General features: G+C 72.3%; 95 protein-coding genes, 1 pseudogene and 1 riboswitch (1 of these 97 only partly in view). Of the genes and pseudogenes, 36 read left to right on the forward strand and 60 right to left on the reverse strand.

Features of this window, described 5'->3' with window-relative positions; all coding sequences use genetic code 11:
* The first annotated feature begins 376 nt into the window (after positions 1-376).
* On the forward strand, positions 377-826 hold the full coding sequence (locus tag AQI95_RS27680; RefSeq protein ID WP_067129511.1) for a PTS sugar transporter subunit IIA: 450 nt from the start codon (positions 377-379) through the stop codon (positions 824-826).
* Positions 827-904: 78 nt separating this feature from the next.
* Positions 905-2,575: a phosphoenolpyruvate--protein phosphotransferase gene (gene ptsP, locus AQI95_RS27685; RefSeq protein WP_067129513.1), complete on the forward strand. Its 1,671-nt coding sequence runs from the start codon at positions 905-907 to the stop codon at positions 2,573-2,575.
* Between the two features lie 114 nt (positions 2,576-2,689).
* Here ptsP and AQI95_RS27690 read toward each other — a convergent pair whose 3' ends face one another.
* Together AQI95_RS27690 and AQI95_RS27695 are read right to left on the reverse strand one after the other, a co-directional pair.
* Entirely contained in the window at positions 2,690-3,583 is an 894-nt protein-coding gene (locus AQI95_RS27690) for a hypothetical protein (RefSeq protein WP_067129515.1), read from the reverse strand.
* A gap of 24 nt (positions 3,584-3,607) precedes the next feature.
* Positions 3,608-4,822 (reverse strand): MFS transporter, encoded by a 1,215-nt coding sequence (locus AQI95_RS27695; RefSeq protein WP_067130277.1) that lies wholly within the window; start codon positions 4,820-4,822, stop codon positions 3,608-3,610.
* 131 nt (positions 4,823-4,953) lie between these two features.
* On the opposite strand from AQI95_RS27695, the gene AQI95_RS27700 reads away from it, so the two are divergent.
* Complete coding sequence (locus AQI95_RS27700) at positions 4,954-6,273, forward strand: aminotransferase class I/II-fold pyridoxal phosphate-dependent enzyme (protein ID WP_067129521.1); 1,320 nt, start codon at positions 4,954-4,956, stop codon at positions 6,271-6,273.
* An 11-nt stretch (positions 6,274-6,284) separates the two neighbouring features.
* Here AQI95_RS27700 and AQI95_RS27705 read toward each other — a convergent pair whose 3' ends face one another.
* The gene (locus tag AQI95_RS27705) at positions 6,285-8,252 is read right to left on the reverse strand and encodes an acetoacetate--CoA ligase (protein WP_067129523.1); all 1,968 of its coding nucleotides are present in this window, start codon (positions 8,250-8,252) and stop codon (positions 6,285-6,287) included.
* A gap of 214 nt (positions 8,253-8,466) precedes the next feature.
* On the opposite strand from AQI95_RS27705, the gene AQI95_RS27710 reads away from it, so the two are divergent.
* Positions 8,467-10,827 carry a glycoside hydrolase family 31 protein gene (locus AQI95_RS27710; protein ID WP_079071506.1) on the forward strand — a complete coding sequence of 787 codons (2,361 nt, stop codon included), beginning with the start codon at positions 8,467-8,469 and terminating at the stop codon, positions 10,825-10,827.
* 10 nt (positions 10,828-10,837) lie between these two features.
* Here AQI95_RS27710 and AQI95_RS27715 read toward each other — a convergent pair whose 3' ends face one another.
* On the reverse strand, positions 10,838-11,374 hold the full coding sequence (locus AQI95_RS27715; protein WP_067129526.1) for an NUDIX domain-containing protein: 537 nt from the start codon (positions 11,372-11,374) through the stop codon (positions 10,838-10,840).
* A gap of 46 nt (positions 11,375-11,420) precedes the next feature.
* Positions 11,421-12,230: a M15 family metallopeptidase gene (locus tag AQI95_RS27720; protein ID WP_079071507.1), complete on the reverse strand. Its 810-nt coding sequence runs from the start codon at positions 12,228-12,230 to the stop codon at positions 11,421-11,423.
* A 125-nt stretch (positions 12,231-12,355) separates the two neighbouring features.
* Between AQI95_RS27720 and AQI95_RS27725 the strand changes: the two genes are divergently transcribed.
* From AQI95_RS27725 to glpK, 5 genes are all read left to right on the forward strand, one after another.
* Positions 12,356-12,802, forward strand: a complete 447-nt coding sequence (locus AQI95_RS27725; RefSeq protein ID WP_067129528.1) for a Zn-ribbon domain-containing OB-fold protein — start codon at positions 12,356-12,358, stop codon at positions 12,800-12,802.
* A complete protein-coding gene (locus AQI95_RS27730; RefSeq protein ID WP_067130285.1) occupies positions 12,799-13,989 on the forward strand; it encodes a lipid-transfer protein in 1,191 nt (396 codons plus the stop codon). Before AQI95_RS27725 ends, AQI95_RS27730 begins: the two co-directional genes overlap by 4 nt.
* A gap of 163 nt (positions 13,990-14,152) precedes the next feature.
* Positions 14,153-15,802: a GGDEF domain-containing protein gene (locus tag AQI95_RS27735; RefSeq protein ID WP_067129530.1), complete on the forward strand. Its 1,650-nt coding sequence runs from the start codon at positions 14,153-14,155 to the stop codon at positions 15,800-15,802.
* A 367-nt stretch (positions 15,803-16,169) separates the two neighbouring features.
* Positions 16,170-16,943 (forward strand): MIP/aquaporin family protein, encoded by a 774-nt coding sequence (locus AQI95_RS27740; RefSeq protein WP_067129532.1) that lies wholly within the window; start codon positions 16,170-16,172, stop codon positions 16,941-16,943.
* A gap of 75 nt (positions 16,944-17,018) precedes the next feature.
* Positions 17,019-18,539, forward strand: coding sequence for a glycerol kinase GlpK (gene glpK, locus AQI95_RS27745; RefSeq protein ID WP_067129535.1), 1,521 nt, complete (start codon positions 17,019-17,021; stop codon positions 18,537-18,539).
* 140 nt (positions 18,540-18,679) lie between these two features.
* Here the strand turns inward: glpK and AQI95_RS27750 are convergent, their stop codons facing one another.
* The 4 genes from AQI95_RS27750 to AQI95_RS27765 form a co-directional block, all read right to left on the reverse strand.
* A complete protein-coding gene (locus AQI95_RS27750) occupies positions 18,680-19,285 on the reverse strand; it encodes a GTP-binding protein (protein ID WP_067129538.1) in 606 nt (201 codons plus the stop codon).
* Positions 19,286-19,547: 262 nt separating this feature from the next.
* Positions 19,548-19,943 (reverse strand): DUF742 domain-containing protein, encoded by a 396-nt coding sequence (locus AQI95_RS27755; RefSeq protein ID WP_067129540.1) that lies wholly within the window; start codon positions 19,941-19,943, stop codon positions 19,548-19,550.
* A gap of 9 nt (positions 19,944-19,952) precedes the next feature.
* Positions 19,953-20,387: a roadblock/LC7 domain-containing protein gene (locus tag AQI95_RS27760; RefSeq protein WP_067129542.1), complete on the reverse strand. Its 435-nt coding sequence runs from the start codon at positions 20,385-20,387 to the stop codon at positions 19,953-19,955.
* Complete coding sequence (locus AQI95_RS27765) at positions 20,384-23,479, reverse strand: sensor histidine kinase (RefSeq protein WP_067129545.1); 3,096 nt, start codon at positions 23,477-23,479, stop codon at positions 20,384-20,386. The genes AQI95_RS27760 and AQI95_RS27765 overlap by 4 nt, the downstream gene beginning before the upstream one ends.
* Positions 23,480-23,895: 416 nt before the next feature.
* Between AQI95_RS27765 and AQI95_RS27770 the strand changes: the two genes are divergently transcribed.
* On the forward strand, positions 23,896-24,426 hold the full coding sequence (locus AQI95_RS27770; RefSeq protein WP_067129547.1) for a hypothetical protein: 531 nt from the start codon (positions 23,896-23,898) through the stop codon (positions 24,424-24,426).
* A 76-nt stretch (positions 24,427-24,502) separates the two neighbouring features.
* On the opposite strand, the gene AQI95_RS27775 is transcribed toward AQI95_RS27770, so the two are convergent.
* Both AQI95_RS27775 and AQI95_RS27780 read right to left on the reverse strand, forming a co-directional pair.
* Positions 24,503-25,690 carry an NAD(P)/FAD-dependent oxidoreductase gene (locus tag AQI95_RS27775; protein WP_208614281.1) on the reverse strand — a complete coding sequence of 396 codons (1,188 nt, stop codon included), beginning with the start codon at positions 25,688-25,690 and terminating at the stop codon, positions 24,503-24,505.
* 130 nt (positions 25,691-25,820) lie between these two features.
* Positions 25,821-26,144, reverse strand: coding sequence for a bifunctional 3-phenylpropionate/cinnamic acid dioxygenase ferredoxin subunit (locus tag AQI95_RS27780; RefSeq protein ID WP_067129550.1), 324 nt, complete (start codon positions 26,142-26,144; stop codon positions 25,821-25,823).
* Positions 26,145-26,464: 320 nt separating this feature from the next.
* Here AQI95_RS27780 and AQI95_RS27785 point away from each other — a divergent pair, with 320 nt between their 5' ends.
* The 9 genes from AQI95_RS27785 (at position 26,465) to AQI95_RS27825 (ending at position 38,709) form a co-directional block, all read left to right on the forward strand.
* Positions 26,465-27,304: an IclR family transcriptional regulator gene (locus tag AQI95_RS27785; RefSeq protein WP_208614282.1), complete on the forward strand. Its 840-nt coding sequence runs from the start codon at positions 26,465-26,467 to the stop codon at positions 27,302-27,304.
* Positions 27,305-27,539: 235 nt separating this feature from the next.
* Positions 27,540-28,625 (forward strand): S-(hydroxymethyl)mycothiol dehydrogenase, encoded by a 1,086-nt coding sequence (locus AQI95_RS27790; RefSeq protein ID WP_067129553.1) that lies wholly within the window; start codon positions 27,540-27,542, stop codon positions 28,623-28,625.
* Complete coding sequence (locus tag AQI95_RS27795; RefSeq protein WP_067129556.1) at positions 28,622-29,242, forward strand: MBL fold metallo-hydrolase; 621 nt, start codon at positions 28,622-28,624, stop codon at positions 29,240-29,242. The genes AQI95_RS27790 and AQI95_RS27795 overlap by 4 nt, the downstream gene beginning before the upstream one ends.
* A 44-nt stretch (positions 29,243-29,286) precedes the next feature.
* Entirely contained in the window at positions 29,287-31,749 is a 2,463-nt protein-coding gene (locus AQI95_RS27800; protein ID WP_067129559.1) for a GcvT family protein, read from the forward strand.
* Between the two features lie 10 nt (positions 31,750-31,759).
* The gene (gene solA / locus AQI95_RS27805; RefSeq protein ID WP_067129565.1) at positions 31,760-32,929 is read left to right on the forward strand and encodes an N-methyl-L-tryptophan oxidase; all 1,170 of its coding nucleotides are present in this window, start codon (positions 31,760-31,762) and stop codon (positions 32,927-32,929) included.
* The gene (locus AQI95_RS27810) at positions 32,926-34,056 is read left to right on the forward strand and encodes an aromatic ring-hydroxylating oxygenase subunit alpha (protein ID WP_067129568.1); all 1,131 of its coding nucleotides are present in this window, start codon (positions 32,926-32,928) and stop codon (positions 34,054-34,056) included. Before solA ends, AQI95_RS27810 begins: the two co-directional genes overlap by 4 nt.
* A complete protein-coding gene (locus tag AQI95_RS27815) occupies positions 34,049-35,515 on the forward strand; it encodes an aldehyde dehydrogenase family protein (protein ID WP_067129571.1) in 1,467 nt (488 codons plus the stop codon). The genes AQI95_RS27810 and AQI95_RS27815 overlap by 8 nt, the downstream gene beginning before the upstream one ends.
* Positions 35,516-35,534: 19 nt before the next feature.
* The gene (locus AQI95_RS27820; RefSeq protein ID WP_067129574.1) at positions 35,535-37,106 is read left to right on the forward strand and encodes an APC family permease; all 1,572 of its coding nucleotides are present in this window, start codon (positions 35,535-35,537) and stop codon (positions 37,104-37,106) included.
* Positions 37,107-37,158: 52 nt separating this feature from the next.
* The gene (locus AQI95_RS27825) at positions 37,159-38,709 is read left to right on the forward strand and encodes a GMC family oxidoreductase (RefSeq protein ID WP_067129577.1); all 1,551 of its coding nucleotides are present in this window, start codon (positions 37,159-37,161) and stop codon (positions 38,707-38,709) included.
* Between the two features lie 3 nt (positions 38,710-38,712).
* Here AQI95_RS27825 and AQI95_RS27830 read toward each other — a convergent pair whose 3' ends face one another.
* From AQI95_RS27830 to AQI95_RS27870, 9 genes and pseudogenes are all read right to left on the reverse strand, one after another.
* Complete coding sequence (locus tag AQI95_RS27830) at positions 38,713-43,356, reverse strand: hypothetical protein (RefSeq protein WP_067129581.1); 4,644 nt, start codon at positions 43,354-43,356, stop codon at positions 38,713-38,715.
* A 64-nt stretch (positions 43,357-43,420) separates the two neighbouring features.
* Entirely contained in the window at positions 43,421-44,299 is an 879-nt protein-coding gene (locus tag AQI95_RS27835; protein ID WP_067129584.1) for a hypothetical protein, read from the reverse strand.
* Between the two features lie 31 nt (positions 44,300-44,330).
* Positions 44,331-45,860, reverse strand: a complete 1,530-nt coding sequence (locus AQI95_RS27840; RefSeq protein WP_067129587.1) for a hypothetical protein — start codon at positions 45,858-45,860, stop codon at positions 44,331-44,333.
* Positions 45,861-45,944: 84 nt separating this feature from the next.
* Entirely contained in the window at positions 45,945-46,646 is a 702-nt protein-coding gene (locus AQI95_RS27845) for a GntR family transcriptional regulator (protein ID WP_067129590.1), read from the reverse strand.
* 470 nt (positions 46,647-47,116) lie between these two features.
* Positions 47,117-47,944: pseudogene (locus AQI95_RS27850) on the reverse strand (SGNH/GDSL hydrolase family protein); the annotation flags it as partial.
* Positions 47,941-49,131 (reverse strand): glycosyltransferase, encoded by a 1,191-nt coding sequence (locus AQI95_RS27855; RefSeq protein WP_067129593.1) that lies wholly within the window; start codon positions 49,129-49,131, stop codon positions 47,941-47,943. The gene AQI95_RS27855 and the pseudogene AQI95_RS27850, both read right to left, overlap by 4 nt.
* Positions 49,128-50,255 carry a glycosyltransferase family 4 protein gene (locus AQI95_RS27860; RefSeq protein WP_067129596.1) on the reverse strand — a complete coding sequence of 376 codons (1,128 nt, stop codon included), beginning with the start codon at positions 50,253-50,255 and terminating at the stop codon, positions 49,128-49,130. Before AQI95_RS27860 ends, AQI95_RS27855 begins: the two co-directional genes overlap by 4 nt.
* Positions 50,256-50,446: 191 nt before the next feature.
* Positions 50,447-51,865 (reverse strand): hypothetical protein, encoded by a 1,419-nt coding sequence (locus AQI95_RS27865; RefSeq protein ID WP_067129598.1) that lies wholly within the window; start codon positions 51,863-51,865, stop codon positions 50,447-50,449.
* 300 nt (positions 51,866-52,165) lie between these two features.
* The gene (locus AQI95_RS27870) at positions 52,166-52,558 is read right to left on the reverse strand and encodes an ankyrin repeat domain-containing protein (protein ID WP_067129601.1); all 393 of its coding nucleotides are present in this window, start codon (positions 52,556-52,558) and stop codon (positions 52,166-52,168) included.
* A 309-nt stretch (positions 52,559-52,867) separates the two neighbouring features.
* Between AQI95_RS27870 and AQI95_RS27875 the strand changes: the two genes are divergently transcribed.
* On the forward strand, positions 52,868-53,062 hold the full coding sequence (locus tag AQI95_RS27875) for a hypothetical protein (RefSeq protein WP_067129604.1): 195 nt from the start codon (positions 52,868-52,870) through the stop codon (positions 53,060-53,062).
* A gap of 49 nt (positions 53,063-53,111) precedes the next feature.
* Positions 53,112-54,728 (forward strand): hypothetical protein, encoded by a 1,617-nt coding sequence (locus AQI95_RS27880; protein ID WP_067129607.1) that lies wholly within the window; start codon positions 53,112-53,114, stop codon positions 54,726-54,728.
* Between the two features lie 39 nt (positions 54,729-54,767).
* Here the strand turns inward: AQI95_RS27880 and AQI95_RS27885 are convergent, their stop codons facing one another.
* Positions 54,768-56,276 (reverse strand): SCO1417 family PLP biosynthesis transcription factor, encoded by a 1,509-nt coding sequence (locus AQI95_RS27885; RefSeq protein ID WP_067129610.1) that lies wholly within the window; start codon positions 56,274-56,276, stop codon positions 54,768-54,770.
* A gap of 102 nt (positions 56,277-56,378) precedes the next feature.
* On the opposite strand from AQI95_RS27885, the gene yczE reads away from it, so the two are divergent.
* The 4 genes from yczE (at position 56,379) to AQI95_RS27905 (ending at position 59,863) form a co-directional block, all read left to right on the forward strand.
* The gene (gene yczE, locus AQI95_RS27890; RefSeq protein ID WP_067129613.1) at positions 56,379-57,032 is read left to right on the forward strand and encodes a membrane protein YczE; all 654 of its coding nucleotides are present in this window, start codon (positions 56,379-56,381) and stop codon (positions 57,030-57,032) included.
* Positions 57,029-57,796, forward strand: coding sequence for a glycerophosphodiester phosphodiesterase family protein (locus AQI95_RS27895; RefSeq protein WP_067129616.1), 768 nt, complete (start codon positions 57,029-57,031; stop codon positions 57,794-57,796). The genes yczE and AQI95_RS27895 overlap by 4 nt, the downstream gene beginning before the upstream one ends.
* Before the next feature lie 56 nt (positions 57,797-57,852).
* The gene (locus AQI95_RS27900) at positions 57,853-59,199 is read left to right on the forward strand and encodes an MFS transporter (protein WP_067129619.1); all 1,347 of its coding nucleotides are present in this window, start codon (positions 57,853-57,855) and stop codon (positions 59,197-59,199) included.
* Between the two features lie 289 nt (positions 59,200-59,488).
* Complete coding sequence (locus AQI95_RS27905) at positions 59,489-59,863, forward strand: RNA polymerase-binding protein RbpA (protein WP_003977404.1); 375 nt, start codon at positions 59,489-59,491, stop codon at positions 59,861-59,863.
* A gap of 106 nt (positions 59,864-59,969) precedes the next feature.
* Here the strand turns inward: AQI95_RS27905 and fxsA are convergent, their stop codons facing one another.
* From fxsA to AQI95_RS27925, 4 genes are all read right to left on the reverse strand, one after another.
* Positions 59,970-60,533, reverse strand: coding sequence for an FxsA family membrane protein (gene fxsA, locus AQI95_RS27910; protein ID WP_067129622.1), 564 nt, complete (start codon positions 60,531-60,533; stop codon positions 59,970-59,972).
* Positions 60,534-60,633: 100 nt separating this feature from the next.
* The gene (locus tag AQI95_RS27915; protein WP_067129625.1) at positions 60,634-61,443 is read right to left on the reverse strand and encodes a polyprenol monophosphomannose synthase; all 810 of its coding nucleotides are present in this window, start codon (positions 61,441-61,443) and stop codon (positions 60,634-60,636) included.
* A 561-nt stretch (positions 61,444-62,004) separates the two neighbouring features.
* Complete coding sequence (locus tag AQI95_RS27920; RefSeq protein WP_067129628.1) at positions 62,005-63,612, reverse strand: amidohydrolase; 1,608 nt, start codon at positions 63,610-63,612, stop codon at positions 62,005-62,007.
* A gap of 73 nt (positions 63,613-63,685) precedes the next feature.
* Entirely contained in the window at positions 63,686-64,126 is a 441-nt protein-coding gene (locus AQI95_RS27925; protein WP_043498889.1) for an Lrp/AsnC family transcriptional regulator, read from the reverse strand.
* A 244-nt stretch (positions 64,127-64,370) separates the two neighbouring features.
* Between AQI95_RS27925 and AQI95_RS27930 the strand changes: the two genes are divergently transcribed.
* On the forward strand, positions 64,371-64,805 hold the full coding sequence (locus AQI95_RS27930) for a hypothetical protein (RefSeq protein ID WP_067129631.1): 435 nt from the start codon (positions 64,371-64,373) through the stop codon (positions 64,803-64,805).
* Positions 64,806-64,827: 22 nt separating this feature from the next.
* On the opposite strand, the gene AQI95_RS27935 is transcribed toward AQI95_RS27930, so the two are convergent.
* From AQI95_RS27935 to AQI95_RS27950, 3 genes are all read right to left on the reverse strand, one after another.
* The gene (locus tag AQI95_RS27935) at positions 64,828-65,922 is read right to left on the reverse strand and encodes a phosphotransferase family protein (protein ID WP_067129634.1); all 1,095 of its coding nucleotides are present in this window, start codon (positions 65,920-65,922) and stop codon (positions 64,828-64,830) included.
* Between the two features lie 14 nt (positions 65,923-65,936).
* On the reverse strand, positions 65,937-67,037 hold the full coding sequence (locus AQI95_RS27940; protein ID WP_067129637.1) for an Rv3169 family protein: 1,101 nt from the start codon (positions 67,035-67,037) through the stop codon (positions 65,937-65,939).
* 348 nt (positions 67,038-67,385) lie between these two features.
* Positions 67,386-68,561, reverse strand: coding sequence for an acyl-CoA dehydrogenase family protein (locus AQI95_RS27950; RefSeq protein WP_067129642.1), 1,176 nt, complete (start codon positions 68,559-68,561; stop codon positions 67,386-67,388).
* Between the two features lie 356 nt (positions 68,562-68,917).
* Here AQI95_RS27950 and AQI95_RS27955 point away from each other — a divergent pair, with 356 nt between their 5' ends.
* Positions 68,918-70,159 (forward strand): glycoside hydrolase family 18 protein, encoded by a 1,242-nt coding sequence (locus AQI95_RS27955; RefSeq protein WP_067129644.1) that lies wholly within the window; start codon positions 68,918-68,920, stop codon positions 70,157-70,159.
* A 58-nt stretch (positions 70,160-70,217) separates the two neighbouring features.
* Here the strand turns inward: AQI95_RS27955 and AQI95_RS27960 are convergent, their stop codons facing one another.
* The 5 genes from AQI95_RS27960 to AQI95_RS27975 all read right to left on the reverse strand — a co-directional run bounded on the left by AQI95_RS27960 (position 70,218) and on the right by AQI95_RS27975 (position 75,426).
* On the reverse strand, positions 70,218-70,871 hold the full coding sequence (locus AQI95_RS27960; protein ID WP_067129646.1) for a TetR/AcrR family transcriptional regulator: 654 nt from the start codon (positions 70,869-70,871) through the stop codon (positions 70,218-70,220).
* Positions 70,872-70,951: 80 nt separating this feature from the next.
* Positions 70,952-71,215, reverse strand: a complete 264-nt coding sequence (locus AQI95_RS50185) for an SCO1431 family membrane protein (protein WP_341849483.1) — start codon at positions 71,213-71,215, stop codon at positions 70,952-70,954.
* A 4-nt stretch (positions 71,216-71,219) separates the two neighbouring features.
* Positions 71,220-72,587, reverse strand: a complete 1,368-nt coding sequence (locus AQI95_RS27965; protein WP_067129648.1) for a peptidase C39 family protein — start codon at positions 72,585-72,587, stop codon at positions 71,220-71,222.
* A 296-nt stretch (positions 72,588-72,883) separates the two neighbouring features.
* Positions 72,884-74,428 (reverse strand): amino acid permease, encoded by a 1,545-nt coding sequence (locus tag AQI95_RS27970; RefSeq protein ID WP_067129650.1) that lies wholly within the window; start codon positions 74,426-74,428, stop codon positions 72,884-72,886.
* A gap of 41 nt (positions 74,429-74,469) precedes the next feature.
* Positions 74,470-75,426, reverse strand: coding sequence for a hypothetical protein (locus AQI95_RS27975; RefSeq protein ID WP_208614283.1), 957 nt, complete (start codon positions 75,424-75,426; stop codon positions 74,470-74,472).
* A gap of 198 nt (positions 75,427-75,624) precedes the next feature.
* On the opposite strand from AQI95_RS27975, the gene AQI95_RS27980 reads away from it, so the two are divergent.
* Both AQI95_RS27980 and AQI95_RS27985 read left to right on the forward strand, forming a co-directional pair.
* Complete coding sequence (locus tag AQI95_RS27980) at positions 75,625-76,308, forward strand: uridine kinase family protein (RefSeq protein ID WP_067129655.1); 684 nt, start codon at positions 75,625-75,627, stop codon at positions 76,306-76,308.
* Between the two features lie 428 nt (positions 76,309-76,736).
* A complete protein-coding gene (locus AQI95_RS27985; protein WP_067129657.1) occupies positions 76,737-78,599 on the forward strand; it encodes an AAA family ATPase in 1,863 nt (620 codons plus the stop codon).
* A 75-nt stretch (positions 78,600-78,674) separates the two neighbouring features.
* Here AQI95_RS27985 and AQI95_RS27990 read toward each other — a convergent pair whose 3' ends face one another.
* The 9 genes from AQI95_RS27990 to AQI95_RS28030 form a co-directional block, all read right to left on the reverse strand.
* Entirely contained in the window at positions 78,675-79,763 is a 1,089-nt protein-coding gene (locus tag AQI95_RS27990) for a hemolysin family protein (protein WP_067129659.1), read from the reverse strand.
* Positions 79,760-81,094: a hemolysin family protein gene (locus AQI95_RS27995; protein WP_067129661.1), complete on the reverse strand. Its 1,335-nt coding sequence runs from the start codon at positions 81,092-81,094 to the stop codon at positions 79,760-79,762. The genes AQI95_RS27990 and AQI95_RS27995 overlap by 4 nt, the downstream gene beginning before the upstream one ends.
* Before the next feature lie 203 nt (positions 81,095-81,297).
* Positions 81,298-81,753 (reverse strand): PH domain-containing protein, encoded by a 456-nt coding sequence (locus AQI95_RS28000; RefSeq protein WP_067129664.1) that lies wholly within the window; start codon positions 81,751-81,753, stop codon positions 81,298-81,300.
* Between the two features lie 14 nt (positions 81,754-81,767).
* Complete coding sequence (gene hisG / locus AQI95_RS28005; RefSeq protein WP_067129667.1) at positions 81,768-82,616, reverse strand: ATP phosphoribosyltransferase; 849 nt, start codon at positions 82,614-82,616, stop codon at positions 81,768-81,770.
* 54 nt (positions 82,617-82,670) lie between these two features.
* Positions 82,671-82,943, reverse strand: coding sequence for a phosphoribosyl-ATP diphosphatase (locus tag AQI95_RS28010; protein WP_067046426.1), 273 nt, complete (start codon positions 82,941-82,943; stop codon positions 82,671-82,673).
* Positions 82,944-82,977: 34 nt separating this feature from the next.
* Complete coding sequence (gene ribH, locus AQI95_RS28015) at positions 82,978-83,463, reverse strand: 6,7-dimethyl-8-ribityllumazine synthase (RefSeq protein ID WP_067129670.1); 486 nt, start codon at positions 83,461-83,463, stop codon at positions 82,978-82,980.
* 22 nt (positions 83,464-83,485) lie between these two features.
* Entirely contained in the window at positions 83,486-84,775 is a 1,290-nt protein-coding gene (locus tag AQI95_RS28020; RefSeq protein WP_067129672.1) for a bifunctional 3,4-dihydroxy-2-butanone-4-phosphate synthase/GTP cyclohydrolase II, read from the reverse strand.
* Complete coding sequence (locus AQI95_RS28025; RefSeq protein ID WP_067129674.1) at positions 84,772-85,413, reverse strand: nicotinamide mononucleotide transporter family protein; 642 nt, start codon at positions 85,411-85,413, stop codon at positions 84,772-84,774. The genes AQI95_RS28020 and AQI95_RS28025 overlap by 4 nt, the downstream gene beginning before the upstream one ends.
* Positions 85,410-86,018 carry a riboflavin synthase gene (locus tag AQI95_RS28030; RefSeq protein ID WP_067129677.1) on the reverse strand — a complete coding sequence of 203 codons (609 nt, stop codon included), beginning with the start codon at positions 86,016-86,018 and terminating at the stop codon, positions 85,410-85,412. Before AQI95_RS28030 ends, AQI95_RS28025 begins: the two co-directional genes overlap by 4 nt.
* A 154-nt stretch (positions 86,019-86,172) precedes the next feature.
* Positions 86,173-86,303, reverse strand: a riboswitch (FMN riboswitch).
* A gap of 356 nt (positions 86,304-86,659) precedes the next feature.
* On the opposite strand from AQI95_RS28030, the gene AQI95_RS28035 reads away from it, so the two are divergent.
* Positions 86,660-87,403, forward strand: a complete 744-nt coding sequence (locus AQI95_RS28035) for an SDR family oxidoreductase (RefSeq protein ID WP_067129687.1) — start codon at positions 86,660-86,662, stop codon at positions 87,401-87,403.
* Positions 87,404-87,721: 318 nt separating this feature from the next.
* On the opposite strand, the gene AQI95_RS28040 is transcribed toward AQI95_RS28035, so the two are convergent.
* Positions 87,722-88,990: an ROK family transcriptional regulator gene (locus AQI95_RS28040; RefSeq protein ID WP_067129690.1), complete on the reverse strand. Its 1,269-nt coding sequence runs from the start codon at positions 88,988-88,990 to the stop codon at positions 87,722-87,724.
* 124 nt (positions 88,991-89,114) lie between these two features.
* Between AQI95_RS28040 and AQI95_RS28045 the strand changes: the two genes are divergently transcribed.
* Positions 89,115-90,329 carry an MFS transporter gene (locus AQI95_RS28045; RefSeq protein ID WP_067129693.1) on the forward strand — a complete coding sequence of 405 codons (1,215 nt, stop codon included), beginning with the start codon at positions 89,115-89,117 and terminating at the stop codon, positions 90,327-90,329.
* On the opposite strand, the gene AQI95_RS28050 is transcribed toward AQI95_RS28045, so the two are convergent.
* Both AQI95_RS28050 and AQI95_RS28055 read right to left on the reverse strand, forming a co-directional pair.
* Positions 90,289-90,747 carry an acyl-CoA thioesterase gene (locus tag AQI95_RS28050; protein ID WP_067129695.1) on the reverse strand — a complete coding sequence of 153 codons (459 nt, stop codon included), beginning with the start codon at positions 90,745-90,747 and terminating at the stop codon, positions 90,289-90,291. The two genes, AQI95_RS28045 and AQI95_RS28050, sit on opposite strands and share 41 nt — an antisense overlap.
* A gap of 111 nt (positions 90,748-90,858) precedes the next feature.
* A complete protein-coding gene (locus AQI95_RS28055) occupies positions 90,859-92,112 on the reverse strand; it encodes an alginate lyase family protein (RefSeq protein WP_067129698.1) in 1,254 nt (417 codons plus the stop codon).
* A 150-nt stretch (positions 92,113-92,262) separates the two neighbouring features.
* On the opposite strand from AQI95_RS28055, the gene AQI95_RS28060 reads away from it, so the two are divergent.
* Positions 92,263-93,669 (forward strand): uracil-xanthine permease family protein, encoded by a 1,407-nt coding sequence (locus tag AQI95_RS28060; RefSeq protein ID WP_067129701.1) that lies wholly within the window; start codon positions 92,263-92,265, stop codon positions 93,667-93,669.
* Here the strand turns inward: AQI95_RS28060 and AQI95_RS28065 are convergent.
* Positions 93,621-94,766 carry a glycoside hydrolase family 6 protein gene (locus AQI95_RS28065; RefSeq protein WP_067130294.1) on the reverse strand — a complete coding sequence of 382 codons (1,146 nt, stop codon included), beginning with the start codon at positions 94,764-94,766 and terminating at the stop codon, positions 93,621-93,623. The two genes, AQI95_RS28060 and AQI95_RS28065, sit on opposite strands and share 49 nt — an antisense overlap.
* Positions 94,767-94,947: 181 nt before the next feature.
* Between AQI95_RS28065 and AQI95_RS28070 the strand changes: the two genes are divergently transcribed.
* Positions 94,948-95,634, forward strand: coding sequence for a DUF5995 family protein (locus tag AQI95_RS28070; RefSeq protein ID WP_067129704.1), 687 nt, complete (start codon positions 94,948-94,950; stop codon positions 95,632-95,634).
* Positions 95,635-95,730: 96 nt separating this feature from the next.
* Positions 95,731-96,660 (forward strand): TIGR03619 family F420-dependent LLM class oxidoreductase, encoded by a 930-nt coding sequence (locus tag AQI95_RS28075; RefSeq protein ID WP_067129707.1) that lies wholly within the window; start codon positions 95,731-95,733, stop codon positions 96,658-96,660.
* Positions 96,661-96,699: 39 nt separating this feature from the next.
* On the opposite strand, the gene AQI95_RS28080 is transcribed toward AQI95_RS28075, so the two are convergent.
* Both AQI95_RS28080 and AQI95_RS28085 read right to left on the reverse strand, forming a co-directional pair.
* Positions 96,700-98,397: a flavin monoamine oxidase family protein gene (locus tag AQI95_RS28080; protein ID WP_067129710.1), complete on the reverse strand. Its 1,698-nt coding sequence runs from the start codon at positions 98,395-98,397 to the stop codon at positions 96,700-96,702.
* Between the two features lie 52 nt (positions 98,398-98,449).
* Complete coding sequence (locus tag AQI95_RS28085) at positions 98,450-99,238, reverse strand: carbon-nitrogen hydrolase family protein (protein ID WP_067129713.1); 789 nt, start codon at positions 99,236-99,238, stop codon at positions 98,450-98,452.
* 325 nt (positions 99,239-99,563) lie between these two features.
* On the opposite strand from AQI95_RS28085, the gene AQI95_RS28090 reads away from it, so the two are divergent.
* Positions 99,564-100,115 carry a Repetin gene (locus AQI95_RS28090; protein WP_067129716.1) on the forward strand — a complete coding sequence of 184 codons (552 nt, stop codon included), beginning with the start codon at positions 99,564-99,566 and terminating at the stop codon, positions 100,113-100,115.
* Between the two features lie 6 nt (positions 100,116-100,121).
* Here the strand turns inward: AQI95_RS28090 and AQI95_RS28095 are convergent, their stop codons facing one another.
* The 9 genes from AQI95_RS28095 to AQI95_RS28135 form a co-directional block, all read right to left on the reverse strand.
* A complete protein-coding gene (locus tag AQI95_RS28095) occupies positions 100,122-100,772 on the reverse strand; it encodes a DUF4232 domain-containing protein (RefSeq protein ID WP_067129719.1) in 651 nt (216 codons plus the stop codon).
* A 165-nt stretch (positions 100,773-100,937) separates the two neighbouring features.
* Positions 100,938-101,318 (reverse strand): DUF742 domain-containing protein, encoded by a 381-nt coding sequence (locus AQI95_RS28100; protein WP_244188868.1) that lies wholly within the window; start codon positions 101,316-101,318, stop codon positions 100,938-100,940.
* 10 nt (positions 101,319-101,328) lie between these two features.
* Positions 101,329-101,763, reverse strand: coding sequence for a roadblock/LC7 domain-containing protein (locus tag AQI95_RS28105; protein WP_079071510.1), 435 nt, complete (start codon positions 101,761-101,763; stop codon positions 101,329-101,331).
* The gene (locus tag AQI95_RS28110; protein ID WP_079071511.1) at positions 101,753-104,128 is read right to left on the reverse strand and encodes a sensor histidine kinase; all 2,376 of its coding nucleotides are present in this window, start codon (positions 104,126-104,128) and stop codon (positions 101,753-101,755) included. The genes AQI95_RS28105 and AQI95_RS28110 overlap by 11 nt, the downstream gene beginning before the upstream one ends.
* Positions 104,129-104,223: 95 nt before the next feature.
* Positions 104,224-105,690, reverse strand: a complete 1,467-nt coding sequence (locus AQI95_RS28115; RefSeq protein WP_067129722.1) for an HAD-IA family hydrolase — start codon at positions 105,688-105,690, stop codon at positions 104,224-104,226.
* A gap of 14 nt (positions 105,691-105,704) precedes the next feature.
* The gene (locus AQI95_RS28120) at positions 105,705-106,784 is read right to left on the reverse strand and encodes an ABC transporter ATP-binding protein (RefSeq protein ID WP_067129724.1); all 1,080 of its coding nucleotides are present in this window, start codon (positions 106,782-106,784) and stop codon (positions 105,705-105,707) included.
* The gene (locus tag AQI95_RS28125; protein WP_067129740.1) at positions 106,781-107,599 is read right to left on the reverse strand and encodes an ABC transporter permease; all 819 of its coding nucleotides are present in this window, start codon (positions 107,597-107,599) and stop codon (positions 106,781-106,783) included. Before AQI95_RS28125 ends, AQI95_RS28120 begins: the two co-directional genes overlap by 4 nt.
* Positions 107,584-108,483 carry an ABC transporter permease gene (locus tag AQI95_RS28130; protein ID WP_067129743.1) on the reverse strand — a complete coding sequence of 300 codons (900 nt, stop codon included), beginning with the start codon at positions 108,481-108,483 and terminating at the stop codon, positions 107,584-107,586. Before AQI95_RS28130 ends, AQI95_RS28125 begins: the two co-directional genes overlap by 16 nt.
* Positions 108,480-109,640 carry an ABC transporter substrate-binding protein gene (locus AQI95_RS28135; protein WP_067129746.1) on the reverse strand — a complete coding sequence of 387 codons (1,161 nt, stop codon included), beginning with the start codon at positions 109,638-109,640 and terminating at the stop codon, positions 108,480-108,482. Before AQI95_RS28135 ends, AQI95_RS28130 begins: the two co-directional genes overlap by 4 nt.
* 205 nt (positions 109,641-109,845) lie before the next feature.
* On the opposite strand from AQI95_RS28135, the gene AQI95_RS28140 reads away from it, so the two are divergent.
* Positions 109,846-110,586: a GntR family transcriptional regulator gene (locus tag AQI95_RS28140; protein ID WP_067129749.1), complete on the forward strand. Its 741-nt coding sequence runs from the start codon at positions 109,846-109,848 to the stop codon at positions 110,584-110,586.
* Between the two features lie 113 nt (positions 110,587-110,699).
* On the opposite strand, the gene AQI95_RS28145 is transcribed toward AQI95_RS28140, so the two are convergent.
* From AQI95_RS28145 to AQI95_RS28155, 3 genes are all read right to left on the reverse strand, one after another.
* Complete coding sequence (locus AQI95_RS28145; RefSeq protein WP_067129751.1) at positions 110,700-111,152, reverse strand: Lrp/AsnC family transcriptional regulator; 453 nt, start codon at positions 111,150-111,152, stop codon at positions 110,700-110,702.
* Between the two features lie 10 nt (positions 111,153-111,162).
* Positions 111,163-112,671: an amino acid permease gene (locus AQI95_RS28150; RefSeq protein ID WP_067129753.1), complete on the reverse strand. Its 1,509-nt coding sequence runs from the start codon at positions 112,669-112,671 to the stop codon at positions 111,163-111,165.
* Positions 112,672-113,220: 549 nt separating this feature from the next.
* On the reverse strand, positions 113,221-114,633 hold the 3' portion of the coding sequence (locus tag AQI95_RS28155; RefSeq protein ID WP_067130303.1) for a GuaB1 family IMP dehydrogenase-related protein. Its footprint extends 30 nt past the window's final position; 1,413 of the gene's 1,443 nt are visible here — the last part of the coding sequence; the start codon falls outside the window, past its right edge — the gene reads right to left on this strand; it ends in the stop codon at positions 113,221-113,223.

The following is a 114,633-nucleotide window of genomic DNA, read 5'->3' on the forward strand; positions in this document are numbered from 1 at the left end:
AGAACGGTCGCTTCCTTTGTACTCACCCTCTCGGGCTTTCCTCCGGGCTTCCCTTCGGCGTTTCAAACTCTATCAGGGTTTTTCCGTCTCTCTGACCACCCTCCTGCGAGCACGCAGAAGCGGATCCAGAGATAGGATCTGACGAGTTTGGGTTCTGTTGAGTCAGGTCGCTCTCGCGTCCCTTCGCCCCAAGCAGGAGTACGACTGTACACGGAGCTCTGAAGGCCGTGCAAATCCACGGGGTTGGTGGTCTAGACCACTAACTGGTAGCTTCTAAACGGAACCGCCACTTCATCTGACATACCCTGCTGCTCAAGGTGCCGTCGGGACAGGCAACGACGGCCCGTAAGCAGCTCCACTCCTTGGGAGGCTTCCCATGACCACCGTGACGTCCCCTCTTGCCGGACGTGCCATCGGACTGGCCGAAGTGCCGGATCCGGTCTTCTCCGGGGCCATGGTCGGCCCGGGCACCGCGATCGACCCCGTGCGTGAGGCCTCCGAGGCCGTCGCACCCGTGGACGGCGTCATCGTCTCCTTGCACCCGCATGCCTTCGTCGTGGTGGACGGGAGCGGACACGGCGTGCTCACCCATCTCGGCATCGACACCGTTCAGCTCAACGGCGAGGGTTTCGAGCTGCTCGTCAACAAGGGCGACACCGTGACGCGCGGTCAGGCCGTCGTGCGCTGGAACCCGGCCGCCGTGGAGGCCGCCGGCAAGTCCCCGGTCTGCCCCGTCGTCGCGCTCGAAGCCACGGCCGAGTCCCTCTCCGACCTGCGTGACAGCGGTGACGTGAAGGCCGGCGACAGCCTCTTCTCCTGGAACTGACGGAACGGCCGTCGCACGACGGCGAACTGGACAATCACCGCGGCGGCGGGACCCGCCGCACTATCGGAGACGGGTGAGATGGAGACAACGCTGCGAGGCGTGGGCGTGAGCCATGGCGTGGCCATCGGCGAGGTTCGGCACATGGGTACGGCGGTGCTGGAGCCGCCGGCCAAGTCGATCCCGGCGGGGGAGGCGGAGCGTGAGCAGGGCCGCTCCCGTCAGGCCGTGGACGCCGTCGCCGCCGATCTGATGGCGCGCGGCAATCTGGCGGGGGGCGAGGCTCAGGCCGTGCTCGAGGCGCAGGCCATGATGGCCCAGGACCCCGAGCTGATGGCGGACGTGGACCGGCGCATCGTCGTCGGCAGCACGGCCGAGCGTGCGGTGTACGACGCGTTCGCGGCGTACCGCGAGCTGCTGGCGGGTGCCGGTGAGTATCTCGCCGGTCGGGTGGCCGACCTGGATGACGTGCGGAATCGTATTGTCGCCCGGCTGCTCGGTGTGCCGATGCCGGGTGTGCCGGACAGTGACCACCCGTATGTGCTGGTGGCGCGGGATCTCGCTCCTGCCGACACCGCTTTGCTGGATCCCTCTCTGGTGCTCGGCTTCGTGACCGAGGAGGGCGGGCCGACCAGTCACAGCGCGATCCTGGCGCGGGCGCTGGGTGTGCCGGCGGTCGTGGCGCTGCCGGGCGCAGGTGAGCTGGCCGAAGGCACGGTGATCGCCGTCGACGGCAGCACCGGCGACATCTTCGTGAACCCCAGCGAGGCGAAGAAGGCGGAGCTGGAGGCCGCGGCCGCCGAGCGCAAGGCCGCGCTGGCCGCCTCGTCCGGGCCGGGTGCGACCGCGGACGGGCACAAGGTGCCGCTGCTGGCCAATGTGGGTGGGCCGGCGGACGTACCGGCCGCGCTGGAGGCAGGGGCCGAGGGGGTCGGTCTGTTCCGTACCGAGTTCCTGTTCCTGGACGACAGCAAGAACGCTCCTTCCGAGCAGAAGCAGGTGGAGGCCTACCGGCAGGTGCTGGAGGCGTTCCCCGAGGGCCGTGTGGTCGTTCGGGTGCTGGACGCGGGCGCGGACAAACCGCTGGACTTCCTGACTCCGGCGGACGAGCCGAACCCGGCGCTGGGCGTGCGGGGTCTGCGGACGCTGCTGGACCACCCGGAGGTGCTGCGTACGCAGCTGACCGCGCTGGCGAAGGCCGCCGAGGGGCTGCCCGTCTACCTTGAGGTCATGGCGCCGATGGTGGCGGACCGCAAGGACGCGCGGGCGTTCGCGGACGCCTGCCGTGAGGCGGGGCTGCAGGCGAAGTTCGGTGCGATGGTGGAGATCCCGTCGGCCGCGCTGCGGGCGCGTTCGATCCTGCAGGAGGTCGAGTTCCTCTCGCTGGGGACAAATGACCTCGCGCAGTACACGTTCGCGGCCGACCGTCAGGTGGGCGCGGTGTCCCGGCTTCAGGACCCGTGGCAGCCGGCGCTGCTGGACCTGGTGGCGCTGTCGGCGGAGGCGGCCAAGGCCGAGGGCAAGAGCTGTGGTGTGTGCGGTGAGGCGGCGTCCGACCCGCTGCTGGCCTGTGTGCTGACCGGTCTGGGTGTCACCTCCCTGTCGATGGGTTCGGCGTCCATTCCTTATGTCCGGGCGACGCTGGCGAAGTACACGCTGGCGCAGTGCGAGCGGGCCGCTGGGGCCGCGCGTGCCGCGGACAGCGCCGAGGAGGCGCGCAGTGCGGCTCAGGCGGTGCTGTCCGGCGAGTAGCCGTAGCGGCGCTGCCGGTGTGCCGGGTTCAGGGGCGTCCCGCCTTCGGGTGGGGCGCCCCTGGTGCGTCCGGTGCGGTGCGGGCGTGTTCGGCGCTCGGGGTGGCTGGTTCGGTCAGTGGCGGTGGCCCGGTGCGGGGCTCTCGTCTCCGAGGTCGGGGGGCCGGCGGTAGTCGACGCCGGATTCCGGGGAGATGAGCTCTCCGGAGACGGCGTCGGTGCAGTAGGCGTCGAACACTTCGGAGGCGGTGAGGGGTTCGAGGTTTCCGGCGCGCAGCCGCCAGCCGTAGACGCCGTCGCTCCTGCCGGGGGCGCTGGTGCGCAGGACCAGTCCGCCGGGGCTGCGGGTGGCGAGGCCGAGGGCGAGGACGCTGGTGAACTCCAGGGCTTCGGCCTCGTCGAGGCGGGTGTCGCCGTGGCCGTCCTGGTCGCCGTGCAGGACGGAGATGAGGGTGTCCGGTGGTCCGGAGACGCTGCACACGAGGTGTCGGTTGCCGGGTGGTGCGGTGTCGAGGATGCGGACCAGGAGGTCGGAGGCGCGGGTGAAGGCCGCCTTGCCGATGTCCTCGCCGCAGGTGGGGCAGGGGCCGAGGCGGGAGAGCAGGGTGGTGGCGTACTCCCAAGTGGCCTGTCGTACGGCCTCGTCCACGAGGTCCGGTAGGAGGGTGGCGAGGGGCCGGCCGTCGTAGGGGATGGTGGGGCCCGTGGCCGCGAGTTCCGCGGTGAAGCGGGTGCGGCTGGCCGGGGCTTCCGGGTCGAGGCCTGCTTGCGCGCAGTAGTCGGCGTAGTCCTCGGGGTCGAACAGGGCGAGTGTGGTGTGGGTGCCCTGGGCGGCGCGGGCCTCGAGGACGGCCTCGACCTGGCGGAGGTAGGTCGTGTGGTCGTCGAAGGTGAAGCTGCGGTAGCGCCGCATGGTGCGGAAGTCGTGTTCGTCGGTGAGCAGGCCGATGGTGCCGGCGATCTCGCGGCACAGGACGCGTCGCATGGTCTGGTGGTCGGTGTGCGCCATGTTTCCCCCAAAGTGCGCAGTCGATCAATGCTCACTCACCGTAACCGGCGGCACTGACAACGGGCCGCGCTGGAGGCGGCCGCGGACCAGGCGGTGCTGGAGTGCGCAGGTCACGGCGATGGTGGCGCCGAAGACGGTCCAGCCGAGGGGGCCGGTGGCGATGGCCGCGGTGACGGCGAACGGTCCGAGGCTGCGCTGGCCCGACTGGGCGAGGCCGTGGACGCCGAGGTAGGCGCCCTGCGCGGTGTCGGGGGCGAGGGCCACGGAGAGTTCCCAGGACACGACGGCGTGCAGCATCTCGGCCAGGGTGAAGAGTGCGGCGGACGCGGTGAGCAGGCAGACCGCCTGGAGGGTGCCGCCGGTTGTGGACAGGGTCATGGCGATGCCGCCGGCGGCGGAGGCGGCGGACAGCGGGACGAGCAGCTTCCGGGCTGCCGAGGTGGTGGTGCCGTAGCGGGCGAGCGGCACTTGGAGGGCGACCACCATCACGTTGTTGAGGACGAGCAGCAGGGGTGCGAGGCCGTGCGGGACGCCCTCGCTGTGCGCGATCCACAGGGGCAGGCCGATCTGGAAGACGCTGTCGTCGAGGAAGAGGACCGTCTCGGTCGCGACGAAGGCGAGGTACATGCGGTCGCGCCAGGGGCTGGTCGGCCCGGCGGTGCGGGAGGCGGTACCGGTGCCGGTGCGGGCGGCGATGCGGCTGCCGGACGGGGGTTCCGCGCAGGTCGGTGTGAGGAGCGCGATCGCCAGGAAGGAGAGTCCGTCGCCGATGAGGAGCCCGTGGTAGGCGGTGGTGGTGCCGAGGGCGAGGGCGGCCGCGGCGGCGAGACCGCCCAGGGCCCATCCGGCGTTGGAGGCGGTGCGGTTGACGGCTTGGTAGCGGACTCGGTCGGGTCCGGCGACGCGGTTGGCGTAGAGCTTGGTGAGGACGCTGGAGGCGCGGTCGCCGAAGCTGCCGAGGGCGGAGATCGCGAGCAGTGGAAGGTAGTGGTCGGTGGCGAGCAGGCCGAAGGTCGCGATCGCGCGCAGGAGTTGGAGTGCGGTCAGGATCCGGGTGAGGGGATGGCGGTCGGCGAGGCGTCCGGCGAGGGGCGCGCCGGCGATGCCGATGGCGCCGGACACGGCGGCGAGGGTGCCGACCTGGGCGAGGGAGAGGCCGGAGACGTAGGTGAAGTACAGGACGGAGACGGATGCCCACAGGCCGTTGCCGATGCGGTCGATGAAGGTGATAAGGAGCATCCGGCGTCCGTCGCGGCCGCCTGGGATGCGGGGCGGCCGGACGGCGGTCTCGGGCTCGGCTTCCACGGTTCCCCCCGGGTGAAGCTTGTCGGAACTTGCCGCGAGTTATGTGTTGATACATAATCGGCAACGTGGCAACACAATATGAGATCGGTGGTACGACGGCCAAGGGAATTGCCGGATCCGTCGAACGGGGTGTGGCGGAGGGAGCGTTGGCGCCGGGGGTCGCACTGCCTCCGGTGCGGCGGCTCGCGGACGAGCTGGGGGTGAGTCCGGGCACGGTCGCCACGGCCTACAAGGAGCTGCGACGGCGGGGCATCGTCGTCACGCGCGGGCGGGGCGGCACCGTGGTCGCTCCGGCCCCCGCGGTCGCGTCGCGCAGGCCGCCCAAGGTGCCCGAGGGAGTGCGGGACCTGGCCGGCGGGCATCCCGATCCGGCGCTGCTGCCCACTCTGCTGCCGCCGTCACATCTTTCCCCGGGCGTCCGCTCCCACCGCTCCGCGCCCCGGCTGGCGCGCCTCGAGGAGACGGTGCGCGACTGGCTGGGGGCGGACGGCGTCCCCGTAGAGCACGTGACGTTCGCGCACGGCGCGCTGGATCTGATCAACCGGGTGCTGTCCGTCGAGTTGCTCCCCGGGGACGGCGTGGCCATGGAGGATCCGGGATATCACCATCTGCTGGATCTGGTCGCGGCGCTGGGGCTGCGCAACGTCCCGGTCGCCGTGGACGACGAGGGGATGCGTCCGCAGGCCCTGCGGGCGGCTCTGCGGGCCGGAGTGCGGGCCGTGGTGCTCAGCCCGCGAGCGCAGAATCCGTACGGTGGATGCTTCTCCGCCGCCCGCCGGAACGCGCTGGCCGAGGTGCTGCGGGACGCGCCCGATGTGCTGGTGGTGGAGAACGACCACGCCTCCGAGGTGGCCGGCGCCGCCCTGCACACGCTGTCCGCCGCGGGTCCGGCCCGCTGGGTGCATGTGCGGACCGTGAGCAAGTTCCTGGGGGCCGATCTGCGCTGGGCGGCCGCCGCCTGTGACCCGGTCACGCTCGCCCGGCACGACGGTCGGCTGCTGCTGACCTCGGGCTGGGTCAGTCACCTGCTCCAGGAGACGGTGCACGGGCTGTTGACCGACGAGGGCACGCGCGCGTTGGTGGCACGCGCGCGTGAGACGTACGCGGTGCGTCGTACCGCGCTGGCCGGCGAACTGGCCGCGCGGGGCATCGCGTCGCGCGCCGCGAGCGGGCTGAACCTGTGGGTGCCGGTGCGCGACGAGTCGGCCGTGGTGAACGGGCTGCGGTCGTACGGCTGGTGGGTCGCGGCAGGCGCGAGGTTCCGCCTGTCGTCGGAGCCGGGGGTCCGGATCGCGGCCGCCGGGCTGGTGCCGGCCGATGCCGCACGGCTGGCCTCGGACTTCGTCGCCGTGCTGGGCGAGTCCGAGGCCACGTACGGCGGGTGAGTCCCGCGCGGTCAGCCGCGCTTGCGGGCCAGTTCCTCGTAGAAGTCGAGCAGGGCGAGGTTGTCGATGGAGCCGGGGTTGACCGCCTTCTCCAGGGGCGTGCCCTGCAGGAGGCGCTTGACGGGGACCTCGATGCGCTTGCCGGTGAGGGTGTGCGGGACGCCGGGCACCTCGATGACCTCGTCGGGTACGTGCCGCGGCGAGAGCTGTTCGCGGATGGCCTGCTTGATGCGGTTCAGGAGTGCCTCGTCGAGCACGGCGCCCGGTGCGAGGTGCACGAACAGCGGCATCCAGTAGCCGCCGTCGGGCTGCTCGATTCCGATGACGAGGGATTCCCTGATCTCGGGCAGGCGCTCGACGACCTCGTAGATGTCGGCCGAGCCCATGCGCACGCCCTGCCGGTTGAGGGTGGAGTCGGAGCGGCCGTGGATGATCACGGTGCCGCGCGAGGTGACCGTGATCCAGTCGCCGTGCCGCCAGACACCGGGGTAGGTGTCGAAGTAGCTGTCGTGGTAGCGGCTGCCGTCGGGGTCGTTCCAGAACCGGATCGGCATGGAGGGCATGGGCTCGGTGACGACCAGCTCGCCGACCTCGTCGACGACGGGACGGCCGCCCGGGTCCCAGGCCTGCAGGTCGGTGCCGAGGCCGGGGGCCTGGAGTTCACCTGTGTACACCGGGAGCGTCGGTACACCGCCGGCGAGGCAGGAGCAGACGTCGGTGCCGCCGCTGACGGAGGCGATCCACAGGTCGTCGCGGACCTCGTCGTGCAGCCAGCGGAAACCGTCGGGCGGCAGCGGCGAGCCGGTGGTGGCGACGCACTTCATGGCGGTCAGGTCGTAGTCGCGCGCGGGGTGGACGCCGGCCTTGCGGCAGGCCATGACGTAGGCGGCGGAGGTGCCGTACAGGGTGGCTCCGGTGCGTTCGGCGACCCGCCACTGGGCACCGGTGTCCGGGTAGCCGGGGCTGCCGTCGTACAGGACGATCGTCGTGCCCGTGAGCAGGCCGGAGACGAGGAAGTTCCACATCATCCAGCCGGTCGAGGTGTACCAGAAGAAACGATCCTCGGGCCCGAGGTCGCAGTGCAGGCCGAGCTGCTTGAGGTGTTCGACCAGGATGCCGCCCTGGGACTGGACGATGGCCTTGGGCAGGCCCGTGGTGCCGGACGAGTACAGCACCCACAGCGGGTGGTCGAAGGGCACCTGCTCGAAGACCGGTTCGGTGTCCCCCGCCGTCAGCGCCGACCACTGCAGGGCTCCCTCGGGTGCCTCGGTGCCGAGCAGCGGGATGTGGACGACGGCGCGCACGGTGGGCAGCTCGCGGCGCAGCTCGGCGACGATGTCGCGGCGGTCGTGCTCCTTGCCGCCGTACCGGTAGCCGTCGACGGTGAACAGGACCACGGGTTCGACCTGCTGGAAGCGGTCGAGGACGCTGCGGGCGCCGAAGTCGGGGGCGCAGGAGGTCCACACGGCGCCGACGGCGGCCGTGGCGAGCAGGGCGACGACGGCCTGGGGGATGTTGGGCAGATAGCCGCTGACGCGGTCGCCGGGACGGACCCCGAGGGCACGCAGCTCGGCCGCGAGGGAGCCGACCTGGCGCCGCAGTTCGGCCCAGGTCACCGGGCGAGGTTCCTGGGTCTCGTCGACGTGCAGCAGGGCAGGCAGGTCCGCGCGGTCGGCCGCGGCACGCAGGGCGTGCTCGGCGTAGTTGAGGGTGGCTCCGGGGAACCACTGGGCGCCCGGCATCGAGCGGTCGCCGAGCACGCGCGCGTAGGGCGTCGAGAACCGTACGTCGAAGAACTCCGCGAGGGCCTTCCAGAAGGTGTCCAGCTGATCGACGGACCACAGGTGCAGGGCGGAGTAGCCGCCTTCGGCCGGGGCGCCGTGGTGCTCGGCGGCCCATGCCTGGAACTGTGTGATGCGGGCCTGGGCGATCCGCTGGGGATCGGGCTGCCAGAGCGGCTGGGGGTTCGCGGTCGACATGGGGCGGCTCCCGGGCTGTGCGCGTCGTGGGCGTCGGTCCGCGCACGGGCTGGGGTGTGTGCGTGACGCGGCTGACAGGGACGATGCCATGTGATCGACTTCTACACCAGGGTGCGCCCCACATAGTCCGTGTCGTGAAGATGTGGTCCCAACACGGGTGAACGGCAGTTGAACGACACGCGCGCGTGGGGTGCTCAGTGGCAGGGTGAGCAGCATGGACGGTCGTGACCTGGTGCGTTCGGTGAGTGTGGTGGGTTCGGGGAGGGCAGCTCGGGGGTTGCGTACCGTACGGGCCGCGTGGCGCAGGCGGCGGATCGACGCCGCCGGGCTGCCGCGGCGGGGTCCCGAGCGGGCGCGGGTTCCGGGTCAGGTGCAGAGCGCGGAGCCGGGCCCGGGCGGCGGGCTGATCCGGTTCGCCCGGTCCGAGCTGCGGATCACCGTCGCGGTGAACGGGGCGGTTTTCTGGGGCTGGGACGGGACGGGCCCCCAGCCGTCGTACGCGCTCGCGGGCGGCTCGCCGGAGCCGGATCCGCGGGCGGTGCTGGAGCCGGACAAGGACGGTGGCTGGCGGGTGGTCGCCGAACGGGTCACGGTCACCGTCTCGCGGCACGGCGCGGTCGAGGTGTGTACGCCGGGCGGCGTGACGCTGCGGCGGGATCTGCCGCCGCGCTGGTGGGAGCCGGTCGGCGGGGGCGCGGCACGGTGGATGCAGCGGTCGGAGGTGGCGGCCGACGCCCGCTTCTTCGGTCTGGGCGGACGGGCGGCCGGGCCTCGGCTGCGGGACGGCTCGTACCGGCTGTGGAACACCGATCCCGGGCGGCCGTTCCGTCCGGGGGACGATCCGCTGTATCTCACGATGCCGATACAGCTCGTGGTGGCCGACGCCGGCACGCATCTGGTGTTCCACGACACCACGTGGGACGGCACGGTGGTGCTGCGCGAGGGCGAGGAGGGAGCCGGGTCGGGCCACGACCGGACGGGGCGCTGCGAGGTGCGCATGGACGGCGGGCCGCTGCGCTGCTGGGTGGTCGTGGGCACCCCCGCGCGCGTGCTGCACACCTGGGCCTCGCTGACCGGCGCACCCGCGCTGCCGCCCGCGTGGGCGCTCGGTCACCATCACGCGCGGTGGGGTTTCGGCAGTGAGCAGGAGGTGCGCCGGATCGTCGCGGGCTACCGGCGGCACGGGCTGCCGCTGGACGCCGTGCACCTGGACATCGACCACTACGACGGCCACCAGGTGTTCACGGTCGACCAGGAGCGCTTCGCGAAGCTGCCCCGACTCGCCGAGGAGCTGCGGCGGGACGGGATCCGGCTGGTGTCGATCGTCGATCCGGCCGTGAAGGCGGCGCCGGGCAACTCCGTGTACGACAGCGGCACGGCAGTGGACGCGTTCGTGCGGGACGCCTCGGGGCGCACGGTGCGCGGTGTGGTGTGGGCCGGCGAGTCGGTCTTCCCCGACTTCACGCGCGCGGGTGTGCGCAAGTGGTGGGGCGGGCTGTACGAGGAGCGGCTCGCCCAGGGCTTCGCGGGCTTCTGGCACGACATGAACGAGCCGACGTCGTTCAACGCCTTCGGCGAGCCGACCCTGCCGCGTTCGGCCCGGCACGCCCTGGAGGGACGCGGGGGCGACCACCGGGAGGCGCACAACGTGTACGCGCTGTGCATGGCGCGAGCGGGCTACGAAGGGCTGCGCGAGCTGGCCCCCGGGCAGCGGCCCTTCCTGTTCTCCCGCTCCGGCTGGGCGGGGCTGCAGCGGTACGGGGGCACCTGGTCCGGGGACGTGGCGACGGGCTGGCCGGGGCTGCGGGCGTCGCTGTCGCTGGTGCTGGGTCTCGGGCTGTGCGGGGTGCCGTACTCGGGCCCGGACGTGGGCGGTTTCGACGGCAGCCCGTCGCCGGAGCTGTATCTGAGGTGGTTCCAGCTCGGTGCGTATCTGCCGCTGTTCCGCACGCACGCGAGCCTGCGGGCCGGGCGCCGGGAGCCCTGGGAGTTCGGTCCCGAGGTGCTGGAGCACGCGCGCGTGGCGCTGCTCGAACGGCGGCGGCTGCTGCCGTACTTCATGACGCTGGCGCATCTGGCCCGGCGCACCGGCGCGCCCTATGTGCGGCCGCTGTGGTGGGGGTCGCCGGAGGAACGGGCGCTGCGCGACTGCGAGGACACGTTTCTGCTCGGGGACGCTCTGCTGGTGGCTCCGGTCATGGACCCGGGTGCGGACCGGCGTGCGGTGCAGCTGCCGCGCGGGCGCTGGTACGACACGGTGACCGGGAAGGCGTACGAGGGACCGGCGCAGGTGCTCGTCGACGCGCCGCTGTCGCGGATACCGGTGTTCGCGCGCGCGGGTGCCGTCGTTCCGGTGCGGGGCGCCGACGGCGGTCCGGAGCTGGAGGTGTGGGCGCCCGCTCCGGGGCGGACCGGGGGCGGTCTGGTCGTGGCGGACGCGGGCGACGGGTGGGACGAACCGGAGCCGGAACGCTACGTCGCCCGCCGCCAGGGCCGGGAGGTGGTGGTCTCACGGGAGCGGGAGGACGGCTCGGGTGAGCCGCCCTACCCGGTGCGGGTGCGGGGGCTGGAGTGAGCCGCGCGGCTCAGAGGTACCGGCCCTCGAACCAGGCCCGTACGGCCACGGTGTGCAGCGGGAAGGCGAGTTCCTCGGGCCTGCGCAGCAGGTGCCAGCCCTCGGTCTCGTCCGTGGGCTCGGCGGGCGGGAGCCCGTCCACCGGACGCTCCGGGAGCAGCCCGAACAGCAGCAGGTGGCCGTCGGGCGAGCTCATGGCGTCCACGAGTCGCACGTCGCGTGCGGCCGCGTCGATGCCGGTCTCCTCCTTGAGCTCGCGTACGACGGCCTGCTTCCAGTCCTCCCGGTCGTCGACGTAGCCGCCGGGCAGTGCCGTGCCCCCGCGCGCGGGAGCGATGGTGCGGGTGATGACGACCAGGGCGGTGCCCTTGGTGTCGTACACGGGCTGGAGCGCGATCGCGACCGGCAGCGGATTGCGGTAGGCGACGGTCCCGCAGGACGGGCAGGTGCGCGGCCAGCCGGAAACGCCCTCTCCATAGGGCGCTCCGCAGCTCGAACAGTGCGAGTTCGGTACGGAGTTGACAGTTGAGTGGTGAGTTTCGGACACGCGCGGACTGTATCCGATCGGTGGAGGCCCCTCTTCCGGAGGACGCTCAGTCAGCGGCGGTGAGCGACTTCCAGGACACAGGGAAGTCGAAGTAGGTGTCCGGGTAGGGCTCCGGCTGGTACGTGTAGTGCCACCACTCCTCGGCGAGGTTCACGAATCCGGCACTCTCCAGGGTGCTCTTGAGCAGGAGGCGGTTGGCGCGCTGTGCGCCCTGGATGCGCGGGTCGAGCGTGTGCGCGAGGGTGTCGAAGCAGTCGAAGCCGGTGCCCATGTCGACGGAATTGTCGGGGAATCGATCCCTCTTGGGCGCGAAGCACGGCACGAGCGGCTCTCCCGGGTGGTAGGGGCGGGTCGGCCTCGCGGGGAGTTTCACGATCGTGAGGTCCATGGTCGAGCCGCGGCTGTGTCCGGACTTCTCGGCGATGTAACCGTCCTCGAACAGGCGGGTCTTGTCGACGTTGGGATAGAACTCGCCCTTTGTCGCCTGGTCGCCGAGGTCCTCGGCCCAGCGGACGAAGTGGTTCACGGCGCGCTGGGGCCGGTAGCAGTCGTAGACCTTGAGGGTGTAGCCCTTGCGCAGCAGGGTGAGCTGCGCCTTGTGGAGGGCTCGGGCGGCCGGGCGGGTGAGGATGCAGATCGGCTGCTCGTAACCGTCGACGCGCCGGCCGACGAAGTTGTGCGGGGTGAAGTAGCGCATCTCCTGGATGATCGTCGGGTCCACGGCGCTCAGGGCCACGAACTCCTTCGGCGCGCCGGTGTCCGCCCCGGCCCGAGCGGAGGCGGAGGCCCCGGTCATGGCCAGCACGGTCGCGAGGGCGGTGACGAGAGCGCGGACTGCACGGGTGAGTCGGGTCATGCCTCCAGCGTCTATCAGGTGCGCGCTCCGGCCGGGAAGCGGGCGGGTCCGATTCACCCTGCCCATTTCCGGATGCCCGTGCCACACTGCTGACGCATCGTCAGATTTCGAGGTGGGGAGGGAGCTTGTCCCGGACACGCACACCCGCGGTCGACGGATGGTTCACCGGCGGCGGTGACGGTTTCAGACTTCTCGGCACCCGCTGCTCGTCCTGCGCCACGGTGTTCTTCCCGCGCGAGGATGTCCACTGTCGCAATCCGTGCTGCGTCGGCGGCTCCCTGATGGAGACACCCCTTTCACGAAAGGGGCGAATCTGGTCGTACACGGATAGTCGATACCGTCCACCGTCACCCTATGTGAGCAACCCGGAACTTCCGTGGGAGCCCTACGCGTTGATCGCGGTGGAGCTGGCCGCCGAGCGGATCGTGGTGCTGGGGCAGACGACCCCCAAGATCACCGTCGCCGACCTGGCGGTGGGCATGGAGGTGGAGGTCGTCCCGGGAGTGCTCCACGAGGACGCGGAGACGACCTGGACGACGTGGCACTGGCGGCCGACGGGGGTGAGGGCATGACGAGGGACGTGGCGGTGCTCGGCGCGGGCATGCACCCATGGGGCAAGTGGGGACGTTCCTTCGTGGAGTACGGGACAGTGGCGGCCCGCGCGGCGCTCGCGGACGCCGGGCTCGACTGGCGGGACATCGGCTCGATCGTGGGCGCGGACACGGTGCGCGCCGGATATCCCGGCCATGTGGCGGGCGCGACGTTCGCCAAGGCCCTGGGCTGGCAGGGCGCCAGGGTCGCCAGTGTGTACGCGGCGTGCGCCTCCGGTGCGCAGGCGATCGCCACGGCACGGGCACAGATCCTCGCCGGGCTCGCGGACGTCGTCCTCGTGGTCGGGGCGGACGCGGCGCCCAAGGGCTTCTTCCGGCCGGTGGGCGGGGAACGCCCCGATGATCCGGACTGGCTGCGCTTCCGCGTGCTGGGCGCGACGAACCCGACGTACTTCGGGCTGTACGCGCGGCGGCGGATGGCGGTGCACGGGGACACACCCGAGGACTTCGCGCTGGTCAAGGTGAAGAACGCCGCGATGGGCGCGCTGAACCCGAACGCCCGCTACCGGGGGCGGGTCACCGCCGAGGAGGTCGCCGCTTCCGCGGTGGTCGCCGATCCGCTGCGGCTGCTCGACATCTGCGCCACCTCCGACGGCGGCGCGGCCCTGGTGCTCTCCAGCACGGACTTCGCGCGCCGGCGCGGCGTGACCCGTCCGGTGCGGATACGGGCGGTGTCGACGGTGACCCCGCGCTTCCCGAACACGGTGCTGGACCTGCCGGACATCGCCACGGACTCCTCGGTCGCCGTGCAGCCCGCGGACGAGACCTTCCGCGCGTCCATCGCCCGCGCGGCCTACGAGGAGGCGGGCATCGGCCCGCAGGAGCTGTCCCTGGCCGAGGTGTACGACCTGTCCACCGCGCTGGAGCTGCAGTGGTACGAGGATCTGGGGCTGTGCGGCGAGGGAGAGGGGGCGAAGCTGCTGCGGGAGGGGGCGACAGGCCCGGGCGGGCGGATACCCGTGAACGCCAGTGGCGGGCTGGCGTCCTTCGGGGAGGCGGTGCCGGCCCAGGCCATCGCCCAGGTCTGCGAGCTGACCTGGCAGTTGAGAGGCACCGCGGGCGAGCGTCAGGTCGCCGGGGCGCGCGTGGGGATCTCCGCCAACCAGGGGCTCTTCGGGCACGGGTCGTCGGTGGTCGCGGTGCGATGACGCGGCACGAGGAGAGCCAGGAGGAGAGCGGGGAGAGCGGGGAGAGCAGGGTGTGACAGCAGTGATCACAGAGGTTGTCCACGCTGTGTGATCACCCCGGAATCCTGCGTGAACGTCTCATGAATTGCGCCTGGGCGCATCCGAGCGGCGAAATCATGCTTCCGTGCACTCCTGGACGGACACTCTCCGCTTCGCCTTCCAGCCGGTGGTCAACCTGAGGACCGGCGCCGTCACCGCACTGGAGACACTCGCCCGCCCGGAGAGCGGTGACATCCTGGCCGAGGCCCGTCGAGATCCCGAACTCGACGGAAGGCTCACGGTGTTGGCACTGCGCGCCGCGACGCGCAAGGAGACCCTGCTGCCGCTGCACCTCAACGTGTTCGCCGCCACCCTCGCCGACCTCGGCGGCCTCACCCCGCTGCACGACGCCGTGCGGGCGGCCGGGCGCATGCCCTGGGAAGTGACCCTGGACGTCGTCCCGCCCTACACGCACGTGCCGCACCGGGCCCTGCTGGAGGCCGTGGCCGCGCTGCGCGAGCAGGGGTTTCGGATCAGCGCGGACGGCATCGGGGACAGTGACGTACCGCTCCGGCTGCTCACCGACCTCAACCCCGACCTGGTCAAGCTCGACGCCTCACTGCTGGCCCGGCCGGCCGCTGTGCGGGCGATGCGGACGCTGTGCGAGGAACTGGGCGCCCTGGTCGCGGTGGAGGGTGTCGAGACCGAACTGCAGTGCGCGGCGGCGCTGTCCGCCGGGGCGCAGCTGGCCCAGGGCGAGCTGTTCGCGCCGCCGGCCCGGATTCCCGCCGCGGACGTATACGTTCCGCCCCACTCCCCCGGCGCCGTCGCGGTGCCCCGGTCCGGGCCGTCGGTGCGGGAGTTCGTGCGTCCGGCCGCCATCCTGCCGGTGACCGCCTCGGCGGGTCAGGTGCGCGCGCTGCTGACCGGATCGCCGGACGTCTCCGGAGTGCTGCTGGTGGACCAGGCCGGCCGGCCCGTGCGATCGGTGCACCGCTCGCGCTTCCTGCTGTCGATGTCCGGCCGGTACGGGCACGCCCTGTACGCCGACCGACCGGCCGTCAAGCTGGGGGACGCGCCCCGCGCGGTCGGCGTCGACGCCACCGCCTGGGAGGTGCTGGACGTCGTCGCGATCGGCGGCCGGGACCGGACCTCCGACGATGTCGCGGTGGTCGACCGGCACGGCCGGTGCGTGGGCGTCGTACGGCTCGCGGACCTGGTGCGGGCGCTGGCCGAGAGCCGGGTCGAGGAGGCGGCCGGGCTCAATCCGCTGACCCGGTTGCCCGGTTCGGACACGATCACGACCGAGGTGGACCGGTGGATCGCGGACGGCCGGACCTTCGCGCTCAGCTGGCTGGACATCGATCACTTCAAACAGGTCAACGACGGGGCCGGGTTCGCCGCCGGCGACGAGCTGATCCGGTCGGTGGGGCGGGCGCTGCAGCGGGCGGTCGTGGGACACGCGCGCGTGGGCCACATCGGCGGGGACGACTTCCTGCTGCTCGCCGACGAGGAGGCGCTCGATCCGCTGGTGGGCGCCGTCCTCGACGTGCCCTGGGCGGCGGGCGACCGGCCGGTCACGCTCTCCCTCGCGACCGTCGTGTGCGCGCCGGGAAGTGTGGGCGATCACCGCCAGGCCGCCGCCCAGCTCGCTCCGCTGAAGCAGGCGGCAAAGGCGCTGCGCGGGGCGAGCTGGGTGCTGGGGCGCGCCGGGCTGCCCGGCCACGAGGTCCGGCGCGGCCCGGGGGAGGCGCCGGCGCAGGCCGGATACGCGGCCGCCGAGCCGGGGTGGTGAACATCCTTCCCGTACATGACCGTTGAGGCCCGGTTCACCGCCCGTCGTGAGCCTGCGGCGCCGGCACGGCCGCCGGACGAGTCGCTGTCACCGTCGCCGTCGGCAACCTTGACGCCCCCGTGACGCCGGTGAACACTTCCGGGTGTCGGTCGACATCGCCGTACATTCTCGGCGTTATCAGGCACTGCGCCACGGGTCCGTCCTGCTCCACGGCCCGTCCCTCCCTGGCGATACGGCTGCGACGGCACGCTGGTCACGGACGCCTGGCGGGGCGCGGGGCTCCCTGCCTTCGGCCGACGTAGCCAAGGGAACCTTCCTGCACGGAGAGCCGGGGCCGAGCGCCCCGACCGGCGCCAAGGGAGCCGCCATGAGCAACGGACACATCTTCGTCGGCGAAGTCATAGGCACCGCGATCCTGATCCTGTTCGGTGCCGGCGTCTGCGCCGCCGTCACCCTCAGACACTCCAAGGCTCGGGCCGCGGGGTGGGTCGTCATCGCGTTCGGCTGGGGCTTCGGAGTCCTCGCGGGCGCGTACACCGCGGCCCCCCTCTCGGGTGGGCAGCTCAATCCGGCGGTCACCCTCGGTATCGCCGTGGACTCCGGGAAATGGGGCAAGGTCTGGGTGTACCTGCTGGGCCAGATCGTCGGGGCGATGCTCGGTGCCGTCCTCGCGTACCTGGTGTATCTCGCCCAGTTCCAGGCCAACGTCCGCGCGGAGGGCTCCACCGAGGACACCGCCGACGGCACGGCTGAGGGCACCGTCGAGGAGCCGGTGGCGACCCTCGGCATCTTCTCGACCATCCCGGAGATCCGGAACCCGGTCGCCAACCTCATCACGGAGATCATCGCGACGATGGCCCTCGTGCTGCCCGTCCTCGCCTTCGGGCTGACCAAGGGGCTCGGCCAGTCCGGCACGACGGTGCTGATCGTCTCGCTGCTCGTCGTCGGCATCGGCCTCTCCCTCGGCGGGCCCACCGGATACGCCATCAACCCGGCGCGCGATCTCGGCCCGCGTATCGTGCACACCTTTCTGCCGATCCCGAACAAGGGCACGTCCGACTGGGGTTACGCCTGGATCCCGGTGGTCGGCCCGCTGATCGGCGGGGCACTCGCGGGCCTCGTGTACCACGCGGCCTTCTGACCCCGCACGCCGCTCTCCCCCTCGTACGTGCCCCCCCACTGACCAGCGACCCGACCCAGCGACCCAGGGACAGCCATGACGGACACCGCCGACACCTACGTCGCCGCCATCGACCAGGGCACCACGTCCAGCCGCTGCATCGTCTTCGACCACAGCGGCGCGATCGTCGCCGTCGACCAGCGCGAGCACCGCCAGATCTTCCCCAAGCCGGGCTGGGTGGAGCACGACGCGACCGAGATATGGTCCAAGGTGCAGGCCGTGGTGGCCGGAGCGCTCGCCAAGGCGGGGCTGCGCGCGGACCGGCTCAGCGCGCTCGGCATCACCAACCAGCGCGAGACGACGGTCCTGTGGGACCGCGCCACGGGCAAGCCCGTGCACAACGCGATCGTCTGGCAGGACACCCGTACTGCCGCGCTGTGCACCGAACTCGGCAGCGCGGACGGCCAGGACCGCTTCCGCGAGCAGACCGGGCTGCCGCTCGCCAGCTACTTCTCCGGGCCGAAGGCGGCCTGGCTGCTGGACCACGTGCCGGGCCTGCGAGAGCGGGCCGAACGCGGCGAGATCGCCTTCGGGACCATCGACTCCTGGCTCATCTGGAACCTCACCGGCGGCCCCGACGGCGGCCGGCACGTCACCGACGTCACGAACGCCGGCCGCACCATGCTGATGAACCTGGAGACCCTCCAGTGGGATCCCGCCATCCTGTCGGCGATGAACGTGCCCCGGGCGGTCCTGCCCGAGATCAGGTCCTCCGCCGAGGTCTACGGCACGGCGGTCGGGCAGCTCGCCGGTGTGCCCGTGGCCTCCGCGCTGGGCGACCAGCAGGCCGCCGTCTTCGGGCAGGCCTGCTACGACGTGGGCACCGCGAAGAACACGTACGGCACGGGCAGTTTCCTGCTGCTGAACACCGGCGACCGACCGGTGCCGTCCAAGAGCGGGCTGCTGACGACACTCGGCTACAAGATCGGCGACGAGGCTCCGGTGTACTGCCTGGAGGGGTCCATCGCGATCACGGGCGCGCTGGTCCAGTGGTTCCGCGACCAGTTGGGGATCATCCGCAACGCCGACGAGATCGAGACACTGGCGGCGAGCGTCGAGGACAACGGCGGCGCCTACGTCGTGCCCGCGTTCTCCGGCCTGTTCGCGCCCTACTGGCGCTCCGACGCGCGCGGCGTCGTCACCGGGCTCACCCGGTACGTCACGAAGGCGCATCTGGCCCGCGCGGTGCTGGAGGCGACGAGCTGGCAGACCCGGGAAGTCGTGGACGCCATGTATCAGGACTCCGGGGTCCGCATCTCCACATTGAAGGTCGACGGCGGCATGACGAAGAACAACCTGCTCATGCAGCACCAGGCGGACGTGCTCGGGGTGCCGGTGATCCGGCCCCAGGTGTCGGAGACGACCTGTCTGGGTGCCGCCTACGCGGCCGGTCTGGCGACGGGAGTGTGGCACGACCTGGACGAGCTGAAGGCGCACTGGCAGCGGGACGCGGAGTGGACACCGGCGATGGAGGCATCGGTGCGCGAACGCGAGTACCGCAACTGGCGCAAGGCGGTGGAGAAGAGCTTCGGCTGGCTGGAGGAGGACGGCGCGTAGCGGCCGGCACGCAGGAGCTGCCGTAGCGGGAGTTGCGGGAGCGGGAGCCGCGGGAGAAAGCCGGCGCACGCGCGCGTGAGCGTTCCTCACCGGACCACGGCCCGTACCCCGGTCGGCGGGGGACGGGCCGTGCCCGCCGGTCAGCCGAGGGCGGGCTGGCGGCGGTCCGTCGCGTGGTCCATCGCGTGCTGGACGACTCCGACGAGGACCTCCTTGACCGATCCCCGGTCACGGGCGTCGCAGAGCAGGACGGGTACGTCGTCGTCCAGGTCGAGGGCCTGCCGGACGGCCTCGGCCGGGTAACGGGCCGCTTCCTCGAAGCAGTTGACACCGACCAGGAAGGGTATGGAACGCCGCTCGAAGTAGTCGACGGCGGCGAAGCAGTCCTCCAGCCGGCGCGTGTCGGCGAGGACGACGGCGCCGAGTGCGCCCTCGGACAGCTCGTCCCACATGAACCAGAACCGCTCCTGCCCGGGCGTGCCGAAGAGGTAGAGCACCAGGTCCTCGCGCAGGGTGATCCGGCCGAAGTCCATGGCCACGGTGGTGGTGTGCTTGCTCTCCACACCGTCGGTGTCGTCGACCGGGCGCCCGGCCTCGGAGAGCTGCTCCTCGGTGCGCAGCGGCCTGATCTCGCTGACGGCCCCGACGAGCGTCGTCTTGCCCACGCCGAAGCCACCGGCCACCAGGATCTTGAGCGTGACGGGCTCGACCGGGGGCTTGCCGCGCTCAGTACGCCCGAAGATCATCGGTCTCTTCTCCTGCTTGATGGGGGTCGGGCGGCGGCCGGCCGTGGCCGCCGCCGGGGGTGTTCGAGGCCCGGGACGACGGGCGACGGGCCGCTCCGGCCCGGGCCGGGGAGCGTACCGCCGGTCCGTCCGGGCAGGTCGGCGTCGCCGCTCCCCCGCCGGGCGGTGGGCTTTTCGGGACGGAGCGGAAGGGGTCGTGCCAGGGCGGTGAGGCCGTTCGGCGGCGGCCGGCCGTCACGTCGGTACTCCCCTCCCGCGCCCGTCACAGCGCCCGCAGGCCGCTGATCACATCGCGCAGAATGCGCTCGTCCGGCAGTTCGGCCGGCGGCACCGGGCGCGTGACGTGGACCAGTTCCGCGTGCACGAGGTCGCCGATGAGCACCCTTACCACGCCGATCGGCAGGGCGAGTTCGGCGGCGAGTTCGGCGACCGACTGCGGTGCGTCACGGCAGAGCCCGACGATCTCCACGTGCTCGGGCGACAGCGTCGGGTCCGCCTCCGGATCGCCCGCGTCCGGTTCCGTGACGACCAGCGCGATCAGATCGAGCCGGTGCTGGGCCGGACTCGAGGTGCGGCCACGCGTCATGGCGTACGGGCGGACGACCGGTCCGGCGTCGTCGTCGAACCAGTGGTTTCTTCCCTGACCGTCTTCGCTCATGTCATCCCACTACCCGCCTGCCGGCAGATCGGTGCGCGGGGCCGCGCCCAGGTGCACGCCGACCCGCTTGACCAGGAGCGTCATCTCGTAGGCGACCTGTCCCACGTCGGAGTCGGCGTCGGACAGGACGGCGAGGCAACTGCCGTCCCCGGCGGCGGTGACGAAGAGGAAGGCGTCGTCCAGCTCCACCACCGTCTGCCGGACGCTACCCGCGTCGAAGTGACGGCCCACGCCCTTGGCGAGGCTGTGGAAGCCGGATGCGACAGCGGCCAGATGCTCGCTGTCCTCCCTGGTCAGGTCTTTGGAGACACCCGTCGGCAGGCCGTCGCCGGACAGCACGACGGCCTTGTGGATGCTGGCGACCCGGTCGACCAGATCGTCCAGGAGCCAGTTCAGCTCCCCCTTGTTCGTCTCCGTGTGGCCGGTCGCCTTCGGTGCGGTCATCGACCGTCCCCCTTAGTCGTTCCTTCTGCGGTGCCGTTCTGGTCGCCCTCGCCCGCGGCGTTCTCCCGACGTCCGCGCTGCCAGCCGCGCTGCAGCGAGGCCATCCTGCTACGGACCTCGTCGGCGTCGCGGTCCGGGGGCCCCGCCGCGCGTTCGGCGGGCCGTGCGGTGTCCTGCTTGAGCTGAGGCGCCAGGCTGGCCTGCCGCACCCGCCGGGGCAGGGGGCCGACGGCCGGCTCGGCGCCCGCATCGGAGGCAGGGGCGATGTCGGCGCCGGGCGCTGAGGCGCTGTCTGCGCCGATGGCCGGGGCGGTGGGCTGGGCCACCTCGCCCGTCGGCCGGCTCGCGTGGGCATCCGGACGCAGGGCTTCGCCGGTGGGCCGGTCCGCTGCCCCGGGCAGACGCGGTTCTTCGCCGCCGGGCCGAGCCGTCTCGCCGCTGGAACCCGCCCGCTCGTCGGTGAACTCGGCGGTGCCGGCACCGGCCTGCCCCGGGGCGTCCGGTCCCGCACCGGCGGGTGCGCCGGGCCGGGTGCGCCGGGGCAGCGCGGGAACGCCGGACACGGCGTCGGTGCCCGCGGCGGGGGCGGTGCCGCGTCCCTCGGCTCGCTCGACGCCCTCGGCGGGAGCCGCACCACGCCCCTCGGCTCGGTCGCCGGTGGGCTCGGTGGGGCGGCGGGGGGCCGTGGTGCGGCGGCGGGCGGGCAGCGGGGCCAGTGCGCCGGTGTCGGGGCGATGGGGCGCGGTGGAGGGCTGCTGGTCGCCGTCGTCGCGGCGGGAGCGCTGGTCGGTGACGGGCTTGCCGTGCGAGCTGACCAGTTTGGGGGTCTGCCGACGCGGCAGCGGTACGAGCCCGTGGTCGCCGTCCGCCTCGCGTGCTTCGCGATCGCCGTCCGCTCCGCGCGGCGCGCGGTCGCCGGAAGGGGAGGCGGCAGGGTCGTCGGCGCGGGAGAGGGAGCGGCGGGGGCGGAACAGTCCGCCGCGCTCGCTGTCCTCTTCACCGAGGACGCCGGGGAAGTCGTCGATGGCGTCGAGGTCCACCGGCGCCTCCAGCTCGACCGGGCCGTCCAGCAGCGAGGTCGGCAGGCCGGGCAGCTGCACCGGTCCCGTGGACCGTCCGACGGCACGGCCCGCGGCCTGCCCCGGCCCCTTCCCGCCGCGGTCCCGGTCGAGGCGGAAGCCGAGGCCGTTGGTGTCCGGTACGTCGTCGCTCAGCAGCGCGTCGGGGATGAAGACGACGGCGGTGGTGCCGCCGTAGGGCGACGGCTGGAGGGAGACCCGGACGTTCTGGCGCTGGGCGAGCCGGCTGACCACGAACAGGCCGAGCCGGTCGGTGTCGGAGAGCTCGAACTCGGGGGTCTCGGCGAGGCGCAGATTGGCGTCCAGGAGAGCTTCGGCCGTCATACCGAGACCGCGGTCGTGGATCTCCAGCGTGAAGCCGTTGGCGACCCGCTCGCCGAGTACCTGTACGGCGGTGTGCGGGGGCGAGAAGACCGTGGCGTTCTCCAGGAGTTCGGCCACGAGGTGGGTGAGGTCGGCGACGGCCGGTCCGGTGACGGCGACCCGGGGCAGGCGCCGCACCTCGATGCGTTCGTAGTCCTCGACCTCGGCGACGGAGGCGCGCACGATGTCCATGAGCTGCACCGGGCGGCGCCACTGCCGGGAGGGCGCCGCGCCGGAGAGGATGACCAGGCCCTCGGCGTGCCGGCGCATACGGGTGGTGAGGTGGTCCAGGCGGAACAGGTCGGCGAGTTCGTCGGTGTCCTCGGTGCGGCGTTCCATGGTGTCGAGCAGGGTGAGCTGCTTGTGCAGCAGCACCTGGCTGCGGCGGGCGAGGTTGACGAAGACCTCGGAGACACCGGAGCGCAGTTCGGCCTGCTTCACGGCGGCCTCGACGGCGGCGCGCTGCAGGGTGTTGAGGGCCTGGCCGACCTCGCCCATCTCGTTCTTGTCGTACTCCAGGCGCGGCACCTCGGTCTCCACGTCGACCTGTTCGCCGGCGGACAGGCGGCGCATCACGCTGGGCAGCCGGACACCCGAGGCCTCGTGCGCGTCCAGGCGCAGCTGGCGCAGGTCGCGGATGAGGCTGCGGCCGATCCGGACCGACAGGACGATGGAGAACACGAGCGCGAGCAGCCCGAGGAGGCCCGCGACGGCCGCCTGCAGGATGACGCTCATGGCCACCGGGCGGGTACGGGCCTGGAAGCGGTCGCCCGCGTGGTCGTCGAGGGTGCCGAGTTCGTCCAGGACGCCCGCGGCCTCGGAGTCCCAGCTCTGCGCGGTGACCCCGGGCGGGGTGCCCGAGTCGGTGTCGACGACGGTCTGCTCGGCCGTGCGCAGCGGGGCGGTGGTGGCGTCCTTCCAGAAGCGCTGGTAGCGGTCGCGTTCGGCGGAGGGCAGCAGCGGCAGGCTGACGTCGTACAGGACGGTGCGCTGGGCGACCAGGTCGGAGATGTCACGGGTCTCGGCGCGGGTGAGCGTGCCGACGACGAGGGAGGAGCCGAGCAGGGCGTCCTCGCGGGAGAGCAGTTCGCGGGCGCGGCTGACATTGACCATCGCGCGCGCCTGCGCGTCCAGTTGGACGTCGTCGATGCCTTCGAGGGCGGTGAGCAGTGTGAAGCAGGGGTCGACGAGGCGGTTGTAGAGGTCGAAGGCCTGAGCGCGGGTGACCGTGCCCTGCTCGACGCTGCGGCGCAGGGAGTCGAGGCCGTCGAAGGCGTCCAGGGCGGCGGCGAGGCGTTCGCTGCCGTTCGTGTCCAGGCCGTCGAGGACGTCGTGGTCGCCGGCGTTCTTCTGGAGCTTGGCGACCGCCCCGTCGGTGGCGGTGCGGGTGCGCTGCAGCGCGGTGAGAGCGTCGGCCGCCCGCGGGTCGGCGAGGTAGACGAGGGTCTGGCGACGCTCCTGCTGCAGCGTGCGGACGATGTCGTCGGCGGGGTAGCCGACGTCCTGCTTGACGTCCGTGACGTGGAACAGCCGGGCGACCTCGCGCCCTGTGAGTACCGTTGCGAAGCCCCAGACGGCGGTCAGGGACACCAGCGGCACGAGAAGCAGCGCCACGATCTTCCGGCGGATCGACTTCCCGCGAAAGCGCATGGCCTCCCCCAGCTCGACCCCCGCCGGTCGGGGGTGTACATGTGCGTCAACAAACGGCGCGAGCCTACTACCGCCCCACACTTAACTCGAAGACATGTCCGGAGGGTGAACTTCCGCTCCGGCGGCGAGACGTGGCGAGTTGTCCGGGCATTGCGGGAGATTGCCACCGCGATCCGGCTACGCGCGCCCCCTGGGACCGCGATGTAGCGGCCAGGCGGTTGGCTGGAATTTTTCGAAGACGGGGAATCTTCAGCCGATCTCGTTCGTCCTTCTCTACGGGAAATGGGTGCGGAATGGGCCACAGGAGCCGCATCCCGCACCCCGGCGGCGTAAAACAGCGCAAGCCGGGCAGCCACTGGGGAGTCCGAGTCGTGTGACGCCGGGGCTGGCTGCCGGCAGTGGGGAGGGGCACGGTGATGGGGACGGCGGAGCGGCGCGAGGCGCCCGAGGAGAGCAGGGCGGGACACCCGGCGGCACGGCGGGGGCTCACGGCATCGGATCGCGACATTCCGGCGCAGGGGCGTGCCCGGGAGTTCGCCGGCGAACAGCAGCAGAGCTGCCGTCCGTTGTGGGTCGAGGAGCCGGCCGAGCGCCATCCGATGCCGGATCCGGTGCGTACGGCGGCGGTGCGGGCGGTTCTGATCATTGCGGTGACGCTGATCCAGGCGATGGTGGCGTTCCTGTGCACGATGGCCGACTCCTGGCTGGCGTTCCCCATGGTGATCAGCAGCGTGGCGAGCACGGTGGTGGCCACCTGGGCCGTGGTCGACGTCTGGGTGACCCGCCAGGTGTGGAACCAGCGGTACGGCGTGGTCTCCGAGCCGAGCAGCACGGCACGGGCGCTGCGCCGCGAGCGGCGCGCCCGTCGGCGCGCGGAGCGGGCGGCCCTGCGCGAACAGGAGCGGATACGCCGGCGGGGCGGCAGCGGGCAGCTCTCCCACCTCTGAGCCGGGGCCTGCGGGTCCGGCCCGGCCGAGCAGGCCGGCACCGGGCCCGACCCGCCACCGCGCGCCGGGCCCGCCGTCACAGCGCGGCCGGTACGGCCCGTTCCCGCTCGTCCCGCTGGAGTTCGCGCCGGGCCCGCAGAAAGGCGCGGGGCCGGTCGACTCCGAGCACGGCGACGGTGCGGCCGTCCCGTTCGTAGCGGGCGAGGAAGCCCGCCTCACCGGGACCGTCGTCGGTGCACTCGCCCTCGGTGAGGCGGACGGTGTCGCCGTCGCGGCGGTGCCCCGCGAACTGGATGCGGGAGCCGTACTGGTCGGACCAGAAGTACGGCAGGGTGCGGACCGTCGCGAGGGTGCGTCCGGCGAGCAGATTGGTCACGGCGACGCGGGGTTGCTCGGTGGCGGAGGTCCAGTGCTCGGCCCGGGTGCCACCGACGCGGGCGACGTCGCCGACCGCGACCACCTGGGGCAGGGCCGTCGCGCAGCCGTCGTCGCAGAGCACGCCGTCGTGCAGGGCGAGCGTCGAACCCAGCAGCCAGGAGGTCGCGGGAGCGGCGCCGATGCCGACGATCACGGTGTCGGCGGGGAGGGTGCGACCGTCGCTGAGGGCGACACCGGTGACGGCGGCGGCGCCGTGCAGGCCGCCCACACCGGTTCCGGTGATCAGCTCCACCCCGCCGCGCCGATGCAGGGCGGCGCACACGGCGGCCGTCTCCGGGCCGAGTTGAGGCACCAGCGGCAGCGGCGCGGCTTCGACCACCGTGACCGCGTGGCCGAGCCGGGCGCACGAGGACGCGGTCTCGGCACCGATGAAGCCGCCGCCGATGACGACGACCCGGCGGGGTCCCCGAGCGAGGTCGGCGCGCAGGGCGCGGGCGTCGTCCAGGGTGCGCAGGGTGTGGACGCCGGTGAGGTGGTCGCCGGGGAGCCGACGGGCGGTGGCGCCGGTGGCGATGACGACGCCGTCGGTGGAGACGGTGCGGCCGTCGTCGAGGAGGACCGTGCGGCCGCGGGTGTCGAGCCCGCGGGCGCGGACGCCGAGCAGCCACTCGGCATCGAGTCCGGCCGTTTCCTCGGCGTCGGTGAGGGCGAGCCGATCCTCGCCGGTGCGGCCGGTGAGGAAGTCCTTGGAGAGGGGAGGCCGGTCGTAGGGGCGGTGGGGTTCCTCGCCGACGATCACCAGTCGGCCGTCGAAGCCCTGGGCCCGCAGCTCCCGGGCGGCGTAGAGCCCGGAGAGGGAGGCGCCGACGATGGTCACGGTCCTCATACGGCACGGCTCCTCGGGTCGGGGGCGAGGCGGCGGCGCGCGGATGCCGCGCCGTCGGGGCGGCACGGCGACGGCCCGCCGGCGGGCCGGGCGGCCGTGGTCACACGGCTACGACCGACGAGGCGGGCGTTCATGCCGCCGTGCCCTTCTCCGCGTCCAGGTGGACATGGACGACGCCGTCGTCGACGGTGACGCGGTGGGTGCGTACGGGGCGCCGGGCCGGCAGACAGGTCGGCTCCCCGGTGCGCAGGTCGAAGGAGGCGGCGTGCAGCGGGCATTCGACCAGGCAGCCCTCCAGCCAGCCCTCGGAGAGGGAGGCGTCCTGGTGGGTGCAGGTGTCGTCGATGGCGTACAGCCCGCCGTCCTCGGTGCGGAACACGGCGACGGGCGGTGAGGTGTCGATGCGGACGGACTCGCCCTCGGGGAGGTCTTCGAGGCGGCAGACGGGAATCACGGGCCCCCCTCTCGGTCCGGGACACTCGTTCCGGACCTGCTCGATGCAGGCGTCAGGGATGACAGACCGGAGTCCGGACCTGCGGCGGTCCGGCCCGGTGGAGCGCTCAGGGAATGGCGGACCGGCAGCGGTCCGGGTGGTACGGGGTGGTCCGAGTGGTCCGGCACCCTTCCGGGATCCGGACGCTTCGGTAACATGATGTTTCGTATGGCGCATAAGCGAGCGCTATGCGCAACAGAATCCGGGCGGGACGACCGTCGCGTCAAGGGCTTCCCGCAGATGCGGCCCGAACCGGGCCCACAGGTGGTGAGAGTTGAGCCATGACCCGCACGCAGAAGCAGTCCGACCGCAACGAGGAGACCACCAAGACCCCAGGGGCCCCGGAGAGGCAGAGCGGCCGCGGTGCGGCCAGCGCGGTGCAGTCGGTGGACCGCGCCGTGAGTGTGCTGGAGATCCTCGCCCGGCACGGCGAGGCGGGCGTCACCGAGATCGCCGAGGAGCTGGACGTGCACAAGTCCACGGCGTTCCGGCTGCTCGGTGTCCTGGAGAACCGCGGCCTGGTGGCCCAGGCGAAGGACCGCGGCAAGTACTACCTGGGGGCCGGCGTGCTGCGCCTCGCGGGGGCGGCGGCCGTACGGCTGGACATCTCCCAGGAGGGCGTCCCGGTCTGCCGTGAGGTCGCCGACGAGCTGGGCGAGACGGTGAACATCGCCGTGCTCGACGACGACGCGGCGGTCAACATCATGCAGGCCCGCGGCACGGCCTCGGTCACCGCGCAGAACTGGCTGGGCAGGCGTACCCCGCTGCACGCCACCTCCAGCGGGAAGGTGCTGCTCGCGCACATGTCGCCCACCCTGCGCGAGGGTCTGCTCGCGCGCACGCTGCCGCGGTTCACGGACCGTACGATCACCGGCGCGGCCATGCTGCGCGCCGAGCTGGAGGCCGTGGTCGAGCAGGGCTACGGCATCACGATCGAGGAGCTGGAGCTGGGGCTGGCCGCCGTGGCGGCACCCGTGCGTGCGCACGACGGCAGGGTGATCGCCGCGATCAGCGTCTCGGGGCCGGTGTACCGGCTGAATCCGGACCGGCTGCCGGATGTGGCGAAGCGGACGGTGGCGGCCGGCGCCGAGCTGTCGCGCCGGATGGGCTACGGCTTCTGACCGGACCGACGCGGACGCGCGCACCCCGTCGCAGAGCAGCAACCACCGCGCGGGACCGGGACGTTCCCGGTCCCGCGCCGTCGTGCCTGCGAGCCGTGTGTCCGAGAGGTTTCGCCCCACAGGTTCCCTTTGCCAAGGGTTAACGCGCACCCCTTGACGGCTCCGTGACGCCGTTCTCAATATGTTCCTCATCGCGCAACCCATCGTGCAATGCGCAACAGCAGAGGAGCTTGTCGTGCCACACGAGGTCCGTGCCGTAGTCGCTGTGAAGAAGGGCGCACCCGTGGAGGTGCGGACCATCGTCGTCCCGGATCCGGGCCCCGGTGAGGTGCTGGTCGATGTGCAGGCCTGCGGGGTGTGCCACACGGATCTCCATTACCGGGAGGGCGCGATCAACGACGACTTCCCGTTCCTGCTGGGCCATGAGGCGGCCGGCACGATCGCGGCGGTCGGCCCGGGCGTCACCGACCTCGCACCCGGTGACTACGTGGTGCTGGCCTGGCGGGCACCCTGCGGCAGCTGCCGTTCCTGTCGCCGTGGCCGGCCCTGGTACTGCTTCGACTCCCGCAACGCCGCGCAGCCGATGACCCTGCCGGACGGCACCCCGCTCAGCAACGCCCTCGGCATCGGCGCCTTCGCCGAGAAGACGCTGGTCGCTGCCGGTCAGGCGGTGAAGATCGACCCGGCCGCACGGCCCGAGGCGGCCGGGCTCATCGGCTGCGGGGTGATGGCCGGTTACGGCGCCGCGGTCAACACCGGCCAGGTCGGCCGCGGTGACTCGGTCGCCGTCATCGGCTGCGGCGGCGTCGGCAACGCGGCCATCGCGGGCGCCTGTCTGAACGGCGCCATGAAGGTCATCGCCGTGGACATCGACGACAAGAAGCTGGACCAGGCGGAGAAGTTCGGCGCCACCCACACCGTCAACTCCCGTGGCACCGATCCGATCGAGGCGGTCCGGGCGCTCACCGACGGCCACGGCGTGGACATCGCCATCGACGCGGTAGGCAGACCCGAGACCTTCGAGCAGGCCTTCTACATGCGCGATCATGCCGGTGTGCTGGTCCAGGTCGGTGTGCCGTCCCCCGAGACGAAGGTCGAACTCCCGCTGATCGACGTCTTCTCGCGCGGCGGCGCGATCAAGTCCTCCTGGTACGGCGACTCCCTGCCCAGCAGGGACTTCCCGTTCCTGATCGACCAGTATCTGTACGGCCTGCTCGACCTCAACGCGTTCGTGTCCGAGACGATCGCCCTGGACCAGGTGGAGGAGGCGTTCGGCAAGATGCACCGGGGCGAGGTGCTGCGCTCGGTGGTCGTGCTGTGAAGGGGGCCGCACGGATCGAACGCGTCGTCACGCACGGCACGTTCAGCCTCGACGGCGACACCTTCGACGTCGCCGACAACGTCTGGCTGGTCGGTGACGACGAGGAGGTCCTGGTCGTGGACGCCGCGCACGACGCCGAGGCGATCCATCGCGCCACGGCGGGCCGCCGGGGCACCGCCGTCGTCTGCACCCACGCCCATGACGACCACATCGGCGCGGCGGTCGCGTTCTCCACCCGCACCGAAGCGCCCGTCCTGCTCCACCCGGACGACCACGAGCTGTGGTCCCGCACCCACCCCGACCGGGGGCCGGACGGCGAGCTGACCGACGGCCGCCGCCTCACGGTCGCCGACATCGAACTCCAGATCCTGCACACCCCGGGCCACACCTGGGGCAGCTGCTGCCTGTACGTCCCGTTCCTGGACGCCGTCCTCACCGGCGACACCCTCTTCCACGGCGGTCCCGGCGCCACCGGACGCTCGTACTCCGACCGCCCGGCCCTCGAGGCGTCCGTCCGGGCCCGGCTGCTCACCCTGCCGGGCGGCACCGTCGTCCACACCGGGCACGGCCGGGACACGACGATCGCGGCCGAGCGGCCGAACGTCCCGACCACGTGAGCGACTTCCCCGCACCTGCCATCCCCGCCACCACAAGGAGGGGCATGACCAGCACGCCCACACCCCAGGGCCACGGCCCGCGCGTCGTCGTCATCGGCGCCGGCATCGTCGGCTGCTCCCTCGCCGACGAGCTGACCGCCCGTGGCTGGACCGATGTCACCGTCCTCGAACAGGGCCCCCTGCCCGCCCCCGGCGGCTCCACCTCGCACGCCCCCGGGCTCGTCTTCCAGACCAGCCCGTCCAGGACACTCGCCGAGTTCGCCCGGTACACCGTCGAGAAGTTCAGCTCCCTGGCAGCCGCCGGCGTCTCCTGCTTCCACCAGGTCGGTGGCCTGGAACTCGCCACCACCCCCGAACGCCTGGCCGAACTGCACCGCCGGGCCGGTTACGCCGCCTCCTGGGGCATCCGGGGTGAGATCGTGAGCACGGCCCGCTGCAAGGAACTCTGGCCGCTGCTGGACGAGTCGATCGTCCTCGGCGGCTTCCACACCCCTGACGACGGCCTGGCCCGAGCCGTCCTCGCGGCGGGTGCCCAGATGGACCGGGCCACCGCGCGCGGTGCCCGCTTCCTGGACCGCCACACGGTCACCGGCATCGAGCAGCAGGACGGCCATGTCACGGCCGTGGTCACCGACCGGGGCACCTTCCCCGCCGACCGGGTCGTCTCCGCGGCCGGGTTCTGGGGGCCGGTCATCGGCCGCATGGCCGGGGTCGACGTACCGCTGCAGCCGCTCGCGCACCAGTACGCGAAGACCCGGCCGCTGCCCGGGCTGAGCGGTGCCACGGCCGAGGCCGCGCGGCCGATCCTCCGCTTCCAGGACCGGGACCTGTACTTCCGCGAGCACACCGACCGCATCGGCATCGGCTCGTACGCGCACCGGCCGCTGCCGGTCGATCCGTTCGCCGTGCTCGCCTACGACGAGGCGCGCGCGCAGAACAGGGAGATGCCGTCGTCGTACCCGTTCACCGAGGAGGACTGGGCGCCGAGCTGGCAGGACTGCCGTCGGCTGCTGCCCGCCCTGCGCGATACCGAGATCGAGACCGGGTTCAACGGGGTGTTCTCCTTCACCCCGGACGGTATGCCGGTCCTCGGCGAGACCCGGCGGCTGCGGGGATTCTGGCTGGCCGAGGCGGTCTGGGTGACGCACTCCGCCGGGGTGGCGAAGGCGGTGGCCGAGTGGATGGTCGACGGGCGGCCCTCCCTCGACGTGCACGAGTGCGACCTCACACGCTTCGAGGAGGCGCAGCGGTCACCGGCGTACGTCCGTGAGCGCGGTGCACAGCAGTTCGTCGAGGTGTACGACGTCCTGCACCCCCTGCAGCCGATGGACCAGCCGCGCCCCCTGCGGGTCAGCCCCTTCCACGCCCGCCAGCAGCAGCTGGGCGCCTTCTTCCTGGAGGGCACCGGCTGGGAGCGTCCGCACTGGTACGAGGCGAACGCCCCGCTCGTCGACGCCCTCGGTGACCTGCCCGAACGCGACGCCTGGTCGGCCCGCCACTGGTCTCCCGTCGCCGCCGCCGAGGCGAGGGCGACCCGCGAGAAGGTCGCCCTGTACGACATGACCCCGCTGCGCCGCCTGGAGGTGACCGGCCCCGGCGCGCTCGCCTTCCTCGACCGCATGACCAGCAACAACCTCCGCAAGAAGCCCGGCGCGGTCACCTACACCCTGCTCCTGGACGAGACCGGGGGCATCCGTTCCGATCTCACCGTCGCCCGGCTCGCGCCCGACCGTTTCCAGGTCGGCGCCAACTCCCCCGCGGATCTCGACTGGTTGCTGCGCCACGCGCCGGGCGACGTCCAGGTCCGGGACATCACCTCCGGCACCTGCTGTATCGGCGTCTGGGGCCCGCTCGCCCGGGACCTCGTCCAGCCGCTGACCGGCGACGACTTCTCCCACGAGGGCTTCGGCTACTTCCGGGCCAAGGAGACGTACATCGGCCATGTCCCGGTGACGGCGATGCGTCTGAGCTACGTCGGGGAGCTGGGCTGGGAGCTGTACACCACGGCCGACCTGGGCCTGCGGCTCTGGGACACCCTGTGGGCGGCCGGGCAGGACCTCGGTGTGGTCGCCGCCGGGCGCTCCGCCTTCAACTCCCTGCGCCTGGAGAAGGGGTACCGCGCCTGGGGCACCGACATGACCGACGAGCACGATCCGTTCGAGGCGGGCCTCGGCTTCGCGGTCCGCATGGACAAGGAGGACTTCGTCGGCAGGGCCGCGCTGGAGCGGGCCGCAGCGCCCTCCCGCCGGCTCACCCCGCTCCTCCTCGACGACCCCGCCGCGGTGGTCCTCGGCAAGGAGCCGGTCTTCGTCGACGGCGCCCCGGCCGGTTACGTGACCAGCGCGTCGTACGGCTACACACTCGGGTGCTGTGTCGCCTACGCCTGGCTTCCGGCGGGCCTCACCGCCGGGGCCGGCGTCCACATCGAGTACTTCGGCGAGAAGGTGGCGGCCACCGTCGCCGAGGAGCCGCTGTTCGACCCGAAGATGACCCGGATCCGCCGTTAGGAGACGCCCGATGTCCCCCTCTTACGACGTCATCGTCATCGGTCTCGGCGGCATGGGCAGCGCCGCGGCCCACCATCTGTCCGCGCGCGGTGCCCGCGTGCTCGGGCTGGAGAAGTTCGGCCCGGTGCACAGCCGCGGCTCCAGCCACGGCGGTTCGCGGGTCACCCGGCAGTCGTACTTCGAGGACCCCGCCTACGTACCGCTGCTCCTGCGCGCCTACGAGCTGTACGAGGAGCTGGCGCGGGCCACCGGCCGGGAGATCGCGATCCTCAGTGGTGGTGTGATGGTCGGGCGGCCGGAGTCGCGGACCGTCGCCGGCTCGCTCCGTTCGGCCCGGCAGTGGGACCTGCCGCACCAGATGCTCGACGCCAAGGAGATCCGCCGCCGCTTCCCGACGCTCGCCCCGGCCGACGACGAGGTGGCCCTCTACGAGGAGAAGGCAGGCCTGCTCCGCCCGGAGAACACCGTCGCCGCACACCTTCAGCTGGCCACCCGCCAGGGCGCCGAGCTGCACTTCGAGGAACCGATGCGACGCTGGGAGCCGTACCGGGACGGCGTGCGGGTGCACACGGCCGAGAACACGTACACGGCCGCCCAGTTGGTGATCTGCCCGGGCGCCTGGGCGCCCCAGCTGCTCACCGACATCGGGGTGCCGTTCACGATCGAGCGGCAGGTCATGTACTGGTTCCGGCCGACGGGCGGCATCGGGCCGTTCCGGCCCGAGAACCACCCGATCTACGTCTGGGAGGACGCGGCCGGCGTCCAGGTGTACGGCTTCCCGGCCATCGACGGCCCGGACGGGGGCGCCAAGGTCGCCTTCTTCAGAAGGGGCCGGGTCACGACCCCGGAGACGATCGACCGGACGGTGCACGAGGACGAGGTACGGGCCATGGCGGACCACATGTCCCGCTGCATCCCGGACCTGCCGGGCAGCTTCCTGAAGGCCGCCGCCTGCATGTACTCCAACACGCCCGACGAGCACTTCGTGATCGCCCGGCACCCCGCCCACGCGGAGTCGGTCACCGTGGCCTGCGGATTCTCCGGGCACGGTTTCAAGTTCGTGCCGGTCGTCGGCGAGATCCTGGCCGACCTCGCCCTGACCGGCTCCACCGCGCACCCGATCGGCCTGTTCGACCCCGCCCGCCTCGCCGCCGCGCCCGCCCGAGGAGCACGCCCGTGACGACGATCCCGCTGCCTTCGAGCCTCATCGCGACGCTTCCGGGCCGCTACTACACCGACCCGGACATCTTCCGGCAGGAGCAGGAGAAGCTCTTCGAGTCCCTGTGGTTCTGCGCGGTCCGCAGCGCCGACCTGGACGGGCCGGGCGCCTTCCGCACGGTCCAGGTGGGCCGCGAGAGCGTGGTCATCACCCGCACGCGTACGGGTGAGCTTCGTGCCTTCCTGAACGTGTGCCGGCACCGGGGCGCGCGGCTGTGCACCGAGGAGTCCGGCGAGGTGCGCCGCAATCTGCAGTGCCCGTACCACGCATGGACGTACGATCTCGACGGCAAGTTGATCGCCGCGCCCAACTTGATCAAGATGCCGGACATCGATCGAGTCGCGTACGGGTTGATCAAGGTGGCCCTGCGTGAATGGCTCGGCTACGCCTGGGTGTGTCTCGCCGACGAGCCGCCCTCCTTCGAGGGCACCGTGATCTCCGCGGCCGTGGAGCGACTCGGCGATGCGGCCGCCATCGAGCACTACGGCGCCGAGCGGCTGGCCCTCGGCCGGCGCGTCACCTATGACGTGAAGGCCAACTGGAAGCTGATCGTCGAGAACTTCATGGAGTGCTATCACTGCGCGACGATCCACCCCGAACTGGTCGAGGTGCTCCCGGAGTTCGCCGACGGATACGCCGCCCAGTACTACGTCGGCCATGGCGCCGAGTTCGGTACGCGGATCAAGGGATTCACGGTCGACGGCAGTCCGGGCTTCGCCAGGCTGCCCGAGGTCGGCGCAGACCAGGACCGCCGCTACTACGCGATCACGGTCAAGCCGACCGTGTTCGTCAACCTGGTGCCCGACCACGTCATCCTGCACCGGATGTTCCCACTGGCCGAGGACCGCACGGTCGTGGAGTGCGACTGGCTGTACGCGCCGGAGGTGGTGGCGTCCGGGGCGGACGTGTCGCACTCCGTGGAACTGTTCCACCGGGTCAACGTGCAGGACTTCGAGGCGTGCGAGCGCACTCAGCCGGCGATGTCCTCGCGCGCGTACCGCGACGGCGGGGTCCTGGTCCCGAACGAGCACCACATCGGGATCTTCCACGCATGGCTGCTGGGCCGACTGGGAGGCGCCGATGCCTGATCTCTTCATCGACGGCACGTGGCGCGCCGCCCTGGACGCGCGCACCCGGGAGATCCGCTGCCCGGCCGACGGCTGCCCGGTCGGGGTCGTCGACGAGGCCGGCGGCAAGGACACCGTGGAGGCGATCGCGGCGGCCCGGCGTGCCTTCGACACCGGCCCCTGGCCGCGCACACCGGCACAGGAGCGCGGCGACCTGCTCCTTCGGGTCGCGGACCTCCTCGTCCGCGATCGGGACACCCTGGCCCGCGCCGAATCTCTCGACACCGGCAAGCGGTGGGTGGAGAGCGGGTACGACGTGGACGACGTCGTCAACTGTTTCCGCTACTTCGGGCGGCTGGTCGCGAGCGAGACCGGACGGGTGATCGACACCGGTCGGGCGGACGTCGACAGCCGAGTGGTCTACGAACCAGTCGGCGTCTGCGCCCTGATCACGCCCTGGAACTATCCGCTGCTGCAGACCGCGTGGAAGGTCGCCCCGGCCCTCGCGGCGGGCAACACCTTCGTGCTGAAGCCGAGCGAGCTGACCCCGCACACCGCCATCCACCTGATGGGGCTGCTGGCCGAGGCGGGGCTGCCGGCGGGCGTGGCCAACCTGGTGCTGGGGTCCGGTCCGGAGGCGGGCGCCCCGCTCGGCGATCATCCGGACGTCGACCTGGTCTCCTTCACCGGCGGTCTGCGGACCGGCCGCCGGCTGATGGCCGCGGCGGCCGGCACGGTGAAGAAGGTCGCGCTGGAACTCGGCGGGAAGAACCCCAACATCGTCTTCGCCGACGCCGACTTCGAGGCTGCCGTCGACATGGCGCTCACGGCGGTGTTCCTGCACTCCGGGCAGGTCTGTTCGGCCGGGGCCCGGCTGCTGGTCGAGGACGCGCTGCACGGCCGGTTCGTGGACGAGGTCGTACGCCGGGCCCGGCTGATCCGGCCGGGCGGCCCCTTCGACGAACGCGCGCAGACCGGGCCGCTGATCTCGGCGGCCCACCGGGCGAAGATCGAGGCCTATGTGGCCAAGGGCGTCGAGGAGGGCGCGGTGCTGCGCTGCGGCGGCGCCCGGCCCACCGGCCCAGGCCTCGACGAGGGCTTCTACTACCTCCCGACCGTCCTGGACGCGTGCACGAGCGGGATGTCGGTGGTCCGGGAGGAGTCCTTCGGACCGGTCCTGACCGTCGAGCGGTTCGTCGCCGAGGAGGAGGCCGTGCGACTCGCCAACGACACGGTCTACGGCCTCGCGGGCGCCGTGTGGACCGGCGACGAGGCCAGGGCCGCCCGCGTCGCGGCGGGCCTGCGCCTCGGCACGGTCTGGATCAACGACTACCACCCGTATGTGCCCCAGGCCGAATGGGGTGGTTACAAGCAGTCCGGGTTCGGGCGTGAACTCGGACCGGCGGGGCTCGCCGAGTACCGCGAGACGAAGCACATCTGGCGCACCACCGCGCCGACACCGCAGGGCTGGTTCGACTGACAGCCGGAGGAGTCCGCTCATGACCACCACGGAGCAATCACCAGGACCGCACCACCACGACGACGCCGAACTCGCCGAGTTCGGCTACCGACCCGAACTCAAACGCACGCTCGGCAACTTCCACACCTTCGCCGCCGGCATCAGCTACATCTCGATCCTGACCGGCACCTTCCAGTTGTTCTACTTCGGCTACGGCAGCGGCGGTCCGGCCTACTGGTGGTCGTGGCCGATGGTGTTCCTCGGCCAGTTCGCGGTCGCCCTGTGCTTCGCCGAACTCGCCGCCCGCTACCCCGTGGCCGGCTCGGTCTACAACTGGTCGAAGAAGATCGGCAATCCGCATCTCGGCTGGCTGGCCGGGTGGATGATGTTGATCGCGTCCATCGTGTCCATCGCGGCGGTCGCGCTGGCCTACCAGTTGACGCTGCCGCAGATCTCGTCCACGTTCCAGTTCGTCGGGGACGGCACCGGCAAGTACGACGTGGCGACCAACGCGGTCGTCCTGGCGGGCGTATTGATTCTCTTCACCACATTGATCAATGCATTTGGCGTCAAATTGATGGCCACGATCAACACCGCCGGTGTCTTCATCGAGTTGATCGCCACCGTCGTATTGATCATCCTGTTCGCCGTCCACATCACTCGTGGCCCTCAAGTCGTCATGCAGACGAACCACACCGGCGCCGGCTACTCGACCGGCTATCTCGGCGCCTTCCTGGTGGCCTCGCTGGCCTCGGCGTACGTCATGTACGGCTTCGACACCGCCGCCTCGCTCGGCGAGGAGTCCCTGGACCCGTCCCGCAACGCCCCGCGCGCCATCATCCGCGCGATCGTCGCCTCCTTCGTCCTGGGCGGTCTGGTGCTCCTCCTGGCGCTCATGAGCGTCTCCAGCCTGAAGGGCGACAAGCTGTCCACGGACGGTCTGCAGTACGTCGTGCTCGACGTCCTCGGGCCGACGGCCGGCAAGGGGATGCTGTGGTGCGTGCTGATCGCGGTCACGGTGTGCGCGCTGGCCGTGCACACGGCGGCGATCCGGCTGGCGTTCGCCATGGCCCGGGACAACAACCTGCCCGCGTCCGCGCTGCTGGCCCGGGTCAGCCCGCGTTTCAAGACCCCGGTCCTGCCGGCCGTGATCATCGGTGTGCTGGCGCTCGCGATCCTCGTGGTCAACATCCGCCAGCCGCAGATCTTCACGGTCGTCACCAGCATCGGCATCATCATGATCTACCTCGCCTACCTGGGCGTCACGGCGCCGATGCTGGTGGCGCGGCTGCGCGGCCGGTGGCAGCCGGCGGGCGGGGGCAGATTCTCACTGGGCCGCTGGGGACTGCTCGTCAACATCGTCGCGGTCGTGTGGGGCGCGGCCATGACGGTCAATCTGATCTGGCCGCGTACGGCGGTCTACAACGCGACCGCGCCGTCCCACTGGTATCTGCGCTGGGGCGCGGTGCTGTTCGTCGCGGTGATCGCGGGCGGCGGCTTCGCCTACTACTGGTTCGTCCAGCGCCACCGCACCGGCGTGCTCGCCGAGCATCGGCTGGAGACCACGTCCGCCGGACCCGCGGCTTCCGCCACTGCTCCGGCGGCCGACTGACCTTGACCGATTCCTACTGCTTTCGGCTGATCGCGGCCGGCAAGGAGGTCACATGAGCATCGATGAGTTCGACTACGTGGTGGTCGGCGGCGGCACGGCGGGCAACGTGGTGGCGGCCCGGCTCTCGGCGGATCCGTCCGTGACGGTGTGTGTGCTGGAGGCGGGGCCGAGCGACGTCGGCGACGACGCCGTCCTCAGACTGGAACGCTGGATGGGCCTGCTGGAGTCCGGCTACGACTGGGACTACCCGGTCGAACCGCAGGCCACCGGCAACAGCTTCATGCGGCACGCGCGGGCGAGGGTGCTGGGCGGCTGCTCCTCGCACAACTCCTGCATCGCCTTCTGGGCACCGGCGGAGGACCTGGACGACTGGGCGGCCGCGGGCTGCACGGGCTGGAGTGCGGCCGACCTGTTCCCGCTCTACCGGCGGCTGGAGAACAACGACGCGCCCGGCGACCACCACGGCCGCACCGGCCCGGTGAAGCTGCGCACGCTGAAGGGCGGCGACCCGTGCGGCGCGGCCCTGCTTCAGGCGTGCGCCCAGGCCGGGATACCCACGGTCCCGTTCAACACCGGGACCACGGTGGTGCGCGGGGCCAACTGGTTCCAGATCAACTCCGACGAGAGCAACGTCCGCCAGTCCTCGTCCGTCGCCTATCTGCACCCGGTGATGGGCCGGCGTCGGAATCTGGACGTCCGGACGGGGGTGCGCGCGAAACAGCTGGTGCTGGAAGGTCGCCGGTGCGTGGGCGCCGAGTATCTGGACCCCGATCTGGTGCACACCCGCACGGTACGGGCCCGGCGTGAGGTGATCGTCTCGTGCGGCTCGATCGACTCCCCGAAGCTGCTGATGCTGTCCGGCATCGGCCCTGCCGCGCAGCTGCGCGACGTCGGCGTGGACGTCGTCGTCGATTCCCCCGGCGTCGGCGAGAACCTCCAGGACCACCCCGAGGGCGTGATCATGTGGGAGGCGGAACAGCCCATGCCGACCACGTCGAGCCAGTGGTGGGAAGCGGGCGTCTTCTACGACACCGAGCCCGGCCTGGATCGGCCCGACCTGATGTTCCACTACGGCTCCGTGCCGTTCGACCTGAACACCGCCCGCTGGGGCTATCCCACCTCGGAGAACGCGTTCTGTCTGACGCCCAATGTGACGAAGGCGAAGTCGCGCGGCACGGTACGCCTGCGGACCCGGGACTTCCGCGACAAGCCGAAGGTGGATCCGCGGTACTTCACGCACGAGCACGATGTGCGGGTGATGACGTACGGGCTGAAGCTCGCACGGAAGATCGCCGCGCAGCCGGCGTTGAGCGGCTGGACGGGCGCCGAGCTGGCGCCGGGAGAGGACGTCCGGACGGACGACGAGCTGCTGGACTACATCCACAAGACGCACAACACCGTCTACCACCCGTCCTGCACGGTGAAGATGGGCGCCGACGACGACCCGTCGGCCCCGCTCGACGCGCGGTTGCGGGTCAAGGGGGTCGAGGGGCTGCGGGTCGCCGACGGTTCGGTGATGCCGGACCTGATCGCCGTCAATCCGTGCATCACGACGATGATGATCGGCGAGAAGTGCGCCGACCTCGTCAAGGAAGACGGCTGACGGCTACGCAGGCTTCTTGTACATCCTCGTCGCCGTGATCTCGCTGTGCACCGCCTCGCCGGCCCGGGGCTGCTGGGGCAGTCCGGGCCGCAGGTGCTCCTCCACGCTGATGTACTTCAGGCCCGCTCTGAGGTCGGCGTCGTTGCGCAGGCGGATCACCAGCGGGAACTCGGCGAGCGCGGTCGTGTCGAACAGACCGGTGGTGTACAGCAGCTGGACGCCGAGCGCGTCCGACACGGCGCGCTGCAGCTCCAGCAGGTACGTGGCGTTGGCGCGGCCGATCGGGTTGTCCAGGAACAGCGTCCCGGCGTGCCGGTGCTTGTCCCGCCCCCGGTCGTTCGACCGCAGCGCGGCCATCGTGCAGTACAGGGCGATGGCGGCGGTCAGCAGCTGCCCGCCGGAGAAGACGTCGCCCATCTGGCCGACGGGCACGCGCTCGGCGCGCAGTACGGCGTCGGGCTTGAGGATCTCGACGGCGACGCCCTTCGGCTGCAGCGCCGCCGCGACCCCGCGCAGCAGCAGGGACATGCCGTCACGGCGCAGGTCGGAGTTCTTCTTCACGGCCGCGCGGGTGGCCTCGTCGATGACCTCGCCGAGCCGCTCGGTGAGCGTGGCCTGGTCGGGTTCCTCGAAGCGGATGCGCAGGAACTCCTGTCCGGACCATTCGCCGAGGCCCTCGGGGAGCCGGGAGAGCCGCTGGGCGGAGCGCAGGGTTGCGAGGGCGGACTCGACCAGACCCCGCAGACGGTCCACGATCGAGCCGCGGTTGCGCTCCAGCTGGGCCAACTCGTCGGTGAGCACCCGCAGTCGGGGCGCGAAGGCGTCCGCCCACTTCTGTGCGTGCTCCGGCAGCGCGGACGCGGGCAGTTCCCGGATCTGCTGCCGGGCGGGGGTGCGCACCTGCTCGTAGCGCGTGGAGTTGGCGTGCCGGACGAGCACGTCGCTCGCCTCGCGCACGGCCGCCTCGGCGGCGGACAGGTCGGCGGCGCAGCCGCGCAACGAGCGGCGGGCCTCGGCGGCGGCGTGCCGGGCCTCCTCCAGGTCGCCGGGGTACGGCTCCGGCTCCTCCTGCTCCTCCTCGGGGGCGTGTTCGCGCAGCAGGTCGCGGAGCATCGCGGCGATCTCGTCGAAGCCGCCGGCCGCGTCCTCGGCTGCCCGGTGGGCCTGCAGCAGCTCGGCGTGCGCCTCGCGGGCCGCGGCCAGCGCCTCGGTACGGGACGCCAGTTCACCGTTCGCGGTGCGCAGCAGCGCCTGGGCGTGCTCGGCGTCGCGCGGGAGCAGTTCCTCGGGCAGCTCGGTGTGCGCCTCGCCGCCCTCGGGCGCGTGCCGCTCCGCCTCACCGCGCAGCCGGCCGAGCTGCTCGCTCGCGCTCGACATGCGGGTCTCCAGGAGCTGCACCAGCTCCTCCGCGCGCGCGGCTGCCGCCTGCCGGGAGGGGCCGTCGGAGCCGTCGGGCGACTGAAGCAACTGCTCGGCGCGGGTGCGGACCTTGTTGCTGAGCCGGTCCAGTTCGGCGCGGGCAGCGCTCTCGTCGCTCTCCGCGCGGGCCTGCTCGGCGCGCAGGTCGGCACCGACGCCGACCTTCTCGTACACCTGGGAGGCCGCCCGGTAGGCCTCACGGAGGGCGGGCAGGGACGCCTTCTGGGCGTCGGTGTCGTCGACCGGTACGTCGTCCGGGGCTCCGGCGATCTCGGAGCGCTCGGCGCGCAGGGCGCGCGCGGTGCGGCGGGCGTCGTCGGCGGCGCGCTGGGCGGCGCGGCGGTCCTCGTCGGCGGCGCGGGCACGCTCCAGGCAGGTCTGTGCGCGGGCCTCGGACTCCGTCGCCTCGTCGGCGAGTTCACGCAGGCGGGCCTGCCAGCCGGCGCGCTCGCGCAGCCGGTAGGCGAGTCCGGCGAGGGCATCGGCGGCGCGCCGGGCCTTCTGCGCGGCCTCCTGCCGCTCGTCGCGGACCTGCGCGGCCTCGGCGGCGGCCTCGTCGGCCTCCGCGCGCACGGTGCGGGCCTCGGCCAGCTCGGCCTCGGTCTCCTCGGCGAACGACCTGGCCTCCTCGGCGAGCTGGGCCAGCTCGGTGAGGCGGCCGGCGGGGCAGCCGGCGCGCCAGGAGGCGAGCCGGGCAGCCAGTTCGCGGTCCTTGCCGAGCCGGGCCGCGAGGCTGCGGATCTCGTCGTCGCGTTCGGTCGCCCGCGCGCGCAGCGCCTGCCGTTCCTCGTCGGCGGCGTGCTCGTCGTGCATGGCCGGGTTCGGGGGCACGAGGAACACGTCGCCCGGGGTGGCGTCGGCGGCGGGTGGCGGCGCGAGCAGGGCGGCGGCCGTGCCGACCGCGACGGCGGAGCGGGGCAGCAGGGCGGCGTCACCGAGGACCTCGCGGGCACGCGCGTGCGTGTCCGGGTCGGTGATGACGACACCGTCGACGAGTTCGGGGCGGGCGGCGAGCACGCGCGCGTGGTCGGCGGGGTCGACGGCCTGGGCGAGATAGCGCCAGCCGGGCAGCGCCGGGATGCCGTGCTCGCCGAGGAACTCCACGGTGGCCAGGACGTCCGGGCCGGGCGGCAGCAGTCCGCCGTCGCCGAGCGCGCCGAGGATGCGGGAGTCGTCGGCGGCGGCGGTGCGCAGGTCGAACAGGTGCCGTTCGGCACTCGAGACGGCGTCGTCCAGCAACTCGCACAACTCGTCGGCGAAGCGGTCGAGTTCCTCGGCGGTGAGCGGGCCCTCGGCGGGGACGGCCGGCTCCGCCGCGGATCCCGCGTGCGCGTCGTCGTCCATGTCCGTCCTCGGGGCGGGCACCCGCGCCCGGCCCGGCGCACCCGGCAGGCTGAGCAGTTCGGCGAGCCGCTCCTGTGCGGCCAGGGACTCGGCGAGGCGCCGCTCGGCCTCGTGGGCCCGCTCGGCCGCCGTCGCGGCGTCCGCGGCGCGGGCCGCGGTCAGTTCCGCCCGGGACTCGGCGGAGGCCGCCTCGCGCGCGTGCTCGACGACCTTGCGGGCGGCCTCGCGGGCCGTGTCCCAGGCGGCTACGGCACTCTTCTCGGCGTCGCTGGCGGCGAGTGCGGCACGCGCCGGGTCGGCGTCCGGGGCGCTGTCGTCGAGCCAGCCCGCGCGGACCGCCTCGGCGGTCTCCTGCTCGACCTCGGCGAGGCGCTGGCGCAGATGCCCGGCCTCGCTGCGGGCGCGCTGCGCCTCGGTCGCGGCGGCGGTGGAGTCGCGGTGGGCGCAGTCGCCGGCGTCCTGGAGTGCGGCGGAGCGCTCCTCCTCCTCGTTGGCGAGCGTCTCGGCGCTCTCGGCGGCCGAGTGCAGGGCCCGTACGAGGTCCACGGCGGCCTTGGCGCGGGCGGCGAGCGCGGGCGCGGCGTCCCGCTCGGCCTCCTGGATGGCGGCCGACACGCGCGCGACGCGGTCGGCGGCGGCGCGGTGGCGCAGCACGGCCTCGGCGGCCTGCCAGGCGGAGTGGAGGGTGCGCGCGTCGGCCAGCTCGCGCTTCTGCGCGGCGGCGGACTTCTCGGCGGCGGCAAGGGCCAGGGAGGCGTGCCGGTAGGCGAGTTCGGCGGCGATCAGGGCGCTGCGCTCGCGGGCGCCCTCGGAGTGGGTGGCGGCGTACGCGGCGGCCGTGACCCGCTGGGCCAGGTCCGCGGCCCGTACCCGCTCCTGGACCGCCCGCGCGGACAGCCGCCGGGCGAGGGTGCGGGTACGGCGCTCGGCTCCGGCGTGGACGTCACGCGCGCGTGAACGGGCGTCGGCGGCCTCGACGATCCGGCCGAGCAGATCGGCCGAGCCGGCGGTGAAGTCCCGTTCGGCGATCAGCTCGGCGCGCCGGCCCAGCTTGTTGCCGAAGCCGCTGACGAGGTCGGCGAGGCCGTCGGTGTCCCGGGTGTCGGTGACGGCGCGCAGCAGCAGGTCGGTGAAGTCGGAGTCCTTCTTCACCGCGAAGAGACCGGCCGCCTCGCCCTCGTCGGCGTTCATCTCCCGCTGGTAGCGGAAGAGTTCGGGGTCGAGGCCGAGATCGCCGAGGTGCTCGATCCAGCGGTCGTGGATCTCCTCCCAGTGCACTTCCAGGTGCGGGTAGGCCTTGCCGGCCTCCATGAGGGCGTCGCGGAAGCCCTTCATGGTGCGGCGCCGGCCCTGGGCGCCCGAGGCGCCCTCGACGGGCGGTCGTACGGCCGTGGCCTCGGCGACCGGCAGGTTGTCCAGGCTCAGACCGGGGCCGGGGCGGAACGAGTACCAGGCCTCGGCGAACTTGCGCGGGTCGTTGGAGACCTGCCGGCCGCGCCACTCGCTGACCTTGCCGACGACGACGCACTCGCCGGTGTGCACATGCTGCCATTCCAGCGCCACGTGTCCGCAGTCGTCGGCCAGCAGGAACTTGCGCAGCACACCGGAGCTGGCGCCGCCGAGGGTGTTGCGGTGGCCCGGCAGCATCACCGAGAAGATCAGCTTGAGCAGGACCGACTTGCCTCCGCCGTTCTCCAGGAAGAGCACGCCCGCGGGCGCGGGCCGGCGCGGCGGACCGGACGGCTCCTCCTCGAAGAACTCCGCCTGCATGGGGGCCGGGTCGGGCACGGGCTCGCCGACACCCCGCAGGTCAAGCACGGTGTCGGCGTAGCGCGCACCGGCGGGACCGATGGAGTAGAGGCGGACCCGGGACAGCTCGTACATGGCGGACTCTCGTAAGTCTGGTGAAAGGTGCGGTGGTTCTGGACTCTTCGGGGCCTTTCGGCCCTCAGGAGTGGAAGGGCAGCCCGGCGTCGGCCACCAGCTCCAGGTCCTCGGTGTCGTCGGCGGCCAGCAGGCTGGCCGTGCCGTCCGTCACGGGTACGACGCCCAGCTCGAGCAGTTCGGCCATGGCGGCGCTACCGGCCATGTCACGGACCTGGAGCTGGTATCGGGCCGTGGTGCGGTACGTGCCGCCGCTGTCGTCGCCGGTGCGCTGCAGGAAGCCCGAGTCGGTGAGGAAGGCCAGGGCCTTGGCCACGATGCCGGTGGTGGAGGCGGCCGGCCGGCGGGCGTCCTTGGTGGCGCCGGTGGCGCTGCGTCTGGCCCAGATCCGCCAGGCGGCCTCCAGTGCGGGTGCGTCGGTCGCCGGGTCGGTGTTCTCGCCCAGCTCCTCGGCCCGCTCCTCCAGACGCCGGCAGGCCTGTCGTACGAACGCGTCGACGCCGTTGACGGTGACACGGCCGATGTAGGCGTCGTCGGCCAGGTCCTCCGGGCGCGGGAACGCCAGGGCCGCGGCGGCCAGATGGGCGAGGCCGTGCAGGAAGCGGTCGCCGGAGTCGGCGGCGGTGCGACGCGCGTAGTCCCCCATGCGGACGGCGAACACCGAGTCCTCGGCGGCCGTCACGGCCATCCCCGCGCGCGCGGACACCTCCAGCACCACGAGCCCCAGACCTGCGGCGACGGCGTCGGCGAGCCGCGCGAACGCCGGGTCGTCCCGGTAGCGGCGCAGCAGCTCCGTGTACTCCTGGTCGCGCGCGGGCTGCAGCTTGGGCTGCAGCCCGAAGGCGACGAGCCGCGCCGCGTCGGCGGCGTCGGCGGGGGTGACGGCGGCGGGTGCCGACGGGGCGGCCGGCTCCGCCTCACTCCACTCGACGTGCTCGGTCACGGCTTCGGCTCCTTGTCGCGTTCCTGCTCGGTCATGCTGCTTCCGTCCGGTCCGCCGCCATCCCCGCCGCGTCCAGCAGCGCGGTGCCCACGATCAGGTCCGCCCCGCCGAACTCGGGATCGTCCAGCTCGGTCCCGTCGTCCACGGCGAACAGCAGCTTCTCCTCGCCCTGCCGGTAGGCCGTGCCGACGGCGGGGCTGGCCGCGTGGACGGCCAACAGGGCCACCAGGTAGGCCAGATCGGGGTCTGCGGTCCGCCGGGCCTCGGCCAGCAGGCCCGACAGCCTGCGCGGCGCGTCGGCCGGAAGGTCCAACAACTCGGTCGCGGCGGCCAGTTGCTCCTCGCTGAACCGGCTGTCGTCGGGGGTGGCGATCAGATCCGGCTCGGGCATCTCCGCGCCCAGATGCTCCCGCTCCACCGGCGGCGTCAGCAGTATCTCGACGAGGTCGCCGACCCGCACCGACACCGGCGTGCGCGGGCCCGTGCCGCGCGCGAAGAACGCGTCCGTCACCCGGATCGCCTGCTCCATGGGCAACGGCAGGACGGGGGCGACGAGATGGCCGTACAGATCGATTCCGGAGGTCGCCGCCGGGGCGGCGAAGGCCTGCCGGTCCTGCTCGGCGCGGAACAGCGGGCCCGCTTCCAGCAGCCGCGACTGCAGCTGCGTGTGGCGCCGGATGCAGTCCTTGACGATGTCGACCAGCTCGGCGGCGCGCCGCTTGTGCTCGGGCTCCTCGGTCTCGTCGCGGGCCTTGCGGATGTTGGTGAGGATCGCGTTCTCGTGGCGGTAGCGGTCGGCCACGTGGTCCAGGGCCTCGGCGATCATGTCGGGCACGGCGCTCAGCCAGTCGACCGCGCGGACGTTGCGCCGGGTGGCGTCCAGGGCGCGGCGCAGGGTCTCCGAGTACTGCACCGTGCGGTAGCGGGCCTGCTCGGCGGCGAGCTGGGCGTCGGCGAGGCGGCCGCGGCTGATCAGCACCTCCAGCTTGACCTCGGCAGCGATCTGGGCGCTGGTGACGTCGGTGTCCAGGGCTCCGACCAGGACGTTGACCGCCTCGTCCGTCGTGCGCAGATAGACCGTGCCGCCGGGGCCGGGGACCTCTTCGATCAGCTTGAAGTCGTAGTCCCTGCGGACGTAGGTGCCGTCCGGGGCGAAGGTGCCGTAGACGGCGCGGAAGCCGCGGTCGGCGCTGCCGACGTTGATCAGGTTCTCCAGGACCCAGCGGGCCACGCGCTCGTGCTCGGCGGTCGGGCGGTGCGGGGCCTGGGCGGCGATGCGCGGGACGAGCCGGGCCACGATCTGCTCGTGGTCGGCGCCGGTGTCGAAGTCCATGTTGAGCGTGACCAGGTCGATGGCGGCGAGGGCCACCTCGGCCATGCCGTACACCGAGTACTCACCGGCCAGGTTGGCCTTGCGCGCGTCCAGGTCGTGCAGCGGCGCGGTGCAGGCGAGCGCGCGCAGCCGACGCGCCAGCCCCTCGTCGGCGGCCGGACCCGGAGCCGGGCGCGGCGCCGCGCTGAGCTGGGGCGGAACACGGTCCGTCGATGCAGGCGAAGTCACGGTGCACAGACTAGGTCCTCGGTCTGACATCGACCCAAACGAGAGGCTCCGCCGGTTTGACCGACCTGGCCGCGGACGCTGCCCTCAGGGCGCGCTCTCCTCGCCCACCCGTCGCCGGTACACCTCCACCACCCGCTCCAGCGAGTCGGCGAGGTAGGTCTCCAGCAGCCGCTCGGCCTCGCGCCTGGCGCCGGTCTGCAGCGCCCGCAGGATCTCCAGGTTGCGGACGAGGTAGGGCTCGTGCAGGCGGCGCGGGTCGTCGACGACGTGGAAGGCGAGCCTCAGCTCGGCGAAGACGCTGCGCATCAGTTCGTCGGTGCGCTCGCTGCCCGCGAGGGCGACCAGTTCCCGGTGGAAGTGGATGTTGGCGGTGCCCAGCGCCTTCCAGTCGTTCTCGGCGGCCGCCGACTCCCCCTCGCGGACGGCCGCGGCCACCCCCTCCAGCGGGTAGGGCGGCTCGCCCAGCCCGCGGACGACGGCGCACTCGACCAGGGCGCGGGTGCGGTAGATGTCCTCGACGTCCTCGACGGTCAGGACCCGCACGAACACACCGCGGTTCAGTTCGTGGACCAGCAGGCGTTCGTGCGTGAGCAGCCGGAAGGCCTCGCGCAGCGTGTTGCGGGACACGCCGAGCGCCCCGCCGATGCCGTCTTCCGACAGCCGGGTGCCGGGCGGGAAGTACCCGTCGGCGATGCGCGTCCGGAGGATGTCCGAAACCCGCTCCGCCGTGCTCGTGCGCCCCAGGAGCGCACGGTCGTCCGCCAGTGCCGTCAGCTGCTCTGCCATGCCCGGAATTCAATCGCACGCACCGGAACGAGACAACGTGAGCATTGAAGGATCGTTCAACGATCCTGGCCGCAAGGGTGGGGCACCGTCGGCGGAGCCCGGCCCTCGGTACGGACCAGGTCCCGGCCGGACGGCGGCCGGCGGTCGGACCGCCCGACCCGCCGGCCGCGGGCGGCCTATCCGGTGACCGCGGTGGTCCGCCCCGCCTGCGCCCCGACCGCCGGACGCGCCGTGTCCGGCACCGTCACCTCGCGGGCCGCATCCGCCATGGCGACCTCGCGGCCCGCGTCCAGCACCGTCACGTCGCGAGCCGCACCCGGCGCCGTCACCTCGCGGCCCGTCACCGCCGGCGTGGCCGGGCCGGCCGTACCCGGCATCGCGGTCGCGCGCGTGGGACCGGGGATCACCGCAGGTCTCGTGCCCGTGCCTGCGGGGCGCCGCTGAGCCTCGGCGTCCTCGCCCGTGCCCTCGGCCAGGGCCGCCAGGGCCGCGGAGACCGCCGCCGAGGCGCTCACGTCGAGGCGGCCGCTGGTGCCCCGGGCCCGGTGGCGCAGTTCGTCGGCCGCCAGGCGCAGCAGCTGCGGCAGCAGATCACGGCAGCGCCGGACCACCCAGCCGGTGCCGGCCGTGGCCAGCCAGAGCAGGCTCGCCGCCCGGGTCGGTGCGGGGAACTCCGGCTCCGGAGACGGTGGCCGGCCCGTCGCGCGGCCCGCCTCGGTGAGCAGGGCGTGGAAGCGGACGGCGAGCTGCCGGTGCCCGCGCTCGCCCGGGTGCAGCCGGTCCGCGCTCCACAGGGCCCGGTCGGTGATCCAGACACCCTCCGCGGCGTGCATGTGGACGGCCCCGTAGCGCTCGGACAGCGCGTGGACGACCGTGTTGACGGCCCGTTGCCGGCGGGCCAGCGGCCGGGCCAGGGAGCCCGGCAGGCCCAGCATCGCGCCGGGGTCGGGCAGACAGGCGGTGAGCAGCGTGGCACCCGCGCGGGTGAAGGTCGCGTAGACCTCGTCGAGGTGGGCGGCCACCGCCTGGATGTCGAAGGTGCGGCGCAGTGTGTCGTTCACGCCGATCACCACCGACACGACGTCGGGACGGAGTTCGAGGGCGGCCGGCGTCTGCCGCTCCGCGACGTCACGGGTCTGTGCGCCGCTGACCGCCAGGTTGGTGAACTGCACGTCGGCGGCGGCCTCGGCGAGGGAGGGCGCCAGCAGCGCGGCCCAGCCCCGCCAGCCGTCCCCGGCGGGGTCGCCCACGCCCTGGGTCAGCGAGTCCCCGAGGGCGACGAAGCGGACGGGTCTCATGCCACGCCCTCCGGCACGATGCGACGTGCGCCGGTGGGGCGCGCGTCGGCGGGACGGAGCACCTCGGCGTCGTGGGCCGCGAGGAACGCCTCCACGGCCGTTCCCCAGCCGAAGCACTCGGCACGCGCGCGTGCCGCGTCGCGCCGCTCGGGTTCACCGCGGTCCAGGAGCAGCTCCACGGCGTCGGCGAACGCCTCGCCGCGGTCGGCGGCGGTGGCCCCGGCGGAGCCGATCACCTCGGGCAGCGCGGACGAGGCGCTCGCCACCACGGGCGTGCCGCACGCCATGGCCTCCAGGGCGGCGAGCCCGAAGGTCTCGGCGGGCCCGGGGGCGAGGGCGACGTCCGCGGTGGCCTGCAGGGCGCCGAGCGCGTCGCGGTCGGAGACGTGTCCGAGGAACGTCACCGGCAGCCCGTGCTCTCGCGCGCGCTGCTCCAGCCGGAGCTTGAGCGGCCCGTCCCCGGCCACCACGAGCACGGCGCGCCGCCCGCGCCGCACCAGTGCCTCCAGGGCGTCCAGGGCCGTGCCGGGCCGCTTCTCCACCGACAGCCGCGAGCACATGACGAGCAGTGCCTCGCCATCACGCGCGTGCAGGGTGCGCAGCCCCGGGTCGCGCAGCGCGGGGTGGCGTTCCATCAGGTCGACGCCGAGGGGGGCGCGTACGACGTTGCGCGCGCCGATGCGTACGAACTCGCGCTCGGCGAACTCGGTCGTGCACACCACCCGTGAGTAGACGTGCGCGGTACGGGTGTTGAGGGCGTCGGCGGCCCGGCGGGAGAGGTTCTCGGACAGTCCCCAGGTACGCAGCACGCCGTCGGCGGTCTCGTGGGAGACCATCACGGCGGGCACGCGCGCGCGGCGGGCCCAGCGGCCGGTCCAGCGCAGGGTCGTACGGTCGGAGACCTCCAGGCGGTCCGGGGCCAGCTCCTCCAGGAGGGCGGCCACGCGCCGCTTGTCGGTGAGGACGCGGTAGCCGCCGGTGCCGGGCAGCAGCGGGCCGGGCAGGGTGATGACCCGGCCCTGCTCGGTGTCGCGGTCGGTGTGCCGTTCGCCGGGCACGACGAGCACCGGTTCGTGGCCCGCCGCCTGGAAGCCCTTGCCCAGCTCACGCAGGGCGGTGCGCAGGCCGCCGGAGGACGGGGCGACGAAGTTGGCGAGCCGGACGATGCGCAGGGACTGTCCGGTCATGCCGCCACCGCCGTCCTGCGGGCCGCGAGGACCTCGCCGTAGTGGGCGATCAGCTGGTCGCCGACGGCGGCCCAGGTGCGGCCCTCGACCATGGTGCGCGCGGCGGTGCCGTACGCGGTCCGCAGCGCGGCGTCGGCGGCCAGTTCGCGCACGGCCTCCTGGACGGCGGCGCCGTCGCGCGGCGGGACGAGCAGTCCGGTGCGCCCGTGGGCGACCAGGTCGAGCGGGCCGCCGGCGGCCGGTGCGACGACCGGGACCCCGCTGGCCATGGCCTCCTGGACGGTCTGGCAGAACGTCTCGAAGGGGCCGGTGTGGGCGAACACGTCCAGCGAGGCGAAGATCCGGGCCAGGTCGCCGCCGGTACGGCGGCCGAGGAAGACGGCGCCGGGCAGCGCCTCGGTGAGGTGGGCGTGGCTGGGCCCGTCGCCGACGATCACGACCTTGACGCCCGGCAGGGCGCAGGCGCCGGCGAGGAGTTCGACGTGCTTCTCGGGGGCGAGCCGGCCGACGTAGCCGACGATGACCTCGCCGTCGGGGGCGAGTTCGCGGCGCAGGGCCTCGTCGCGGAGATCTGGCCGAAAACGGACGGTGTCCACGCCCCGAGGCCACAGCCGGACCCGGGGCACGCCGTGCGCCTCCAGGTCGCCGAGGGCGGCGCTGGACGGGGCCAGGGTGCGGTCGGAGGCGGCGTGCACGGAGCGGATCCGCCGCCAGGCGGCCGCCTCGCCGGCGCCCATGTAGGTGCGGGCGTATCCGGCCAGATCGGTCTGGTAGACGGCGACGGCGGGGATGCCGAGCTTGGCGGCGGCGGCCATGCCGCGGACGCCGAGGACGAAGGGGCTGGCGAGATGGACCACGTCGGGGCGGTGCTCGACGAGCGCCGCGGCGAGGCGCCGACTGGGTAGGGCGACGCGGACCTGGGGGTAGCCGGGGAGCGGGAGGGAGGGGATCCGGACGACCGGGCACGGAGCGTCCGTGTCCGGTCCGGTGCCCGGAGCGGGGGCGGGGGCGACGACGAGCGGGTGGTGACCGCGATCTACGAGGTGCCGGGCGGTCTGGAGCGCGCAGTGGGCCACGCCGTTCACATCGGGGGGAAAGGATTCGGTCACGATGACGACACGCATACGGGTGTTGTCGCCGCGCGGGGCGTGGCCGCGTCGACTTCGATCTTTCCGCTCGGGGAACGTCCCATGAGCGTTGGGCTGCACACCCGAGCAGGTCAGACGGCGGTCATGACCACCTGACCTGCGGGACACCCGGTGTTCACACGGCGGGCGGTCGTCCGCCCGGGCCGTGTGTGCACGCGGGGGGGGGGTCAGCCGAGGGCTGCGTCGGGTCCGAAGCGGCTGCGGACCGCTGTCTGCACCTCCGCCTCCTCGGCCGGATCGGCGGCCAGGCGGCGCAGGCGTTCCACGACCCGGGTGTCGCCGGTCTCGGCGTGCCGGGCGGCGAGTTCGCGGGTGGTCTCCTCGCAGTCCCACAGGCATTCGACGGCGAAGCCGGCGGCGAAGGAGGGGTCGGTGGCGGCCAGGGCGCGGGCGGCGCGCCCGCGCAGATGGGAGGAGGCCGTCTCACGGTAGATGTGGCGCAGTACGGGGGCGGCGCAGGCGATCCCCAGGCGTCCGGTGCCGTCGACGAGGGTCCACAGCGTGGGCGCGTCGGGGCCCTCGCCGCGTACGGCCTCACGGAGGGCGCCGAGGACCAGGTCACGGTCCTGGACGCCGCCACGGCAGGCGAGCATTCGTCCGGCGGCGGCGCCGAGCGCGTCGGGGCGCTGCGCCCAGCGGCGCGCGCGGTCGACGGCGGCGACGCTGCGCATCCGTTCGAAGGCGTCGACGGCGGCCTCCACGACGACGGTCGTGCCGTCGACGACGGCGGCCTCGACCAGGTCGAGCGCATCGGGGTCGTTGCTGTCGGCGAGATAGCGCAGCGCGGTGCAGCGGGCCCCGTCGATGCCGTTCCGGGCGGCCTGGACGATCTCCGGCCGGTCCTCGGGACCGGCCACGGCGACCAGACAGCGGGCGGCCGGCACATGCAGGGCGGCGCCGCGCTCCATGCCCTGCTGGGCCCATTCGAAGACGGCGCGCACGCTCCACCCGGGCCGTGGGCCGGTGGGGCGCATCTGGCGCTGCCAGCGGTCGAAACAGCCGGTTTCCTGTGCGGCGCGCACGCGTGTCGCGATCGATTCGCGCGCATCCTCGGCCCACAGGCGCCAGGGCCTCGGCTCGAAGGCGTCGCGCACGGCGGCGGCCAGCTCGGCCTCGCCCTCGGGGTCGGCGGGGAAGCGGGCCAGGACGGGCACGGCGAGGGCGCGCAGGCCCGCGTCGTCGTCCCTGAGGGCCAGCTCGTCCAGGGCCCAGGCCCAGTTGGAGCCGTGGGCGGCGTACCTGCGCAGCAGTCCGAGCGCGTCCTGCCTGCCGTAGGAGGCGAGGTGCCCGAGCACGGCCAGGGAGAGGCCGGTGCGGGACTCGTCGGTGTCGAGGACGTCCTCGGTGTCGAAGAGGTGCGCCTCGATCGCGTCCAGCTCGCCGTTGAGGTCGAGGTAGAGCCGGGCGTAGTAGAGGGAGCGGTTCTCCACCTGCCAGTCGTGGCGGGGATCGCGCAGCACACAGTGGTTCAGGGCCGCGAGCGCCTCGGCCCGCGGGGCGGTGAGCGCATGCAGCGTGCCGTCGCCGCGGCCCCGCTGAAGCAGGCCGAGCAGCGTACCGCTGGGCGCTATGACCGGATCGAACATGGGAAACAGCCTCACATCAAGCGTCGACGCAACCGGGGAACACGCACTACCTGGCCGCGTGACACAACGTCGGAGCGCCCGCCGTCTCTTGCTTGCTGTAGACCATCTCTCTCTGCCTCTCGTCTGTGGCCCATGCGGACCGCATCACGGTCCGCGCGGTGCGGCAACACCTGCCCAGCCATCGCGTCCGTGAATCACGACGTCATGATGACCCGCGGTGTGTGCTGCCGCGACCGTATTTCCGGCGGCCCTTTACCGCCTCCCCCGTTTTCTCTGTCGTACCTGGTCAGGACATGCGCGTCAGTGCGCGCCGAACAACTCCAGGAGTTCCGTCTTGCCGAACATCCGGGCGGTGTCGACGGCCGACGGCGTGCCCGCCCCGGGGTCGGCTCCGCCCTCCAGGAGGGCCTTGATGACTTCGGTCTCACCCTTGAAGACCGCGCCCGCGAGCGGGGTCTGGCCCCGGTCGTTGATCTGGTCCGCCGCGGCGCCCCGGGCGAGCAGGGCACGCACCGCCTCGGCGTGGCCGTGGTAGGCGGCGAGCATCACCAGGGAGTCGCCGCGGTCGTTGGTGAGGCCGGCCGGAACACCGGCGTCGACGTACGCGACGAGCGCCTCGGTCTGGCCCTGGCGGGCCAGATCGAAGATCTTGGTCGCCAGCTCCACGACCTCGGGGTCGGGGGCTTCGGTCATCGGCCGGACCGCCTCTCCTGGAAACTTCGGGGACTTGGGGAGCGTACGGCACCGAGCGGAACACGGCCGTACGAGTGAATCGCCAGCGTACTGGCTCGGCGGCACATGACCGGATGTGCCCGAGGTAAAGATCAGCCTCAGCCCCCGCCGGAGGCAAGAGCCCAGCTCGACAGGGCCGGAACGGCTGCGCCAAGTGGACGCAATAGACCGAATTTCACCCAGTTGCACCTTTAATCGTATGGATACATCCTGTGATCCTGGAAGAACTCATGGTGACTGTCCCCCACCTTCGACACCAGGAGGTCCGAAATGATCCTCTCCGTCTCAGGCGTCATGTTCCTCGGCGTCATCGTCTTCCTCTTCTTCCGCAAGGACGGCCTCAAGGGCTCGCACGCGTGCACCTCGGCCCTGTTCGGCTTCTACCTGGCCAGCACGGGCATCGCGCCGAGCATCAAGGCCGGCGGCGAGAGCCTGGCGAGCCTCCTCGGCGGCATCAAGTTCTGACCTCGCCTCGCCCGTCCCGCCCGCACGCACGCACCATCAGGAGACAGCAGTGGCCCGGCGCCCTCTCCCCCGCATTCTGAGCAAGGACAGCGCCCAGCTGGCCCGGACGCAGATCGCCCGGAGCCGGGAACTGGCCCGGACGGCGGCCGACAGCGCCACCGACGTCCTCCACCCACTGATCACCGTCACGCGCGGGCTGCGCCTGCTGGCCGCTGCCGGGCGGCGAAGATGGGCGGACACGCCCAAGGACAGGCGCGGGCCGCTGTTGTTCCTGGTGGCCTCGGTGACCTTCGCTGTGGCACTGATGCCGTACGGGCCGCTGCTCGCCGTCATCGCCCTGATGGCGGCGGCCGGCTGGCAGGGCCGTGACCGCACCCCACCGGCCCCCGACGGGCCCGACGAGTCCCAGATCGAGCGGCTCCAGTCCCTCTACGAGGCCCTGGTGCCCTACTTCTCCAGCCCCGAGGACCCGGCCCCGCTGTACGCGCACGGCGGGGAGTGGGACAAGGCGTTCCCGGCCCACGAGTTCGACGACGCCGGGCGTGTCGACCACCTCGTGATCCGGTACCCCGCCTACTTCCCGGACGGCGAGTCCGATGCCCGCGCGCGGATCGAGCAGCTGCTCACCGCGAAGTCCGGGCGGGGCCGCGAATACCGCTTCGGGTGGGACGAGGAGGGCAACCAGTTGACCGTCACCGTCCTGCCCCCGCTGCCCGCCGACATCCCGGCCCAGCACTTCGTCACCGCGCCGGGCGAGACGGTCCTCGGGTTCAGCGACCCGAGCGAGGTCCAGCGCACGCTTCCCCTCTCCTACGGCGAGGAGCAGATCGACGTCCCGCCGATCGTCTGGCGCACCGGCGTCCGCTCCACCGAGCCGCACCTGCTGGCCATGGGCCACCCGGGCACCGGCGTCTCGACGCTGCTGCGCTCCATCGCCCTGCAGGCCCTGCGGTACGGCGACGTCCTGATCGTCGACGGCGGCGGCACCGGCGAGTACGCGTGCCTGACCGGCCGGGACGGGGTGCTCACGGTGGAGTGCGCGCTGCCCGGGGCGCTGGCGAGCCTGGAGTGGGCCGCGCAGGAGACCGAGCGGCGGCTCGTCGCCATCAACCTGGCCCGGCAGGCGGGGGATCCGCCGCCGGCCGACTCCCGGCGCGCGCTGTGGATCCTGGTGGACCGCCCGTCCGTCTTCGCCCACCTCGCCGCGGCGGACGGCCGCAGGGACCCGCAGGAGCTTCTCCAGGTGCCGCTGCGGCACGGCCGCGCGGCGAACCTGACGGTCGTCGTGGCCGAGCAGTTCGACAGCGCGGACACGCTCGGCGACGCGGTGCGTCAGCACACACGCGCGCGTGTCGTCCTCGGGGCCGCGACACCTCGGCAGGTGGAGGCGGTGCTGGGCGCTCCGCCGCACACCACCCCGCTCGGGCAGGTGCCGCCGGGGCGGGGGTACGCCCGGCTGGGGTCCGGTCCCGTGCACCGGCTCCAGGTGCCGCGCACCCCGGATCCGTACGACGACGCGACCAGTGACGCCGACCGGCAGGCGGTGCTGGGCCTGCTGCCGCCACGGGCCACCATCGTGGCGGCGGAGCCGGCACAGCCCCGCGAGCCGACGGACCTGACGAAGCCGGCGGTACCTGTGGAGGCCGTGGCGGCCGAGCCTTCATGAGGGGTCCGGCCACGCCGGAATGATCCCGACGACACCCTCCTAGGCCACGAACGTGCGCGGCGCGTCCGCCGCCCCCGTGCCCCCGCTCTCCACGATGCGTGCCGCCGCGGCCAGCCGGACCGCGGCCTCGTCCGCCACCGGTCCCCCGACGGTGAACGGCAGCCGGACATAGCCCTCGAACGCGCCGTCCACGCCGAAGCGCGGCCCGGAGGGCACACGGACGCCGGCGCGCTCGCCCGCCTCGGCGAGCCGGGAGCCGGACAGGCCGCCGGCCCGGACCCACAAGGTCAGACCGCCCTGCGGAATGTCGAACTCCCAGTCCGGCAGTTCACGCCGGACCGCCGCCACCAGCGCGTCCCGGTTCGCCCGGGCCTGGACCCGGCGCAACTCGACCGCCTGCTCCCAACCTCCGGTGCTGAACAGCCAGTTGACGGCGAGCTGCTCCAGCACCGGCGTACCGAGATCGGCGTACGCCCGCGCGGCGACCAGGCTGCGGATGACGTCCGGAGCCGCCCGCACCCAGCCGATGCGCATGCCCGCCCAGAACGCCTTGCTGGCCGAGCCGACCGTGATGACGGTCGAGCCGGCCGGGTCGAAGGCGCAGACCCGGCGCGGCATGCCGGCGCCCGCGCACTCCTCGTCCAGCCACAGCTCGGTCATCGTCTCGTCGGCGACGAGCACCGTGCCGGCCGAGCGCGCCGCGTCCACCAGCCGGCGCCGCTGGTCCTCGTCGGCGAGCGCGCCGGTGGGGTTGTGGAAGTCGGCGACCACATAGGCGAGCCGTGGTGCGGCCTCGCGCAGCACCTGGCGCCAGCGGTCCACGTCCCAGCCGGACAGCCCCTCGGCCATCGCGACGGGGACCAGCCGGGCGCCCGCCTCACGCATCAGCTGCAGGATGTTGGCGTAGGAGGGGGACTCCACGGCGATCCGCTCGCCGCGGCCCGCGAAGAGATGACAGATCGCGTCGATGGCTCCCATCGCGCCGGTCGTCACCATGATCTGCTCGGGCATGGTGGGGATCCCGCACGCCGTGTACCGCTCGGCGATCATCGCGCGCAGGGCGGGCAGACCGGCCGGGTAGTCGCCGTGCGTGTGGGCGTACGGAGGCAGTTCCTCCAGGGCGCCCTGCACGGCGCGGGTGAGCCACGGCTCGGGGGCGGGCAGAGCGGCACAGCCCAGATCGATCATCGAGCCGAGCGCCTCCGGGGGCAGCGGCTCGAGTCCACGGGCGGGCAGCGGGTTGCCCGCCGGGACGGCGGTCCAGCTGCCGGCTCCGCGCCGGGACTCCAGGAATCCCTCACCGCGCAGCGCCTCGTACGCGGCCGCGACGGTGGTCCGGCTCACGGACAGGGAGAGGGCGAGTTCACGCTCGGCGGGCAGCCGGGCGGCCACCGGGACGCGCCCTTCGAGCACCAGCAGCCGGATGCCGTCGGCGAGGGAGCGGTAGGCGGGCGGACGGCGGGTGCCGGGCCCGGCCGGACGCTCCTGCTGGGAGTTGAGGAGCCGGGCGAGCTGCGCGGCACCCATCGCCGAGGTCCACTGCGCCATGTCAATCAGTCCACCTTCCCCGAATTGGCCATGGATGGCCTTTCACGCCAAGCCACAGAGTGACATGCGTCAGGCCACCGCCACCACCCAGGGGGGTATCCCGTGTCCGCTCCGAGCCGATTCGGACGCCGCTTGTTCCAGCTGTACGCGGGGCTCGCGCTGTACGGCACGAGTTCCGCTCTTCTGGTGCGGGCGGGCCTCGGGCTGGAACCCTGGAACGTGCTGCACCAGGGCCTCGCCGAACGCACCGGACTCAACATGGGCCTGGTGCTGACGCTCGTGGGGGCGGCCGTCCTGCTGCTGTGGATTCCGCTGCGGCAGCGCCCCGGACTCGGCACCGTCTCCAACGTCCTGGTGATCGGCTTCGCGATGGACGCCACCATGGCCGTGCTCCCCGAAGCGCACGCCCTGGCGCTCCGCGTGCCGCTCCTCCTCTCGGGCGTCGTGCTCAACGGTCTGGCGACCGGCCTGTACATCTCCGCAGACTTCGGGCCGGGCCCGCGCGACGGCCTGATGACCGGACTGCACCGGCGCACGGGCCGCTCGGTCCGGCAGATCCGGACGGCCGTCGAGGTCACCGTCGTCGCGACCGGCTTCGCCCTCGGCGGCAGCGTGGGCGTGGGGACCGTCCTGTACGCGCTGTCCATCGGCCCGCTCGCGCAGTTCTTCCTGCGCGTGTTCGCCGCCCCGCCGGCACCGGGGCGCAGCACGGTCGTTGCCACGGGGCAACCGGAACGCGCCATACTGCGTCCGTGACCACCGCGATACGCCACCCCTACCTCGACCATCCCGGCCCGATCCCCTTCGCCCACCGGGGCGGGGCGGCCGACGGGCTGGAGAACACCGTGGCGCAGTTCCGGCGCGCGGTGCAGACCGGCTACCGGTACATCGAGACCGACGTGCACGCCACGGCCGACGGCCGGCTCGTCGCCTTCCACGACTCGACGCTCGACCGGGTCACCGACGGCGCCGGCCGCATCGCCGACCTGCCGTGGGAGGACATACGGCACGCGCGCGTGGGCGGCCGTGAACCGGTGCCGCTGTTCGAGGAGTTGCTGGAGACCTTCCCCGAGGTCCGCTGGAACGTCGACATCAAGGCGGAGCCCGCGCTGCGCCCGCTGCTGGAGCTGATCGAGCGCACCGACGCCTGGGACCGGGTCTGCGTGGGCTCGTTCTCCGAGGCTCGCGTGCTGCGCGCCCAGCGGCTGGCCGGGCCGCGGCTGGCCACCTCGTTCGGCACACGCGGGGTGCTGAATCTGCGCCTTCGCTCGTGGGGGCTGCCGGCCGCCGTACGCCGCTCCGCGGTCGCCGCCCAGGTGCCCGAGGCCCAGTCGGGGGTCCCGGTCGTCGACCACCGCTTCGTCCGCGCCGCCCACGCGCGCGGGCTGCAGGTCCACGTGTGGACGATCAACGAACCCGAGCGCATGCACCGGCTCCTGGACCTCGGCGTCGATGGCATCATGACCGATCACATCGACACGTTGCGCAAGGTCATGGAGGACCGCGGCGTCTGGGGCTGAGCGCCCGACCGCCACGGCCCGCGCCTTCGCAGTTGAGCGGGGAAGCGAGGGCACGGGTGCGAACCGACACCGTGCGGACGGGGGCGGCGGACGAGACCGCCAGCCTGCGGCGCGAGCAGCGCGGCTGGTACTTCTACGACTGGGCCTGCTCGGTCTATTCGACGAGCGTGGTGACGGTCTTCCTCGGGCCCTACCTCACCGCGGTCGCCGAGCGGGCCGCGGACGCCGACGGTTATGTGCATCCGCTGGGCGTCCCGGTCCGGGCGGGCTCCTTCTTCGCCTACACGGTGTCCCTGTCGGTGATCCTGGCGGTCGTGGTGATGCCGCTCGTCGGCAGCGCCGCGGACCGTACGGGCCGCAAGAAGCCGCTGCTCGCGGCCGCGGCGTACACCGGGGCCGCGGCGACCACGGGCATGTTCTTCCTGGACGGCGACCGGTATCTGCTCGGCGGGCTGCTGCTGGTGGTGGCCAACGCCGCGCAGTCCGTCGGGATGATGCTCTACAACTCCTACCTGCCGCAGATCGCCCCGCCCGAGGAGCGTGACGCGGTCTCCTCGCGGGGCTGGGCCTTCGGCTACGCGGCGGGCTCCACGGTCCTCGTCGCCAACCTGGTCCTGTACTCGGCCCACGACTCCTTCGGCCTGACCCAGACGGCCGCGGTCCGCGTCTGCCTGGCCTCGGCGGGCCTGTGGTGGGGTGCCTTCACGCTCGTACCGCTGCGCAGGCTGCGCGACCGGCACACGCGCGTGGAGCGCGCCACGGCACCCGGACTCAAGCAGCTCACGGCGACGGTCCGGGACATGCGCCGCCACCCGCTGACGCTCGGCTTCCTGCTGGCGTACCTGATCTACAACGACGGCATCCAGACGGTGATCTCACAGGCCTCCGTCTACGGCTCGCAGGAACTGGGCCTCGGCCAGTCGACGCTCATCGTGGCCGTGCTGCTGGTGCAGGTGCTGGCGGTGGCCGGCGCGCTGGCGATGGGCCGGCTGGCCCGGGTCTACGGTGCCCAGCGGACGATCCTGGGTTCGCTGGTGGCCTGGACGGTCACGCTGGCGGCGGGCTACTTCCTGCCCGCGAAGGCGCCGGTGTTCTTCTTCGTGCTGGCCGCCGGGATCGGCCTGGTCCTCGGCGGCAGCCAGGCGCTGTCCCGCTCGATGTTCTCCCATCTCGTGCCGCCCGGCAAGGAGGCCGAGTACTTCTCGGCGTACGAGATGAGCGACCGCGGGATGAGCTGGCTCGGGCCGCTGCTGTTCGGCATGACCTACCAGATGACCGGAAGCTATCGCTCCGCGATCATCTCGCTGGTGGCCTTCTTCATCATCGGTTTCGCCCTGCTGGCGCGGGTCCCGGTGCGCAGGGCGATCGCCGAGGCGGGGAATCCGGTACCCGAGAAGTTTTAGCATCGATTTAGCACTCAACCCGAAAGGGCGGTAGTGTACGCCTTTGGCCTGCCAGGCGTACCGTTACTGCGCGTCAAAGATGCCGAAACGCTGGGTGACATCTGCTAGCAGATGTGACAAACCGGGCGCCGGTGGGTACGACATTTGTCAGCAAGGCTGCGGCTACGACGGCGACGCATCACCCGGAACGGGACACGGAACGGGAATCTTTACCGCCGACCGGACGTTGACCGGATGACGACGACAGCGACACCTGTCCTGTGGGCGACAAGCCCGGGAGGCACGATTCATGAGTGAGCGAGCTCTTCGCGGTACGCGCCTCGTGGTGACCAGCTACGAGACGGACCGCGGTATCGACCTGGCCCCGCGCCAGGCCGTGGAGTACGCATGTGAGAAGGGGCATCGTTTCGAGATGCCCTTCTCGGTCGAGGCGGAGATTCCGCCGGAGTGGGAGTGCAAGGTCTGCGGGGCCCAGGCACTCCTCGTCGACGGCGACGGCCCTGAGGAGAAGAAGGCCAAGCCCGCGCGTACCCACTGGGACATGCTGATGGAGCGGCGCACCCGTGAGGAACTCGAAGAGGTCCTCGAGGAGCGTCTGGCGGTTCTGCGCTCGGGGGCGATGAACATCGCGGTTCACCCCCGGGACAGCCGCAAGTCGGCGTAGTCCCAACAGGGGCTGGGCCGAGACACAGCGCACATCGAAGAACCGCGGGCGCCGTACGTGAAGTCTACGTACGGCGCCCGCGGTTCACCCATGTCCGAGATCCGGCTCACCGCGTCAGCGGCGGGTACTGCTCCCCCGGCTCGGGCCGCTCCGGCCGGTCCTCACGCAGGACCTCGCCCTGGACCACCTTGCCGTCGGGACGGTGGATACGGGCCTGCTGGAACGCGTCTTTGAGGCTGCCCGCACCGGCGGTGCGCAGCCGCTTGTCCAGAGCGTTCTCGGCGTAGCGGCTCACGGCCTTCTGGACCGGGGGGAGCAGCAGAAGCAGGCCGGCGGCGTCGGAGACCAGGCCGGGGATCATCAGCAGCAGGCCGCCGAGCATCATCAGGCCGTTGCCACCGCCGCGCTCCGGCGAACCGCCCCGCTGCAGCGCCTCGTTCAGACTCTGGAAGGCGCGGCGGCCGGCCCGCTTGATGACCACGGAGCCGGCCACGAAGCCCGCGACGAGCAGCAGGAACACCGCGAGCCCCCCGGCCGCGCCCGCGACCAGGGTGAGCAGCCAGATCTCCAGCACCAGCCAGGCGGCGACCCCCAGCGGCAGATACCTGCGCAGCCGGGAGCGCCGGGGCCGGGAGGTGGTGTACGGGGAGGTCGGAACGCCAGTCGTCATGCTCCCAGTGTGCCTGGCGACGGCTCAGTGCGGGATAAGGGGTCGATCAGGCCCGGTCGCGCGACGGGATCGGTCGCGGCCGAGCCACGGCCTACGGCGCCTAGGCCCGCTTGGCGGCCCGGCCGCCGGCCATGCCCTTGAACTTGGCGACCCGCTCTGCGGCACCCCAGGCGGTGACCCGCCACAGCGCCTCGACCAGGATGTTCTTGCTCATCTTGGAGTCGCCGAGTTCGCGCTCGACGAAGGTGATCGGGACCTCGACCACGTGATAGCCGGCCTTGACCGCGCGGCGGGCCAGGTCGACCTGGAAGCAGTAGCCCTGCGAGGCGACCTCGTCCAGGCCCAGGCCCTGCAGGGTCTCGCGGCGGAACGCGCGGTAGCCGCCGGTGATGTCACGCAGCGGCAGGTCGAGGGCGAGCCGGGAGTAGAGGCTGCCGCCACGGGAGATGAACTCGCGGGACTTGGGCCAGTTCACCACACGGCCGCCGGTCACCCAGCGGGAGCCGAGCACCAGGTCGGCGCCCTTGAGGGCGGTGAGCAGACGGGGCAGTTCCTCGGGCTGGTGGGAGCCGTCGGCGTCCATCTCGACCAGCACGCCGTAGTCGCGCTCCAGGCCCCAGCGGAAGCCCGCCAGGTAGGCGGCCCCGAGGCCCTCCTTGCCCTTGCGGTGCATCACCTGGACGTTGGCGTCATCGGCTGCGAGTTCGTCGGCGAGCTTGCCCGTGCCGTCGGGACTGTTGTCGTCCGCGATCAGTACGTGCGCCTCGGGGACGGCCTTGCGTACCCGGCCGACGATGGTCTTGATGTTCTCCGCCTCGTTGTAGGTCGGGATGATCACCAAGGCCGTGCCGAGCGGACCGAACTGCCTCCCCTGGGCCTTGGCCGCGAGGGTCCCGTCGCCGTCGTTCACTGCTGCCCCTTCTGGTTGTACGCAGGGATCCACCATAGTGGCCTCGGCCTGGCATGACGTGCCGACTCGTTCGTATAGCGGGTGTCGATTCCGCAAGAGAGGGGTAAGAACGCGCTTTTCGGCACCTTAGAGACGTGCCGTCGCGCTTTCCCCGCCACGGCGGATGGGGGCCCGGCGCCCTTCGGGCCGACCTGGGACCCGCTGGCTGCGGATCGACCGAGAGCCGTTGTCTACTGAGCGCACGGGCCCCACCCGGGTCACACCTTGCCGGGCCGGAACGTTCCCTCGGCGGCGCGCGCGCTGAGCCTGGCTCCCAGTGACGGTGCCCCGGTGCGGCACACCGTCCCTGACCCAGCGACGCGGCGCTGCGACGAGTTGCGTGAACGCTCCCCGGTCGGGCGTCCGGTGGTGGACTCGGCCGAACCTACCGGCCCTCGGCCGTCGACTGTCAACAGTCCCCTGACCTGCCAAGAAAGCCCGAATGCCGGGGTGAGCGCCGAGGATGCGCAGGTGGGGCGGCGGGGCGGCGGCGGCCGATGACCGCCGCGCCCCGCCCGTAGATCACTCGCCCGGCCGTACGAACACCGTCCGTCCGCCCACCACGGTGCGCAGGCAGGCCGGCAGGTCGCGGCCGGGGGTCAGGTCGGGCAGTCCCGGCGTGCCCGAGCGCGGGTCGGTCGACCAGCGGGCCACCCGGTCGTCGGGGGCCTGGACGACCAGCTCGTCGGTGCGCCAGACGGCGTAGTCGGCGGGCGCGCCCGGCACCAGGACGCCCGCGTCGTCCCGCCCCACGGCCCGCCAGCCGCCCCGCGTGTGCGCCGTGAAGGCGGCCCGGACGGAGACGCGGTGCTCGGGCGTGCGATGGAACGCGGCGGCGCGCACGGTGCCCCACGGGTCGAGCGGGGTGACCGGGCTGTCGGAGCCGAAGGCGAGCGGCACGCCCGCGCGCAGGAGGGCCGCGAAGGGGTTGAGGGTGCGGGCCCGCTCGGCGCCCAGCCGCCGGGCGTACATGCCGTCCTCGCCACCCCACAGCGCGTCGAAGGCGGGTTGCACGGAGGCGGTCAGGCCCAGCTCGGCGAAGCCGGCGACGGTCTCGGGGGTGAGCATCTCGGCGTGCTCGACGCGGTGGCGGGCGGCGCGGATGCGGGCCGGGCCGAGCTTCTCGGCGGCGGCGCGCACGCCGTCCACGACGGCGGCCACGGCGGCGTCGCCGATGGCGTGGAAGCCGGCCTGCAGGCCCGCCTCGGTGCAGGCGACGACATGGGCCGCGACGGCCTCGGCGTCCAGGTAGGCGACGCCGGCGTGGCCGGCGTCCGCGTAGGGCTCGTGCAGGCAGGCGGTGTGCGAGCCCAGGGCGCCGTCGGCGAAGAGATCGCCGGCCGCGCCCACGGCGCCCAGTTCGCGCGCCCTGTCGACGTTCTGCTCGGCCCAGTAGCCGACGACCCGCGGGCCCGGCTCCTCGGCGGCGAGCCCGAGCAGGCCGGTGAAGTCGTCCTCGGAGGAGATCTGCGGGCCACCGCACTCGTGCACCGAGCCGATGCCGAGGGAGGCCGCGTGGGCGAGGGCGACACGCTGGGCCTCGGCGCGCTGGGCCGGGGTGATGGCGGCGAGCGCGGCCCGGCGGACGGCGTGGTGGTCGTCCTTGGTCAGCGGCGTGTCGGTGCGCGGAACGTCGCCGGGGACCAGGTCCAGCAGGGCGGTGGTGACGACCGCCGAGTGCACGTCGATGCGGGAGAGGTACAGGGGGCGGCCGCCGGTGGCCGCGTCGAGCTCCGCGCGCGTCGGCGGACGGCCGCCCGGCCAGCGGGCGGCGTCCCAGCCGTGGCCCAGCAGGACACGGTCGTCCGGGCGGGCGGCCGCGAAGTCGCGGACCAGGGTGAGGGCCGCGTCCAGGGAGGGGGCGCCGGACAGGTCCAGGCCGGTCAGGGCGAGACCGGTGGCGGTGGTGTGCACATGGGCGTCGGTGAAGGCCGGGGTGACGAGGGCGCCGTCGAGGTCGATCACCTCGTCCACGCCGTCGGCGAAGGCGTCGGCGGCGCCCTCGGAGCCGACCCAGGCGACGTGGCCCGCCTCCACGACCATTGCTGTCGCGAAGGGGTCCGCGGGGCTGTGCACCTCGCCGCGGCGCAGGAGGACGGTCTTGGGGGGCTCGGCGGTGCGCTCACTCATAGCGGACAGTTTCGCGCCTCGGCCGCCGCGAGCTGTACTCGGGGCACCCGCGAGGCGCCCGGCGCCGCGGTGCTCAGATCCGGGGCGGCCGCGCCTCGTACGGCGTCGACAGCACCACCGTCGTGCGTGTCGACACCCCCGCCAGGCCGCGCAGCCGGGCCAGGAGCTCCTCCAGCTCGTGGGGGGTGGCGACGCGGACCTTGAGGATGTAGTTCTCGTCGCCGGCGACGCTGTGGCAGGCCTCGATCTCGGGGACGCCGGCGAGGCGGTCCGCGATGTCGTCGGGGGCGCTGGGGTCGAACGGTTTCACCGAGATGAACGCGGTGAGCGGCAGCCCGACGGCCTCCGGGTCGACCACCGCGGCATAGCCGCGGATGACGCCACGCTGTTCCAGCCGGCGCACCCGCTGGTGCACGGCCGACGTGGACAGGCCCGTGGCCTTGCCCAGGTCTGTGTAGCTCATCCGCCCGTCCTTGACGAGCAGCTGCACGATCTGTCGGTCCAGCTCCTCCATGGCGCCAAAACCTACAGTGCGCTTGATCTCCTGGGATAGCCGAGAGCGCAGGTCATGGCCGGTTCGATACAAAAGCACCGCATAAGGCCCGGCATCGCGCACCTGCATGCGGCATGTGACGAACGACACACAACCCGAACAGGCTCCGTGATGTTCTCGTGATTACCGTCGAGGGCGGACGGGAAGTGCTTGCTGTGGTCGAGGCCGCAGTGCCTTCACGGCCCAGCCTTAGGGGGAGAAATCCATGCAGAGTGCCCGTCACCCTGGTCGAACCGTGCCCAAGCGGCAGCAGCCCGTCGTCGAGCCCGAGCCGGAGGGCGTCGAACCCGACGTCGCCGAGGACGAACTGGACGCCTACGACACCTTCGAGGGGTACCGGGTGATCTGCCCGGACTGCGCCCAGCCGATCGCGCTGCTGGCGGACGAGGACGTCCTGCCGGAGCACGCGCTGTGCGCCTCGCCGTGGAACCCGTTCGGGCTCACGGTCTGTGCGGGTACGGGCCGTTCGGCGACCGACGCCCGTCCCGCGGACGAGTCCGCCGAGCCGCAGGAGCAGGACACCGCGCTGCTGCTGACGCTGCCCCAGGGGCTCGACTGGCGGACCCAGCCCTTCTCGCACGTCGGCGGTCCGGGCTCGCGCCCGATGCGCGTCGCGGCGATGCGCCGCGAGGCCGCCTGAGTCCTTCTCGACCGGGCCCGGCTCAGTCCCCGTACGTGCCCCGCACCATGGCGCGCAGGCTGTCGTGGTGCAGGATCAGCGTGTCCGGGTCCGCCGGGACGGCGACCTCCCCGAAGTGCGCCTGACGGTAGGCGATGCGCAGCATGACGATCGCGTGCCGCAGTGCGGCGTAGAGGGTGTGGAAGTCCATGTCGCGCGGGGTGTGGCCGGTCAGGCGCGCATAGCGGGCCTCGACCCGGTCGCGGCGCAGGAGGTCCGGCAGTCCGCGCTGTCCCGAGGCGACCGTGAGGTCCTGGAAGAAGCGGTGCAGATACACGGTCCAGCCGAGGTCGACCTCGCGCGGGGCGAGTGCCGCCATCTCCCAGTCCAGGACGGCGACGGGGTCGAAGCCGTCGTAGACGATGTTGCCGATGCGCGCGTCGCCCCAGCTGAGGACGGGTTCGCCCGCGTCGCGGGGCCACAGCTGCTCCAGCCGGTCGAAGGCGGCTTCGATGAGGGGTGAGCGGGGCAGCCCGTCGATCACCCAGGCGTAATAGGCGCGTTGGGCCGTCACATGTCGGCGCAGGGCGTCACCGGCACCGGGCTGAGCGAGGAACTCCGCCTCGTGGAGCGGCACTTGGTCGTGCAGCCGGGCCAGCAGGCCGACGGTCTTTGCCTCCAGGTGCGCGCGCTCGGCGTCGCTCGCCGCGTACAGCCAACTGCCCTCGTAGGTGTACGGCATGACATCCGGCGGCACCCGCCCGGCGACCCGCTCCATGACGAAGAACGGCGCCCCGAACGGGCCCGGGTCCTCCTCCAGCCACAGCACGCGCGGCACCGGTACGTCCGAGTGCTCGGCGACCAGGCGAAGAGTGCGGTACTGGCGGGTCATGTCGTACGAGGGGAAGACGGTGTACGCCGCCGGGTCCGCCGCCAGCCGCAACGCGCAGGCGCGCACCGGCGCTTCGGGGTGCTCGATGTCGAACAGCAGCGTCTCGCTGGACATGCCGTTGGAGGCCGGCACGGTGACGCCGGTGGCCTTGGCGCCGGGCAGTCGGGTGCCGAGCCAGGCGGTCAGGCGCCGGGACAGTTCCTCGGGGTCGCGGGTGGTGGTGCGGGGGCGCGGTGCCGTGGCCATACCGGGCTCCTCCCTCAGGGCGCGACCGAGTCGAAGCCGGTGAAGCCGCTCGGGTCGTGCCGGCCGAACGAACCGTGCTCGAAGATGCCGTGACCGGTCTGCCCGTCGAGCCGGAAGCGGGCGGAGTGGTCGGTGACGCCGTAACCGGCCAGGGGGTGGGGCTGGGTCATGTCGTAGGTGCGGCGGTCGGTCCAGCCGGGCCCCTGCCATGTGCCGTGCTGCCAGTCGTCCGCCGGCGGATAGCCCGCGCCGAGCGCGAGCGGCGAGGAGGCCAGGATCTCGACGTCCAGTTTCTGCGGGCGCCGCGCGTCTCCCAGGTGGATGAGCGCCCGTTCCGGGTGGCGGGTGCCGGATCGGTAGCCGATCTCGGCCTGGGGCCAGCCCAGTTGGCGGTCGCGCTCGCCGGGGCGGACCAGGGTGGCGTCGTTCAGGGAGCGGTGGCCGTCCGCGTCCTCCTGGGTGATGACCATCAGGAAGCGGTCCTCGAAGCGGACCGGGCACCAGATCCAGTGGAAGCCCTCGGTGGGATGGTCGGCGGCGAGCCGTCCGCCGTCCTCGCCCGGCACCGGCCGCACGCCCCAGCTGCGATCCCGGGTCCCGGTCCAGTCGTCCGCGGTGACCCGGAACTCCGCACCCGCGGCACGGATCACGCCCTCGGCGGTGCCGGCCTGGACGAAGCGGCGGCCCTCCAGGGTGAGGCGGTCGCCGCGGCGTTGGATGTGGTGCGGCTCCCACAGGGCCGGGAACGCCGCCGTCCAGGTGAGGTCGTACGACAGCTGCTCGTCCTCGCAGATCAGCCGCAGCTCGTGCAGCGGCCGGGGGACCTCGATGCGCAGCGGGCCGACGGCGAGCCGCATCCGGTCCTCTCCCAGGGCGTCCGAGGCGCGGACGGCGTGCAGGGTGTCCCCGGTGCGCAGGGTGGCGTAGGCGTCGATCACCCCCAGGTTGGGATAGACGCCGAGGCCGAGGATGAGCAGGGCGCGGCCGGTGTGGTCGAAGACGTGGAAGATGCAGCGGTCGTAGGCGTTGCGGTCACCGGTCGCCACGTGATTCATGGACAGCGGCACCTGATGCACCGGGTACTCGTCGAGCGGTACGGGACGGTCGTCGGCCACGAATACCACACCCCCTGAACGATGGTCGGCTGACGGTACGTCAGATGACCTGGGGAGGCCAGAGCGCGAACCGGACAGGGGCTGAACTGACGCTCGATTCCGCCGGGCGGTGACCTGTCCGACCGATTCCGCGTTGCCCAGGTATGACCCCCACGTACACGGTCACCGGGCGTCAGCGCCGCGTCTTCGTCCCGCGACCCGCGGAATCGCTTGCGCCGCCCGCGCCGCAGGACCCGCCCATCTACCGCGACCTCATGCGGACCTGGGCCGACCGGGGCCGGACCCTGCCGGGCCGCCACGACCCGGAGTGGATCAGGCTGGCGGCCCCGACGGTCCGCACGGGGCAGTTCAGCGAGCTTCGGGTCCCGCCACGTGACGGGCGATGACCATCCGCTGGATCTGGTTGGTGCCCTCGACGATCTGCAGGACCTTGGCCTCGCGCATATAGCGCTCGGCCGGGAAGTCGGCGGTGTAGCCGTAGCCGCCGAGTATCTGCACGGCGTCCGTCGTGACCTTCATGGCCGCGTCGGTGCAGTGCAGCTTGGCCATGGCGGCCTGCTTGCTGAACGGCTTGCCCGCGTCACGCAGCCGGGCCGCGGCGAGGTAGAGCGCGCGGCCGGCCTCGATCTGGGTGGCCATGTCGGCGATCATGAACCGCAGACCCTGGAAGTCGGCGACGGGACGGCCGAACTGCCGGCGCTGGGTGGCGTAGGCGACCGCCTCCTCCAGCGCGGCCTGTGCGAGGCCGATCGCGCAGGCGGCGATGCCGAGCCGTCCGGAGTCGAGGGCGGACAGGGCGATGAAGAAGCCCTGGCCCTCCTCGCCGATCCGCCGGTCGTCGCCGACGCGGACGCCGTCGAAGTGGACCTGCGCGGTGGGTGAGCCCTTCATGCCCATCTTCTTCTCGGGCAGCGCTCCGCTCAGACCCGGCGCGTCGCCGGGGACCAGGAAGGCGGTGATCCCGCGCGGGCCGTCCTCGCCGGTGCGGGCCATGACCGTGTAGAAGTCGGCGATGCCCCCATGGGTGATCCAGGCCTTGGTGCCGTCGATCACCCAGCTCCCCTCGCCGTCCCGCACGGCCTTGGTGCGCAGCGAGGCCGCGTCGGAGCCGGAGGACGGCTCGGACAGGCAGTACGCGCCGAGCAGTCCGCCGCCGAGCATGGCGGGCAGATGCTCGACCTGCTGCTGCTTGGTGCCGTAGGTGGCGAGGGCGTAGGAGGCGAGCGTGTGCACGCTGACACCGAGGCCCACGGTGAGCCGCGCCGCGGCAAGCTCCTCGAGGACCTGGAGGTAGACCTCGTAGGGCTGGTCGCCGCCGCCGTACTCGGAGTCGTACGGCAGGCCGAGCAGGCCGGAGTCGGAGAGCAGGGTGAAGACCTCGCGCGGGAAGCGTCCCGCGTCCTCCTCCTCGGCGGCCTTCGGCGCGATCTCGCGCTGGGCGATGTCCCGGACGAGCGCGAGCAGATCCCGCGCCTCCTCCGTGGGCAGCTGACGCTCCACCGGCTGCGGGTCGCGGTCGGACATGGCGTCGGTCTCCTCCCTGTTCGGGCACCGGCGGTCTGGCCCGTCGGGTGGGGGCGGCTCCGCCTGGTCGTTCCGTGTGGCCGAGGGCGCCCGCTCCCGGGTCTCGGAAGCTGCTGACCAGCGGCTGTGCGCTGTGAGTATGCCCGATCAGCGACCTCCCGTCACCAGTTAACGACCGCTTACTTCAAGAATCCAGTCGGAATCCGGCGCGCCCCCATCTCCGTCCGCGACCGCCCATCGAAATTGGTCCGAACCATTGACGCAGTGGTCTAGTCCTCCTACTGTGCATGACCAACGCTTTACCGCGTTCATGCCAATCGGCGCGCGTTCCCCTCTCCCCCACGAGGAGACACCCGATGCAGACTCCCCACCGCCCGCGGCTGCGCGCGGTCCTGGCCGCCGCGTGCACCACCGTCCTCGGTGCCGCACTGCTGGCCGGGACGGGCACGGCCACCGCGGCCGCGCCCGTCGCACCGGCCGCACCGCAGGTCCAGGCCGGCTCGAAGGTCGTCGGCTACTTCACCGAATGGGGTACCTACGACCGCAAGTACTTCGCCAAGAACGTCGAGACCTCGGGCTCGGCGGCCAAGCTGACCCACATCAACTACGCCTTCGGCAACGTCACCGGCGGCTCGTGCGCGATGGGCGACTCCTACGCGGCCACCGACCGCGCCTACACCGCCGACGAGTCCGTCGACGGCGTCGCCGACACCTGGGACCAGCCGCTGCGCGGCAACTTCAACCAGCTGCTGAAGCTGAAGAAGAAGCACCCGGGCCTGAAGATCCTGTGGTCCTTCGGCGGCTGGACCTGGTCCGGCGGCTTCGGCGAGGCCGCGAAGAACCCGGCCGCCTTCGCCCAGTCCTGCTACGACCTGGTGAACAACTCCAAGTGGGCGGGGCTGTTCGACGGCATCGACATCGACTGGGAGTACCCGAACGCCTGCGGCAACAGCTGCGACACCAGCGGCCGGGACGCGTTCAGGAACGTCATGGCCGCCCTGCGCTCGAAGTTCGGCTCCGGCAAACTGGTCACGGCAGCGATCACGGCGGACGCCTCCAGCGGCGGCAAGATCGACGCGGCGGACTACGCGGGCGCGGCCCAGTACGTCGACTGGTACAACCCGATGACGTACGACTACTTCGGCGCCTGGGACGCGAGCGGCCCGACCGCCCCGCACTCGCCGCTCACCTCGTACTCGGGCATCCCGAAGGCCGACTTCGACACCTCGGCGACCATCGCCAAGCTCAAGGGCCTCGGCATCCCGGCGTCCAAGCTGCTGCTCGGCATCGGCTTCTACGGCCGCGGCTGGACCGGGGTCACCCAGGCGGCACCGGGCGGCACGGCGACCGGCCCGGCGGCGGGGACGTACGAGCAGGGCATCGACGACTACAAGGTGCTCAAGACCAAGTGCCCGGCGACCGGCACCGTGGGCGGCACGGCCTACGCCAAGTGCGGCAGCGACTGGTGGAGTTACGACACCCCGGCGACGATCGCCACGAAGATGACGTACAAGAACCAGCAGGGCCTCGGCGGCACCTTCTTCTGGGAGCTGAGCGGCGACACCACGAACGGCGAGCTGATCAAGGCCATCGACTAGCCCCCCGGAACCGGGGGGCTCGGGAGCGGGGGACCACGAGCCCCCGCTCCCTTGTGTGTCAGGTGTCGCGGCGGGCAGGCTGCGGGGCCGGGTAGACCGGGTCCAGCTCCTCGACGGCGCGCAGGGCTCCGCCGAGCGTCTTCACCAGCAGCTCGCGCATGGTGTCGCGGGACAGCTCGGGGCGGTCGATCCAGTCCAGGGTCGCACCCTCGACGCTGCACACCCAGGCGAGCAGGCTCATGCGGGGCAGCGGGGCGATGTCGCTGCGGCCGTAGGCCCCTTCGGCGATGGTGTCGATGATCGCCTCGCGCACGCCGTCCCGGATGGCGTGCACCTCGGCGTCGAAGCCGACGCCGCCGCTGACGATGGTGCGGTAGGCGGCCTGGTGGTGCTCGGCGTAGCGCAGATAGCCGTCGATGGTGCGGTGGACACGGTCCACGGCGGGCATCGTGAGGCCGCTCGCGGCGAAGGTGACCAGGTCGGCGACGGAGTCCTGGACGATCGCCAGGTAATAGCCGCGCTTGGACTGGAAGTAGTAGTAGATCAGCCCCTTGGCGACATGCGCCTGGCGGGCGATGTCGTCCATGGACAGCGCGTCGTAGGACGTGTCGGCGAACAACTTCCGCCCGATGGCGATGAGTTCGGCGCGACGTGCCAACGAACGCTCGGTACCGCGCATCCGGGGACGGACGGCGGCACGCTGATGCGGCATATTCAATTTCGACCCTGTTCCAGGCGGTCGGCGGGACATCCGCAGTATGTCAGAACATGCCGCACACGTGAGCGGTTGCGTCAGAGCAGGCCGAGCTGGGTCACGAGCATCGCGACGACCACCACGAGGACCCAGCCCATGGCGTGCTCAAGGATCTTCGGGCCGTCTTCCTGAGGGCCGCCGGTGCGGGCGCGGGTGGCGGTGGCCGGGTGTGCGGTCATGGCGTTACTCGCAAGGTCGGACGTACGGATCGCACGTGCAGATCGGATGTTCGGATGCGGGCTCCCCACCCGTTTGTCCACCTTGCCACCCGTAGCGCCTTTTGCGGCGATGAGCTTGCTCACACGGTCAGCGCACGCCCACCGCCGCGAGCGCCTGGCGCTGGCGCGGGCTCGGATGGGCCGGGAAGTACAGGTAGCAGACTCCCCCGGTGCCCGAGACGACCTGACCGGAGGCGTTGTACCGCTTGGTCCGGAGCCAGATGTTCTCGAACTCGCGGCGCAGATAGATCCGCCGTACCGCGTCGTCGCCCGGCGAGGCCGGGTCGCCCGCGATCACATCGCCCTCCGCGGTGAAGCCGGTCACGGTCATCAGATGGCCGGCGGTGCCGTAGCCGGCGCCGGTCAGCTCCGTCTTCAGGAACGACTGGGACGTTATGGCGGGGATGCCGGCCGCGACCAGCGTCTCCAGGTCGGTGAGCGAGTCGAGCCGGGTGACCACGCCCTGGAGCCCGTGGAACGTGGCCGCGTAGGCCGCGTTGAACGGCCAGTTGCCGCAGCCCTCGTACTGGTAGTCGTAGGTGAAGCGGGCGGCGTTGTCGACCTGCGGATCGGCGTAGGAGGGGTCGACCCAGGACAGCTGCTCGGGGGTGAGCCGGCCGCCCCAGTACTCGATGATCATCTGCGACGAGGTGGGGCTGCACCAGGCCTCGCCGCCGTTGTCGTACTGCGGGTACTGACCCTTGTGGATCTCCTGCGAGTAGCGCGGGACGGAGAGTTCCTGGGCGAGGCCGGGAGTGGAGGCCGGCACGGTGAAGCGGTCGGGCACGTCGGATCCCATGGCGCCGAGCCGCCACACGGTGGGTGTCAGACGGGTGCCGGGCTTGCGGTACAGGGTCAGCCGCAGGCAGTACGACGTCAGGCGCAGCCCGGTGCTCGCGTCGTCGATGGCGAAGGTGTCGGTCCAGACGGCGCTCTTGCCGTCCTTCTGGCCGTCCACCGAGGTCCGCCTGATGTCCTGGTCACCGGCCGCCCAGCGGCCCATCACGTACCAGGGGGTCTCGGTGCCGTCGGAGTACGTGCCCCGCAGCTCGACCTGGAGCCAGGTGCCGTCCGGGGTGTGCGCGTTCCAGGAGGCGACGACCTCGGTGGCGGGGACCGCGAGCCGGTGCGCCGGCCCGGTCCAGGTGGCGTACTCCCAGGTGGCGGTGGTGCCGGTGTGCGGGTCGGTGTAGTCGCTGCGGCCGACGGGGGTGCCGATCACCAGGCCGGGGCGGGCGCCGGAGACGGCCCTGACGCCCTGGGCGGCCCCGAGGCGCCACTCGCGGTACGTGGTCCAGGCGTGGTAGTCGATCGGGCGGGCCTGCGCCGGGACGGGGTCGTCGGCATCGGCGGCGGGCCGCTGCGCGGCGGCAGCGGGGGCCGTCCCGCCGGCCACCGCCGCGGCGACGGCGACGGTGAGGACGGTTCTGCGGGACGGCTGCTGGGCTCTGCTCATGGGCGCGATTACCCCCAGGTGTCCGGGTCTGGGCCGGGCTGCTGCACGGTTTTGCGCCAACTATGGAGCAGGCCGCATGGCCCTGCCAGCACTTCGACGCATGCGGCGCGAGGAATATTGGTCTTGGCCACTGGAGGGGACGACCGGGGCGGGTGTCGCCTGCCCGTGCGGGCGGGTACCGCGCCGCCCTGGAGAGGGACGGCCGGGGCGGGCGATGCGCGATCGGCCCCTCCCCCACGCCCGCGCCGGGCACGGCGCGCGGCCGGTGGAGCCGCGCGCCGTGCCGGGACCCCGCGTCAGACGAGATCCATGGCCGCGACCTCGTCGGGGCGGCCGTAGCTGATCGGACCCTGGAAGCGGCGGCGTGCGGTGGCGAACCACCACACGGTCGCCACGATCACCACCGCCGCCAGCGCGATCGGCGCGTAGTTGAAGGAGTCGACCGTGATCGGCGAGGCCTGCGGCAGCATGAACAGGACGCTGCTGAGCACGATCCAGATCACCGCGAGCCAGCCGACCGGCCGCCCCCAGCGGCCCAGATGCCAGGGCCCGGGCTGGAACTCGTCGCCGAGCCGCAGCCGCAGGAAGATCGGCACGGCGTAGGCGAGGAAGAGGCCGACCACGTTGACGCTGACGATCGCGGTGAAGGCCGTGTGGGACCACCAGCCTGGCACGACCAGGGCCAGCGAGCAGGCCACCGCCAGCCACACCGCCTTCACGGGCGTACGGGTGCGGGGCGAGACCGAGTGCCACCAGCGGGAGCCGGGCATGGCGCCGTCGCGGGAGAAGGCGAAGATCTGCCGGGTGTTGCTGGTGAGGTTGGCGAGACCGCAGAAGAGCATCGCCCCGATGACGATGAGAAGCATGACCTTGGCGGTGCCGAGTCCGAGGCCGTCGATGAGGATCTGAACGGGCGGCCCCACCGGCGATCCTGCCACCTTGGCGTAGTCGCCAATGCTGTAGACCAATGCCAGCATCAGGATCAACCCGGTGATCGCCGAATAGCCGATGGCGCGGATGATCCCCTTCGGCGCGTTCACCGTCGCGTGGACCGTTTCCTCGGACATGTGGAAGCTGCCGTCGAAGCCGGTGAACGTCCAGCTTGTGACCAGCAGCCCGAGCATGCCGCCGTAAAGTCCGCTCGTGAAGCCGGTGTTGTTCTCGAAATGGGTCACGAACGACGCCGACTGATGGTGATCGGGCATCACTATGAGTGCGCCCACGATCACGACGAGTCCGATCAGCAGCCACCACACGGAAATACGGTTCAGTAGGGCGACGAGCTGGACCGTGTAGGTGTTGGCGAGCCCTTGCACGACGATGATCAAGGCCGTGATCAGGACGGTCTGGTGCGTGGTCGGCTGGTAGGAGGGCCACTGCAGCTGCACGAAAGCCTGGATGAAGGTGGCCGCCGCGTAGCCGGTGGCGGCCGTGCCGCCGATCTGCCCGACGAAGTTCAGCCAGCCCGTGTACCAGGACCAGGCTCCCTTGTGCCGCTTTGCGAGCTTACCGGCGGAGAAATACAGGGCACCGCTCGTCGGATAGGCCGAGGCGACTTCCGCCATGGCCGCACCGATGAGGAGCACCATGACGCAGACGCCGATCCAGCCGAACACGAGAATGCGGGGGCCGCCCGCGTTCATACCGAATCCGAAAGACGAGAAAATACCTGAAAGGATATTGATGATGGTGAAGGAGATCGCGAAATTGTCGAACGCCTGGAAGCGCCGGGTGAGCTTCCGCGGATAACCCATCGCATGCAGGGTCGCGTCATCGTCGAGCACGACCGCGGCTTCCCTTGCGCGGGCCTTCGCCCGAGGCGTCGATGTCCGTTCCGACACAGATCGGCCTTTCTCTGAGTGGGGGGCAGAGCACGTGCGGATCAGGTGGGTCCCGGGATCGGCAGTCCGCAGGCGCGCCGGGCCCGGGAGAGCTGCTCGGCGGGGTCGCCGAAGGCGCTCCAGGGCATCCGCGAGGCGTACGGGCCCATCGCCGTGAACACCGCGCGGGCCTCGAACTCGCACTGGGCCATGACCAGCGCGTGCGCGAGGTAGGCCAGGTCGAGCACCGGGGTGAAGCGGTAACGGGCCGCCGCGGGCAGCCAGTTCTGGTAGATCGCCTGCGCGGTGGAGCGCCACTGCGGCTGCTCCCAGGTGCGGTCGGCGAGCAGCTGGGTGGGGTTGTAGCTCTCCACCAGGGCGACCAGGGGCAAGAGCCGCAGGGTGGAGTCGGCGGGCGCCCGCTGGCTCAGGAAGGCGGCCACGTCCCAGGCCGCGTTGACCGAGCCGCCGTGGCGCGTGAAGAAGGACGACAGGAAGCGGTGGTGACCCTCGCGATGCCACGGGTCGAGCGAGAGGATGTGCGAGAAGAGCCGCCAGGGGCCGGGCGGGGCGGTGAGCAGTCCGTGCGGGGCCGGGTCGCGCAGCCGGTGCAGCCGTGCCATGGCGAGCTTGGCGACCCAGGGCGTCGGATCCTCCGGGGCCAGGGCGGCGGCCCGGTCGCAGGCGGTCAGCGCGATCCGCTCCAGCGCCTCGGCGCGCTCGTCGTGCGCGTCGGCGGCGCGCAGTGCGCGCTGCACCGCGACCCGCGCCCACATCAGCGCCGCCTCGGGCGTCGGCTCCTCGGCGAGCCAGCGCTCGACGAGATCGGTGCCGGCCGCCTCCGAGGCGAGGACCAGCGAGCGATGAGCGCGCAGGGCGAAGTCGGAACGCGTCTCCGCGAGCGCCTCGCACGCGTATCGATAACGTCCGGCGCGCACATCGACGCATACACTCGCCAGGACACGGTCGTCGGCCGCCGGATGCCACACATAGTGCCCTTCGAATAACTCCGCGGCCATGTCCCCCTGCCAGTCCCCGTACGACGCATAGCGGTTGCGCTCCAGGCACCATACTCAGCGGGGGGCACCCCCGGAACGCCGAATTCGACATATCGGTCAGGGGATTCGCGAATGTTTATGCCTGCCATTGACTGGCCGCCAGCCGGTGATTCAAAATGTGACGTTCTTCGGTCGGGTCACCGCACCAGCCCTGCCGCTATGGGCCACTACTACACTGTTTCAGGAAAACCACCCGCATCGACCCACACCCGAGGACCCATCATTCGCGACCTCGCCGCCCGGCTGCGCGGGCTGCCCCCCTCGCTCGGGCCGGTCCGGCTGATCGGCGTCGACGGGCACGCCGGCTCGGGAAAGTCCACCTTCGCCGAGCGCCTGGCCGGCGCCCTCGGCGGGGCGCCGGTGCTGCGCCTCGACGACATCGCCAGCCATGAGCAGCTCTTCGCGTGGACCGACCGGCTGACGGCTCAGGTGATCGGCCCGCTCGCCCACGGCGAGAACGCGCACTACTCGCCCTACGACTGGCGCACCCGTACGTTCGCCGCGCCGCGCCCGCTGCCGGCCGCGCCCGTGGTCCTCGTCGAGGGCGTCGGCGCCGGCCGCCGGGCCCTGCGGCCGCATCTGGCGCTCCTGCTGTGGATGGAGTTGCCCCGGGAGGAGTCCTGGGCCCGCGGCCGGCTGCGGGACGGGACGGAGCAGCGGGAGTTCTGGGACGGCTGGGTCGCGGCGGAGCGCGCGCACTTCGCCTCGGACCCCTCGCGCCCCCACGCCGACCTCCTGGTGCTGCAGACTCCGGCGGGGTACGAGGTGCTGCCGGGGCCCGGGGCAACCGTTGGACCGGACCAAAATATGACTCAGAGTGACGAGCCATCCGCGTTGTGGTGAACTTGTGAAGACCCTCGTGGGGGAACTTCGCCCAGTGGCTCAACTGCGCTTGACCCGGGGGCCGTACAGGTCTTACGTTCTCAATGTGCGGTGATTCGAAGCCGCCCTCAGACGCGAAGCCCCCGGTTGTTCCCCCGTGATCGGGGGCTTCGTTCTGCCTCGGACACTTTTCCGGGCGTCCCCGCGCACCGATCCGCTCACCCTGGGTCACCACACCGTGTGCGCCCCGTCTGCTCCCACCTCGTCGAACGGCCCGTGCGGCACCCTTCGGCACGCGGTCGTCACGCGGGTACGATGCCCTCGGTGCGACCTTCGAGGCTGCCTCGCGCGCCTGCAACTCCGGCCCGCGGCACGGCGGTTCGAGCGCGGCGGCCGTCGGGTGATCGCCCGGTGGTGAACCACGGGGGCACGGTCTGTGGGGGGACGGAATGGACTTCGGCACGCAGGGCCCCGAGGCCCCGGCCGACCTGGCCTGGCTGAGGGGAGTGGACGCCTACACGATGGGCGCCTATCCGCAGGCGGAGGAGGAGTTCCGCACCGCGGTGCGGATGGACCCGGGGATGGCGGACGGCTGGCTCGGGCTGCACGCGCTGCGGGTCGACACGACGACCGCGCTGCTCAGGATGTTCCGGCACCGCGACCGCTTCGGCGAACAGCGCGCCCGGCACCGCCGGTCGCTCAACTCCTGGTACTGGCTGGGCTGGTGGGTGCAGCCGGTGCTGGAGAGCCCGCGCGATCTGCTGCTCGCGCACGCCTCGCACTGGCTGGACGGGCGGCATGTGCCCGAGCTGGACCGGGCCCTCGCCGGGCTGCCCCCGATCGACACCGACCCGCAGGTCCGCTTTCTGCAGGCTTGCCGCGCCTATCTGGTCAAGGACTGGGAACAACTGGTGCGGCACACCGACCCGCTGCTCGACGACGCCATGCTCGGCATCGAGGCGGGCCTGTTCGGCGGCATGGCCAGAGTCCGGCTGGAGATGTACGGCCAGGCCGAGCCGCTGCTCTCGGCGGCCCTTATGCGCTGCCGCAGCGAGCAGCCGCAGCGCAAGGAGCTGCGCTACTGGCTGGCGCGGGCGCACGAGGGCACGGGGCGCTCGGCGGCGGCGCTCCCCCTGTACCGGGCGGTGCACCGCGTCGACCCCGCCTTCATGGACACCTCCGCCCGGCTGGCGGCGATCGCCGAGGGCGACGGGTACGACGACAGCGCCGACCTCGCCGCGATCAGCCTGACCGGTGCCGGGCAGGACAGCGTGGACGGGCCGGACGGCTTCGATCCGCTGTTCGGCACCGAGGGGCGCGATCTGCGGCTGCCGGAGCCGGATCTGCCGACCGGTCCCCTGCCGTCGGTGACCGATCCGACGGTGCGGGCGAAGACCGGGGCCCCCTCGTCGCCGATCCCGGCCGGGCCGACCGACCCCGCCCTGCTCGAGGAGGCGCTCGCCGAACTGGAGCGGATGGTCGGGCTGGAGCCGGTCAAGCGCCAGGTCAAGGCGCTGTCCGCGCAGTTGAACATGGCCCGGCTGCGGGCCGGGCAGGGGCTGCCGGTGCAGCCGCCGAAGCGGCATTTCGTCTTCTCGGGGCCGTCGGGGACGGGGAAGACCACGGTGGCCCGGATCCTCGGCCGCGTCTTCTACGCGCTGGGCCTGCTCGGCGGCGACCACCTGGTGGAGGCGCAGCGGGCGGATCTGGTCGGCGAGTATCTCGGCCAGACGGCCGTGAAGGCCAACGAGCTGATCGACTCGGCGATCGGCGGGGTGCTGTTCGTGGACGAGGCGTACTCGCTGTCCAACTCGGGGTACGGCAAGGGGGACGCGTACGGCGACGAGGCCCTGCAGGTGCTGCTGAAGCGGGCCGAGGACAACCGGGACCATCTGGTGGTGATCCTCGCCGGCTACCCGGAGGGCATGGACCGGCTGCTCGCCGCCAACCCCGGCCTCTCCTCCCGCTTCACCTCCCGTGTCGACTTCCCTTCCTACCGGCCGCAGGAACTCACCGAGATCGGGAAGGTGCTGGCGGCCGAGAACGGGGACATGTGGGACGAGGAGGCGCTGGAGGAGCTGCGCTCGATCGCCGGGCACGTGGTCGAGCAGGGGTGGATCGACGAATTGGGCAACGGCCGGTTCCTGCGCACGCTGTACGAGAAGAGCTGCGCGTACCGCGATCTTCGGCTGTCCACGTATGCGGGGGCGCTGTCGCGGAAGGACCTGGCGACACTGCGGCTGCCGGATCTGATGCAGGCGTACGGAGAGGTGCTGTCGGGTCGGGGGCCGCAGGATCCGTCGGGCTTGTGACAGCGCCCCGGAAGTGGCGCGGGGAGCTGCGCGACCGGCCGGGACGTGCCCACGGCCGCGCAGCTCCGACAGGCCCTAGGAGGCGAACACCTCCTCCGGCTCCCCGCTCGCCCTCGGCTCCGCCAGCTTCACGTCGGCGGTCTCGCGGTGTGCCGGGTCACGGACCTCGCCCACCAGCATCTCCAGGACGTCCTCCAGGGCCACCAGACCCAGCACCTTGCCGGAGGGGCCCGCGACCTGAGCCAGATGGGTGGCCGCCCGGCGCATGACGGTCAGTGCGTCGTCGAGCGGCACCTCGGCCCGCAGGGTCGCCATCGGGCGCCAGACGCGCTGCGGCACCGCCCGGTCGGACTCCTCCAGGTCCAGGACGTCCTTGACGTGGACGTACCCCATGAAGGGGCCCTTGTCCGTCGCGGCGACCGGGAAGCGGGAGTATCCCGTGCGGGCCGTCAGCTCGACGATCTCTCCCGGGGTGACCGCCGGCTCCACCGTGACCAGCGACTCCCGGCGCAGCAGGACGTCCGTCACCGGGCGGGAGCCCAGCTCCAGGGCGTCCTCGAGGCGCTCCCGCTCCTCGGGGTCGAGCAGGCCCGCCTGACCGGAGTCCTCCAGCAGTCGGTTGAGCTGCTCGCTGGTGACGACGGCTTCGACCTCGTCCTTGGGCTCGACGCGGAAGAGCCGCAGGATGCCCTGGGCGCAGGCGCCGAGGCTCACGGTGATCGGCTTGCAGAGGCGGGCGAAGTAGACCAGCCCGGGGCTGAGCCAGAGCGCCGCCTTCTCGGGTGCCGCCATCGCGAGGTTCTTCGGCACCATCTCGCCGATGACCAGGTGGAAGAAGACCACCGCCGCCAACGCGATCACATAGCCGAGCGGGTGGACCATGCCGTCCGGGAGGTGGGCCGCCTCGAACACCGGCTCCAGCAGATGCGCCACCGTCGGCTCGGCGACCGCGCCGAGCGTCAGCGAGCACACGGTGATGCCGAACTGGGCGGCGGCCATCATCTGCGGCAGCCGCTGGAGGCCGTAGAGGACCTGGCGCGCCCGCGCCGTCCCCAGCGGTTCGATCTGGCTGCGGCGGACGGAGACGAGCGCGAACTCGGCGCCGACGAAGAATCCGTTGGCGAGCACGAGCAGCGCGGCGAAGACCAGTTGGAGGACGCTCATCGGGCGGCCTCCGCCAGGTTCGCCGCCGGGGCCGTCCTGACCAGGCGGACCCGTTCGGCGCGGTAGTGGCCGACCTGGCGGACCGAGAGCCGCCAGCCGGGCAGTTCGGCCCGGTCGCCGGGGGCGGGGATGCGGCCGAGGACGTCGGCGACGAGCCCGGCGACCGTCTCGTAGGGTCCCTCGGGCACGTCGAGGCCTATGCGCTGGAGGATGTCGACGCGGCAGCTGCCGTCGACGTCCCAGGCGGGCCTGCCGTCCTCGGGCGGGGCGACGGCCAGCTCGGGCATGTCCGTGGCGTCGTGCTCGTCGCGGACCTCGCCGACGAGTTCCTCGACGATGTCCTCCAGCGTGACCACGCCCGCCGTGCCGCCGTACTCGTCGACGACGACCGCGATGGGCTGCTCGGAGCGGAGCCGGGCGAGCAGGGGCTGGACCGGCAGGGTCTCGGGGACCAGCAGCGCCTTGCGGGCGATCCGGGTCACCGAGGTGCGCAGCCGGTCGTGCACCGGGACGGCGAGCGCGTCCTTGAGGTGGGCCATGCCGACGATCTCGTCGATCTTCTCCCGGTAGACGGGGAAGCGGGACAGGCCGGTGGCCCGGGTGAGGTTGACGACGTCCTCGGCGGTGGCCGAGTCCTGCAGGGCACTGACCTTCACACGCGGAGTCATGACGTGCTGCGCGGTCAGCTCGCCCAGGGACAGGGTGCGCACGAACAGGTCGGCCGTGTCCTGCTCCAGGGCGCCGGCCTGGGCGGAGTGCCGGGCCAGGGACACCAGTTCGCCCGGGGTGCGGGCGGAGGCCAGCTCCTCGGCGGGCTCGACCCCGAGGGCCCGTACGAGCCGGTTGGCGACCGTGTTGAGCGCGGCGATCACCGGGCGGAACAGCCGGGAGAAGTGGTGCTGCGGGCCGGCCACGAACCGGGCGACCTGCAGCGGCTTGGACACGGCCCAGTTCTTGGGCACCAGCTCGCCGACGACCATCTGGACGGCGGAGGCCAGCAGCATGCCGACGACCACGGCGATGCCGGAGACGGCTCCGCCGGGAATGCCCAGGGCGGCGAACGGGCCGTGCAGCAGCCGGGCCAGGGCCGGCTCGGCGAGCATGCCGACGACGAGGGAGGTGATGGTGATGCCGAGCTGGGTGCCGGAGAGCTGGAAGGACAGCTCCTTGAGCGAGTCCGCGACCCTGCGGGCGCGTCGGTCACCGTCGGCGGCAGCCTGCTCGGCGTCCGTCGACTCGACCGTCACCAGGCCGAACTCGGCCGCCACGAAGAATCCGTTGGCGAGGATCAACAGGAAAGCCGCTCCAAGGAGCAGCAGGGGGATGGTCACGCTGCCACCGCCTTCCCGGTATGTCGGGTCGGGGCGGCGCAGGTACTACAGGACGATCCGTCCATCGCTGGAGGGAGTCACTCCTCGGGTAGCAGGAACCCCTGTGCACCGGGGGGTGTCACGGGGCGGAGGCGCAGCGAAAGGGCCTCCGCCACCAGATTAATCAAGACACGGGCCGCTCGGGCAGGGGCGGCACCCTCCAGTCAGCCCTGATCTTCCGCCGGACGGGCTGTGGAGCGGGCTTCGGCGAGGGCCCGCAGTGCCCGCGCGTCGGCGATGGCGCGCTGCTTGGCGAGGCCGGGCTGGATGCCGAGCGCGGGCAGGCTGGTGCCGTCGCTGAGGTTGAGGAACACCCACGGATCGCCCGGACGGAGGTTCACCTGGACGATCTCCGCCCAGTCCAGGCGCCGCCTGCTGGCGATGTTCACCACGGTGACACCGGACTCGTCGGCGACGACCCGCACCCGGGCCAGCTGGGCCAGTACCCAGAAGATCAGCGCCCCGGTGACGACGAAGCTCGCCCGCTCCCCCGGGCCGAGCTGCTCCAGCAGCAGCGCGACCCCGGAGATGGTCAGGAAGATCGCCGCACCGGCGGTCAGCAGGATGGCCCGGGTGTGGCCCGGACGGAAGGTGACGGGAAGGGAAGGCATGTCGGACATCTCGCGCACACCCCTTAGAGGCGGCAGGCGTGGATGGCCGTGGTCAGGATGGCGCGGGCGCCGATGGCGTAGAGGTCGTCCATGATCCGCTGCGCCTCCTTGGCGGGGACCATGGCGCGGACCGCGACCCAGCCTTCGTTGTGCAGCGGCGAGACGGTCGGGGACTCCAGGCCGGGGGTGAGGGCGACGGCCTTCTCCAGCTGCTCGACCCGGCAGTCGTAGTCCATCATCACGTACGTCCGGGCGACCAGGACGCCCTGGAGGCGGCGAAGGAACTGCTGGACCTTCGGTTCCTCGGTGTCGGCGCCGGTGCGGCGGATGACGACGGCCTCGGACTGCATGATCGGCTCGCCGAAGACCTCCAGGCCGGCGTTGCGCAGGCTGGTGCCGGTCTCGACGACGTCGGCGATGACCTCGGCGACGCCCAGCTCGATCGCGGTCTCGACGGCGCCGTCCAGGTGGACGACGGAGGCGTCGATGCCGCTGTCGGCGAGGTGCGCCGCGACGATGCCTTCGTAGGAGGTGGCGACCGTCCGGCCCTTGAGGTCCTCGATGCCGTTCGCGGTGTTCGGCTTGGCCGCGAAGCGGAAGGTGGAGCGGGCGAAGCCCAGCGGCAGGATCTCCTCGGCGTCCGCGCCGGAGTCGATCAGCAGGTCGCGGCCGGTGACGCCCACGTCGAGGCGGCCGGAGGCGACGTAGATCGCGATGTCGCGGGGGCGGAGGTAGAAGAACTCGACCTGGTTCTCCGGGTCGACGATCCGCAGTTCCTTGGACTCGCGGCGCTGCTGGTAGCCGGCCTCATGCAGCATCTCCGCCGCAGGGCCGGACAGGGAACCCTTGTTGGGGACGGCGATGCGCAGCATGAGGTCGGCTTCCTTTGCGTGAAGGGGTTTCTACGGCGGTTGCGGCAGAGCGGCTTACAGGTGGGCGTAGACGTCGTCGAGGGAGATCCCTCGGGCGACCATCATCACCTGGACGTGGTAGAGCAGCTGGGAGATCTCCTCGGCGGCCGCTTCCTTGCCCTCGTGCTCGGCAGCCATCCAGACCTCGGCGGCCTCTTCGACGACCTTCTTGCCGATGGCATGGACACCCTTGCCGACCAGCTCTGCGGTGCGGGAGGTGGCGGGATCGCCGTGGGCGGCCTTGTGCTGCAGCTCGGTGAAGAGCTGCTCGAACGTCTTCTTGGACATGGTGCTGCCCACCCTACGCGGTCCGCGCGATTCCCTAGTGCCAGGGTTCAGATACTGAACGCAGCGTGGCGGCGGTCACCACCGCCGCCGTCACCGCCTCGTGGCCCTTGTCCTCGTGGGAGCCCTCGATACCGGCCCGGTCCAGGGCCTGCTCCTCGGTGTCGCAGGTGAGCACGCCGAAGCCGACGGGGACGCCGGTCTCGACGCTGACCTGGGTGAGGCCCTGGGTGACGCCCTGGCACACATAGTCGAAGTGCGGAGTGCCTCCGCGGATGACGACACCGAGGGCGACCACGGCGTCGTAGCCGCGCCCGGCCAGCGCCTTGGCGGCGACCGGCAGTTCGAAGCTGCCGGGGACCCGGATCAGGGTCGGCTCGTCGATCCCCAGGTCGTGCAGGGCGCGCAGGGCGCCGTTCACCAGACCGTCCATCACCTTCTCGTGCCACTGCGCCGCGATGACGGCGACCCTGAGGTCGCTCGCGTTGCGTACGGACAGCTCCGGTGCACCCTTGCCGCTCACGTGTTTCCTCTCAGTGCCTTGCTTACTGGTTGCCACAGGCTGCCACGGCGGGCGTGTCCAGCCAGGGCAGGTCGTGACCCATCCGGTCGCGCTTGGTGCGCAGGTACCGCAGATTGTGCTCGCCGGCCTGGATCGGCATCGGCTCGCGGCCGGTGACGTTCAGGCCGTGGCGCAGCAGCGCGTCGGTCTTGTCGGGGTTGTTGGTCATCAGCCGGACGCTGCGCACGCCGAGGTCGGTGAGGATCCGGGCGCCGGCGCCGTAGTCGCGGGCGTCGGCGGGCAGGCCGAGTTCGAGGTTGGCGTCGAGGGTGTCGCGGCCCCGCTCCTGCAGTTCGTACGCCCTGAGCTTGGACAGCAGGCCGACGCCCCGCCCCTCGTGTCCGCGCAGATAGACGACCACGCCCCGGCCCTCCTCCTGGATGCGTTCCAGGGCGGTGTCCAGCTGGGGGCCGCAGTCGCAGCGCAGGGAGCCGAAGACGTCACCGGTGAGGCATTCGGAGTGGACCCGGACCAGGACGTCCTCGCCGTCGCCGATGTCGCCGTGGACCAGGGCGACGTGCTCGACGCCGTCGACGGTGGAGCGGTAGCCGTAGGCGGTGAACGTGCCGTGCTTGGTGGGCAGTCGGGTCTCGGCCTCGCGGCGGACGGTGGGCTCGCTGCTGCGGCGGTAGGCGATCAGGTCCTCGATGGAGATGATCGTCAGGCCGTGCTTGCGGGCGAACGGGATCAGCTCGGGCAGCCGGAGCATCCGGCCGTCCTCACCGGCGATCTCGACGATGGCTCCGGCGGGGCGGAGCCCGGCGAGCCGGGCGAGGTCGACGGCGGCCTCGGTGTGGCCGTTGCGGACGAGGACGCCGCCGGGCCTGGCCCGCAGCGGGAAGACGTGGCCGGGGCGGACGAGGTCGGTCGGCTCCGCCGTGCCGCCGGCCAGCAGTTGGAGCGTAATGGCGCGGTCGGCGGCCGAGATGCCCGTGCTCACACCGTGCGCGGCGGAGGCGTCGACGGACACCGTGAACGCGGTCTTCATCGACTCGGTGTTGTCCTCGACCATCTGCGGCAGCCGCAGCCGGTCGAGTTCCGTGCCTTCCATGGGGGCGCAGATCAGGCCCCGGCACTCGCTCATCATGAAGGCGACGATCTCGGGGGTCGCCTTCTCGGCGGCGATGACGAGGTCGCCCTCGTTCTCCCGGTTCTCGTCGTCCACGACGACGACCGGGCGGCCGGCCGCGATGTCGGCGATGGCCTGCTCGACGGGGTCGAGCACGAAGTTCTCGATGGTGTCCGTGGCGTACAGAGGCGCTGCCGAGGTCATGCCGGGGCTCCTTCCAGGACGGGCTGCGGGCTCCGGCGGGAGCGCAGCCACCAGTCGCGCATGCCCCACAGGACGAGCGCGCCGTAGATGACGTAGACGAAACCGGAGAAGGCGTAGCCGTTGGCGAAGTTGAGGGGGACGCCGACGAGGTCGACGAGCAGCCAGGCGATCCAGAACTCGACCATGCTCTTGGCCTGGGCGTACATGGCGACGATGGTGCCGACGAAGATGTAGGCGTCGGGCCAGGGGTCCCAGGACAGGGACGGGTAGGCCGTGAAGAGCAGGGCCACCGCGACCGTGCCGACGGCGGCCGCGCCGAGCATCGCCGCGCGCTCGCGCCAGGTGGCGAAGCGGGGGGTGATGTGGCCGTCCGTGGAGCGGCCCTTGCTGCGCTGCCACTGCCACCAGCCGTACAGCGCGACGGCCATGACGACGACCTGCTTGCCGGCGCTGCCGGCCAGATGGCCGTAGAAGGCGACGAGCAGGACGAGGCCGGAGAGGAACTGCACGGGCCAGGTCAGCAGGGAGCGGCGCCAGCCGAGGGCGAGGGTGATCAGGCCGAGGATGTTGCCCACCATGTCCGACCAGATGATGCGCTGGCCGAAGAGGGTGAAGGCCTCGGAGTTCAGCCAGTTCACTTGCCCGCTCCCTGGGCGCGGTCGCCGAGGAGGCGCTCGACGTACTTGGCGATGACGTCGACCTCGAGGTTGACCGGGTCGCCGGGCTGCTTCACACCGAGCGTGGTCAGGTCGAGGGTGGTCGGGATGAGGCTGATCGTGAAGTGGTCGGGGCCGGCGTCGACGACGGTGAGGCTGATGCCGTCGACGGTGATGGAGCCCTTCTCGACGACGTAGCGGGCGAGGTCCGCGGGGAGCGAGATCTTCACGATCTCCCAGTTGTCGGAGGGCTTGCGCTCCAGCACCTCGCCGGTGCCGTCGACATGGCCCTGCACGATGTGCCCGCCGAGGCGCGCGCCCACGGCGGTGGGGCGCTCCAGATTGACGCGGGAGCCGACGGTGAGCGCGCCGAGGCTGGAGCGCTTCAGGGTCTCCGCCATGACGTCGGCGGTGAACTCGTCGCCCTCGTGCTCCACGACGGTGAGACAGACCCCGTTCACGGCGATGGAGTCGCCGTGCTGCGCGCCCTCGGTCACGACGGGGCCGCGGAGCCGGAAACGGGAGGCGTCGCCGAGGTTCTCGACGGCGGTGACCTCACCCAGCTCTTCGACGATTCCGGTGAACACTTCCCGGGTCCTCCTGCCTCTTCGGGCACGGACTCCGGGGCCTGTCGATGACGACAGAATGTACGGGTGAGCACACCACGCGACGCCGAAGAGGGACCCGCCCGGACACGGACGAGCCCAGATACGGCGACGCGCACGAATACGTGCCCGCCCGCCGCGCACTGCCTCCCATCCGGACTTTAACCGTCGGTCCAGGAATTTCACCTGGTCAACCGGCCGCTGGAAGCGACCGGGTCGCGGACTGTAACCGCCGGTTCGGACTTTCACCGACCCCGGAGTGCGCTGCTTCTGGTACAGGGCCAGTGTGCCACGCCGAATGGACGTACAGACAGGCGACGGATGTGGGCTCCCTCACAGCGCGCGTCCCGGGCCTTGCGCGGGGCGGCCGCGCCGCACAACTGCCCTGCGGGCGGAACGGATTGACCTTGATCCGGACCCATTGACCACTCTGGTCTAGTCCTTTTAGGGTGCGGACGGGTCCGGCGGCGGTGACGACGGCCCTTGCCCGCCGCCGGACCGCCAGGGCGGTGCGGTCCCGGTGGAGCCGGCCCAGGCATGTCACATTTCCCCGGGGTCGCGTGGTCTGAACTGCCGACGGTGCTCCGACCGGGGCACGCGGAGTCCGAAGGGACAGGTGCGGGATGACCACGATCGTGGTGACCGGCGGGACCGGCACGCTCGGCCGGCGGGTGACGGAGCGGTTGCGGGCGGAGGGGCACGATGTACGGGTGCTCAGCCGGCGCACCCAGCCGTACGCCGTCGATCTGCGCGTGGGCGGGAGCGTCCTCGACGCCGCGCTCGCCGGCGTGGAGACGGTGGTGCACTGCGCGAGCGCTCCGCGGGGCGGGGACGAGGTGGCCGCGGAGCGGCTCATCGCGGCGGCGCGGCGGGCCGGGGTGGGCCATCTGGTGTACATCTCCATCGTCGGCGTCGACCGGGTGCCCCTCGGCTACTACAGGACCAAGCTGGCCGTGGAGCGCCGGATCGAGGCGTCGGGGCTCGGCTGGACCGTCCTGCGCACGACCCAGTTCCACGACCTGCTGGCCACGATCCTGGGCTCGCTGGCCAAGCCGCCCGTCCTGCTGGTCCCGGCCGGGGTGCCGGACCAGCCGGTGGAGGTCGGTGAAGTCGCGGACCGCCTGGCCGACTTGGCGCTCGCCGCGCCGGCCGGACGGGTGGCGGACATGGGCGGCCCCGAAGTGCGCTCCCTGGACTCGCTGGCCCGCGCCTACCTCCGCGCGAGCGGACGGCGCCGGGCCGTGGCACAGGTGCCGCTGATCGGCCGGACCTATCGCGCCGCCCGCGCGGGCGGACTGCTGACGCCGGAGCGAGCCGTGGGCAGGACGACGTTCGAGGAGTACCTGGGGCGACGCTTCGGGGTCTGACGAGGCGGCCGGGCGGGGCGGAGACGGCCACGCCGGGACGGACGGCGGCTCGCCACGGCCGGAGCGAGCCCGGAAACCATCGCCGACGTGCCGGCCGGCAGACAGGCCCCGGCCCGGCAGCCGACGGGTTCGCCGGCCTGCCATGACCTGTCCGCGGCGTGTTCACGCGCCTCGATCGCCGCCAGGCGGACGGACGGGGATGGGCGGAGGGGGCGGTCGGACAGGGACAGCCGAATGAACACGGTCGCGCCGGGACGGACGCGCCGGGGGCGCGGGGCGGGTGACGAGGTCGGGCAGGTCTGGCCGGCCGGCAGGTGGTCAGTTTCGGTCGGGGGGCGCGAACAGTTCGTCCTGGGCGCGGTCCCGGGCGGTCAGCAGGGCCCCGCGCAGCACCGCCGTGCCACCGAGGGTGCTCGCCCGCACCTCGGTGAACAGGGGCGACATACGGCGCAGCCGCTCCTCGACGAGCGCCGCGAGCACCGGGCCGCCGGCTTGTCCGACCTCCCCGCCGAGCACCACGCACCCGGGGTCGAGTACGGCCACCACGGACGCGGCGCCGATGGCGATCCGGTCGGCGAGGGCGTGGAGGAAGCGCTCGGCGGGCTCTGCGTCACCGGAGCCGACCGCGTCCGCGGGGCCCGTCTCCCCCGCCGCCCGCGCCACGGCCGCGCTCAGCACCCCGGCCACCCCCGGCCCGTCCGTCCCGGCCGGGACCGGCAGGCCGTACTCCGCCGCCAGGGAGCCGATGGCCGCCGTCCCCGCCAGTGAGTGGAAGCCTCCGTCGCAGTCCCGGGCCGAGGGAAGGGAGCCGGTCCCCGGGACCGGCAGGAAGCCGATCTCGCCCGTGCCGCCCGAGGCGCCGCGGCGCAGCGTGCCGTCGAGGACGACCGCCGCGCCGACGCCGTGCCCCAGCCAGAGCAGGACGAAGGTGTCCCGGTCCCGGGCGGCGCCCTCGCGCTGTTCGGCGAGGGCGGCGAGGTTGGTCTCGTTCTCCACGGTGACCCGGGCCCCGGGCAGCCGTTCCTGAAGGGCGGCGGCCAGGCTGCGGTGCCATGCGGGCAGCCCGCCGGAGTCGCGGAGGTCGCCGGTGGCCGGGTCGATGAGGCCCGGCGCGCCGATGCCGACGGTGTGCAGCCTCCCCCATGCGCGGATCCCTTCGCGCGGCGGCGCCCCCATGGCCCCGGCCGCCTCGAGGGTCCGCTCCACCGCGGCCACCGCCTGCTCCACGGCGGGCCCGGTCCCGGTGTCCCCGCCGATCGGCACGGACGTCTCGGCGAGCACCCGCCCGACCAGGTCGGAGACCAGGACGACGACACCCCCGGTACGGACGTCGAGCGCGGCCAGCCGGGCCCGGTCGGCGACGATGCCGTACAGCCGCGCGTTGGGGCCCCGGCGCTGCTCGCCGGACTCGCCGACCACCGTGATCAGCCCGGCGACGGCCAGCCGTTCCACGAGGTCGGCGACCGTCGGCCGGGACAGCCCCGTCAGCTGTTTCAACTGCCCTGCGGTGAGGGGGCCTTCCTGCTGGAGCAGGCTCAGGGCGTGCCGGTCGTTGATGGCCCGGGCGGTGCTCGGTGATGCGGGCATGACGGGCATCCTCCCAGATCCACGCGGCAGGTGACGGCCACATGTCTCTCTATCTATCAGGCAGGGTCCCTGATAGTTTACGCCCGGACAGCGGGGCGGCATCCGTACGGGGAGGGGCAGGACCATGAAAGACGTGGGCTACGAGCACCGCGAGGTGAAGCGCGCCCGGCACGCCGTGGCGGCGGTGTTCACCGTGCACGGCGCCGTCACCGGCTCGTTCGCGACCCGGGTGCCGTGGATCCAGGACCATGCCTCGCTGAGCGCGGGGCAGCTCGGCTTCGCGCTCGCCTTCGGGGCGCTCGGCGCCTCGTGCGCGATGCCGCTGGCCGGCCGGATCAGCCATCGCTTCGGCAGTCGCACGGCGCTGCGCGGCCTGATCGCGCTGTGGACGCTGTCGCTGATCCTGCCGTCCCTCGCGCCGAACCTCTGGCTGCTCTGCCTGGCGATCTTCGTGTACGGCGCGAGTGCGGGGATGGCCGACGTCGCCATGAACGCGCTCGGCGTGGAGGTCGAGCGGCTGCTCGGGAAGTCGATCATGTCCGGGCTGCACGGCATGTGGAGCGCGGGCGCCCTGATCGGCTCGGCGGCGGGCACCCTCGCCGCGCACCTCGGCGCGGACGCCCGCCCGCACTTCGCCATGGCGGCGGCGGCCCTCACCGTCCTCGGCGTGGCGGCCGCCGGCCGGGTCCTGGACGTGCAGCCGGCCGACGACGAGGAGCCGCCGCCGCGGTTCGCGCTGCCGCCCCGCTCGGCACTGCTGATCGGCGCGGTGGGCTTCTGCGCGGTGTTCGCGGAGGGGGCGAGCCTGGACTGGTCGGCGGTGTTCCTGCGGGACCGGATGGACACGTCGGCCGGTCTCGCAGCGGCCACGACCACCGGGTTCATGCTGACCATGGCGATCGCCCGGATCAGCGGGGACGCGGTGGTGAACCGCTTCGGCGCGGTGCGCACCGTGCGCGCCGGAGGTGTGCTGGCCGCGCTCGGCGGTCTGCTGATCGTCCTCGCCGGGCATCCGGCGGTGGCGATGACCGGGTTCGCGCTGATGGGCCTCGGTATCGCGGTGGTCGTACCGCTGTGCTTCGCGGCGGCCGGCCATGCGGGCCCCCGTCCGAGCCAGGCGATAGCGGGCGTGGCGACGATCACCTACACCTCGGGCCTGGTCGCCCCGAGCCTGATCGGCGGGGTGGCCCAGGCGACCAGCCTGGTGGTGTCGTTCGGTGTGGTGACGGCGCTGGCGTGCGGGCTCGCGGTGTTCGCGGGCGTGCTGCGCGCCGGGGAGCGGGACGTGCGGGCGGCGGTCAGCTCCCGGGCCGCAGCAGTTCCCGACCCACGGCCCTGAACGGCTCGCTCCAGGGGGCGGGGCGCAGGGTGGCCGCGTCGAGCCGGACCAGGACCCGGGTGCCCTGGGCGTAGGTCTGCGTCCCGTCCGCCGAGCAGAAGCGGAAGCCGTAGGTCAGGCCGGTGGTGCCGAGTCGCTCCAGCCAGAGGTGGACGGCGTAGAGGCCCGTCCGGGTGACCGGCGCCTCGTAGCCGATCCGCAGTTCCCGCACCGCGTTGCAGGCGTCCTCGGCGGCCGCCCAGTCGCCCTCGAAGCCGAAACCGTGCTCCTGCCACAGCTCGGCCCAGGCGCGCTCGACCATCAGCGGGTAGCGGGCGTTGTGCAGGAGCCCGAGCGCGTCGAGGTCGTCGAAGTGCACGGTGACGGGGATCAGCCGGCCGTAGGAGACGGCGGGCGCGATCGGGGCTTGGGCGGTCACGGGAGGGGCTCCTGAGCGTCGCGTGTACGGGGCGGTGGCACCCCCGGGCGCATTCCATACTAAGCGACCGCTCAGGATTCCCGGCCGGCAAGCCCCCCTGGTGGGGCGGGCTCAGCCGGCTATCGAGTCCAGCTGCTCGGCGGCGGGCCGCAGCGCCCACAGGTCTCCGCCGGGCGGCGCCTGAAGCTTCGCCACGGCCGCCTCGGCCGCCGCGTCCCCGGCATCGGCCGCCGCGTGCACGACATCGGTGGCCGCGTACCGGTGGAACTCCAGCTCGGGACGGGACCAGGCGGCGCCGGTCGCGGCCGGCAGGAGATAGCCGACCGCCCCGGACAGGCTCTGCCCGTCCGGGCCGCGGTACGCCCACAGGTCCACGCCCACATGCCGGCCGATGGCCGCCAGCCGGGTGTAGGCGACGAGGTCGAAGGTCGAGTAGTGCCAGCTGCGGGTGCGGGCGAGTTCCTGGGGCTGGCCGCCGTCGGCCGCGATCTGTGGGGCGATCCGCTTGGCGCGCGCGTCGAGCACGGTGCGCCGGGCGAGCGCGGTGTCACCGGTGGCGTAGGCGAGGGCGGCGAGCTGCATGTCGTAGAAGGTGCCGTGGTTGTTGGCGGCCGCGCCCTCCTCCTTGCCGAAGTCGCTGGTCCTCAGCCAGTGCAGGAAGTCGGCGTTCCACCGGCCCATCGCGGTGCGGTCCGCCGCGCTCCAGCCGGGGGCGCCGGCGGCCAGGATCGCCTGGGCGTCGAGGACGCTGGTGTACGACTGGGAGAAGTCGATGATGCCGATGGCCCGGCCGTCGTACTTGCACGGGATGAACTGGGCGTGCTCCAGGTCGGGGTTCATCCGGGTGGCCGGGTCCAGGAACCAGGTGCGCAGGATCTGCCCGGCCTTCTCGGCGTAGGCGCGCTCGCCCGTGTAGTACCAGGCGAGCGAGAGGTCGTACGTCGAGTCGAAGACCTTCTCGGCGTCCTGCCGGTCGGTGCCGCTGTCGACCTCCGGGTTGCGCTGCCCGTCGCGCTGGACGTATGGGCAGCCCCAGGGGTTGTCGGCGGTGGGGGTGCTCGTGGGCCACCAGTAGGGGGCCTGGCTCAGGTACTCGTGGACGTCGCCGCCGGGCGCGGGCCTCGGCTTGTCGACAACCGTCCAGGGGCCCTGGTCCAGCCAGCCGTCGGCGCGGGCGGTCAAGTCCTCGAGCGAGCGCCGCAGTCGGGGGTCGTGGTCCAGGAGGGCCCGGGTCCGCTGGAGGCGGCCGCCGTCGAGGACGGCGGTCCTCGGGGCCTTCGGCACGGCGTGCGCGGACGGGACGAGCACGGCCCCGAACGCCACCACGGCGGCCAGCAGTACGACCGCACGGGATCTTCCACTCATCGAGCACTCCGATCTGTCAGGGATCAGACACCACAATGGCCAGATATGTGAACTCAGTTCATAAGTGAGACCGTGCGAGCGTAGAACCGCTCGTTAGCCGTGACAATGGTGCGGACCGTCTTCACGTACGTAAGAAAGCGAAACCCCACCATGGACCTCGGCGTGCGCTGGAAACTGCACGGTGACGGGCGCACGCCCGCGCCCGGAGCGGTGGTACGCCCCGATGAACGGCTCACCTGGCCGCGAACGGCGGGCCTGGGCGCCCAGCACGTGGTCGCGATGTTCGGAGCGTCCTTCGTGGCGCCCGTTCTGATGGGCCTCGACCCCAACCTGGCCATCATGATGTCGGGTGTGGCGACCGCGATCTTCCTGCTCGCCACCCGCGGCCGCGTGCCCAGCTACCTGGGCTGCTCCCTGTCGTTCGTGGGGGTGGCCGCCGTGATCCGCGCACAGGGCGGTACGAGTGCCACCGTGACCGGCGCGGTGTTCGTCGTCGCCATCGTGCTGTTCCTGGTGGGGCTCGCGGTGCAGCGGTTCGGCGCGCGGATCATCCATGCCGCGATGCCGCCGATCGTCACCGGCGCGGTCGTCATGCTGATCGGCTTCAACCTCGCCCCGGTGACCGCCGCCACCTACTGGCCGCAGGACCAGTGGACGGCCCTGCTGGTCATGCTGTTCACCGGTCTCGCCGTGGTCTGCCTGCGCGGCTTCTGGTCCCGCATCGCGATCTTCCTCGGCCTGATCTTCGGGTACGCCGTCTCGTGGACCTTCGACCGGATCTTCGGCAAGATCCACTCCATGAGCCCGAGCGGCAAGGTCGCCGACCACTGGCGACTGGACCTCTCCGGCGTGTCCAAGGCCGACTGGATCGGCCTGCCGCACTTCCACGGGCCGTCCTTCCAGTGGTCGGCGATCCTGGTCGCGCTGCCCGTCGTCATCGCCCTGGTCGCGGAGAACGCGGGCCACGTCAAGGCGGTCGGCGAGATGACCGGCGACCCGCTGGACGACAAGCTCGGTACGGCGATCTCGGCGGACGGCGTCGCCTCCATGCTGTCCACCGCGGTGGGCGGCCCGCCGAACACCACCTACTCCGAGAACATCGGCGTCATGGCCGCGACCCGCGTCTACTCCACCGCCGCCTACTGGGCCGCCGCCTGCTTCGCGCTGCTCTTCGGCGTCTGCCCGAAGTTCGGCGCGGTCGTCGCCGCGATCCCGGGCGGCGTCCTCGGCGGCATCACCGTGATCCTCTACGGCATGATCGGCCTGCTCGGCGCCCAGATCTGGCTGAACGCCAAGGTGGACCTGCGCAACCCGCTGAACCTGGTCCCGGCCGCCGCGGGCATCATCATCGGCGTCGGCAACGTCAGCATGAAGTTCACGGACAACTTCTCGCTCAGCGGCATCGCGCTCGGCACCCTGGTCGTCATCACCGGCTACCACACCCTGCGCGCCTTCGCCCCGGCCCATCTGAAGAAGCAGGAGCCACTGCTGGACGAGGGCACGTCCTCCTACGACGCGGAGGCCGGCGACACGGAGACGCCGCGCGCCAAGTCGTAGGCGTACGAAGGGGTGAACGTCCCGGCGGCGCCCCGGCAGCCGTCCGACTCCCCCGGCGGCTTCACCCACAGGTACGCGTCGATCCGGGCCTCGCCGGTGTCCAGTGTCGGGGCCCGGCCGATCCGCCGGCCGGCCGGGTCGCACCACTGGCCGTCCGACGGTGCGCCGTTGCCGTTGCGGCTGGTGTCGATCACCGCGCCGAGGCGCGCCGGGCCGCCGAGCGCGGCCAGCACCCGGCGGTCGTAGGCGATCTCGTCGGCCGTGGTGCGGAAGTTGGAGACGTTGCTGAAGACGCCGTCCGCGCCGGCCGCTCCCGCCTGTTTCAGCAGGGCGGCCTGCTCGCCCGGCGGGTTCCAGCCGGAGTGCCCGGCGTCGTAGTAGACCCGCGCCCGCGGGTCGGCCGCCTTCAGCACCCGGCCCGCACGGGCCAGCGAGGCGAACCGGGCGGCGCGGTCCGCCCGGGTCAGGCAGTCCGACTGGGCGATGGAGTCCGGCTCCAGGACGACGATCACCTCACCCGGGCCCAGCCCCCGGGCGAAGGCGTCGATCCAGGCGTCGTAGACGGCGAGATCCGGCGCGCCGCCGCGGGAGGCGCCACCGCAGTCCCGGTCCGGGATCGCGTACGGCACGAGCACGGGGACCCGGTGCCGCGCCGCGGCGCCCGCGGTGACCGCGCCCACCCGGGCGGCGATGGTGCCCGGGTCCGGGTCGGCGAACCACACGGCGGCCGGCCGGTCGGCGATCCGGGCGGCGATGACGGCGGTGCGCGGATCGCCGGGGTGGGCACGCACCCAGTCCAGCACCTGGGACTCGGGGTGGCGGTACAGCAGCGGTGACACGGGACCGGCCGGCCGCCTTCTCCGGTCCGGGCCCGGGGTGACGGCGGGCGTCCTGATCCGCGCGGTCGGCCGGGGCGTCGGCTTGGCGCTCGGTGCGCTCGGCGTGTCCGGCGTGCTCGGCGACGGCGAGGGGGCCGCCGTCGCGGGCGCCGCATCGGCGGTGTGGGTCACCTCGGTGCGGGCCTGGCCGGAGCCGAGCGCCACGACGATCCCGGTGACCGAGCCGACCAGGGTGACCGCCGAGGCGGCCGTGACCATCAGCGCGCGCCGCACGGCCCGCCTGCGCGCGGCCCGGCGCTCGGCGAGGCGCCGAACGCGTAAGCCTGACACGGTGCCCCTCCCCCCTTCGCATCCGCGCCGCAGCGGTCCGTTCCCCCGTTCCGGCGAAGCACCGGGCCGGTCGGCACGCCGCCCGGCCCAGGGCTGGGACCCTTCCCCCATGGCGCAGTTGGAACACGTCACCACTCCCGTCGACGCGGTCGTCTCCCGGATGCGGGCCATCGACGCGGCCCTGCCCGAGCGGGACGGTGTCGCCGTCTTCAACCGCGTCTACCTCACCGTCACCGAGGAGGTCGACCGGCGCCTGGACGCCGGGGAGTTCCCGGACCCACGAGCGGCGATCGCCCTGGACGTGCGGTTCGCCGAGCGCTATCTCGCGGCGGTCGACGCGACGGCTGCGGACCGCCGTCCCCCCGCCTGCTGGCGGCCCCTGTTCCAGCTCCGCGGCCACCCCGGAGTACGGCCGCTGCAGTTCGCCCTGGCGGGCATCAACGCGCACATCGGGCACGACCTCGCGCTCGCCGTGGTGGACGCCTGTCGTACGCTCGGCTGCGAACCCCCCGAGCTGGAGGACGAGTTCGACCGCGTGGGCGATCTCCTCGACTCGCTGGAGGAGCGCGTCCGCGAGGATCTGATGCCGGGGCCCGACCTGCTCCAGATCGCCGACCCGCTCACCCATCTGCTGGGCTCCTGGAGCCTGGAGCGGGCCCGCGACGGGGCCTGGGCGGCGGCACGGGCGCTGTGGGCGCTGCGCCACTGCGGCGAGGTCGCCGGGGAGTTCGCCGAACGGCTGGACGCGGCGGTGGGGTTCGCGGGGCGGATGCTGCTGACGCCGCTCGCAGACTGACCCGGCCGGATCCGGCCCCCGGGTGAGCCGCCTTCGGAACACCCCTGCGCGCGCCGTACGTTGAAGGTTCAACACCCAGCGCAGAGGAGCAGCGGTATGGCGATCCGGCTCGGCCTGAGTCTTCCCCAGATGCGGCAGTACTCCCTCGGCACGGACGTCCCCGACGTGGCACGCGCCGCCGAGGAGATCGGATACGACAGCCTGTGGGTCTTCGAGCGGGCCCTGTTCCCCGAGCCCGCCACCCAGGGCCTGTACGGCATGGCCGGCGTGCCCTGGCCCGACCGGTACCGCGACGTGGCGGATCCGCTGGTCACCCTGGCCCTGGCCGCGGCCGCCACCGAGCGGGCGGAGCTGGGTTCCAGCGTCCTGGTGGCGCCGCTGCACATGCCGTTCCAGCTCGCCAAGGCCCTGGCCTCGCTGGACGTGGCGAGCGGGGGCCGGATGATCGCCGGGTTCGGCACCGGCTGGTCCCTGGACGAGTACGCCGCCTCGGGCGTCCGGCCGATCGAGGAGCGCGGCGCGGTCCTCGACGAGATCATCGAGGTGTGCCGGGCCGTGTGGGGCCCCGATCCGGTCGTCCACGACGGCACGCTCACGAAGATCGCCTCCGCGGCGGTCGGGCCCAAGCCCGCCCGCCCGATTCCGGTCATGCTGGCCGCGGGCAACGGTCGGGCCTTCCGCCGGCTCGTCGACCACGCCGACGGCTGGTTGCCGGCCGGCTTCAGCGCCGAAGGCGTCGAAGCCCAGTGGCGTCGCCTGCGGGAGATGGCCGAGGAGCGGGGCCGTACGCGGCCGATCCGCACGGTGCTGCGGGTGAACACCGCGCGCCGGGAGAAGCCGTACGAGGGAGCCGGCCGGCAGCCCTTCCAGGGCGATGTCGACCAGATCGTGGCGGACCTGGTGGAGTTCGCGGCCATCGGCCTGGACGAGATCCTCATCGACCTCCAGGGCGACGCGCGCGACGCGCGGGAGCTGACGGACGTCGCCGCGGAGGTGTTCGAGAAGGCGAGGGCGGCCGGAGTCTGAGGCCGGCCGCCCTCGCCTTGGTCCTTGCGCGGTTCCCGGTCAGTCCTCGGGGAGTTCCACGGGTGCGATCTCGTCGTAGACGTCGCCCGGACCCGGGTTGGCCGGGTCGCTCGCGCCGCCGAAGTGGTGCATGACGCCCCAGACCGCGTTCAGCGCGGTCTGGATCGCGCCCTCGGCCCAGCCGGCCGTCCAGGAGATGTCGTCGCCGGCGAGGAAGATGCCCCGCTTGTCCTGCGGCAGCCGGTCCTGCATGAAGTGGGTGAACAGGCGCCGCTGGTAGCGGTAGTGGCCGGGCAGGTTGGCCTTGAACGCGCCCATGAAATAGGGCTCGTTCTCCCAGGAGACCGTCACCGGGTTGCCGATGATGTGCTTGCGGATGTCGACCTTCGGGTAGATCTCGCCGAGCGACTTCAGCATGACCTCCATCCGCTCGTTCGCGGACAGCGGCAGCCACTTCAGGCTGTCGTCGCACCAGGTGTAGGACAGGCAGATCACGGCGGGCTTGTCCGGGCCGTCGTCCAGCAGGTAGGTGCCGCGGGTCATACGGTCGGTGAGCGTCATCGACATGACGTCCCGGCCCGTCTCCTCGTCCTTGTCCAGCCAGAAAGGCCGGTCCACAGGCACGAAGAGCTTGCTGGACTCCATGTAGTGGGTGCGCTCGATCGCCGTCCAGTGGTCGATCGGGAAGAGCGAGTCGTCACAGGCGATCTTGGACAGCAGCATCCAGGACTGGGCGGTGAAGATCGCCGCCTGATAGGTGCGGATGTCGCCGTTCGCGTCCGTCACGGTGATCCGGTTGCCCGCGGTGCGGTGCAGCCGGGTCACGGCCGGGCGCGGCTCGCCGTCCGGGTGCAGGGACTTCAGCGAGGTGCCGTACGGCCAGTGGACGATCTTCTGCGGCTCGCGCTCCCACAGGCGCAGCGGCAGTTGCTGGGAGCCGCCGACGATGCCGCGGTGGTGGTCGTCGGCCTCGGTGTAGACGACGCGCAGGATCTCCAGGATGGAGTTCGGGAAGTCAGTGTCCCAGCCGCCGGTGCCGAAGCCGACCTGGCCGAAGATCTCGCGGTGCCGGAACGACTTGAAGGCCTCGGAGTCGCACAGGAAGCCGTAGAAGGTCTGGTTGTCGAGCTTCTCGACGAGCTTCGCCCAGATCTCACGGATGCGCGGCACGTCCCGCTCGCGCATGGCGCGGTTCATGTCGGAGAAGTCGGCACCCTCGTCGAGGCACTTGTTCCAGGCCTCGGCGACGTCCCGGTACACCTGGGGCAGGTCGTCGACGCTCTCGGCGTAGTGCGACTCGCCCTTGAGGTCGACGACGGTCGAGGGGGTGGCCTCGGCCAGCGGGTTCGGGAACGGCGTGGTCCGCAGACCCACCATGTCGATGTAGTGCTGCAGCGCGGTGGAGGACGGCGGGAAGCGCATCGCGCCCATCTCGGCGGTCAGCGACTCGTCGCAGCCCTCGAAGCCGACCGTGCGCAGCCGGCCGCCGATCTGGTCGGCCTCGTAGACGACGGGCTTGAGGCCCATCTTCATCAGCTCGTACGCGGCCACGATGCCGGACAGCCCGCCGCCGATGACCGCGACCTCGGTGCCGTGCTCGGTCGCGGGTATCTGACCGAGGCCCGCCGGGTGGGCGAGGAAGTCGTCGTAGGCGTAGGGGAAGTCCGGGCCGAACATGGTGATCGGCGGCTGCTGCTCGTCGCTGTGCTCGACGGCGTTGGGCACCGTGGACGTCATGGGGTACGGACTCCTTGCGCGAAGTGAAACAGGGGGAAGCTGTGGCGGCGGCTCAGCCGAGCGACCCGTACAGACCGGGGCGGCGGTCGTTCAGGTACGGGTTGGCCTCGCGGGAGGCGGCCAGGAAGGCCGGGTCGGCGTCGGCGAGCACCAGCTGCTCGCTGCGGCCGGCGCGGGTGCGGGCGATCCCGTCGGGTCCGACGAGGGTGGACAGTCCGAAGAACTCGAACTCCCCCTCCTGACCGACCCGGTTCGCGTACGCGATGTACATCTGGTTCTCGAACGCGCGCACCGGGACCATCGACTCGGCGACCAGCTCGAACGGGTGCATGTTCGCGGTCGGGACGACGAGGAGGTCGGTGCCGGCCAGGGCGTGGGCGCGGACGTTCTCCGGGAACTCGACGTCGTAGCAGATCATCAGGCCGACGGTGAGGCCGTTCAGCTCGGCCTGGACGACGGGCTGGTCGCCCGGCGTGAAGTGGTCGCGCTCGGCGCAGCCGAAGAGATGGGTCTTGCGGTAGTTCGCGAGCCGGGTGCCGTCGGCGGAGATCAGCTGGGCGGAGTTGTGGACGGTCTCGCCGTCGCGCTCCGGGTAGCCGTAGGCGATGGCGATGCCGTGCCGGGTCGCGGTCTCGGCGATCGCGTCGGCGGAGTCGCCGTCGGCGGGCTCGGCGAGGCGGCCGATGGCGTCGCCGATCGCGTACCCGGTCAGGAACATCTCCGGTGCGACCAGCAGGGCGGCGCCCGCGGCGGCGGCGCGGCCCGCGGCCTCGTCGAGGACCTTCAGGTTCTCGACGACCGAGCCGGGGCGGCCGGAGCTCTGGAGCAGGGCGGTGCGCATGCGTGTTCCTCACCGGACGCGGGGGGTTAGGAGGTCATTAAGAAGGTACGGTCGGCGCGCTCGGCCGGACAAGGAGGAGCCGTTGCGCGCCTGTGCGCGGTTCGTTGCGTGGAGGGCGGGCCGGGCGGCGATTCGTTGCGCCACTCGCCGGCCGCCTGCGGCGCTCCCCGCCGGTGCCGGTCCTCCCTGAGACGCAGGTCACCCGTCCGGTTCCCCGCCGGGCGGGGGAGGTGGTCTCCCGCCCGCGGAGCGATGTGCGCCGAGCCCGCCGCCGGGAGAGTGGTGAGCGTTCAGTTCACGCGCTCGACCTGCGGAAAGGACCGCCATGAAGCGTCGTACGAGGATCGCCGCCGTCGCCGTCACCACCGCCCTGCTGATCACCGCCGGTACGGCCGGGGCGGCGCTGGCCGCGGGCGGCGGGGCACATTCCCCGCACCGGGAGGCTGCGGCGCTGACCGGTACGGCCAAGCTGTACCGCTCGGCCGGGGACGACATCACCTTCAGCTTCGACGCCCATCTGGCGGCGAAGGACACCGCGGACCCGCTCAAGGCCACCGGCACGTTCCGGTGGAGCCACTATCTGCACGGCCAGGGCGCGTGGGCCAGGGCGAAGGTCGACTGCCTGGTCACCGGCGGGAAGGTCGCCGTGGTCTCCGGTGTGATCACGGCCTCGGACCTGCCGGGGGCGAAGGGCAGGCGGGTCGGCGTCACGGTCCACGACCTCGGCCGGCACGACCGGCTGGGCTACAGCTGGGCGGCGGTCGGCAGCCCCACGGACACCAAGGACCTGCCCCGGTGCGTGTCCTCCGCCCCGTTCGAGAAGGTGAAGCAGGGCACGGGTGATTTCACGGTCGTGCCCTGGGAGCCGCGGTTCTAGATCCTGCTACTTGCCGGTGCCGACCGGGTCGACGGTGACGGCGGAGGTGGGGCCGTCCGAGACGGGCACGTTGACGGCGACGGACAGCGTCCGGGAGTGCGTCTCGTTCGGCGGGGTGACGACGAGGCTGGTGAAGGTCTCGCCGCTGCCGCCGGAGTTGTTCGGCGGGTAGTGCAGGGTGAAGCGGGTCTCCTCGCCGGGCTTGATGCCGACCAGCGGCGCGGCGAGCTTGCTCCGCCGGGCGCTGACGCTGCCGTCCTTGCTCTTGAGGTCGACACCGGGGAAGCCCTTGAGGGTGCAGGCGGCGGAGCCGGTGTTCTTCAGGTTGACGACGAGGGTGCCCTCGGCCATGCCGCCGGAGGTGGTGAACGCGAGGTGGGACGTCGTGCAGACGGCGGCACCGCCGCCGACGGCCGTGCCACCGCCGACGGTGCCGGACCGGCCGGTGGTGGTGCCCTTGCCGGAGGAAGCGCCACTGCCGCCGGAGCCCTGGGACCCGGAGGCCTGGGACCCGGAAGCCTGGGAGGCGGAGGTCTGCGAGCTCGGGGAGGAGGAGTCGCCGGAGGCGGAGGAACTCTTGTCACCGCCCTGGCAAGCGGTGAGCGAGAGGCCGGCGACGGCGGCGACGGCGAGCAGCGAGAGCTTCTGGACGCGCATGGTTCCCCTTCAGGCGTTGCCCCTCACTCCTCGGCGGTGAGCGGCACTGGTCACTTGCCGACCAGTGAGACCACCGGGGGCGCCGGGCGCGTTCCGGTCGGCCCCGCCTTCATACATGCCTGTTACAAGAGGTTCCGGACCCGTTACAAGACTCTCCGGACCTGCTCAGATCTCCCGCAGCCGCTCCATGATCTCCCGCAGCAGCCCCGGGTCGGCGGCCGCTCCTCCGGCCGGGAGCCGGCGCGGTTCGTCGATGCGGACCAGGCCCGCCTCGGCCAGGTCGCCGAGCAGCACCCTGAGGACGGTCAGAGGCAGGTCGGCGTCCGCGGCGAGTTCCACGACGGGACGGCGGCCACGCCGGATCACGTCGAGCAGGGCGGCGCGGGCATGGTCGATGTCCGGCCCCTGTGCGGCGTTCTCCACCGCGGTGACCTGGGACATCAGGTCGATGGCGTGCGCGCCCGAGGGCCGGGTGCGGCCCCGCGTCACCGTGTAGGGGCGCACCATCGACCCGGTCTCGTCCTCGTACCAGTGCTCGTCGCTCACCGCGGGATCATCAGGTCGTGCGGGCGGCCGCGTCCAGGTGGCGACCGAGGCGGCGGACGAGCAGGGCCATCTCGTGGGCGAGCTGCCCGACGTCGGTGCGGGCCTCGCTGAGGACGGCGAGCCGGCTGCCGTGGCCGGCCGGGGTGATGAAGAGGTAGGCGTCGTCGAGCATGACCATGGTCTGGCGCACCGCGCCCGCGGCGAACCGCTCGCCCGCCGAGCGGGCCAGGCCGTGGAAGCCGGAGCTGACGGCGGCCAGGTGCTCGATGTCCCTGCGGCGCATCCCGTCCGAGCTGCTGAGCGGCAGGCCGTCGGCGGTCAGCAGGACGGCATGACGGACGTGGTCGGTACGCGCCACGAGGTCGTCCAGCAGCCAGCCGAGATCCGTACCGGGCGCTCCACCGGGCTCGGCGGACCGCTCGGGCGTGTGTTCCTCACCGGGCATCGTCGGTGTCCGTCCCTTCGTGGGCGTGGGTGGTCACGGTGTCGGAGCCGGAGTCCGAGTCGGAGTCCGAGTCGGTCGCCGGCAGGCCCCTGCGGCCGCGGTCGAGGCCGCGCTGGAAGGCGCCGAAGATCGCCCGCATCTCCTCGGCGTCCGTCTCCGGGCCGGCCCCGTCCTCGCGGGGCGGCGGCTCGTCCCGCAGCTCCGGTGCGAGAGAGGCCTGGCGGACCCGCGTGGGCAGGGCGGGCGCGGGCACGGACGGTTCGGACACGGCCCCCGCGTCGGGCACGGGCACGGACGCGAGCCGGCCCCGCGCGGGCGGTTCCGCCACGGGTGCATACCGCGCCCCGCCCGGCGGGGCGGTGCGCTTCCTGGACGGCAACTCGCGTACGGCGGCGCCGTGTTCGTGCTGCTCGGGCCCCACCGGCACGGGCGTCGCAGGCACTCGCGGCGCCGGCGCCACGTCCGCCAGCAGCCCCTCCGGGAGCAGCACCACCGCGGTCGTACCGCCGTAGGGCGAATCGCGCAGGGTGACCTCGATGCCGTGCCGGGCGGCGAGGCGGCCGACGACGTAGAGGCCCAGCCGGTCATGGCGGGTGGGGTCGAAGCCGTCAGGATCGGTGAGGGTGCTGTGGGCCTGGGCACGGGCCTCGGCGTCGAGGCCGAGCCCCCGGTCGTCGATCTCCAGCACGAACCCGCCGCCGACCCACCCGGTGCGCAGGGTGACCTGGGTGTGCGGCGGCGAGAACACCGCGGCGTTCTCCAGCAGTTCGGCCACCAGGTGGACGACGTCGGCGACGGCGTCGGCCGCGACCCCGGCCTCGGCCATCGGCGGCACCACCACGCGCGCGTAGTCCTCGATCTCGCCGACGGCCGAGGCCACGACGTCCGCGACCGGCACGGGCCGGCGCCAGCGCCGGCCGGGCGCCGCGCCGGAGAGGATGATCAGGCTCTCGGCGTGCCGGCGCATGCGCGTGGTCAGGTGGTCGATACGGAACAGCTCGCGCAGCACGTCGGGGTCGTCCGTACGCCGTTCCAGGGTGTCGACGAGCTTCAGCTGGCGGTGTACGAGCGCCTGGTTGCGGCGCGCGATGTTGAGCAGCACCGCGAACAGGCCCCGGCGCAGTCCGGCCTGCTTGACGGCGGCCTCGACGGCGGCGAGCCGCGCGGTGTTGAAGGACCGGCCGACCTGCCCGATCTCGTCGTCGTGCACCTCGTCGGCGGCCAGCGGCGGCGCCTCGACGAGTGCGTCCACCTCGTCGCCGGCGCCGAGCCTGCGCATGACGTCGGGCAGTTGGTCCTTCGTCAGGACATCGGCCGCGTCGCGCAGGGTCTCCAGGCGCCGCGAGATGCGCCGCGCCCCGCGCACCGCGAACCACAGCGACAGCCCCGCGGCGGCGAGGCCCACGCCACCGACGACGGCGGCCTTGGTCAGCTCCTGGTAGGCGAAGGCCCGGCCGCGTGCGGCGGAGTTCTCGGCGGACGTGGTGCACAGCTCGCGGTAGCGCACGACGGCCCGGTCGGTGGTGGAACGCCAGGTGTCGGCCCCGACGGCCTTCCCGGCGCCGACGGCCCCGGACCGCAGCAGCGCGTCCTCACCGCGCACCAGCGAGCCGTAGAGGTCTGTGTGCTGGAAGTCCTCGAACAGCGCGCGCGAGTCGGCCGGCAGGTCCGGCACGTACGTCCGCTCGAACACCCGCCGGTCCTCGATGGTCGAGGTCAGGGTGTCGTACTGCCGGTCGGTCAGGGTGCCGGCCGCCCGCGCCCCGGCGACCAGCGCGTCCTCCCGGGAGACGAACTCCCGCACCCGTACCAGCTCGATGACGACCTGTGCCTCGCGGGCGAGCTGTCCGGCCTGGAGGGCGGTGAGCGTGGACTGCACGTCGAAGCCGGGCTCCACGAGCGTGCTGTACTCGTCCACGGCCCGGTCCCAGCTGATGCGCCGGGACAGGACCTGCGCGCGCAGCCCGTCCAGCTTGCCGGCGGCCGTGACCACGGCGTCCAGCGCCTGGCGCTGGCGGTCCGTGAGCCGGCCGCGGTCGCCGTCGCGGATCGCCTCCCGCATGGCGTCGACGGCGCGGTCGGTACGGCGCTGCTGCCCGAGCAGGTCGCTCGCGGCGGCCGTGTCGAGACCGGCGCCCAGGTAGGCGGCGGACATCCGGCGCTCGATCTGGATCTGCCCGATCGCGGTGTCCACGGGGGTGCCGAAGTCCTCGTACACCCCCTGGACCCGGACCAGCGCGCGCAGTTCGCCGGTGACGGACCACATGGCGAAGCTCCACAGCGCCATCAGCGCGACGGCCGGGGCGAGCGCGAGCGCCACGATCCGCGTACGGACGGTGGTGGGACGGCCGAGGGGCCAGCGCATGGAGTACCTGCCGTGTTACCAGTCAGTAGCGGAGCGCGGCACAACATACGGGATGGTCACCCCGTACCGCAATGGTGACCTGCGGTAACCCCCGGTCACCTCGGCGGGAGCGCGAAGGTGGCGACGACGGCCGCGTGGTCGGAGGGCCAGTCGTTGTCCGCGACGTCCGGCCAGGGCCGCGGGCTGCCCGTGACGAGGGTCCGCGCGTCGCGCACGGTCAGGCCCCGGTGCAGGACGTAGTCGATCCGGTCCTGCGGCTCGGGCCGCCCGCTGCCGTCCTCGTGCACCGGGTGGATCGGCGACCAGGTGTGGCCGGGCTCGGCGACGGGGTCCGGGTGGGCCTCGCGGTAGGAGTCGGCGAAGCCCGCGTCCTCGGCCGCCTTCGTCACCGGCCAGGCCACGTCCGGCCAGTCCAGGTGCGAGGGGCAGTTGAAGTCGCCGACGAGGACGACGGGCACGTCCGCTCCGCCGGACTGCGCGATACGGCCCAGCGCGTCCCGCATCTGGGTCAGCCGCAGCTCCTCGTGGGCGATCAGCTCCGCCGCCGGCAGCCCGTCGAAGACGGACTCGTAGGGGCCGTACGGCGTGTAGTGCAGATGCGCGATCCACACGTCGACCTCGCGGCCGGGCGCCACGGCGATCCGGACGCCCGCGGCGCCGTAGAAGCCGACGTCCGGATCGCCGAAGCGGGCGGTGATCGGGTGGCGGCTGAGGACGCCGAGGTTCTCGCCGGCCCGGTGGTGGTGCCAGCCGAGCGCCTCGGCCAGCTCCTGGGCGGCGCTGCCGCCCGTCTCCTGCAGTCCGACGACATCGGCGCCGCTCTCCAGGACGACCTTGAGCTGCTTGGCGCGATGGTCGTCGACCTCGCTGCCGCCGAGCCACAGATTCCAGCTCATGACCCGGAGTTCGGGGGCGACCATCCTGCGCAGGTCCTGGACGCCGACGCCGGTGAGGCTGTCCCGCACGGTCCGGCCGGGCGCGGTGCCGATCGGCGCGAGGGACGGGACCGCGAGGACGGCGCAGCCGGCGGCCTCGGCGGAGGCGACACCGGTCTCGGTGTCCTCGACGGCCACGCAGGCGCCGGGGTCGACGCCGAGGGCATGGCAGGCGGCCCGATAGGGGTCGGGAGCCGGCTTAGTGCGTGCGGTGTCGTCGGCGGTGACGGAGGCCGCGAACCGGTCGGCGCCGAGGGCGTCGAGGACGATGTCGGCGACCGCGCGTGGGGACGCGGTGACCAGGGCGGCGGGGATGCCGGCGGCGGCCAGCGCGTCCAGCAGGTCCAGCGCGCCGGGCCGGGGCACGATCCCGGTGCGGACGCGGTCGGCGAACTCGCGGTGCAGATCGGCCGCGATGTCCGCCTCCGGCCGGCCCGTCGCCGTGGCGAGCCAGGCGGCGGTGTGCTCGACCGGGCGGCCGAGCACGTCGGCCTGGTCGTCCTCGGTCAGCGGGCGGCCGGCGGCCTCCTCGACCGCCTCCCACCACAGCCGCTCGGTGTCGACGAGCGTGCCGTCCATGTCGAACAGAACGGCCTGCAGCGGGAATTCGGAGGTGTGGGGGGTCACGTTCGGGTCATTCCTCACTTCTGGATACGTTCGGCCACGAGCACCGCTCGCTCGGGCAGCGACACGCCGACGGCGGATCCGGCGCCGAGCCCGGCGGCTTCGTGCGTGGGCAGGTCGGCCTTGGCCTCCGTGCCGTCGGCGAGCCGTACGGTGACCCGGACGACGGCGCCGAGGAAGGCGGTGGCCACGACGCGGGCGGCGCCCTGCTCGTCGGCGCTCACCCAAAGGGACTCCGGGCGCACCAGCACGTCCACCGGGCCGTCCGGCACCTCGCCGTCGGCCGGCAGCCGCTGCCCGAGCACCTCGACGGTGCCGTCCTTCAGGTCGCCGGGAATCCGGCTCATGGTGCCGACGAACTCGGCGACGAAAGCCGTGGCGGGGCGGCCGTACAGCTCGGCGGGTCCGGCGCACTGTTCGAGGCGACCGGCGCGCATGACGGCGACCCGGTCGGCGACCGAGAGGGCCTCCTCCTGATCATGCGTCACGAAGAGGGTGGTGATGCCGAGTTCCTGCTGGAGCCGGCGGATCTCCTCGCGCAGGGTGAGCCGCACCTTGGCGTCGAGCGCGGACAGCGGCTCGTCGAGCAGCAGCACGCGCGGGCGCAGGGCCAGGGCGCGGGCCAGCGCGATGCGCTGCTGCTGACCGCCGGAGAGCTGGTGCGGGTAGCGCTCGCCCTTGTCGCCGAGGCCGACCAGATCCAGCAGCTCGGCGGCCCGGGAGCGCCGTTCGGCCGTGCGGACGCCGCGCATGCGCAGCCCGAAGGCGACGTTGTCGACGGCGTTCAGATGCGGGAAGAGGCTGTACGACTGGAACACCATGCCGGCGTCGCGGCGGTGGGCCGGGACGTGCGTGACGTCCTCGCCGTCCACCAGTACGGCGCCGGAGTCGGGGTGTTCGAACCCGGCGAGCATGCGCAGCGCGGTGGTCTTGCCGCAGCCGGACGGGCCGAGCAGGGCCAGGAACTCCCCCGGGCGGACGGTCAGGTCGAGTCCGTCGAGGGCGACGGTCGCCCCGAACTCCCGCCGCAGGCCGCGGAATTCGACGGTGGCGGCCTTTTCGAGGGTGTCGGGCAGGGTGGCGGTCATGTGTGTCATCCCCGGGAGGAAGCGGATCGGTTGCGGCCGCCGGCACCGGCGAGCGCGAGGAGCAGGGCCCAGGTGACAAGCAGGCTGAGCACGGACACGGCGACGGACATCTGGGCCTGTTCGCCGCCGACGTTGTAGATCCACACGGCGAAGGGCGTGTATCCGAGCAGATGGGAGACCGTGAACTCGCCGAGGACCAGGGCCAGCGTGAGGAAGGACGCGTTCAGCAGCGCCCCGCGCAGGTTCGGCAGCACGGCCCGGACGAGGGCCTGCGGCCAGGAGGCGCCGCAGCTGCGCGCGGCCTCGACGAGGGTCCGTACGTCGATGGCGCGCAGACCGGCGTCCAGGGCCCGGTAGACGAACGGCAGGGCCATCACGACGTAGGCGAGGACCAGCACCACGGGGAAGTCCGGGTTCTGGATCGCCACGAACGTCTCGAACAGCGGCGTCCGGGAGAGATGCTCCGGTCCCCACTTCAGCACGGTGGCGATGCCGGCGACGAACGCGATGGGCGGCACCACCAGCGGCAGCGAGCACACCACCTCCACCACCGGGCGCAGCCGCGGCGAGCCGAGCCGCAGCGCGACCACGGCGGGCACCATCAGCAGCAGGACGACCGCGATGGTGGCCAGGGCCAGCTCCAGCGAGAGCACGAGGCTCGACAGGAAGCCGTCGGCGGTGAGGATCTTGGTGTAGGCGTCGAAGGTGAGGCCCTGGCCGGGCACGTCGACCGTGAAGATCACGGAGGCGGCGAGCGGCACCAGGAAATACAGGGCGGCGAGGCCGAGGACGACCCACCGCCACGGGGTCAGGCGTCGAGCCATCGGGCACTCCGTCGCTGAAGGGGCAGGTACACGGCCATCACCAGGCCCGCCACCAGCACCATGTCGAGACTGAGGGCGAGGGCGACGTTCTCCTGGCCGACCAGGACGTTGCCGGACAGGGCGTCGGCGATCTGCAGGGTGACCAGCGGGACCGCGCTGCCGACCATGGCGGCGGCGGTGGCGTAGGCGGCGAAGGCGCTGCCGAAGAGCAGCACGAGACCGCCGAGCAGCGAGGGCGCGAGCACGGGCAGGGCCACGTGCCGCCAGTACTGCACGCCGTTGGCGCCGTTGTTCAGCGCGGCCTCGCGCCACTGGGTGCGCAGGCCGTCCAGCGCGGGGGTGATGGTGAGGACCATGAGCGGGATGAGGAAGTACAGATAGACGAGGACCAGGCCCCAGAAGCTGTAGAGGTTCCAGCCGCTGTCCTTCAGGCCCAGGTGGACGGTGAGGACGCCCGCGTTGCCGAGGGTGGCGACGAAGGCGAAAGCCAGCGGGACGCCGCCGAAGTTGGCGAGCACGCCGGAGGCGGTCAGCACGGCCTCGCGCAGCCAGCGGGAGCGGGAGCTGACCACGGCCTGCGCCAGCGGCAGCCCGAGCAGGGCGCCGAGCGCGGCGGAGATCGCGGACAGCTTGACGCTGCCGAGCAGGGCGGTGAGGTACGGGCCCTGCAGCGAGGCCGTCACATTGGCGCCGGTGTAGTGGGAGGCGCCGGTGGTGGCGTCGTCGGCCGAGAAGGCGCCGTTCACGATGGCCAGGGCGGGCAGGCCGAAGGCGACGGCCGTGAAGACGAGCAGCGGCGCCACGGCGAGCCAGCCGGGGGCGCGGCGCCGCCGCTTCGCCGAAGCGACGGGCGCCACGTCCGCACGCGGAAGAGCGGTGGTCATCCGGAGACGGCCTTACCCCAGCCCTGGGCGATGACCGTCTTGGCCTTGCTCTGCTGGGCCTCGGTCGGGAAGGACGGCGTGCCCGTGACCTTGGGCAGCTTGGCGGCGGCCGTCTTGTCGAGGGTGCCGGCCTTGTCCAGGACGGTCATCAGGGCCGGGCGGGCGTAGCCCTTGAGCCAGAGGTTCTGGCCCTCGGCGCTGTACAGGTACTCCTGCCACAGGCGGGCGGCCGCCGGGTGCGGGGCGTCCTTGTTGACGGCCTGGGAGTAGTACTGGGCGTACTGGCCGTCGCTCGGGACGGAGACCTGCCAGTCGAGGCCCTTGGACTTGAACTCGTCGCCGTAGCCCGCGTTCAGGTAGTCCCAGTCGATGGAGATGGGCGTCTCGCCCTTCTCGACGGTGGCCGGGGTGGACTCGACCGGCGTGTAGTTGCCGCTCTTCTTCAGCTTGGCGAAGAAGTCCAGGCCGGGCTGGATGTTGTCGAAGGAGCCGCCGTTCGCGAGGGCCGCCGCGAAGACGCCGCCGAAGGCCGAGCCGGACTTGGTCGGGTTGCCGTTGAGCGCGACCTGGCCCTTGTACTGGGGCTTGAGGAGGTCCTTGAAGGTGGTCGGGCACTGCTTGACGCGCTTGGCGTCGCAGCCGATGGAGACGTAGCCGCCGTAGTCGTTGTACCAGCGGGCCTGCGGGTCCTTCTGCGCCTCGGGGATGTCACCGTAGGAGGCCACCTTGTACGGCGCGAGCAGGCCCTGCTGGGCGGCGCTCAGCGCGAAGGAGGAGCCGAGGTCGAGGACGTCGGGGGCGCGGTCCTGGCCCTTGCGGGTGGTGACGGCGTTGATCTCGTCCTGGCTGGCGGCGTCCGGGCTCTCGTCCTGGATCTTGATGCCGTACTTCTTCTGGAAACCGTCGATGATGGCGCCGTAGTTGGCCCAGTCGCGGGGCACCGCGATGATGTGCAGCGTGCCCTCCTTCTTGGCCGCCTTCACCAGGGCGTCCATGCCGCCGAAGTCGGCTGCGGAGGTGGCGGTGGCGGCGCTCTTGCCGTCCTTGGTCTTGGTCGACGCGTTGTCGGGGGCGGCGCCGCAGGCGCTCAGGGCGAGCGCGGCGACGACAGCGAGGGAGCCGCCGAGCACGGCGTTTCTCGGCAGGGACACGGTCACGGTCTCTCCAGGGGGACGCATAAGGAGGGAGGGAGAACTTGTCTGAACAAGTTGGCCTCAGTACGCCCGGCGCGAGTGTCCTGGTGGTAAACGGAAGCAGAACACCGTCCGCTGATTCCCTGCACACTTCCGGCTGACACGGATCACCCGGGTGTGTCGATTAGGCTGGTCACGCTGTGCACAGTGACCCGAGCAGAGGGGAAGCATGACGGCGCGACACGAGGAGATCGCCGACGAGCTGCGGCGGGCGATCGACCGCGAGGAGTACACGGTCGGCAGTCGACTGCCCTCGGAATCGGAGCTTGCCGCGCACTACGCCGTCTCGCGCGGCACGGTCCGCCAGGCCGTCGCGACCCTCACCGCCGAGGGGCTGATCGGCTCCCGCCAGGGCGCCCGGCGCGTCGTGCTCGCCAGCCGCCGCAGCCAGAGCTTCGAGGAACTGCGCAGCTTCGCCCAGTGGGCGCGGGCGATGGGCCGCGGGGCCACGGGCCATGTGGTGGCCCAGGAGTACCGCCCGGCGACGCACGAGGACGCCGTACGCCTCCAACTCCCCATCGGGACACAGGTGTTGCATGTGCTCCGGATCCGCGGCCTGGACGGCGAACCGGTCCTGCTGGAGCGCACGGTCTACGCCGACTGGATCTCCCCGGCGGTCGAGTCGATCGAGCCGGACTGCCCCTCCGTCACCCAACGCCTCTTCGACGACACGGGGTTGGTCTTCGCCTACGGCGAGCACATCATCGACGCGGTGGCGGCGGGCGCCCAGGACGCCGAGCTGCTGGGCATCCGCCGTACGAGTCCGCTGCTGCGGGTGCGCCGGGTGACGACGACACGCGAGGGGCGCCCGGTGGAGTGGTCGGACGACCGCTACCGCTCGGACGCGGTGAGCTTCGCCGTACGCAACTCGATCGGGAACAACGCGCTGGCGCGGAAAACGGCGGAGTGAGCGGGGCGTTCCCGTGGCACCGGCCGCACTGCCCACATCGCAGGGATGCGCCGCACGCTGACGTCGATCAGGCACCGCGCGGGCCGACCCGCGCCCGGGGCCGGAATCCGGGCCTACCCCGGCGCCCCGGAGGAAAAGCGCCGCAGCAACGGTGACAGCACCAGCACCGACTTGGTCCGTTCCACGAACGGCTCCCCGGCGATCCGTTCCAGCACGCGTTCGAAGTGACGCATGTCGGAGGCGAAGACCTGGGCGATCGCGTCCGCGTCGCCGGTGACGGTCGACGCGGCCACGACCTCCTGGTAGCGCTCCAGCCCCCGCTGGATGGTCTCCGGCGAGGTGTTGCGCCGGCAGTGGATCTCGATATAGCCCTCGGTCTCCCAGCCGAGCGCCGCCGGGTCCACCCGGACGGTGAATCCGGTGATGGCTCCGGTGGCCCGCAGCCGGTCCACGCGCCGCTTGACCGCGGGGGCGGACAGGCCGACCAGTTGCCCGATGTCCGCGTAGGAGCGGCGGGCGTCCTCGGCGAGGGCGTGCACGATGCGTTCGTCGAGATCGTTCAGCACAGGGGGTGGTTCACTTCTTCGGTTCGGTCACTTGCTTCTCCGCCGCCACCGCAAGGTGCTCACCGGTCGCGAGACGGGAACGGCGATAGCCGTATACGAAGTAGAACACGAGCCCGACGGCCATCCAGACACCGAACACGATCCACGTGACGGCGGACAGGCTGCCCATCATCCAGACGCAGAAGGCGAGGCCCAGCGCGGGCAGCACCGGAGACAGCGGCACACGGAAGGTGCGGCGCATGTTCGGGCGGGTGCGGCGCAGCACCACGACGGCTACGTTGACCAGCGCGAAGGCGAACAGCGTGCCGATGCTGGTGGCGTCCGCCAGCTGGCCCAGCGGGATCGCGGCGGCGAGGACACCGCAGAACAGGGAGACGATCACCGTGTTGGCGCGGGGGGCGCCGGTCTTCGGGTGCACCTTGGCGAAGATCTTGGGCACGAGGCCGTCGCGGGCCATGGCGAACAGGATGCGGGTCTGGCCGTAGAGCACGGTCAGGACGACACTCGCGATGGCGATGACGGCGCAGGCGGCCAGCAGCGTTCCCCAGAAGCTCTGCCCGGTGACGTCCTTCATGATCTGGGCGAGCGCGGCCTCGGAGTCGTTGAAGCTCCGCCACGGCTTGGCACCGACGGCGACGGCCGCGACCAGCACGTACAGGGCGGTCACGATGACCAGGGACAGCATGATCGCGCGGGGCAGGTCGCGCTGGGCGTTCTTGGCCTCCTCACCGGCCGTGGAAGCGGCGTCGAAGCCGATGTACGAGAAGAACAGCGTGCCGGCGGCCCCGCTGACGCCCGCCATCCCGAGCGGCATGAAGTTCGAGTAGTTGCCGGACTTGAAGCCCATGAAGCCGATGGCGCAGAACAGCACCAGCGCCGCGATCTTCACGCACACCATGATGGTGTTGGCCCGCGCCGACTCCTTGGCGCCGCCGAGCAGGAACACCATCGCGAGGACGACGACGATCAGCGCGGGCAGGTTGAAGATGCCGCCGTCGCCGGGCGGAGCCGACAGGGCCGTCGGGAGGGTCACGCCTATCGTGCCGTCCAGCAGCTCGTTGAGGTACTCGCCCCAGCCGACGGCCACGGCGGCCACCGACACGCCGTACTCCAGCAGCAGACACCAGCCGCAGACCCAGGCGATCAGCTCGCCCATCGTTGCGTATGCGTACGAGTACGAGGAGCCGGAGACCGGGATGGTGCCCGCCAGCTCGGCGTAGGACAGGGCCGAGAACAGCGCGGTGAGACCGGCGATCACGAAGGAGAGGGTGACGGCCGGGCCCGCCTTCGGGACGGCGTTGCCGAGGACGACGAAGATGCCGGTGCCGAGGGTGGCACCGATGCTGATCATCGTCAGCTGCCACAGCCCGAGGGAGCGCCGGAGCGAGCCCCCCTCGCCCTGGCCGCCCTCAGCGACCAGGCGTTCCACGGGCTTGCGCCGCATGAGGCGCGCGGCGAGGCCCGGGGTCACGGGGGCGGTCGCTGTGCGGTCGTGCGGGGGTGCGCCTTGGTCGAGCACGCGCTGGCTCCTTCTCGATGCCGGTCATTGCGGACGGGGACCGGCGGCAGCCCCGCGAGGGCAGGAACCCACCGAGCGGGGTTCCCGCCACGCCACGTACAGACGAGCACCCTATGAGCCAGGCCTTCACGGGCGTAATGCAGCAACCTTGCGCGTCCCCGCATGATCATTGCGTTCATGGGACCGGAATGACAAATCGTTGCACGTGGGCTGTCGACCGTTGCACGGCGATCTCAGATGCGCCTTTGCGTGCACAAGTGAGTACGGACCTTCCGGATACGTCCGGATACCTTCCGGACGGCTTCCGGGCACCTTCCGGACGATTTCCGGACGGACTTCCGGACGGGCCTTCGAGCGACTTCCGGACGGACCCCCCGGGCGGCTTCCGGGCGGATTTTCGGGCGACTTCCGGGCGGATTTTCGGACACATGAAGGCGGCGCCGTCGTCGCCGTGAACGAGGCTGCGGCTGCGGCTCCGGACACGCCGACGGCCCCCGTTCCTCCCGGGTGCGGGAGGGACGGGGGCCGTCGGGGAGGATGGGTCGCCGGTCAGCTCCAGCTGGCGTGCAGCGGCTTGCCCTCGGCGTAGCCGGCGGCGCTCTGGATGCCGACGATGGCCTTCTCGGCGAACTCCTCCAGGGAGCCGGCGCCGGCATAGGTGCAGGAGGAGCGGACGCCCGCGATGATCGAGTCGATCAGGTCCTCGACGCCCGGGCAGGCCGGGTCGAGGAACATGCGGGAGGTGGAGATGCCCTCCTCGAACAGCGCCTTGCGGGCGCGGTCGTAGGCCGACTCCTCCGACGTACGGTTGGCCACGGCGCGCGCGGACGCCATGCCGAAGGACTCCTTGTAGGCACGGCCGTTCGCGTCGTGCTGGAGGTCGCCCGGCGACTCGTACGTACCGGCGAACCAGGAGCCGACCATCACGTTGGACGCGCCGGCCGCGAGGGCCATGGCCACGTCGCGCGGGTGCCGGACACCACCGTCGGCCCACACGTGCTTGCCGTACTTCCTGGCCTCGGCGGCGCACTCCAGCACCGCGGAGAACTGCGGCCGGCCCACGCCGGTCATCATGCGGGTGGTGCACATGGCGCCGGGGCCCACACCGACCTTGATGATGTCCGCGCCCGCGTCGATCAGGTCCTTGACGCCCTCGGCGGAGACGATGTTGCCCGCGGCGATCGGCACGTGCGGGTCGAGCGCGCGGACCAGCTTGATCGCGCTGATCATCGACTCCTGGTGGCCGTGCGCGGTGTCGATGACGAGCGTGTCCACACCCGCGTCGAGCAGCTGCTTGGCCTTGCCGGCCACGTCGCCGTTGATGCCGACGGCGGCGGCGATGCGCAGCTTGCCGTGCGCGTCGACGGCCGGGGTGTACAGCGTGGCGCGCAGGGCGCCCTTGCGGGTGAGGATGCCGACGAGCTTGCCGTCCTTGTCGACGGCCGGGGCGTAGCGGCGGTTGGCCGCGTCCAGCCGGTTGAAGGCCTCGCGCGGGTCGATGTCCGCGTCGAGCAGCAGCAGGTCCTTGGACATGACGACCTCGAGCTGCGTGAAGCGGTCGACGCCGGTCAGGTCCTGGTCGGTGACGACACCGACCGGCCGCTGGTTCTCGTCGACGACCACACCGGCGTTGTGCGCCCGCTTCGGCAGCAGGGCCAGGGCGTCGGCGACGGTCTGGTGCGGGGCGAGCACGATCGGCGTGTCGAGCACCAGGTGGCGGCTCTTCACCCAGGAGACGACGTCGGTGACGACGTCGATCGGGATGTCCTGCGGGATGACCACCAGGCCACCGCGGCGCGCCACCGTCTCGGCCATACGGCGGCCGGCGATCGCGGTCATGTTGGCGACGACGAGCGGGATGGTGGTGCCCGTGCCGTCCGGCGAGGCGAGGTCCACGCCCTGACGCGAGCCGACCGCGGAGCGGCTCGGCACCATGAACACGTCGTCGTACGTCAGGTCGTA

It is taken from the genome of Streptomyces yokosukanensis, from assembly GCF_001514035.1.
Taxonomy (GTDB): domain Bacteria; phylum Actinomycetota; class Actinomycetes; order Streptomycetales; family Streptomycetaceae; genus Streptomyces; species Streptomyces yokosukanensis.

Excerpts from the sequence above, each read along its gene's own strand:
- AQI95_RS27680 (WP_067129511.1), top strand. The coding sequence starts at position 377 with ATGACCACCGTGACGTCCCCTCTTGCCGGACGTGCCATCGGACTGGCC.
- ptsP (WP_067129513.1), top strand. The coding sequence starts at position 905 with ATGGAGACAACGCTGCGAGGCGTGGGCGTGAGCCATGGCGTGGCCATC.
- AQI95_RS27690 (WP_067129515.1), bottom strand. The coding sequence starts at position 3,583 with ATGGCGCACACCGACCACCAGACCATGCGACGCGTCCTGTGCCGCGAG.
- AQI95_RS27695 (WP_067130277.1), bottom strand. The coding sequence starts at position 4,822 with ATGCTCCTTATCACCTTCATCGACCGCATCGGCAACGGCCTGTGGGCA.
- AQI95_RS27705 (WP_067129523.1), bottom strand. The coding sequence starts at position 8,252 with ATGTCGACCGCGAACCCCCAGCCGCTCTGGCAGCCCGATCCCCAGCGG.
- AQI95_RS27710 (WP_079071506.1), top strand. The coding sequence starts at position 8,467 with ATGGACGGTCGTGACCTGGTGCGTTCGGTGAGTGTGGTGGGTTCGGGG.
- AQI95_RS27720 (WP_079071507.1), bottom strand. The coding sequence starts at position 12,230 with ATGACCCGACTCACCCGTGCAGTCCGCGCTCTCGTCACCGCCCTCGCG.
- AQI95_RS27730 (WP_067130285.1), top strand. The coding sequence starts at position 12,799 with ATGACGAGGGACGTGGCGGTGCTCGGCGCGGGCATGCACCCATGGGGC.
- AQI95_RS27740 (WP_067129532.1), top strand. The coding sequence starts at position 16,170 with ATGAGCAACGGACACATCTTCGTCGGCGAAGTCATAGGCACCGCGATC.
- glpK (WP_067129535.1), top strand. The coding sequence starts at position 17,019 with ATGACGGACACCGCCGACACCTACGTCGCCGCCATCGACCAGGGCACC.
- AQI95_RS27750 (WP_067129538.1), bottom strand. The coding sequence starts at position 19,285 with ATGATCTTCGGGCGTACTGAGCGCGGCAAGCCCCCGGTCGAGCCCGTC.
- AQI95_RS27755 (WP_067129540.1), bottom strand. The coding sequence starts at position 19,943 with ATGAGCGAAGACGGTCAGGGAAGAAACCACTGGTTCGACGACGACGCC.
- AQI95_RS27760 (WP_067129542.1), bottom strand. The coding sequence starts at position 20,387 with ATGACCGCACCGAAGGCGACCGGCCACACGGAGACGAACAAGGGGGAG.
- AQI95_RS27765 (WP_067129545.1), bottom strand. The coding sequence starts at position 23,479 with ATGCGCTTTCGCGGGAAGTCGATCCGCCGGAAGATCGTGGCGCTGCTT.
- AQI95_RS27770 (WP_067129547.1), top strand. The coding sequence starts at position 23,896 with ATGGGGACGGCGGAGCGGCGCGAGGCGCCCGAGGAGAGCAGGGCGGGA.
- AQI95_RS27775 (WP_208614281.1), bottom strand. The coding sequence starts at position 25,690 with ATGAGGACCGTGACCATCGTCGGCGCCTCCCTCTCCGGGCTCTACGCC.
- AQI95_RS27785 (WP_208614282.1), top strand. The coding sequence starts at position 26,465 with ATGACCCGCACGCAGAAGCAGTCCGACCGCAACGAGGAGACCACCAAG.
- AQI95_RS27800 (WP_067129559.1), top strand. The coding sequence starts at position 29,287 with ATGACCAGCACGCCCACACCCCAGGGCCACGGCCCGCGCGTCGTCGTC.
- solA (WP_067129565.1), top strand. The coding sequence starts at position 31,760 with ATGTCCCCCTCTTACGACGTCATCGTCATCGGTCTCGGCGGCATGGGC.
- AQI95_RS27815 (WP_067129571.1), top strand. The coding sequence starts at position 34,049 with ATGCCTGATCTCTTCATCGACGGCACGTGGCGCGCCGCCCTGGACGCG.
- AQI95_RS27820 (WP_067129574.1), top strand. The coding sequence starts at position 35,535 with ATGACCACCACGGAGCAATCACCAGGACCGCACCACCACGACGACGCC.
- AQI95_RS27825 (WP_067129577.1), top strand. The coding sequence starts at position 37,159 with ATGAGCATCGATGAGTTCGACTACGTGGTGGTCGGCGGCGGCACGGCG.
- AQI95_RS27830 (WP_067129581.1), bottom strand. The coding sequence starts at position 43,356 with ATGTACGAGCTGTCCCGGGTCCGCCTCTACTCCATCGGTCCCGCCGGT.
- AQI95_RS27845 (WP_067129590.1), bottom strand. The coding sequence starts at position 46,646 with ATGGCAGAGCAGCTGACGGCACTGGCGGACGACCGTGCGCTCCTGGGG.
- AQI95_RS27855 (WP_067129593.1), bottom strand. The coding sequence starts at position 49,131 with ATGACCGGACAGTCCCTGCGCATCGTCCGGCTCGCCAACTTCGTCGCC.
- AQI95_RS27860 (WP_067129596.1), bottom strand. The coding sequence starts at position 50,255 with ATGCGTGTCGTCATCGTGACCGAATCCTTTCCCCCCGATGTGAACGGC.
- AQI95_RS27865 (WP_067129598.1), bottom strand. The coding sequence starts at position 51,865 with ATGTTCGATCCGGTCATAGCGCCCAGCGGTACGCTGCTCGGCCTGCTT.
- AQI95_RS27870 (WP_067129601.1), bottom strand. The coding sequence starts at position 52,558 with ATGACCGAAGCCCCCGACCCCGAGGTCGTGGAGCTGGCGACCAAGATC.
- AQI95_RS27875 (WP_067129604.1), top strand. The coding sequence starts at position 52,868 with ATGATCCTCTCCGTCTCAGGCGTCATGTTCCTCGGCGTCATCGTCTTC.
- AQI95_RS27885 (WP_067129610.1), bottom strand. The coding sequence starts at position 56,276 with ATGGCGCAGTGGACCTCGGCGATGGGTGCCGCGCAGCTCGCCCGGCTC.
- AQI95_RS27905 (WP_003977404.1), top strand. The coding sequence starts at position 59,489 with ATGAGTGAGCGAGCTCTTCGCGGTACGCGCCTCGTGGTGACCAGCTAC.
- fxsA (WP_067129622.1), bottom strand. The coding sequence starts at position 60,533 with ATGACGACTGGCGTTCCGACCTCCCCGTACACCACCTCCCGGCCCCGG.
- AQI95_RS27920 (WP_067129628.1), bottom strand. The coding sequence starts at position 63,612 with ATGAGTGAGCGCACCGCCGAGCCCCCCAAGACCGTCCTCCTGCGCCGC.
- AQI95_RS27925 (WP_043498889.1), bottom strand. The coding sequence starts at position 64,126 with ATGGAGGAGCTGGACCGACAGATCGTGCAGCTGCTCGTCAAGGACGGG.
- AQI95_RS27930 (WP_067129631.1), top strand. The coding sequence starts at position 64,371 with ATGCAGAGTGCCCGTCACCCTGGTCGAACCGTGCCCAAGCGGCAGCAG.
- AQI95_RS27935 (WP_067129634.1), bottom strand. The coding sequence starts at position 65,922 with ATGGCCACGGCACCGCGCCCCCGCACCACCACCCGCGACCCCGAGGAA.
- AQI95_RS27950 (WP_067129642.1), bottom strand. The coding sequence starts at position 68,561 with ATGTCCGACCGCGACCCGCAGCCGGTGGAGCGTCAGCTGCCCACGGAG.
- AQI95_RS27955 (WP_067129644.1), top strand. The coding sequence starts at position 68,918 with ATGCAGACTCCCCACCGCCCGCGGCTGCGCGCGGTCCTGGCCGCCGCG.
- AQI95_RS27960 (WP_067129646.1), bottom strand. The coding sequence starts at position 70,871 with ATGCCGCATCAGCGTGCCGCCGTCCGTCCCCGGATGCGCGGTACCGAG.
- AQI95_RS27965 (WP_067129648.1), bottom strand. The coding sequence starts at position 72,587 with ATGAGCAGAGCCCAGCAGCCGTCCCGCAGAACCGTCCTCACCGTCGCC.
- AQI95_RS27975 (WP_208614283.1), bottom strand. The coding sequence starts at position 75,426 with ATGGCCGCGGAGTTATTCGAAGGGCACTATGTGTGGCATCCGGCGGCC.
- AQI95_RS27980 (WP_067129655.1), top strand. The coding sequence starts at position 75,625 with ATGGGCCACTACTACACTGTTTCAGGAAAACCACCCGCATCGACCCAC.
- AQI95_RS27985 (WP_067129657.1), top strand. The coding sequence starts at position 76,737 with ATGGACTTCGGCACGCAGGGCCCCGAGGCCCCGGCCGACCTGGCCTGG.
- AQI95_RS27990 (WP_067129659.1), bottom strand. The coding sequence starts at position 79,763 with ATGAGCGTCCTCCAACTGGTCTTCGCCGCGCTGCTCGTGCTCGCCAAC.
- AQI95_RS28000 (WP_067129664.1), bottom strand. The coding sequence starts at position 81,753 with ATGTCCGACATGCCTTCCCTTCCCGTCACCTTCCGTCCGGGCCACACC.
- hisG (WP_067129667.1), bottom strand. The coding sequence starts at position 82,616 with ATGCTGCGCATCGCCGTCCCCAACAAGGGTTCCCTGTCCGGCCCTGCG.
- AQI95_RS28010 (WP_067046426.1), bottom strand. The coding sequence starts at position 82,943 with ATGTCCAAGAAGACGTTCGAGCAGCTCTTCACCGAGCTGCAGCACAAG.
- AQI95_RS28020 (WP_067129672.1), bottom strand. The coding sequence starts at position 84,775 with ATGACCTCGGCAGCGCCTCTGTACGCCACGGACACCATCGAGAACTTC.
- AQI95_RS28035 (WP_067129687.1), top strand. The coding sequence starts at position 86,660 with ATGACCACGATCGTGGTGACCGGCGGGACCGGCACGCTCGGCCGGCGG.
- AQI95_RS28040 (WP_067129690.1), bottom strand. The coding sequence starts at position 88,990 with ATGCCCGCATCACCGAGCACCGCCCGGGCCATCAACGACCGGCACGCC.
- AQI95_RS28045 (WP_067129693.1), top strand. The coding sequence starts at position 89,115 with ATGAAAGACGTGGGCTACGAGCACCGCGAGGTGAAGCGCGCCCGGCAC.
- AQI95_RS28055 (WP_067129698.1), bottom strand. The coding sequence starts at position 92,112 with ATGAGTGGAAGATCCCGTGCGGTCGTACTGCTGGCCGCCGTGGTGGCG.
- AQI95_RS28060 (WP_067129701.1), top strand. The coding sequence starts at position 92,263 with ATGGACCTCGGCGTGCGCTGGAAACTGCACGGTGACGGGCGCACGCCC.
- AQI95_RS28065 (WP_067130294.1), bottom strand. The coding sequence starts at position 94,766 with ATGGTCACGGCCGCCTCGGCGGTCACCCTGGTCGGCTCGGTCACCGGG.
- AQI95_RS28070 (WP_067129704.1), top strand. The coding sequence starts at position 94,948 with ATGGCGCAGTTGGAACACGTCACCACTCCCGTCGACGCGGTCGTCTCC.
- AQI95_RS28075 (WP_067129707.1), top strand. The coding sequence starts at position 95,731 with ATGGCGATCCGGCTCGGCCTGAGTCTTCCCCAGATGCGGCAGTACTCC.
- AQI95_RS28080 (WP_067129710.1), bottom strand. The coding sequence starts at position 98,397 with ATGACGTCCACGGTGCCCAACGCCGTCGAGCACAGCGACGAGCAGCAG.
- AQI95_RS28085 (WP_067129713.1), bottom strand. The coding sequence starts at position 99,238 with ATGCGCACCGCCCTGCTCCAGAGCTCCGGCCGCCCCGGCTCGGTCGTC.
- AQI95_RS28090 (WP_067129716.1), top strand. The coding sequence starts at position 99,564 with ATGAAGCGTCGTACGAGGATCGCCGCCGTCGCCGTCACCACCGCCCTG.
- AQI95_RS28095 (WP_067129719.1), bottom strand. The coding sequence starts at position 100,772 with ATGCGCGTCCAGAAGCTCTCGCTGCTCGCCGTCGCCGCCGTCGCCGGC.
- AQI95_RS28105 (WP_079071510.1), bottom strand. The coding sequence starts at position 101,763 with ATGCCCGGTGAGGAACACACGCCCGAGCGGTCCGCCGAGCCCGGTGGA.
- AQI95_RS28110 (WP_079071511.1), bottom strand. The coding sequence starts at position 104,128 with ATGCGCTGGCCCCTCGGCCGTCCCACCACCGTCCGTACGCGGATCGTG.
- AQI95_RS28120 (WP_067129724.1), bottom strand. The coding sequence starts at position 106,784 with ATGACACACATGACCGCCACCCTGCCCGACACCCTCGAAAAGGCCGCC.
- AQI95_RS28125 (WP_067129740.1), bottom strand. The coding sequence starts at position 107,599 with ATGGCTCGACGCCTGACCCCGTGGCGGTGGGTCGTCCTCGGCCTCGCC.
- AQI95_RS28130 (WP_067129743.1), bottom strand. The coding sequence starts at position 108,483 with ATGACCACCGCTCTTCCGCGTGCGGACGTGGCGCCCGTCGCTTCGGCG.
- AQI95_RS28140 (WP_067129749.1), top strand. The coding sequence starts at position 109,846 with ATGACGGCGCGACACGAGGAGATCGCCGACGAGCTGCGGCGGGCGATC.